General features: G+C 68.8%; 90 protein-coding genes and 3 tRNA genes (1 of these 93 cut by a window edge). 39 read left to right on the top strand and 54 right to left on the bottom strand.

The genetic code is table 11. The features are described 5' to 3' along the window. Window positions 1-241 precede the first annotated feature (241 nt). Window positions 242-1,222 carry a phosphoribosylaminoimidazolesuccinocarboxamide synthase gene (locus ASG72_RS12025; protein ID WP_056712493.1) on the top strand — a complete coding sequence of 327 codons (981 nt, stop codon included), beginning with the start codon at window positions 242-244 and terminating at the stop codon, window positions 1,220-1,222. A 445-nt stretch (window positions 1,223-1,667) separates the two neighbouring features. Here the strand turns inward: ASG72_RS12025 and pncB are convergent, their stop codons facing one another. Both pncB and ASG72_RS12015 read right to left on the bottom strand, forming a co-directional pair. Beyond that, window positions 1,668-2,942 (bottom strand): nicotinate phosphoribosyltransferase, encoded by a 1,275-nt coding sequence (gene pncB / locus ASG72_RS12020; protein WP_056712491.1) that lies wholly within the window; start codon window positions 2,940-2,942, stop codon window positions 1,668-1,670. Window positions 2,943-3,127: 185 nt separating this feature from the next. Beyond that, window positions 3,128-3,212, bottom strand: a tRNA-Tyr gene (locus ASG72_RS12015). A 265-nt stretch (window positions 3,213-3,477) separates the two neighbouring features. Between ASG72_RS12015 and ASG72_RS12010 the strand changes: the two genes are divergently transcribed. Further along, window positions 3,478-4,284 carry an RNA methyltransferase gene (locus ASG72_RS12010; protein ID WP_082540294.1) on the top strand — a complete coding sequence of 269 codons (807 nt, stop codon included), beginning with the start codon at window positions 3,478-3,480 and terminating at the stop codon, window positions 4,282-4,284. Between the two features lie 19 nt (window positions 4,285-4,303). On the opposite strand, the gene ASG72_RS12005 is transcribed toward ASG72_RS12010, so the two are convergent. Continuing rightward, the gene (locus ASG72_RS12005) at window positions 4,304-4,807 is read right to left on the bottom strand and encodes a hypothetical protein (protein ID WP_056712488.1); all 504 of its coding nucleotides are present in this window, start codon (window positions 4,805-4,807) and stop codon (window positions 4,304-4,306) included. 144 nt (window positions 4,808-4,951) lie between these two features. Here ASG72_RS12005 and ASG72_RS12000 point away from each other — a divergent pair. The 3 genes from ASG72_RS12000 (at window position 4,952) to ASG72_RS11990 (ending at window position 6,060) form a co-directional block, all read left to right on the top strand. After that, a tRNA-Thr gene (locus tag ASG72_RS12000) sits at window positions 4,952-5,026 on the top strand. A 130-nt stretch (window positions 5,027-5,156) separates the two neighbouring features. Beyond that, the gene (locus ASG72_RS11995) at window positions 5,157-5,717 is read left to right on the top strand and encodes a DNA-3-methyladenine glycosylase (RefSeq protein ID WP_244488786.1); all 561 of its coding nucleotides are present in this window, start codon (window positions 5,157-5,159) and stop codon (window positions 5,715-5,717) included. Continuing rightward, the gene (locus ASG72_RS11990) at window positions 5,689-6,060 is read left to right on the top strand and encodes a DUF1003 domain-containing protein (protein WP_348271582.1); all 372 of its coding nucleotides are present in this window, start codon (window positions 5,689-5,691) and stop codon (window positions 6,058-6,060) included. Before ASG72_RS11995 ends, ASG72_RS11990 begins: the two co-directional genes overlap by 29 nt. A 32-nt stretch (window positions 6,061-6,092) precedes the next feature. Here ASG72_RS11990 and ASG72_RS11985 read toward each other — a convergent pair whose 3' ends face one another. The 7 genes from ASG72_RS11985 to ASG72_RS11955 form a co-directional block, all read right to left on the bottom strand. After that, a complete protein-coding gene (locus ASG72_RS11985) occupies window positions 6,093-6,482 on the bottom strand; it encodes a cupin domain-containing protein (RefSeq protein ID WP_056712483.1) in 390 nt (129 codons plus the stop codon). A gap of 351 nt (window positions 6,483-6,833) precedes the next feature. Continuing rightward, the gene (locus tag ASG72_RS11980) at window positions 6,834-7,658 is read right to left on the bottom strand and encodes an inositol monophosphatase family protein (protein WP_056712482.1); all 825 of its coding nucleotides are present in this window, start codon (window positions 7,656-7,658) and stop codon (window positions 6,834-6,836) included. Next, on the bottom strand, window positions 7,658-8,500 hold the full coding sequence (locus ASG72_RS11975) for an endonuclease/exonuclease/phosphatase family protein (protein WP_056712480.1): 843 nt from the start codon (window positions 8,498-8,500) through the stop codon (window positions 7,658-7,660). The genes ASG72_RS11980 and ASG72_RS11975 overlap by 1 nt, the downstream gene beginning before the upstream one ends. Window positions 8,501-8,502: 2 nt before the next feature. Then, window positions 8,503-9,363, bottom strand: coding sequence for a carbohydrate ABC transporter permease (locus tag ASG72_RS11970; RefSeq protein WP_056712479.1), 861 nt, complete (start codon window positions 9,361-9,363; stop codon window positions 8,503-8,505). Then, window positions 9,360-10,238 carry a sugar ABC transporter permease gene (locus ASG72_RS11965; protein ID WP_056712477.1) on the bottom strand — a complete coding sequence of 293 codons (879 nt, stop codon included), beginning with the start codon at window positions 10,236-10,238 and terminating at the stop codon, window positions 9,360-9,362. Before ASG72_RS11965 ends, ASG72_RS11970 begins: the two co-directional genes overlap by 4 nt. Before the next feature lie 3 nt (window positions 10,239-10,241). Next, the gene (locus ASG72_RS11960; protein ID WP_056712631.1) at window positions 10,242-11,534 is read right to left on the bottom strand and encodes an ABC transporter substrate-binding protein; all 1,293 of its coding nucleotides are present in this window, start codon (window positions 11,532-11,534) and stop codon (window positions 10,242-10,244) included. Window positions 11,535-11,585: 51 nt separating this feature from the next. After that, the gene (locus ASG72_RS11955) at window positions 11,586-12,629 is read right to left on the bottom strand and encodes an ABC transporter ATP-binding protein (RefSeq protein ID WP_056712475.1); all 1,044 of its coding nucleotides are present in this window, start codon (window positions 12,627-12,629) and stop codon (window positions 11,586-11,588) included. Between the two features lie 254 nt (window positions 12,630-12,883). On the opposite strand from ASG72_RS11955, the gene ASG72_RS11950 reads away from it, so the two are divergent. The 3 genes from ASG72_RS11950 (at window position 12,884) to ASG72_RS11940 (ending at window position 13,804) form a co-directional block, all read left to right on the top strand. After that, a complete protein-coding gene (locus ASG72_RS11950) occupies window positions 12,884-13,186 on the top strand; it encodes a hypothetical protein (protein WP_056712474.1) in 303 nt (100 codons plus the stop codon). 70 nt (window positions 13,187-13,256) lie between these two features. After that, window positions 13,257-13,469 carry a hypothetical protein gene (locus ASG72_RS11945; protein WP_056712473.1) on the top strand — a complete coding sequence of 71 codons (213 nt, stop codon included), beginning with the start codon at window positions 13,257-13,259 and terminating at the stop codon, window positions 13,467-13,469. Continuing rightward, on the top strand, window positions 13,466-13,804 hold the full coding sequence (locus ASG72_RS11940) for a hypothetical protein (protein ID WP_056712470.1): 339 nt from the start codon (window positions 13,466-13,468) through the stop codon (window positions 13,802-13,804). Before ASG72_RS11945 ends, ASG72_RS11940 begins: the two co-directional genes overlap by 4 nt. Before the next feature lie 99 nt (window positions 13,805-13,903). On the opposite strand, the gene ASG72_RS11935 is transcribed toward ASG72_RS11940, so the two are convergent. From ASG72_RS11935 to ASG72_RS11920, 4 genes are all read right to left on the bottom strand, one after another. Next, window positions 13,904-14,851 (bottom strand): sensor histidine kinase, encoded by a 948-nt coding sequence (locus ASG72_RS11935; RefSeq protein ID WP_162246240.1) that lies wholly within the window; start codon window positions 14,849-14,851, stop codon window positions 13,904-13,906. 211 nt (window positions 14,852-15,062) lie between these two features. Continuing rightward, window positions 15,063-15,299, bottom strand: a complete 237-nt coding sequence (locus ASG72_RS11930; protein ID WP_056712466.1) for a hypothetical protein — start codon at window positions 15,297-15,299, stop codon at window positions 15,063-15,065. Between the two features lie 22 nt (window positions 15,300-15,321). Further along, window positions 15,322-17,940, bottom strand: a complete 2,619-nt coding sequence (gene ligD / locus ASG72_RS11925; RefSeq protein WP_056712464.1) for a DNA ligase D — start codon at window positions 17,938-17,940, stop codon at window positions 15,322-15,324. A 49-nt stretch (window positions 17,941-17,989) separates the two neighbouring features. Then, entirely contained in the window at window positions 17,990-18,322 is a 333-nt protein-coding gene (locus ASG72_RS11920; RefSeq protein WP_348271581.1) for a hypothetical protein, read from the bottom strand. Between the two features lie 213 nt (window positions 18,323-18,535). Here ASG72_RS11920 and ASG72_RS11915 point away from each other — a divergent pair, with 213 nt between their 5' ends. Both ASG72_RS11915 and ASG72_RS11910 read left to right on the top strand, forming a co-directional pair. Beyond that, window positions 18,536-19,405: an MBL fold metallo-hydrolase gene (locus ASG72_RS11915; RefSeq protein ID WP_348271580.1), complete on the top strand. Its 870-nt coding sequence runs from the start codon at window positions 18,536-18,538 to the stop codon at window positions 19,403-19,405. A 145-nt stretch (window positions 19,406-19,550) separates the two neighbouring features. After that, window positions 19,551-20,324 (top strand): NAD kinase, encoded by a 774-nt coding sequence (locus ASG72_RS11910; protein ID WP_056712627.1) that lies wholly within the window; start codon window positions 19,551-19,553, stop codon window positions 20,322-20,324. A 31-nt stretch (window positions 20,325-20,355) separates the two neighbouring features. Here the strand turns inward: ASG72_RS11910 and ASG72_RS11905 are convergent, their stop codons facing one another. Both ASG72_RS11905 and ASG72_RS11900 read right to left on the bottom strand, forming a co-directional pair. After that, entirely contained in the window at window positions 20,356-21,570 is a 1,215-nt protein-coding gene (locus ASG72_RS11905) for a DUF2336 domain-containing protein (protein WP_056712461.1), read from the bottom strand. Continuing rightward, window positions 21,567-22,679, bottom strand: a complete 1,113-nt coding sequence (locus tag ASG72_RS11900; RefSeq protein ID WP_200939928.1) for a transglycosylase SLT domain-containing protein — start codon at window positions 22,677-22,679, stop codon at window positions 21,567-21,569. Before ASG72_RS11900 ends, ASG72_RS11905 begins: the two co-directional genes overlap by 4 nt. A gap of 136 nt (window positions 22,680-22,815) precedes the next feature. Between ASG72_RS11900 and ASG72_RS11895 the strand changes: the two genes are divergently transcribed. Together ASG72_RS11895 and ASG72_RS11890 are read left to right on the top strand one after the other, a co-directional pair. After that, the gene (locus tag ASG72_RS11895; RefSeq protein ID WP_056712460.1) at window positions 22,816-23,313 is read left to right on the top strand and encodes a MaoC family dehydratase; all 498 of its coding nucleotides are present in this window, start codon (window positions 22,816-22,818) and stop codon (window positions 23,311-23,313) included. Further along, on the top strand, window positions 23,313-24,194 hold the full coding sequence (locus tag ASG72_RS11890) for a CoA ester lyase (RefSeq protein WP_056712459.1): 882 nt from the start codon (window positions 23,313-23,315) through the stop codon (window positions 24,192-24,194). The genes ASG72_RS11895 and ASG72_RS11890 overlap by 1 nt, the downstream gene beginning before the upstream one ends. A gap of 44 nt (window positions 24,195-24,238) precedes the next feature. On the opposite strand, the gene ASG72_RS11885 is transcribed toward ASG72_RS11890, so the two are convergent. Together ASG72_RS11885 and ASG72_RS11880 are read right to left on the bottom strand one after the other, a co-directional pair. Beyond that, the gene (locus ASG72_RS11885) at window positions 24,239-24,847 is read right to left on the bottom strand and encodes a flavin reductase family protein (RefSeq protein WP_056712458.1); all 609 of its coding nucleotides are present in this window, start codon (window positions 24,845-24,847) and stop codon (window positions 24,239-24,241) included. A 4-nt stretch (window positions 24,848-24,851) separates the two neighbouring features. Further along, window positions 24,852-25,421, bottom strand: a complete 570-nt coding sequence (locus ASG72_RS11880; RefSeq protein ID WP_056712457.1) for a nitroreductase — start codon at window positions 25,419-25,421, stop codon at window positions 24,852-24,854. 124 nt (window positions 25,422-25,545) lie between these two features. On the opposite strand from ASG72_RS11880, the gene ASG72_RS11875 reads away from it, so the two are divergent. Beyond that, window positions 25,546-26,436, top strand: a complete 891-nt coding sequence (locus ASG72_RS11875) for a hypothetical protein (protein ID WP_056712455.1) — start codon at window positions 25,546-25,548, stop codon at window positions 26,434-26,436. Window positions 26,437-26,458: 22 nt separating this feature from the next. Here the strand turns inward: ASG72_RS11875 and ASG72_RS11870 are convergent, their stop codons facing one another. The 6 genes from ASG72_RS11870 to yidD form a co-directional block, all read right to left on the bottom strand. Further along, a complete protein-coding gene (locus ASG72_RS11870) occupies window positions 26,459-27,301 on the bottom strand; it encodes a GDSL-type esterase/lipase family protein (RefSeq protein ID WP_056712452.1) in 843 nt (280 codons plus the stop codon). Then, complete coding sequence (locus ASG72_RS11865; protein ID WP_056712450.1) at window positions 27,226-28,380, bottom strand: OpgC domain-containing protein; 1,155 nt, start codon at window positions 28,378-28,380, stop codon at window positions 27,226-27,228. The genes ASG72_RS11870 and ASG72_RS11865 overlap by 76 nt, the downstream gene beginning before the upstream one ends. A 239-nt stretch (window positions 28,381-28,619) precedes the next feature. Beyond that, window positions 28,620-29,231, bottom strand: coding sequence for a GDYXXLXY domain-containing protein (locus ASG72_RS11860; protein WP_056712448.1), 612 nt, complete (start codon window positions 29,229-29,231; stop codon window positions 28,620-28,622). After that, complete coding sequence (locus tag ASG72_RS11855) at window positions 29,231-30,517, bottom strand: DUF2157 domain-containing protein (protein WP_056712447.1); 1,287 nt, start codon at window positions 30,515-30,517, stop codon at window positions 29,231-29,233. Before ASG72_RS11855 ends, ASG72_RS11860 begins: the two co-directional genes overlap by 1 nt. A gap of 80 nt (window positions 30,518-30,597) precedes the next feature. Beyond that, complete coding sequence (gene thrS, locus ASG72_RS11850) at window positions 30,598-32,592, bottom strand: threonine--tRNA ligase (protein WP_056712445.1); 1,995 nt, start codon at window positions 32,590-32,592, stop codon at window positions 30,598-30,600. Window positions 32,593-32,758: 166 nt separating this feature from the next. Further along, window positions 32,759-33,088, bottom strand: coding sequence for a membrane protein insertion efficiency factor YidD (gene yidD, locus ASG72_RS11845; protein WP_280137750.1), 330 nt, complete (start codon window positions 33,086-33,088; stop codon window positions 32,759-32,761). A gap of 52 nt (window positions 33,089-33,140) precedes the next feature. Between yidD and ASG72_RS11840 the strand changes: the two genes are divergently transcribed. Further along, complete coding sequence (locus tag ASG72_RS11840; protein ID WP_056712442.1) at window positions 33,141-33,884, top strand: phosphatase PAP2 family protein; 744 nt, start codon at window positions 33,141-33,143, stop codon at window positions 33,882-33,884. A gap of 4 nt (window positions 33,885-33,888) precedes the next feature. Here the strand turns inward: ASG72_RS11840 and ASG72_RS11835 are convergent, their stop codons facing one another. Continuing rightward, window positions 33,889-34,335 carry an iron-sulfur cluster assembly scaffold protein gene (locus ASG72_RS11835; RefSeq protein ID WP_056712440.1) on the bottom strand — a complete coding sequence of 149 codons (447 nt, stop codon included), beginning with the start codon at window positions 34,333-34,335 and terminating at the stop codon, window positions 33,889-33,891. A 175-nt stretch (window positions 34,336-34,510) separates the two neighbouring features. Between ASG72_RS11835 and folE the strand changes: the two genes are divergently transcribed. From folE to ASG72_RS11820, 3 genes are all read left to right on the top strand, one after another. Further along, complete coding sequence (folE, locus tag ASG72_RS11830) at window positions 34,511-35,152, top strand: GTP cyclohydrolase I FolE (RefSeq protein ID WP_056712438.1); 642 nt, start codon at window positions 34,511-34,513, stop codon at window positions 35,150-35,152. Between the two features lie 113 nt (window positions 35,153-35,265). Continuing rightward, entirely contained in the window at window positions 35,266-35,670 is a 405-nt protein-coding gene (hisI, locus tag ASG72_RS11825) for a phosphoribosyl-AMP cyclohydrolase (RefSeq protein WP_056712436.1), read from the top strand. 199 nt (window positions 35,671-35,869) lie between these two features. Then, entirely contained in the window at window positions 35,870-36,841 is a 972-nt protein-coding gene (locus ASG72_RS11820) for a patatin-like phospholipase family protein (RefSeq protein WP_244488773.1), read from the top strand. 9 nt (window positions 36,842-36,850) lie between these two features. Here the strand turns inward: ASG72_RS11820 and ASG72_RS11815 are convergent, their stop codons facing one another. Then, window positions 36,851-37,282, bottom strand: a complete 432-nt coding sequence (locus ASG72_RS11815; RefSeq protein WP_056712433.1) for a CBS domain-containing protein — start codon at window positions 37,280-37,282, stop codon at window positions 36,851-36,853. Between the two features lie 182 nt (window positions 37,283-37,464). Further along, on the bottom strand, window positions 37,465-38,286 hold the full coding sequence (locus tag ASG72_RS11810; RefSeq protein ID WP_056712432.1) for a rhomboid family intramembrane serine protease: 822 nt from the start codon (window positions 38,284-38,286) through the stop codon (window positions 37,465-37,467). A 410-nt stretch (window positions 38,287-38,696) separates the two neighbouring features. On the opposite strand from ASG72_RS11810, the gene ASG72_RS11805 reads away from it, so the two are divergent. From ASG72_RS11805 to ASG72_RS11795, 3 genes are all read left to right on the top strand, one after another. Then, window positions 38,697-39,263, top strand: a complete 567-nt coding sequence (locus tag ASG72_RS11805; RefSeq protein ID WP_162246239.1) for a PAS domain-containing protein — start codon at window positions 38,697-38,699, stop codon at window positions 39,261-39,263. A gap of 125 nt (window positions 39,264-39,388) precedes the next feature. Beyond that, window positions 39,389-40,003: a PilZ domain-containing protein gene (locus tag ASG72_RS11800; RefSeq protein WP_056712431.1), complete on the top strand. Its 615-nt coding sequence runs from the start codon at window positions 39,389-39,391 to the stop codon at window positions 40,001-40,003. A gap of 376 nt (window positions 40,004-40,379) precedes the next feature. Continuing rightward, the gene (locus tag ASG72_RS11795) at window positions 40,380-41,006 is read left to right on the top strand and encodes a transglutaminase-like cysteine peptidase (RefSeq protein WP_056712430.1); all 627 of its coding nucleotides are present in this window, start codon (window positions 40,380-40,382) and stop codon (window positions 41,004-41,006) included. A 184-nt stretch (window positions 41,007-41,190) separates the two neighbouring features. Here the strand turns inward: ASG72_RS11795 and ASG72_RS11790 are convergent, their stop codons facing one another. The 3 genes from ASG72_RS11790 to ASG72_RS11780 form a co-directional block, all read right to left on the bottom strand. After that, the gene (locus ASG72_RS11790) at window positions 41,191-41,727 is read right to left on the bottom strand and encodes a gamma carbonic anhydrase family protein (protein WP_056712428.1); all 537 of its coding nucleotides are present in this window, start codon (window positions 41,725-41,727) and stop codon (window positions 41,191-41,193) included. Window positions 41,728-41,781: 54 nt separating this feature from the next. Continuing rightward, complete coding sequence (locus ASG72_RS11785; protein ID WP_056712625.1) at window positions 41,782-42,111, bottom strand: hypothetical protein; 330 nt, start codon at window positions 42,109-42,111, stop codon at window positions 41,782-41,784. Between the two features lie 140 nt (window positions 42,112-42,251). Continuing rightward, window positions 42,252-42,689, bottom strand: a complete 438-nt coding sequence (locus ASG72_RS11780) for a BLUF domain-containing protein (RefSeq protein WP_056712426.1) — start codon at window positions 42,687-42,689, stop codon at window positions 42,252-42,254. Between the two features lie 181 nt (window positions 42,690-42,870). On the opposite strand from ASG72_RS11780, the gene ASG72_RS11775 reads away from it, so the two are divergent. Further along, window positions 42,871-43,605 carry a hypothetical protein gene (locus ASG72_RS11775; protein ID WP_156395911.1) on the top strand — a complete coding sequence of 245 codons (735 nt, stop codon included), beginning with the start codon at window positions 42,871-42,873 and terminating at the stop codon, window positions 43,603-43,605. Between the two features lie 23 nt (window positions 43,606-43,628). On the opposite strand, the gene ASG72_RS11770 is transcribed toward ASG72_RS11775, so the two are convergent. Then, window positions 43,629-43,841: a DUF3126 family protein gene (locus tag ASG72_RS11770; protein WP_156395910.1), complete on the bottom strand. Its 213-nt coding sequence runs from the start codon at window positions 43,839-43,841 to the stop codon at window positions 43,629-43,631. Between the two features lie 183 nt (window positions 43,842-44,024). On the opposite strand from ASG72_RS11770, the gene ASG72_RS11765 reads away from it, so the two are divergent. Next, the gene (locus ASG72_RS11765; protein ID WP_056712419.1) at window positions 44,025-45,416 is read left to right on the top strand and encodes a serine hydrolase domain-containing protein; all 1,392 of its coding nucleotides are present in this window, start codon (window positions 44,025-44,027) and stop codon (window positions 45,414-45,416) included. Here ASG72_RS11765 and ASG72_RS11760 read toward each other — a convergent pair. After that, window positions 45,406-46,728, bottom strand: coding sequence for a beta-eliminating lyase-related protein (locus ASG72_RS11760; RefSeq protein WP_056712417.1), 1,323 nt, complete (start codon window positions 46,726-46,728; stop codon window positions 45,406-45,408). The genes ASG72_RS11765 and ASG72_RS11760 overlap by 11 nt on opposite strands. A 117-nt stretch (window positions 46,729-46,845) precedes the next feature. Here ASG72_RS11760 and ASG72_RS11755 point away from each other — a divergent pair, with 117 nt between their 5' ends. Further along, the gene (locus tag ASG72_RS11755; RefSeq protein ID WP_056712415.1) at window positions 46,846-47,754 is read left to right on the top strand and encodes a LysR family transcriptional regulator; all 909 of its coding nucleotides are present in this window, start codon (window positions 46,846-46,848) and stop codon (window positions 47,752-47,754) included. Here the strand turns inward: ASG72_RS11755 and cysE are convergent. Beyond that, window positions 47,718-48,545, bottom strand: coding sequence for a serine O-acetyltransferase (cysE, locus tag ASG72_RS11750; RefSeq protein WP_244488771.1), 828 nt, complete (start codon window positions 48,543-48,545; stop codon window positions 47,718-47,720). The genes ASG72_RS11755 and cysE overlap by 37 nt on opposite strands. Window positions 48,546-48,722: 177 nt before the next feature. Then, entirely contained in the window at window positions 48,723-49,490 is a 768-nt protein-coding gene (locus tag ASG72_RS11745) for an alpha/beta hydrolase (protein WP_056712411.1), read from the bottom strand. Between the two features lie 95 nt (window positions 49,491-49,585). Between ASG72_RS11745 and ASG72_RS11740 the strand changes: the two genes are divergently transcribed. From ASG72_RS11740 to ASG72_RS11725, 4 genes are all read left to right on the top strand, one after another. After that, window positions 49,586-50,569, top strand: coding sequence for a heparan-alpha-glucosaminide N-acetyltransferase (locus tag ASG72_RS11740; protein WP_162246238.1), 984 nt, complete (start codon window positions 49,586-49,588; stop codon window positions 50,567-50,569). An 89-nt stretch (window positions 50,570-50,658) separates the two neighbouring features. Next, the gene (locus tag ASG72_RS11735) at window positions 50,659-50,910 is read left to right on the top strand and encodes a zinc-finger domain-containing protein (RefSeq protein WP_056712408.1); all 252 of its coding nucleotides are present in this window, start codon (window positions 50,659-50,661) and stop codon (window positions 50,908-50,910) included. 70 nt (window positions 50,911-50,980) lie between these two features. Next, a complete protein-coding gene (locus tag ASG72_RS11730) occupies window positions 50,981-52,156 on the top strand; it encodes an FAD-dependent monooxygenase (protein WP_082540281.1) in 1,176 nt (391 codons plus the stop codon). Window positions 52,157-52,241: 85 nt separating this feature from the next. Beyond that, the gene (locus ASG72_RS11725) at window positions 52,242-52,550 is read left to right on the top strand and encodes a hypothetical protein (RefSeq protein ID WP_056712406.1); all 309 of its coding nucleotides are present in this window, start codon (window positions 52,242-52,244) and stop codon (window positions 52,548-52,550) included. A gap of 3 nt (window positions 52,551-52,553) precedes the next feature. Here ASG72_RS11725 and chrA read toward each other — a convergent pair whose 3' ends face one another. Both chrA and ASG72_RS11715 read right to left on the bottom strand, forming a co-directional pair. Next, the gene (gene chrA, locus ASG72_RS11720; protein ID WP_056712405.1) at window positions 52,554-53,939 is read right to left on the bottom strand and encodes a chromate efflux transporter; all 1,386 of its coding nucleotides are present in this window, start codon (window positions 53,937-53,939) and stop codon (window positions 52,554-52,556) included. 42 nt (window positions 53,940-53,981) lie between these two features. Further along, a complete protein-coding gene (locus tag ASG72_RS11715; protein ID WP_056712623.1) occupies window positions 53,982-55,244 on the bottom strand; it encodes a hemolysin family protein in 1,263 nt (420 codons plus the stop codon). A 160-nt stretch (window positions 55,245-55,404) separates the two neighbouring features. Between ASG72_RS11715 and ASG72_RS11710 the strand changes: the two genes are divergently transcribed. After that, window positions 55,405-56,052: a DUF938 domain-containing protein gene (locus ASG72_RS11710; RefSeq protein WP_056712404.1), complete on the top strand. Its 648-nt coding sequence runs from the start codon at window positions 55,405-55,407 to the stop codon at window positions 56,050-56,052. A gap of 3 nt (window positions 56,053-56,055) precedes the next feature. Here ASG72_RS11710 and ASG72_RS11705 read toward each other — a convergent pair. The 3 genes from ASG72_RS11705 to ASG72_RS11695 all read right to left on the bottom strand — a co-directional run bounded on the left by ASG72_RS11705 (window position 56,056) and on the right by ASG72_RS11695 (window position 58,475). After that, window positions 56,056-56,142, bottom strand: a tRNA-Leu gene (locus ASG72_RS11705). Between the two features lie 61 nt (window positions 56,143-56,203). Continuing rightward, complete coding sequence (locus ASG72_RS11700) at window positions 56,204-56,863, bottom strand: DUF1190 domain-containing protein (RefSeq protein ID WP_162246237.1); 660 nt, start codon at window positions 56,861-56,863, stop codon at window positions 56,204-56,206. A gap of 28 nt (window positions 56,864-56,891) precedes the next feature. Further along, a complete protein-coding gene (locus ASG72_RS11695) occupies window positions 56,892-58,475 on the bottom strand; it encodes an AMP-binding protein (RefSeq protein WP_056712402.1) in 1,584 nt (527 codons plus the stop codon). A gap of 208 nt (window positions 58,476-58,683) precedes the next feature. Between ASG72_RS11695 and ASG72_RS11690 the strand changes: the two genes are divergently transcribed. After that, a complete protein-coding gene (locus tag ASG72_RS11690; protein ID WP_162246236.1) occupies window positions 58,684-59,622 on the top strand; it encodes a DMT family transporter in 939 nt (312 codons plus the stop codon). A 6-nt stretch (window positions 59,623-59,628) separates the two neighbouring features. Here the strand turns inward: ASG72_RS11690 and gpt are convergent, their stop codons facing one another. The 4 genes from gpt to ASG72_RS11670 all read right to left on the bottom strand — a co-directional run bounded on the left by gpt (window position 59,629) and on the right by ASG72_RS11670 (window position 63,341). Beyond that, a complete protein-coding gene (gene gpt, locus ASG72_RS11685; protein WP_056712400.1) occupies window positions 59,629-60,138 on the bottom strand; it encodes a xanthine phosphoribosyltransferase in 510 nt (169 codons plus the stop codon). A 166-nt stretch (window positions 60,139-60,304) separates the two neighbouring features. Beyond that, the gene (locus ASG72_RS11680; RefSeq protein ID WP_056712399.1) at window positions 60,305-61,261 is read right to left on the bottom strand and encodes a helix-turn-helix domain-containing protein; all 957 of its coding nucleotides are present in this window, start codon (window positions 61,259-61,261) and stop codon (window positions 60,305-60,307) included. A 364-nt stretch (window positions 61,262-61,625) separates the two neighbouring features. Continuing rightward, window positions 61,626-62,378, bottom strand: coding sequence for a molybdopterin-binding protein (locus ASG72_RS11675; RefSeq protein WP_056712398.1), 753 nt, complete (start codon window positions 62,376-62,378; stop codon window positions 61,626-61,628). A gap of 120 nt (window positions 62,379-62,498) precedes the next feature. Next, the gene (locus ASG72_RS11670) at window positions 62,499-63,341 is read right to left on the bottom strand and encodes an FkbM family methyltransferase (protein ID WP_082540293.1); all 843 of its coding nucleotides are present in this window, start codon (window positions 63,339-63,341) and stop codon (window positions 62,499-62,501) included. 149 nt (window positions 63,342-63,490) lie between these two features. Between ASG72_RS11670 and map the strand changes: the two genes are divergently transcribed. The 7 genes from map to ASG72_RS11635 all read left to right on the top strand — a co-directional run bounded on the left by map (window position 63,491) and on the right by ASG72_RS11635 (window position 71,572). Next, complete coding sequence (gene map / locus ASG72_RS11665; protein ID WP_056712396.1) at window positions 63,491-64,315, top strand: type I methionyl aminopeptidase; 825 nt, start codon at window positions 63,491-63,493, stop codon at window positions 64,313-64,315. Continuing rightward, window positions 64,312-65,022 carry a DNA repair protein RadC gene (gene radC / locus ASG72_RS11660; RefSeq protein ID WP_056712395.1) on the top strand — a complete coding sequence of 237 codons (711 nt, stop codon included), beginning with the start codon at window positions 64,312-64,314 and terminating at the stop codon, window positions 65,020-65,022. The genes map and radC overlap by 4 nt, the downstream gene beginning before the upstream one ends. A gap of 107 nt (window positions 65,023-65,129) precedes the next feature. After that, a complete protein-coding gene (locus ASG72_RS11655; protein WP_056712394.1) occupies window positions 65,130-66,545 on the top strand; it encodes a circularly permuted type 2 ATP-grasp protein in 1,416 nt (471 codons plus the stop codon). Between the two features lie 73 nt (window positions 66,546-66,618). Beyond that, complete coding sequence (locus tag ASG72_RS11650) at window positions 66,619-67,560, top strand: alpha-E domain-containing protein (RefSeq protein WP_056712620.1); 942 nt, start codon at window positions 66,619-66,621, stop codon at window positions 67,558-67,560. A gap of 77 nt (window positions 67,561-67,637) precedes the next feature. After that, window positions 67,638-68,465: a transglutaminase family protein gene (locus ASG72_RS11645; RefSeq protein ID WP_056712393.1), complete on the top strand. Its 828-nt coding sequence runs from the start codon at window positions 67,638-67,640 to the stop codon at window positions 68,463-68,465. A gap of 40 nt (window positions 68,466-68,505) precedes the next feature. After that, window positions 68,506-69,255, top strand: a complete 750-nt coding sequence (locus tag ASG72_RS11640) for a hypothetical protein (protein WP_056712392.1) — start codon at window positions 68,506-68,508, stop codon at window positions 69,253-69,255. A gap of 82 nt (window positions 69,256-69,337) precedes the next feature. Then, on the top strand, window positions 69,338-71,572 hold the full coding sequence (locus tag ASG72_RS11635; protein WP_056712391.1) for an EAL domain-containing protein: 2,235 nt from the start codon (window positions 69,338-69,340) through the stop codon (window positions 71,570-71,572). 31 nt (window positions 71,573-71,603) lie between these two features. Here ASG72_RS11635 and ASG72_RS11630 read toward each other — a convergent pair whose 3' ends face one another. Further along, entirely contained in the window at window positions 71,604-72,200 is a 597-nt protein-coding gene (locus ASG72_RS11630; protein WP_056712390.1) for an exopolysaccharide biosynthesis protein, read from the bottom strand. Window positions 72,201-72,304: 104 nt separating this feature from the next. Next, window positions 72,305-72,574 (bottom strand): usg protein, encoded by a 270-nt coding sequence (locus ASG72_RS11625; RefSeq protein WP_056712619.1) that lies wholly within the window; start codon window positions 72,572-72,574, stop codon window positions 72,305-72,307. 129 nt (window positions 72,575-72,703) lie between these two features. Between ASG72_RS11625 and bcsS the strand changes: the two genes are divergently transcribed. Then, a complete protein-coding gene (bcsS, locus tag ASG72_RS11620; RefSeq protein WP_162246235.1) occupies window positions 72,704-73,456 on the top strand; it encodes a cellulose biosynthesis protein BcsS in 753 nt (250 codons plus the stop codon). An 11-nt stretch (window positions 73,457-73,467) separates the two neighbouring features. Here the strand turns inward: bcsS and ASG72_RS11615 are convergent, their stop codons facing one another. Continuing rightward, the gene (locus tag ASG72_RS11615; protein WP_056712617.1) at window positions 73,468-74,196 is read right to left on the bottom strand and encodes an SDR family oxidoreductase; all 729 of its coding nucleotides are present in this window, start codon (window positions 74,194-74,196) and stop codon (window positions 73,468-73,470) included. Between the two features lie 129 nt (window positions 74,197-74,325). Between ASG72_RS11615 and ASG72_RS20325 the strand changes: the two genes are divergently transcribed. Further along, the gene (locus ASG72_RS20325) at window positions 74,326-74,496 is read left to right on the top strand and encodes a DUF2256 domain-containing protein (protein WP_200939927.1); all 171 of its coding nucleotides are present in this window, start codon (window positions 74,326-74,328) and stop codon (window positions 74,494-74,496) included. Between the two features lie 48 nt (window positions 74,497-74,544). On the opposite strand, the gene ASG72_RS11610 is transcribed toward ASG72_RS20325, so the two are convergent. The 7 genes from ASG72_RS11610 to ASG72_RS11580 form a co-directional block, all read right to left on the bottom strand. Beyond that, entirely contained in the window at window positions 74,545-76,155 is a 1,611-nt protein-coding gene (locus ASG72_RS11610; protein WP_056712388.1) for a molybdopterin-binding/glycosyltransferase family 2 protein, read from the bottom strand. Further along, a complete protein-coding gene (locus ASG72_RS11605) occupies window positions 76,152-76,844 on the bottom strand; it encodes an XdhC family protein (protein ID WP_056712387.1) in 693 nt (230 codons plus the stop codon). The genes ASG72_RS11610 and ASG72_RS11605 overlap by 4 nt, the downstream gene beginning before the upstream one ends. 3 nt (window positions 76,845-76,847) lie before the next feature. Beyond that, a complete protein-coding gene (locus ASG72_RS11600; protein ID WP_056712386.1) occupies window positions 76,848-77,477 on the bottom strand; it encodes a LysE family translocator in 630 nt (209 codons plus the stop codon). Next, window positions 77,477-77,815, bottom strand: a complete 339-nt coding sequence (locus ASG72_RS11595; RefSeq protein ID WP_056712385.1) for an XdhC family protein — start codon at window positions 77,813-77,815, stop codon at window positions 77,477-77,479. The genes ASG72_RS11600 and ASG72_RS11595 overlap by 1 nt, the downstream gene beginning before the upstream one ends. Window positions 77,816-77,877: 62 nt before the next feature. Further along, window positions 77,878-79,077 (bottom strand): VWA domain-containing protein, encoded by a 1,200-nt coding sequence (locus ASG72_RS11590; protein ID WP_056712384.1) that lies wholly within the window; start codon window positions 79,075-79,077, stop codon window positions 77,878-77,880. 22 nt (window positions 79,078-79,099) lie between these two features. Then, window positions 79,100-79,477, bottom strand: a complete 378-nt coding sequence (locus ASG72_RS11585; RefSeq protein WP_056712381.1) for a nuclear transport factor 2 family protein — start codon at window positions 79,475-79,477, stop codon at window positions 79,100-79,102. Window positions 79,478-79,564: 87 nt separating this feature from the next. Continuing rightward, window positions 79,565-80,491: a MoxR family ATPase gene (locus ASG72_RS11580; RefSeq protein ID WP_056712378.1), complete on the bottom strand. Its 927-nt coding sequence runs from the start codon at window positions 80,489-80,491 to the stop codon at window positions 79,565-79,567. 267 nt (window positions 80,492-80,758) lie between these two features. Here ASG72_RS11580 and ASG72_RS11575 point away from each other — a divergent pair, with 267 nt between their 5' ends. After that, on the top strand, window positions 80,759-81,112 hold the full coding sequence (locus ASG72_RS11575) for a nuclear transport factor 2 family protein (RefSeq protein ID WP_056712376.1): 354 nt from the start codon (window positions 80,759-80,761) through the stop codon (window positions 81,110-81,112). A gap of 12 nt (window positions 81,113-81,124) precedes the next feature. Here ASG72_RS11575 and ASG72_RS11570 read toward each other — a convergent pair whose 3' ends face one another. Then, window positions 81,125-81,505, bottom strand: partial view of a xanthine dehydrogenase family protein subunit M gene (locus tag ASG72_RS11570; RefSeq protein WP_056712374.1) — the 3' end only. The gene runs 423 nt beyond the window's last position; only the last 381 of its 804 coding nucleotides appear in the window; its start codon lies off the right edge, out of view; its stop codon occupies window positions 81,125-81,127.

Raw genomic sequence — 81,505 nt, 5'->3', positions numbered from 1 at the left:
GACGTGACCAATCGTTCCAATGTTGCAATGCGGCTTGGTGCGCGCGAATTTCTCTTTGGCCATGACACCCTGTTTCCTGACACCGGCCCTACGAGGCCTTGCGAAAGCGCGGTCGCATTAGGGGGTTTTGGCCGATGATGCAAGGTTTGCCGCGCGGCGGCGGCTTTCGCCCAGCACTCTTGACCGGGGCCTCGCGCCGAACCCTAACTGGCGCGCCTGCCAGCGACCGGGGCCGAGGGATATGACAGATCCGCGCATTGTGACCGATGCCTTCATCCCCGAGTTGCCCAATCACTACAAGGGCAAGGTCCGCGAGAATTACGATCTGCCCGATGGCCGCCGCATCATCATCGCCACCGATCGGCTCAGCGCCTTCGACCTGATCCTGACCGCGATCCCGCTCAAGGGCGAGGTGCTGACCCAGACCGCGCGCTACTGGTTCGAGCAGACGGCGGATATCTGCCCCAACCACGTGCTGGATTATCCCGATCCGAATGTGGTGATCGGCCGCAGGCTCGACATCCTCCCCGTCGAGATGGTGGTCCGCGGCTATCTCGCCGGCACCACCAGCACCTCGATCCTGACCAAGTACAAGCGCGGCGAGCGCGAGATGTATGGCGTCCGCCTGCCCGACGGGCTGCGCGACAATGAGAAGCTGCCGGCGCCGATCATCACCCCGACCAGCAAGGCCGATGCCGGCGCCCATGACGAGCCGCTGACGCCGCAGGAGATTCTGGACCGCGGCCTGCTTACCCCCGGGCAATGGCAGACAGTGTCGGATTACGCGCTGGCGCTGTTCGCGCGCGGCCAGGAGAAGGCCGCCGCCCATGGGCTGATCCTGGCCGACACAAAGTACGAATTCGGGCTCGACCGCGACGGCGGCATCGTCCTGGCCGACGAGATCCACACCCCCGACAGCAGCCGCTATTGGCGCGCCGACAGCTATGCCGCCTCGGTCGCGGCCGGTACGCGACCCGCCAGCTTCGACAAGGATTTCGTCCGCGCCTGGGTGGCCGAGCGCTGCGACCCGTACAAGGACCCGATTCCGGCGATCCCCGACGAGCTCGTCGCCGCGACCTCGCGGGTTTATGTCGAGGCGTTCGAGGCGATCACCGGGCGGCAATTCACGCCGGCAGCCTATGAGGGCACGGCGTTGGAGCGGATCAGACGCAATCTCGCGCCGTATTTCACCCCGACCGAGCCGTCATTGCGAGGAGCGTAGCGACGAAGCAACCCAGGGAACGCAGCGCTCGACGACACTGGGTTGCTTCGCTTTCGCTCGCAATGACGGGTGCGCACTTCGCCGTCAGACCCCGAACACCCGCCGATAGCGCGCCACCGCCTCGGCCTCCCCCGCGACTTCGCGGGTTTATGTCGAGGCTTTCCACGCGATCACCGGGCGGCAATTCACGCCGGCAGCCTATGAAGGCACGGTGCTGGAACGGATCCGGCGCAATCTCGCGCCGTATTCCGCCCCGACCGAGCCGTCATTGCGAGGAGCGTAGCGACGAAGCAACCCAGGGGAGCGCAGCGCTCGACGATCCTGGGTTGCTTCGCATTCGCTCGCAATGACGGGTGCGCGCTGGAGCATCCTTCGAGACGGCCCTTGCGGGCCTCCTCAGGTTGAGGGCTGATGGGGAACCAGCCTTCGCAGCGACGCGTTTCCGTCAGACCCCGAACACCCGCCGATAGCGCGCCACCGCCTCGGCCTCGCCCGAGACCTTGTCGGGATTATCCGAGAGCTTCACCGCCGGGCGCCCGTTTGCCCGCGTCACCTTGCAGACCAGCGACATCGGGTCGAGCGCGCGCGAGCCGTCCGGCGAACAGCCGACGAGATCATTGGTCAGGTCGGTGCCCCAGCCGAAGGCGGTGCGGACCTTGCCGTCGAAATGATGGTAGACCCGCTCGATCGCATCGACGTCGAGCCCGTCCGAGAACACCAGCAGTTTGTCGCGCGGGTCGCGTCCCCTGTCCCGCCACCAGGCCATGATCTCCTCGCCCGCCGGGATCGGCGGCGCCGAATCCGGCCGGAACCCGGTCCATTCCGCCACCCAATCCGGCGCATGGCGCAGGAAGCCGGTGGTGCCGAAGGCGTCCGGCAGGGCGATCAGCAGATTGCCGCCATAGACCTGGCGCCATTCGTCGAGCACGCGATAGGGCGCCTGCAGCAGCTCCGCATCGCTCTCGGCCAGCGCCGCCAGCACCATCGGCAGCTCATGCGCATTGGTGCCGATCGCCTCGAGATCGGTGTCCATCGCCAGGAGGACATTGGAGGTGCCGCTGAATTTCGGGCCGAGCCCTTCCTTCAGCGCTTCCACGCACCAGCGCTGCCAGAGATGGCCATGGCGGCGCCGCGTGCCGAAATCGGAGAGCTTGAGATTGGGCAGGCGCTGCAGCCGTTCGACCTTGTCCCACATCTTGGCCTTGGCCCGGGCATAGAGCACGTCGAGCGAAAAACGCTTCTGGCCGACCATCACCCGGCGGGCGCGCAATTCATTGATGATCGCCAGCGCCGGCACCTCCCACATGGTGGTATGGGTCCAGGGCCCCTCGAAATGCAGCTCATACTGCCCGTCGACCTTGCGCAGCTCGTAATCCGGCAGCTGGAAGCCTGCGAGCCAGCCCAGGAAATCCGGCGAGAACATCTGCGTCTTGCCATAGAAGCTGTTGCCGGCGAGCCAGATCAGCTCCTTCTTGGCGAAGCGCAGCGAGCGCGCGTGATCGAGCTGGGCGCGCAGCTCCGCCTCGTCGACGATATCGGCCAGCCTGATGTGCCGTGAGCGATTGATCAGCGAGAAGGTGACCTGCACCTGCGGATGGAAGCTGCGGATCATCTGCAGCATCAGCAGCTTGTAGAAATCCGTGTCGAGCAGGCTGCGGATGATCGGGTCCAGCCGCCAGCCGTGATTATAGGTTCGGGTCGCGATATCGGTGATGGTCATGGCTGGGCATCGGGTCCGGGGCTGGCTCGCACCCAAGATGACTAGGCGAAATGACGCGTGTTTGAAAAGCCGCCGGGCGGGCGGCGGCGATGGGCCGGGGGCGGATTTGCGGATGAAAGCTGTGTGTGAAGGGCCTTGCGGCCACGCAGCTGCGCCGTGAGCCGGATCGCAGCGATGCAGGAAGATGGTGGGGGAAGCAGGACTCGAACCTGCGAAGGCATAGCCAGCGGATTTACAGTCCGCCCCCTTTGCCGCTCGGGACATTCCCCCGCCCGCGCCGCTTGCGGCCAGGCCGCAGGCGAACTCTCGTGTCACTTGCGTGACGGCGACAGGCGCGGCCGGACTTATGGTGACCGGGCCTGCCGCTGTCAACCGGCAAAACACGCCGCGCGCATTTCCCGCGGACGAGCCGGCGCATCTGCCCTTGCGACAGGCGCGCTCCGTCTCCGCCGATCCCGGGCCCGTCCCCGACAAGCCTCTGGTCAAGCGGCGGAAGCCGTGTCAGGGCATGCGGCGGAGCTTGAGGAGTCCGATGATGCCCGCGCCGTTTCGTCCCAAATCCGGCCGGCCCGGAGGTCATGGGCAGAGCCGTTTCCAGCGCCGCGAGGACGGGCCGCCGCCGCATCGGCCCGGCGATATCGACGAGGCGGTGCTCTATGGCGTCCACCCCGTCATCGAGGCGCTGCGCAACCCGAGCCGGCGTTTCAGGCGCCTGCTCGCCACCGAGAACGCGCTGAAGCGCCTCGAGGAGGAGGTCGGCACGCTGCCGCTCGAGGCGACGCTGGTGCGCCCCTCCGAGATCGACCGGCTGCTCACCCCCGATTCGGTGCATCAGGGGCTCTATCTCGTCTGCGACCCGCTGCCCTCGCCGTCATTGGACACATTGCCCGACGATGCGGTGGTGCTGGCGCTGGACCAGATCACCGACCCGCATAATGTCGGCGCCATCCTCCGCTCCGCCGCCGCCTTCGGGGCCGCGGCCGTGATCGTCACCATCCGCCACTCCCCGGCCGCCACCGGCGTGCTCGCGAAATCGGCCTCGGGCGCGCTCGAACACGTGCCGCTGATCGCGGTGCGCAATCTCGGCGATGCGCTGCAGGATCTCGGCAAGCGCGGCTTCCAGCGCATCGGCTTCGATTCCGATGGCGAGGAGAGCTTCGATTCGATCGCCTTGCGCCGGCCGCTCGTCATGGTGATGGGCGCCGAGGGCAAGGGCCTGCGCCAGCGCAGCCGCGAACTCTGCGACCATGTCGCGCGGCTGGAGGTGCCGGGCGCCATCACCAGCCTGAACGTCTCCAACGCCACCGCGATCGCGCTCTACGTCGCCAGCCGGCGCGGCTGAAGCTGCGGCCGCCGCGCGCTCAGCGCCGCGGCACGATCAGCAGCAGCGCCCCGGATTCGGCATGGCGGTGGCGGCCCGCCCCTTCTCCCGCGATCCTGATCGCCTGCGTCGCCGGCCGGTCGCGCGGCCCGACCAGCCGGTACAGCGTCGGCTCGGGCGTCGGCGGACGCGGAATGCCGGTGCGCACCCGCATGCCGTCGAAGGAGTCCGGATCGGGTGGCGGGCTCGGGGCGCGGCGCGTCAGCGGCACCTCGTCCCCTCGCATATAGCCGGCGGGGTAGGACAAAAACCCCTCCTCCAGCGGGATGAAGGGCGCGTAGCCGAGCGGGGCGACGCGCGGGACGCGGTGATGGCGGCTGCCCGGCCAAGCGGGCCTGCCGGCGAGATGGCGATGAGCCCCGGCATGGGAGGCGGCAGGCGCCAGGCCGCTGCCGCGCGCCCCCGCCGCCAGCCCCTGGCCCGGCGGCATCACCAGCAGAGCGCCCGCGAGAAGCAGCAGGCATCGTCCCGATCGGCGCGTCATGACGCACACTCCTCACCCGATGGCAGGCCTCCTCGCGCGATCATAGCCGCGCTGGCGCGCAAGGGAAGCGGAACCGCGACTGAGGCCGGCCGATGCGGCTTGCCCTCGAAAGCGGCGGCTGGTAACCGCTTGTCGCGAGTGCGGGCCGGCGTAGCACAGCGGTAGTGCAGCGGTTTTGTAAACCGAAGGTCGGGAGTTCGATCCTCTCCGCCGGCACCACTCGGAACTCCTTTATCGTCAACAGGTTGAACCGGTATCCGGATTCGGGTCCTCAGCGTCCTGCGGGCGCCCGGGCGTGAGATGGAGCTTGTCCCTGGTCGAGATCGTGCCGCCCCCTGCCGGCCACCCGCTGGAGATCGCGGATTTCGAGACCGGCCCGCTGGCGCTGAGCGCGCCCGCCCTGGCGCGGCGGCTGATCGGGACGACGCTGCTCTTGGACGGCGTCGGCGGCGTCATCGTCGAGACCGAGGCCTATACCCGCGACGACCCCGCCTCCCATAGTTTTCGCGGGCCGACACCGCGCAATCGCAGCATGTTCGGCCCGGCCGGGCGCGCCTATGTCTACCGCTCCTATGGGCTGCATTGGTGCTTCAACATCGTCGCGGTCGAGCAGGGCGCCGTGCTGCTGCGCGCCCTGGCGCCGCTTTCGGGCCTGGCCGAGATGGCGGCACGCCGCGGCGCCGGCACCGCGCTCTGCTCCGGCCCCGGACGGCTGGCGCAGGCGCTGGGCATCTCCCTCGCCCATGATGGGCTCAACGTCACCGCGGCGCCTTTCGTCTTGCTCGACAGGGGGGCCGAGCCGCCGCTGCTGACCGGGCCGCGCATCGGCATCAGCAAGGCGCAGGAACAGCCCTGGCGCTACGGCCTCGCCGGCTCGACGCATCTCAGCCGCGCCTTCCCCCGTCGCTAGCGCCGATCCGCGAAACCCTCTCGGCCTGCTGCCGCTGCTGCCGCGATGGGACCCGACCTTCGTGATGCTCGGGATGGTGGCCTCGGTCGAGGCGATCTTCCTCTCCACCTTCATCCTGATCAGCCAGAACGCGATGTTGCGCGCCGCCGAGCGGCGGGCCGAGCTCGACCTACAGGTCAATCGGCTGGCCGAACACGAGGTCACCAAGCTCGTGGAGATGCTCGCCGCCATCGCCCGCAAGCTCGACGCCCCCGCCGTGGAGGATTCGGAGGTACGGGAGGCGGCGCAGGATATCCGCCCCGAACAGGTGATGCGGCAGATCGATCAGGGACGGGAGGATTGATCCCGTCCCAAAGCTTTGGCGGGCCGCGGCGCTCAGGCGTTGTCGGGCACGTAGCGGCGCGACAGCTCGTTGCGATCGTCATAGGAGGCTTCGAAGATCGCCGCGGCCAGGGTCGCGCGCACATGCAGAATGCCGGTCCCGACATTCTTGAAGCCGTGGCGGGCCCCGGCCGGTACCAGCACGGATTGGTTGGCGGTGACGATCATCGTCTCGTTGCGCAGATAGATCTCCGCCGTCCCCTCGAAAACCTCCAGCACCTCCTCGACCGCATGGAGGTGCATCGGCGCGCCGAGGCCCTGCTCGCAGAACTGGTCGAAAATGCAGAGCTGCCGACCCTCGACCAGCGCGGAGACCCGCATCTGCGTCATCACGCCGTCGCGCCATTTCTCGAGCGGCTGCGTGTTGTGGTCGAGTATCGCCATGATGGGTTCCCCTTCTGAAGCGTCCGCCCCGCCTCGGGCCGGGCGGCGATCGGGGCCGCGTGGGCGCCATCCACCCATCTCGATCCAGCCCCCCGCCGCCACAGTATCATCGGCACGCGGCGATGCACCCCTTGCGGCCGCTCTGCCGATGCGCAGCAACCTCATGCCCCAAGGAGAGGCGAAAACGAAGGCTGGACATCCTCGCGGGCCGCTCTAGCTCCGGCCCATGCCCACGCCTCATGCCCCGGAGCCCCAGCCGCCTTCGCCCTGGGTCGACATCGCGCTGTTCGCCGCGGCGCTGCTGATCGTGGCGCTGGCCAGCGTCTATCTCATCACCGAAACCTGAGCGCCTCAGTCGATCAGCGCCGTTCTCGCCGCCTGCCAGCTCACCGCGTCGGGCGCGCAGAGCAGTCCGGTCGCAGCCTGTCCCGGCCGGTAGGGCGTGCCGTCGAGCAGCCGGATATGCGCCCCCGCCTCGGCCACCAGCAGCGCGCCCGGTGCATGATCCCAGGGGTTCAGCCGGCCATAGAGCAGCACATGGCAATGGCCGGCGGCCGCCTGGCGATATTCCTGCCCGCAGCAGCGCAGCGAGGCGACATCGGCGAAGGCGGGAAAGCGGGAGGGCAGCGCACTGCGCACCGGCTCCGGGAAATATTGCCAGCTGACCATCGCCGTCATCGCCGCCGGGAGATCGGGCCGCGCCGCCACGAGATCGCGCCGGCTGCCGTCGCTGCGCGCGAGCCAGGCCCCCTCCCCGCGCAGAGCCAGCGCGCTGTCCGCCACCACCGGATCATGGATCACCGCCGCGACGGTCTCGCCCTTCACCAGCGCGGCCGCCATCACGGCGAAGAGCGGCAGGTCGCTGGCATAGTTCAGGGTGCCGTCGATGGGATCGATGACGAAAGCCAGCTCCGCCGCCGCCAGCCGGCCCGTCAGCGACGGATCGGCCGTCGCCGCCTCTTCCCCGACCAGCAGAGCGTGCGGAAAGGCCTTCGCCAATTCCGCGGCGATGAAGCGCTCCGCCGCCTCGTCGGCCTCGGTCACGAGATCCTGCGCCGACTTCTTCTGCCTGATGTCCCCAGCCGCCAGATTGCGGAAGCGCGGCATCACCTCGCGCTGCGCCGCTTCGATCAGGATCTCGGTCAGCCGGTCATGGTCCTGCCGGGTGAACAGCATCAGTCGGTGCCGAATTCGACGAGGATCGGCTGGTGGTCCGAGGCCCGCGTCTCGATTTCGTAGACGATGCGGCGCGCGCGCTGCGCCAGATCCGGCGTCGCCAGCACATAGTCCAGGCAGCCCGGGGCGCCATAGGTCTGGTCGACGATGAAGGCCGAGGGCGGATGCTCCCTGCCGCCCTCGAGATGCGGCCAGAGATCGACGAGCGGCGGCACCGCCCCGTCGAAGGGCGCCATCAGCCTTGCGAGCGACGCATCATCCGGCCGCATGTTGAAATCCCCGGTCAGGATGGCGCTGCTGGTGCCGGGAGTCATCTTATAGGTATGCGGCCCGGCCTGGCGCGGCGTGGCATGGCGCGCACAGCCCATGCGATGCACCTCCCGGATCGCCTCGACCTGCGCGGCCCGCAGCAGCGGCGAGGAATATTCGAGATGGGTGGTCATCAGCCTGACCGGCCCGAACGGCGTCTGCGCCACCGCCTCGATCAGCACCCGCGGCATGTTGCGCGTCGCCGCCGCCTCCCAGGGCAGCATGTGCCGCAGGATCTGGGCGACGGGATAGCGCGTCAGCAGCAGATTGCCGAAGCGCTTGCGCCCGCCCTCGCCGTCATCGGTGTCGACGCCGATCCCCTCGACCGCGGTGAACCCCGGCAGCAGCGCGGCGATCGCTGCGAATTGGTCGCCGGAATCATTGCCGTCGAGCTCGGCGAAATTATCGGCGACCTCCTGCAGGCAGAGCACGTCGAAATCCGCCATCGCCTTGGCATGGGCGACGATGCGGGCGGGGTCGACACGGTCATCGGTGCCGCGCGCCCATTGGATGTTCCAGGTGATCAGCCGCATGGTCACTTGATGCCCGCCCGCATGAAACTCTGCACGAATTGCCGCTGGAACAGCAGGAAGGCGATCAGCAGCGGCGCCGAGGTCATCAGCGTCGCCGCGCAGATCACCGCCCAGTCGATGCCCTGATCCGTCGAGGAGAAAATCTGCAGGCCGACCGTCAGCGGCCGCGCCTCGACCGAGTTCGTCACCAGCAGCGGCCACAGAAAGTTGTTCCAGTGGAAGCTGACCGAGACCAGCCCGTAGGCGATGTAGGTGGGGCGCGCCAGCGGCACATAGACCTTCATCAGCACCTGCAGCGGGTTGGCGCCTTCGACGCGGGCGGCGTCGTCGAGCTCCCGCGGCACGGTCTTGAAGGTCTGGCGCAGCAGGAAGATGCCGAAGGCCGAGGCGATATAGGGCAGCGCGATGGCGGTGATGGTGTCGACCAGGCCGAGCCTGGCCATGGTGCGGTAATTCTCGACGATCAGCGCGTCGGGCATGATCATCAGCTGCGCCAGGATCAGGGCGAAGGCGACGTCGCGGCCCCAGAAATCATGCCGCGCCAGCGCATAGGCCGCGAGCGTGCCGAGCACGAGCTGGAAGCTCAGGATCATCGTGACCAGCACGAAAGTGTTCAGGAAATAGCGCGCGAACGGGGCCGCCGCCCAGGCGCGGCTGAAATTCCCCAGCGTCAGCGGCGCCGTCAGCACGAAATTGGTGGTGTATTCCGAGGGGTGGATCGCCGCCCAGACGGCATAGGCGAGCGGCAGGATCCAGATCAGCGCCAGCAGGATCGCGCCGGTCGATTCCAGCGTCAGCGCCAGCCCCTTCGGGCCATAGGGGTCGGAGCGGGCGGCGGGCGCCTGCGGTTGCACGGCGCTCATCTGTAATGGATCCTGCGCTCGAGCCAGCCATATTGCGCGAAGGCGACCAACGCGAGCAGCAGCAGCAGCACGCAGGTCAGCGTCGCCGCATAGGCCGTGTCCCAGAAGCTGAAGCCGACCTGGTAAATGTAGAACAGCAGCAGCGTGGTCGCATTGTCGGGCCCGCCGCGCGTCATCACGAAGATATGGTCGACCATCCGGAAGGCGTTGATCACCGCGTTGATCAGCACGAACAGCGTGGTCGGCATCAGCAGCGGGAACTGGACCCTGCGGAAATAGGTCCAGCGCGAGGCGCCTTCGATCGCCGCCGCCTCGCCGAGGCTGGGCGGGATCGCCTGCAGCGCCGCGAGGTAGAAGATCATGAAGAAGCCGGCCTCTTTCCAGATCGCGACGATGGTCACGGCATAGAGCGCCGTATCCTGCGAGCCCAGCCAATTGGTGTTGCTGCCCCCGAAGGCCTGGATGATCTGCTCCAGCAGCCCGTATTGCGGGGTGAAGAAGAACAGCCAGATATTGGCCACCGCGATCATCGGCAGGATGGTCGGCGTGAAGAACGACATCCGCACCCAGGTGCGCCCGACGATCCGGTCATTGACCCAGAGCGCCATCAGCATGGCGAGCGCGATCGAGGTCGGGATGGTGCCGAGCGCGAACCAGAGGTTGTTGCTCATCGCCTTCCAGAAGATCGGGTCCGCCAGCATCTGCTGGTAATTGTCCGCGCCGACGAAGCGCGCGGGCCTGCGCCCGCGCGGCGTCGAGTAGAAGCTCTCGATCAGGCTCGCGACCGCGGGCCAATGCGTGAATAGGGCGAGGCAGGCCATGGCCGGCAGCAGCAGCAGCCAGCCATGGACGGTCGCGGTCGCGCGGGTGTTCATGCCTCAGCGATAGGGCTTCAGGATGCGCTCGGCCTCGGCCTGCGCATCCTCCAGCGCCTTTTGCGGCGTCTTCGTCCCGGTCAGCGCCGCCTGCAGCCCGTCGTTCAGCGCCTTGGTCACGCGCTGGTTCTCATGCGTCGACAGCTCGGCCACCGCGTGCGGAAGCTGGTCGCGCGCCACCAGCGCCGGCGGGAACTCGCTGGCATAGGCCTTCATCGCCGCCGTCTCATAGGCCGCCGGCGAGACCGCGACATAGCCGGTGTCGATGCCCCATTGCGCGGCGCGCTCGGGAGTGGTGATCCAGCGGATGAACTTGAACGCCGCCTCCTGCTGGGCCGGCGTCGCCTTCTTCGACAGATAGAAATTGCCGCCGCCGGTCGGGCTGCCGCGACGCTTGCCGCCCGGCAGCATCGCCACGCCGAAGGGGAATTTCGCGTTGCTGCGGACATTGGTGAGGTTGCCCGTGGTGGTCCACATCATCGCGACCTTCTTCTCGAAGAAGTCACGCGGCGTGGTCCCCCATTCGACGATGCCGGGCGGGTGCACCTTGTGCTTCTGGGCGAGGTCCACCCAATATTGCAGCGCCTCGACCACGGCCGGATCGGCATAATTGGTCTTGTCCCCGGCGGCATTGGCGAGGATCGCGCCGGCCTGCGTCGACAGCCCCTGGAACAGCCAATAGGGGAAGCCCGAGGACGGGATCTGGATGCCCCATTGCGTGACGTTGCCGGAAGCGTCCTTCTTCGTCAGCTTCTGGGCGAATTCGAGCTGCTCGGCCCAGGTCGCCGGCGGCTTCTCGGGGTCGAGCCCGGCCTCCTTGAACAGCTCCTTGTTCCAGTAGAGCACCACCGTGGAGCGCTGGAACGGGATGCCCCAGGTCTTGCCGCCGGTCTGGCTGTTTTCCATGAAGGCCGGGAAGAAGCTCGCCAGCCACTTCTTGTCGTCCTCGGTCTTGATGAACGGGTCGAAGGGGACGATGGCGTCCTCGTCGATCAGCGTGAACATATCGGTGGAGAGCAGCACCGAGGTCACCGGCGGCGTGCCGCTCTTATGGGCCGTCAGCGCCTTGACGATCGTCTCCTGATAGGTGCCGGCATAGATCGGCTTCAGCTTGATCGACGGGTTCTCCTTCTCGAAATCCGCGGCGAAGGCGTCGATCAGCTTGGTGATCGGCCCGCCCACGGCGACCGGATAGAAGAACGAGATCTCCGTCGCGCTCTGCGCCAGCGCGCCCCGCGGCAGCGCCAGGCTCCCGGCCAGAGCGGCCGCGCCGCCCAGTAATTCACGCCTGTCCATCATCATCTCCCCTGCTGTCGGCGGATCTGGATGCCCGCCGTGAATTGGCAGTCAATCCTGAATCAGCCTGCGTTCGGTCTGAAGATCGAACCAATGCACCGCGTTCTGTGACAGGCCGATGTAGACGCGCTCGCCCGGCCTGGCCTTCACCTTGCCGGGCCGGCGAATGATGAAATTCTGCCCGTCGATGCGGGTTTCGACCAGAGTGTCGGCGCCGAGATACTCGACCGCCACCACCTCGGCGGCGATGCCGCTCTCTGCCAGTTCGGTCATCTCCGGCCGGATCCCGACGGCGAGCCGCGCCGGCTCATGGCCCGGCGGCGCCGATAGTCCCGCGCCCGCGCCATGCTCCAGCACCGATCGCCAGCTGATCACGTTCATCGGCGGCGTGCCGACGAAACGCGCCACGAAGATCGTCTCCGGATGCTCGTAGAGCGTATCGGGCGGCCCATCCTGCTCGATGCGGCCGGCGCGCATCAGCACCACCTGATCGGCCATGGTCATCGCCTCGACCTGGTCATGCGTGACATAGACCATGGTGATCCCCAGCCGCTTCTGCAGCTCGCGGATCTCGCGCCGCATCTCGACTCGCAGCTGCGCGTCGAGATTGGAGAGCGGCTCGTCCATCAGGCAGACCGGCGCTTCCGCCACGATCGCCCGGCCCAGCGCCACGCGCTGCTGCTGGCCGCCGGAGAGCTGCGAGGGCTTGCGGTCGAGCAGCCCGGCGAGGCCGAGGATATCCGCCGTCCGCTTCAGCCTCTCATCCCGCTCGGCCCGGCCGACATGCCTGACCTTGAGCCCGAACAGGATGTTCTCGGCGACCGAGAGATGCGGGAACAGCGCGTAGTTCTGGAACACCATCGAGATGCCGCGCCGCGAAGGCGGGGCGCTGGTGACGTCCCGCTCCCCGATCAGGATCGCGCCGCCGCTGGTTTCCTCGAGACCGGCGATCAGCCGCAAAGTCGTCGATTTGCCGCAACCCGAGGGCCCGAGCAGCGCCACCAGATGTCCCTGCGCCACGGTGAAGCTGATCGAATCGACCGCGGGCGCGCCGCCCCAATTCTTCGATACAGTCCTGAGCTCGACGGAAACCATACGCGGACAGGCTCTTGCAGGGCAGAAAGAAGGAGGAAGCAGACTGACGCTGCAGGATGGACCTGCCGGACCATGGCCCGAAAGCCGCCGCCTGCACAAGGGGGCGCGCGCGGCCCGGCGCGGCCGCCCCCATCTCACGTCCCCGGAGAGCTTGGCGGCCGCTCCCGGCCTCGTCTCCCGATAGGGAACCCATGCCCGCCCGACCGCATTTTTAAGGGCGAGGAAGCAACGGAGTTGGATTCTCGGGAGCTGGCATGCCTGATGGGACCAAGCGGGAAGCCGACCATCTGACCGTCGCGCTGACGGATCAGATCGAAGCTGGCCCGTATCGGGTCGATCTCCTGATCGCGCCCGACGAAATCAACACGCGGCTGAAGGCCATCGGCGAATGGCTGGTGGAATGGCAGATGCCGCATCAGGTGCGGCTGACGCGCCAGCATGAACAGGCGCGGTTGCACCTCAGCTTCACCAGCGCCGACCATGCCCATGCCTTCCAGCTGACCTTCGGCGGCCATGAGAAGGCGGATGGCGCCGCCCTGCCCGGCGAGGAGGGCTGAGCCGCGGGCGGATCAATCGGCGCGCAGCAGCGTTGCTCTCGCGGCTGGGGCGAACGGGAAAGGAAAGATCATGGAGACCGACCAGATGTCGGGGTGGCTGATGATCGTCACCTTCGGCGGGCTGCTACTGTTCCTGATCCTGAGCTTCATGTGGTTCCTGCGGCGCAGGAGCAATCGCGACGCCACCAGGCGCGCCTTCGACATCGAGCCGCATGGCCGCGCCGACAGCCTGACCCCCTCCGCTTCCGAAACCTATGCGACCAGGCGAGACGCAGCGCCATGACCGACAAGACCCGACAGACCGATACGCCATCCGCCTATGATGCGCCGCGTCGTCCCGGCCAGCCGGGCGAGCAGGACCAGCGCCGGCCCGGGCCCGACCCGGCATCCGCCCATCCCACCGGTCCGAATCCGCCCTATGAGCCGGATCGCGGCGACCACAGCAGCGCGGCCGCGATCAAGCACGATGCGGCGGGGCAATATGGCGAGGGCCGGACGTCGCCGAACAAGGGCGGGCTGCACAGCGCCAATCCCGTCGTGCTGTCGGGCGATGGCGACGCGACGCAGGGCAATGGCCATGGCCGCGATCGCGACGAGAACGGCCCGAAATCAGGCTGAGACAGTGAAAAAGGGCCGGCTTCTCGTGACGAGAGAGCCGGCCGAGTGGCGGGGGAATGCCTGACCCGCAATCCGGCAACCGCCGGAGCCGGCAAAAGTTCAGGCCCGCGCCACGAAACCCGCGACCAGATCCGCCTTGGCCGCCGGGCTCGCGGCCGGCAGCGCGATGGCGCAGCGCACGCCGTCCGGCTCGTAGAGGATCGTGGTCTCGCCCATATCGGCGGCGAAGGCGGTCTTCAGCAGTTTGGAGCCAAAGCCCGCCCGCTCCGGCACCGTCACCGGCGGGCCATCGCGCTCCTGCCAGCCGAGATCGATTCGCCCCTCGCCCAGCCGCCAGGACAACTCCACCCGGCCGGCGGGCACCGACAGCGCGCCGTATTTCAGCGCGTTGGTCGCGAGCTCATGCACCAGCAGCGCCAGCGACATCGCGGTATCGGCACTGATCCCGGCCGTCGGCCCCGAGAGGGAGAAGCGCTCGGTCCCGAAGGGCCGGAGCACGCCGGCGAGCAGCTGGCGCAGTTCGGTCGGCAGGTTCGGATTGCCGCTGACCACGTCCTGCGCCCGCGCCAGCGCTGCGATGCGCTCGGTGAAGACCGCGTCGAACTCCTCGAGCGAATGCGCGCTGCGGCGCGTCTGGCGCACCAGCGCCTGGACCACGGCCAGCGTATTGCCGATCCGGTGCTTCATCTCATGGGCGAGCACGCGCGAGCGTTCCTCCGCCTCGATCACCGTGCGCAACAGGACGCGGACCATCAGGGCGACGCCGATCAGCACGCTGCCGAACACCAGGAAGGCGGCGACCGAGGCCATCGCCGCGCCGTCCGGCTGCAGCGCCCGCAGCGACGGAAACCAGAAGAACGCCGCCATCACAGCGCAGAGCAGCAGCGTCAGCAGCCCCGCCAGCGCGCCGCCGAGCACGGCCGCGATCATCACCGCCGGAAAGAAGGAGATGAAGGGCACGCCGAGGCCGAGCAGCGGATCGAGCGCCAGGCGCAGCAGCGTCGCCACCAGGGTGATCACCAGCGCATAAAGGGCCGACGAGCTCACCGTCGCCTTCTGCCGGGGCAAGCCTCTGGCAAGGACGCCGAGGGTCTTGGCTGCGAGCCGCTCAGGCAAAGCGATCATCCCGAAGCTGAGTCATCGGGAAGGCATAGGCACATCTGCGACGGCCTGTCTTCAACATTTGATGGAAGTTCCATTTGGGACTAAATCGCACCGGCTGCATGGGTCTTGCGGCACAACTCAGGGCATTGGGCGCTCAGACCTTCCATTCGCCATGCAAGGCGAGGGTCGCGGTATAGATCAGCCTGCCATGCATGTCGCGCACGGTCACGACCAGCTCCGTCTCGTCGCGCGCCGGGATCGTCTCGCGCAGCATGTCGGGCAAGGCGTCCAGTGCAGCCGAGCGTGCGGCGCCGTCATCGGGCAGCTCGAACCCTTCTTCGTCAGTGCCGGGCTGGCTGTCCCCCTCCATCTGGATGAAGTAGCGTGCCATCTGCGTCCTCTGAAGGGGCAGTCTAGAGTGAGCGCTCCGGGGCGAAATCGGCCCAGGCATCTGCGCGATCGGGAAATCCGTCCGTGGACGCGCGGAAAGCATCCGGCGCCACGCCCTGCTCGAGCTCCGTCCAGGCGATCGGCATCGAGACCGCCGCGCCCTTGCGCGCCCGCGTCGAATAGGCGGCGATCGCCGTGGCGCCGCGGCCATTGCGGAGATAGTCGATGAAGATCCGCCCCTTGCGCGCGGCCTTGGCCAGCTTCGCCGTGTAGAGCTTCGGCTCGGCCTGCTCCAGCGCCTGGGCGAAGTCCCGGGCGAACGCCTTCACCTTCACCCAATCGGCCTTCGGCTCGAGCGGCAGCACGACATGATAGCCCTTGCCGCCCGAGGTCTTGAGCCAGCTCGTCATGCCGAGATCTGCCAGCCGCTCGCGGACGGTGAAGGCCCCGTCGCGCACCCGTTCGATCGGCACGCCCGGATCGGGATCGAGGTCGAAGATGATCTGGTCCGGCTGCTCTACCACATCCATGGTGGCGCCCCAGACATGGATCTCGACGGTGCCCATCTGCACCAGCGCCGCCAGCCCGTCGAAATCGCGGATGAACAGCAGGTCCTCGCCATCCTTGTCCTTGTGGCGCTTTATCGCCTGATCCATCCCCGGCGAGCCGTGCTTCTGGAAGAAGACATGGCGGCCGATGCCGTCCGGCGCCCGCAGCAGGCTGAGCGGCCGGTTGACGACGAAGCGTTCCATGCGCGGCCAGACCGCGGCGTAATAATCGAGCAGCCCCTGCTTGGTCAGCCCGACATCCGGCCAGAGCGGCTTGTCGGGATTGCTGAGCGTGAGCGAGGTCGTCGGCCGCGCCTCGGTCTTCGCGGCGTCTTTCGCCGTCGCCGCGGGCCTGGCCGCGGCTTTGCCCTTGCCGGCCGGCGCCTTGCCGCGCGCGGCCTTCGGCTTCCCGGCCCGATCGGCCTCCTCATCGGCCGGGAGAGGCGTTTCCGCCACCACCTCTCGCGCCGGCTTGTCTTCGCGCAGGCCGAGGAATGAGGCGTGCCGCAATGTCTTCGAGGCCGTCCAGGCGCGGAATTCGATCTCCGCCACCAGTTCGGGACGAACCCAGACGACGCCCTTCTCGCGCGCCGCCGCACCGGTGAACGGCGAGGCCTCGGCCCGGATGGCGTCGAGCCTGGCCTTCAGCGCGGCGGCGGAGTCGCGGCTGAACCCGGTGCCGACGCGCCCGGCCGGCTTCAACGCCCCATCCTCGTGATAGGCCGCGACGATCGAGCCCAGCGCCCCGCCGGAGGTTTTCGACGGCACGTATCCGGCGATGACGAATTCCTGCCGCTGCGTGCATTTCGACTTGATCCAGCTCTTGCCCCGCCCGCTGCGATAGGGAGCGTCGGCCTGTTTCGAGATCACCCCCTCCAGCCCCATGCGGCAGGCATGGCGCAGCATCGACTGCCCCGGCTCGACGAAATGCTCGCTGTAGCGGACGGGCCCTTCGAGCTCGGCCTTCTGCAGCAGGGCTTCCAGCCGCTCCTTGCGGGCCAGCAGCGGCTCCTCGCGCAGATCCTCGCCGTCGAGAAACAACAGGTCGAAGGCGAAGAACACCAGAGCATCGGTGCGCTCCTCCGACAGCGCCTGCTGCAGCGCCGAGAAGGAGGAGATGCCGCCATCGGCGAGCGCCACCACCTCGCCGTCGATCAGGGCGTTGTCGCAGGGCAGCTGCCGCAGCGCCGCGATCAGCGTCTCGCCGAAGCGCCCCGTCCAATCCAGCCCCGAACGCGTCAGCAGCGCCGCCTCCCCATCCTCGATCCGCGCCTGCAGCCGGTAGCCGTCGAACTTCACCTCATGCAGCCATGTCTCCCCGGCCGGCGGGTTCTCCTGCAGGGTCGCGAGGCACGGCTCGACGAAGGCCGGCAGCTCGGCGACGGCTTTGCGCTTCGCGGCCTTGCCTTTGACCGAGGTCTTGGCGGCCTTGGTCGATGTGCTCGTCTCGGCGGACTTCGCTGACATGGCGCTCTTGCCGGCCTTGGCCTTGGTCTTTGCACTGGCCTTGGCCGGCGCCTTGCGCTCGGCCACCTCCTCGATGCCGAGCCCGGACTTCACCGAATTCGGCTGCGTCTCCAGAATGTCCTCATCCTGCCGCGCGGCCTGGTCATCGACCTTGATCAGCAGCCAATTATCGCCGCGATCCCCCTTGCGGGGCTTCAGCCGGACGAGATGCCAGCGCCCGGCCAGCTTGTGCCCCTGCAGGCTGAAGGCGAGATGGCCCTTGGCCATGCCCTTGGCGGGGTCGCCCTCGGGCTGCCAGCGGCCTTCATCCCAGATCAGCACCGCGCCGGCGCCGTATTCGCCTTCGGGTATGGTGCCCTCGAACCCGCCATATTCGAGCGGGTGGTCCTCGACATGCACCGCCAGCCGCTTCTCGTCCGGATCGAGACTCGGCCCGCGCGTCACGGCCCAGGACCACAGCACGCCGCCATGCTCCAGCCGGAGATCGTAATGCAGCCGGCGCGCCGCATGCTTGTGGATCACGAAGACGCCCCCGGCCCCGTCGGCGCGGCGGCGCGCGGCAGCGCCCTTCGGCTCGGCGGTGCGGGTGAAGTCGCGCTTGGCGCGATAGATGTCGAGATCGGGCATTGCGGACCCTCGCCTGGCTAGTAGCGCCGCGCGATCACGCCGGCCATCATCATGCGGCCTTGCGCGGCAGCGCCCCGCGCAACGTCGAACGCCGCACGGACTCGCTGCGGATCCGCGCGGCGACCCGCTCGGCATGGTCCAGATCGGCCCGCGTCAGCACGGGCACCGGATCGGACAGGATGGCCAACATCGCCTCGCGATCGGCCCCTCCGGACTCGATCAGCAGGCGCAGCGCCTCGCGCGTGTCGCGCTCGGCCCGCAGCTGCGCGGCCAGCGCCGAAATCAGCCGGTCTTTCGCGGATTGTCGCATGATCGGGCACTCCTCCTGGGGTGAAACCGGGGAGGCCGGCGCATGTTCCTTGCGGCCCGGCCGCGCGATCACGCAGAGTTGACCAAGGCGACGCAGGGAAATGTTGATCGTCTGGCGCCGGCGCCTAGGTTCCGCACAGGCTCGTCGCAGCCGAGGGAGAAGACAACCATGACAATTTACGAACCGTCGCGCCGCACCCTGATCGCCGGAGCCGGTGCTCTCGCCGTCGCAGCCACGCTCGATCTACCCGCCGGCATCAGCCCGGCCTCTGCTCAAGGAGCCCCGATGAACCAGGCCCCCGGATTCTATCGCTACAAGGTCGGCGACATCACCGTCACCGCGATCAATGACGGGTTTGCCCGGCGCCCGCTCGAAGGCTTCGTCCGCAATGCCGAGCTCGCCGATGTGAAGAAGGCGATGGAGCAGGCCTTCCTGCCGGCGGATGCGCTGCCGATCTCCTTCACCACGCTGGTCATCCAGAACGGTGGGAAGACCACGCTGATCGATACCGGCAACGGCGATTCCGGCGCGCCGACCTCGGGTCGCTGGATGGCCAATTTCAAAGCGGCCGGCTTCGATCCCAAGGATGTCTCGACCATCCTCTTCAGCCATTTCCACGGCGACCACATCAACGGCTTCCGCCTCAAGGACGGCACCTCCGTCTTCCCGAATGCAGAAGTGATGGTGCCGAGCGCCGAATGGGCGTTCTGGATGGACGACGCCAAGATGAATGCGGCGCCCGAGGCGATGAAGGGTGCCTTCGGCGGCGTGCGCCGCGTCTTCGGCCCGATCGCCAAGGATGTGAAGCAGTTCGAGGCGGGCAAGGAGGTCGTCTCCGGCGTCACCGCCATCGCGGCGCCGGGCCATACGCCGGGCCACACCGTCTTCGCGGTCGCCTCCGGCTCGGGCAAGCTGATGGTGATGTCCGACACCACCAACCACCCTGCCCTGTTCGTGCGCAACCCGGAATGGTCGGCGGTCTTCGACATGGACGGTCCGCAGGCCACCGCGACGCGCCGCAAGCTGCTCGACATGGTCTCGGCCGACCGGATGCAGGTCGCCTTCTATCACGCGCCCTTCCCGGCCACCGGCCACATCGCCAAATCCGGCAATGGCTTCGAGCTGGTGCCGGTGCAGTGGAGCCCGGCCGTCTGAGCCGCCGATCCATCGGCGCGAAGGCGTCACGCGAGCGAGGCCGGGGGCGACCCCGGCCTTTTTCATGGCCGCTGCCGTCTCGCCGCTGGCGGGCAGACCGTGCTAAGCAGCGTTCCGGCTCCGCAGCGGGCCTTCGGGATCGATGATGACCGCTCGCTACAAAGCCATCTCCTTCGTCTCCAGCGGAACGCCCGAAGCGGATGCGGCGCTGGCCAAGCTCGTCGAGCGCTACCGCAACGCCGACCCGGCCGAAGCCGACGTCATCGTGGCGCTGGGCGGTGACGGGCTGATGCTGCAGACGCTGCATCGCTTCATGGGGACCGGCAAGCCGATCTACGGGATGAACCGCGGCTCGGTCGGCTTCCTGATGAACGAGTTCCGCGAGCGCGGGCTGAGCAAGCGCCTGGAGGCGGCCGAGCGCAGCGTGGTCCATCCCCTGTCGATGCGCGCCGTCGACAGGACCGGCAGCGAAGTCCTGGCCATGGCGATCAACGAGGTCTCGCTGCTGCGCCGCTCCTACCAGGCGGCGAAGCTGCGTATTTCCGTCGATGGCCAGATCCGGCTCTCGGAGCTCGTCGCCGATGGCGTGCTGCTCGCCACCCCCGCCGGTTCGACCGCCTATAACCTCTCCGCCAACGGCCCGATCCTGCCGCTCGACGCGCCGCTGCTGGCGCTGACGCCGATCTCCGCCTTCAGGCCGCGGCGCTGGCGCGGCGCCCTGCTGCCCGACCATGCCGAGGTCACCATCGAGGTGCTGGAGCCGGAGAAGCGGCCGGTCAGCGCCGTGGCCGACCACACGCAGATCGACGATGTCGTCTCCGTCGCCATCGCCATCGACCGCAGCATCGATCTCGTCATGCTGCACGACCCCGGCCACAGCTTGGACGAGCGCATCCTGCGGGAGCAATTCGGCTATTGAGGCGCGGCCGCGGCAGCGAGGCCGCGCGCGCTCAGGCCGCCTGGCGGATGTCGCCGATCTCGAGTTCGACGAGGAGCGCGGGGTCCGATTCCAGCAGCAGCGCGAAGGCGGCGTCGTCGGCGAGGCTGTCGGCCATCATCCGCGCCTCTTCGCGCGCGGCTTCCGCATCCATCCGCCTGAGCAGCCCCATGATCGCGCTGGCTTCCGCGCCCTCGAGGCTTTCGCAGGCGATCAGCACCTCGCGCAGGATCGATCGGTCGAGCCCGGCGGGCGAACCGCCTCTGTCGAAGCCGCGCGCGTTCAGCGCCGCGATCGCCGCCGTGAAAGCGGGCTGGACCGCGGCGGGCAAACCGGCCTTGCGATAGAGCGCCTTCAGCCCCGAGCCACGCCGGTCGCGCAGCAGCGCCGCCACGCGCTCGGCCGGGAGGTCGCTGAGATCGACGAAGGCCGCCTCCGCCAAAGCGGGCTCACCGCTCAGCAGCGAACGCAGCATCAGCCCCGGTGTCAGCCGGCCGTTCTCGCGCAGCACCGCGACGATCGCCGGCGCGTCGCTGTCATGCCCGCCGGCGGCCAGAGCCACGGCGACGCGCTCCGTCGATTCCCGCACCAGCCGCGAACTGCGCTCCGCCGTCAGCCAGCCGCACCCCGTGACGAAGCTGGCCAGCGCGTCGGAGACCCGCGCCGCGATCACCTGGCGCAGCCCGGCCGGCAGATCGCCGCGCGCCAGCAGCGCCTCGCGCAGCGGCCCGGATTGGCCGCAGCGCTCGATCATGCGCTCCATCGAGAATTCGGGGATGTCGGCGCTCGGATTGCCCGCCAGCGTCACCAGCGCCTCTTCGCAGCCGATCTCGGCGAGCGCCGCGGCGACGCCGGCCGTCAGATGCGGGCGCAGCGCGATGGCACGCTGCGCGAGCCCGTCGCCCACCGCCGCGGCATCGACCAGATCGGCCTCGGTCAGCAGCGGCGAATGCGCCAGCACCAGCGCCGCCACGTCGCCGGGATCGTCGATCAGGCTGAGGATCAGGTTCCGCGGCGCCTGCGGCGAGGACGCCACCGCTTCGGCGATGGCGCGCCGGACGAGCGGCGAAGGATCGTCGACCAGCGCCGTCAGCGCCGTCTCCGCCTCGCGCCGATCCTCCTCCGCCATGGCGGAATGCAGATAGGCCCCGGCGAGCGCCGCGCTGCCGGAGGCGCGCGCCTCCGCATTGGCGGTGCGGGCCCAGAGGAGAAAGCGCCGGACGATCATCGCACGCTCCTCTGGTTCATGAAGGCGGCGAGATCGAGCGGGCCACGCCTGGGCTTGCCGCCCTGACGCGGCTCCGGCTCGCCGGGAGCCTGCTGGCGGGAGGGCTGCGAGAGCTCGCCTGGGCGTTGCGGCGGCAGCGGTGCGGAGACGATCTGCGCCGCGGCCGGCGCCGGCTCGGCCGGGCGAATGGCGGCGGAGGCCGCCGGAGCGGCGTCATTCTGCGTCTGGCGCGGGAAATAGCGGTCGGCCGCATCGAGCGAGGCGTAGCGGGTCCCGCCGGCGCGCGGCGTCGACCAGAGATTGGCGACCGCCCGCGACACCGGCTCGCGCGAGCCTTCCGTCGAGAACAGCCCGATCAGCCCCTTGGCGCGGCCCGGCGCGAGAGCGGCGGCGATCTCGGCCGGCTGGTCGGCGGGCTGTGCCGCGTCCCGCCCGCGGGCCGGCGCGGCCGTGGCGGTCGCGGTCGCCGTCGTCAGCTGCGTATTGGCGTGGCTGGCGGCCAGCACGCCATAGACCTCCTGCGCCGAGCGCGCGCGCCCCGATTTGTCGAAGAAGATCGCGCGGTTGGCGGCGGCCGCGTCGGGGAAATCCCGCGCCGCCACCCGGCCGGGATCGCTGCCGGCGGCCCGGATCAGCTCGGAGGCGCCGCGCGCGCCCAGCACATGGGCCATGTAGAGCTCGCCCGCATGCGGCTGGCGCCCCAGCGCCTGCGCGAGCTGGTCGCGGTTCTGCTGGGTGAGCGCGCCGGCCATCACGGCGGCGACCTGCGGATCCTTGCGCAGCTCCAGGATCCTGTCCCGGGCGGCGGGGTCGGCGACCGTCAGCCGGCCGCCTTCCTGTTCGGTGATCGCTTCGGCATAGCTGCCCAGCCCCTGCTTCGGCCCCTCGCGCTTGACCATCGAAAGCCAGGTCTGCTCGATGAACTGGAACAGCCCGGTCGCGCTCGACGTCTTGGCCTTGGCATCGGGCTCCAGCGCCGATTCGCGCTGCGCCGTCTTGAGCAGATAATCGAAGCCGGCACCGGTCTTCTGCGCCCCCTCGCGGATCGCGCTGACGACCGGGTCGGCTTGCGGTGCTTCGCGTGTCGCGGGGGTGGAGAACAGGAACATCGGGTCTCTCGGGCGCGCGCTGCCGCAAGGATGCGGGAGCGCCTGTGGAGACTGGACCGGTTATGGTAAGCGAACCGTTAAGTTCGGGAATCGTGGCGGGATCGCCGGGTTTCCGGAGCCTCAGGGAGAGAAGGCAATGGCTGAGATCAGGCGTCACAAGCGCGGCGGCATCTATTTCGAGGATTTCGAGGTCGGCGCGGTGATCGAGCACGGGCTGACGCGCACCGTCACCCAGATGGACAACATGCTGTTCTCCAACATGACCCTGAACCCGCAACCCCTTCACATCGATGCGCATTTCTGCGCCACCGAGACCGAATGGGGCCAGCCTCTGATGAATTCGCTGTTCACGCTCGGGCTGATGATCGGCATCTCCGTCAACGACACCACGATCGGCACCACTATCGGCAATCTCGGCATGACCGACGTCACCTTCCCGGCGCCGCTCTTCGAGGGCGACACGGTCCATTGCACCACCGAGATCGTCGGCAAGCGCGAATCGCGCTCGCGGCCGGATGCCGGCATCGTCGAATTCCATCACAAGGCCTTCAAGCAGGACGGCACGCTGGTCGCGCAGTGCCGCCGCCAGGCCTTCATGCGCCGTCACCCGGCCCCGGCGACGGTGGCGGTCTGATGCGCTCGCTCCTCTTCGTCCCCGGCGACAGCGACCGGAAGCAGCAGAAGGGCCTGGACAGCGGCGCCGACGCGCTGATCCTCGATCTCGAGGATTCCGTGGCGCTCGACGCCAAGCCGCAGGCCCGCCGGATCACGCTGGCCTTCCTCCAGGCGGCCCAGGCGCTGCCCCGGCGCCCGCGGCTGATCGTGCGGGTCAACGCGCTGAGCACGGGACTGACCGATGCCGACCTCGACGCCGTGATGCCCGGCGCGCCGGATGCGATCATGCTGCCGAAATCGGAAGGCGGGGTCGATATCAGCCATCTCGGAGCCAAGATCGCGGTGCGCGAGGCCGAGCATGACCTGCCCGATGGCCGCACGCGGATCATCCCCATCGCCACCGAGACCGGCAAGGGCGTGTTCGGCCTCGGCAGCTATGCCGGCGCGACGCATCGGCTGCAGGCGCTGACCTGGGGGGCGGAGGATCTCTCCGCCGATCTCGGAGCCGAGACCAACAGGCTGACGGATGGCAGCTATGCCGATCCCTACCGCCTCGCCCGCGCCATGACGCTGTTCGCCGCCGCGGCCGCCCAGGTCGACGCGATCGACACGGTGTTCACCAATTTCCGGGACGATGCCGGCTTCCGCGCGGAATGCCTGGCCGCGCGCCGCGACGGTTTCACCGGCAAGATGGCGATCCACCCCGCCCAGGTCGCGCCGATCAACGAGATCTTCAGCCCCGCCCCGGCCGAGCTGGCCAAGGCGGAAGCGATCATCGCGCTCTTCGCGGCCAATCCCGGCATCGGCGTGATCGGCCTCGAGGGCGAGATGCTCGACCGCCCCCACCTCCTCCGCGCACAGCGCCTGAAGGCGCGGGCCGATCGGCTGCAGGGCCACTGAGGCCCGCAGGCGAGAGCACGGGCGCTGGCGAGCCCGCCCGGGGCTCAGCCCGCGCCGGACGGGCGGATGATCGAGAAGAGATGGTCGACCTCGGCATAATCGGCATAGCCGCAGCGCGCGATGGGATGGGCGCCGGCGGTGTCGAAGCGGCCGTTCTTCACATAGGCGTCGTCCATGAACACGCCGACCACCTGGCCGATCGCCAGGAAGCCCGGCAGCGCCGCACCGTCCATGTCGGCGAGCTGCTGGATCGAGACCAGCTTGCATTCCAGCGCGGCCGGGCTGCCGGCGACGCGGGGAGGCCGCACGAATTTCGACGGCGCCATCTCCAGCCCGGCATGGGCGTATTCGCTGTCGCCGCGCGGCAGCGGCGCCGAGGTCTGGTTCATCTGCTGCGCCAGCGCCATCGTCACCAGCGAGCAGGTGAATTCGCCCGTCTCCTCGACGAAGGCGATCGCGTCCTTCTTGCCCTCGGACGCGAACATCACGAGATTCGGCTTCGAGTGAATGGCGTTGAAAAAGCTGTAGGGCGACAGGTTGATCTCGCCGGCGGCGCTCATCGCCGTGATCCAGCCGATCGGCCGGGGCGTCACGATCGCCTTGAACGGATCATGCCCGAGCCCGTGATCCTGCAATGCGGCGGAATAGAACATCGGCTCAGGCTCCGAAATGGCTGACGATATCGGCGAGGACGGGCCGCTCGCGATCGGCCGGGACCGTCTGCGGCGTGCCGAGATGGATGAAGCCGGCGATGCGCTCCTCCGCCGAGAGGCCCAGCGAGGCCAGCACCGGCCGGTCGAAGGCGAACCAATTGGTCAGCCAGCACCCGCCGAAGCCCATCGCCTGGGCCGCGACCAGGAGCGACATGCAGACCGCGCCCGAGACCAGCTCCTGCTCCCATTGCGGGATCTTCACATGCGGCTTGGCCGTCGAGATCACCGCGATGATGACCGGCGCGTGCAGCAGCCGGCCCCGCTCATGCGCGATCTTCTCGGCATCCGCCTCCGGGTTCTTGTTCCTGAACGCCTCCGCCACGATCTCCGCGGCCGTCTCGCGGGCCGCGCCGGCGATGACCAGGAAGCGGAACGGCACCAGCTTGCCATGATCGGGCACCCGGCTGGCGATGGTCAGCAGCGTCTCGATCTGCGCCGCGTCGGGCCCGGGCGCGGCGAGGAATTGCGGCGGCACCGAACGGCGCAGCTTGAGCAGGGCAAGCGTATCGGTCATGACAGATCCAGATCGGTGGTGGAGCGGCGGCAGGAACGTGCTGCGGCATCACCTAGTGGCTTGCCATGAAGAGGACAAGCAAGACTGCTGAGACGGGGGCGCAGGGGTGCCGAGGGCAGAACTCATGTTTCAATGCGAGCAATTCCAGAGCAGCCGGCGCGCGCTGCTGGCCGCGGCGGCGCTGTGCCTGTCGCTCGCCCCGGCCGCCGCACTGGCGCAATCGCTCACCGCGCCCAACCTGCCCGCCCCGCAGCCCGCGCCGGGACCGGTGACGCTCGGCGTCGTCGCGCAGTTCTCCGGCAGCGGCAAGCCGATCCAGTCCGGCCTCGTCTGGCGCATCCTCAGCGAGAGCGCCGACGGCTCGCCCCCGCGCATCGTCGCCCGCTCCAGCGAGGCCCAGGCCGAGTTCCTGCTCGAGCAGGGCAGCTACGTGCTGCACGCCGCCTATGGCTTCGCCAGCGGCACCAAGCGGGTTACGCTCGGCCCGCGCGGCGCGCGCGAAACCATCAGCATCAGCGCCGGCGGGCTGACGCTCGGCGGCTCGATCGGCGACAGCCCCCTGCCCGCCTCGCTCCTGGATTTCTCGGTCTTCGTGCCGCTGCAGGGCAATTCGGAAGGGCGCCTGGTGCTCGCCAACGCCAAGGCCGGCGAGCTGATCCGGCTGCCGGAGGGCACCTATCACGTGGTCTCGACCTATGGCGATTCCAACGCCATCCAGCGCGCCGATGTCCGCATCGAATCCGGGCGGATCACCGATGCCGTGCTGCATCACCGCGCCGCCAGGATCACGCTGAAGCTGGTCGCGGCACCGGGTGGCGAGGCCTTCGCCGGCACCGCCTTCAGCGTCCTGACCCCCGGCGGCGACGTGATCCGTGAGGCGATCGGGGCCTTCCCCCAGGTGATCCTGGCGGAGGGCGAATATGTGCTGATCGCGCGCAAGGGCGGCGAGGTGCATTCCCGCGATTTCAAGGTGGAGCCCGGCCTGGACCGGGATGTCGAGGTGGTCGCGCCTTAGGGCGGCCGCTCAGTTCGTCCGCTCAGTTCGTCGGCTTCGAGGTCTCGGCCATTTCCGGCTTGGCGCCGGTGAGCGCGCTGGCGATGCCGTCGGCGAGGCGCACGGCGAGGCAGCGATAGCTGGCATCGACCATGTGCAGCCCGTCCATGCCGACCAGCTCCTGCTCGGTGAACTGCTTCGAACGGGCCCAGCTCTTCATCATCGCGTAGCGCGGGAACACCGAAACGCCGTGCTCGGCGGCGGTGTTCTTCAGCACGGCGCGGTAATCGTCATATTTGGGATAGCGATCCTCGCGCGGCAGCCATTGCAGATCCATCATCACGAGATCGATGCCCGCCTCGCCCACCTTGCTGATCCCCTTGCGCAGGATCTTGGCGAGCTTCTCCTCCCCGACATGGCGGATCGCGTCATTGACCACCGTCTGCCAGATCACCAGGGAGGGACGCGGCTCGATCGCGTCGGCATCCATCCGCAGCAGCATGTCATAGGCCGACTGGCCGCCGACGCCCTTGTTGATCACCCTGACGTCGGTATCGGGGAGCCGGCGCTTCAGCTCCTCCTGCAGCACGGCGGGATAGGTCTTTTCCGGCGAGCTCGCGCCCGAGCCCTCGGTGGTCGAGGAGCCGAGCGCCACGATCGAGAGGGTGCGCTTGTCCTGATAGGCGCGCCTGGCGGCGACGAGCTGGGGCAGGAAGGGCTGCTGCGCCGCGCCGAAGCGGCAGCGCAGATCGCTGAGGTCGGCGAGCGTCAGCGGGCCGCCGGCCTGGCCGGCAGCGGCGCCGAAGACGGTCAGGACAACTGCGCCGGCAAGCCTGAGGCCGGAGCGGAACCGGCGGGCGCGCGACGCTTGAACGACTGATACCACGTCAGGAACATCCCCAAACCCATCAGGATGATACCGCCAAGTGCCGCTACGAGCAACTGCGGCCCGAGCGCGTGGCTCGTCTCCACCAGAACGATCTGCCCGATGATCGACAAAACGGTGCCGGCGCAGAAGATTTCGAGCGAATGACGGCCCATCGCGGCGAGCGGCTTCAGCGCCTGCAGCCGCAGCAATCCGGACTCGCGCGGCAGGAGACGGATCAGCAGCCAGGCCAGCGCCATGACGTGCAGGACGCGTCCGGCGCCGAGATTGGTCTTGTCCGCGCCGATCTGGATGTGGAAGATCCAATCGTCCAGCGCCGCGATGCCGAGCGGGTTGCCGCTCGCCGTCTTGACCAGCAGCGCGAACACCACGAACCCGGCCGCCAGCAAATCCAGGCCGCGCAGCAACGGCGCGGAGAGGCCGAGCTGCGCCATCCGCCCGATGACGATGCCGAGGCAGAACAGGAACTGCCAGGCGAAGGGATTGAAATACCAGCCGGCCCCCGCCGCATTCGGCAGGTTCAGCCCCGTCAGCGACGCCGTCTGCCAGAGCGCGGCCGAGAAGGCGAGCGCCAGCGCCGGGCTGAAGCGCACGGCGAGGTAGAGCACCGGCAGCAGCGCCAGCAGCACGATGTAGAGCGGCAGGATGTCGAGGAAATTCGGCTGGTAGCTCAGCGCCAGCGCGCGCAGCACGCCCTGGGTCAGATCGGCGAAGAAAGGCTGGACGTTCAGCGCCTCGAAATAGAGCGGGTTCTGGGTGCGGGTGACGGCGGTCGCGACGATGGCGCAGACCAGCAGGAAGACGGCGAGATGCGCGAGATAGAGCGTCCGCAGCCGCGCCAGGATCTTCAGCGTGCCGGTGCGCAGCCCCTTGCGCTCGATCAGCCCGCCATAGGCCAGCGTCGCCGAGATCCCGGCGAGCAGCACGAAGGCGTCGGCCGCATCCGAGAAGCCGAAATTATGCGGGGTGAAACCCGCCAGCACATGGCCGGGCATGTGGTTGATGAAGATGATCAGCAGGGCCAGGCCGCGGATGATGTCGATCCGCAGGTCGCGCTGGGCCGGCACCAGCTGCGGCACAGACGCATCCGGACGGCCAAACATCAAGAAATGCCCAAAGCGGGACGCGTGCACGGACGCTCTCCAGGGAAATGACCGTGTTGGCGGCCGGCGCAGCGCCGGTGCCGGATGAACGGATGTTCACCGTCCCGTTCATCTGCCATTCATTTAGGGCAAAAATGGTTACCGGTATCCTGACGTGTTGTCACAAGCGCGTGTCCGCTCCCGGACCGGCTCCGCATCCGGACGTGTAGGCCGGTTCAGTAGGGCGGCTCGGCGTGAACCGTCTTGCCGTCGATCAGCAGGCGCTTGATCGCGGCCTGGCCGCTGCCGGAGACGGCGGCCACCACCTCGACCCGGTCCCGTGCCGTGCGCTCGATGGCGCGGCCGCCGAATTGCGGCACGAAATAGCTTTCCAGCCCGTAATCGACGCGCAGCCTCTGCCGCCCCAGGCTGCAATCCGGGCGCCCATCCGCACCGGGCGAGCAGCCCCTGGAGGAGCGGACGCGCCCGACGATCGCCGTCTCGCCGCGGGCGGCGGAGGGCTTGCTCCGCCCGACCGCCGTCACCCGCGCCAGCCCGTCGGGACCCGGGGCGAGCGTGACATAGACCGTGTCGCCGCGCCGGAAACCTTCGGCCGCCGGGGCGTCGACCTGGCTGATCTCGTAGCTCAGCACGACATAATCGCCGCGAAACAGATCCCGCGGATCGACCGGTGCGGTCTTCAGCCGCACCTCGATGCCGTCGCGCAGCAGGCTGGCGCGGCTCTGCACCAGCTCCAGCAGCGCCCCGCCCAAAATCAGCGCCGCCAGCAGCGCCCGCCATAGCGGCGGCACCGTTCCCAGCCAGCGCTCCGGCGAGACGATCCGCATCAGGGCTGCGCCTCGATGGGGGCGGCGAAACGCGCCAGCAGCCGGCGCGTCATGCGCGCCAGCACCAGCAGCGCCAGCCCGGCCACCAGGAAGAAGAGCGACTGGCTGAGCAGCGTCCCGACCGTCTGCCAGAGCAGGATCAGCACCGCGATGCCGAAGAGCCCCGCCCCCGCCAGGAGCATGCGGCGCACGCCGCCGGCCGAGCCGGCGACGACCAGCGCCATCGCCACGACCAGGATCAGGCCCGCGACCACCACCTTGCCGAGGAGGCTCGAGGCCGCGCCGGACCAGAAGACCAGCGGGATCAGCAGCGACAGCAGCAGCGCCACGGCGAGCGGCCAGGCGAAGCGGCGGTCACCCGCGAGCCGCGTCAGCGCCAATGTCAGCGGCAGCGCCGCGCCATAGGCGAGATAGACCGGCAGCCCGGCCGCGCCCGCCCGCGCCGACTCCCGGTCGAGAATGCGAAACAGCTCGATGCCCACGCAGAGCTGCAGGCCGATCAGCCCCCAGGACAGGAACGCGGTCAGCAGCGCCGGCCAGCCCCGGTCCAGCGCCAGCGCGCCGAGCGCGACGAAGGCGACCGACACGGCCAGCCCATAGGCGACCAGACCGAAATCGAAGCGCAGGAACAGCCCCTGCCCAGGCAGCAGCGCCAGCCAGCCCATCAGCGCCAGCACCGCGAGATGATGCACGGCGCGGTTGCCGCGCGACAGCGCCAGCCAGAGCGCCGGCAGATAGAGCAGCAGGAACGGCAGATGCAGCGCCCCTTGCGCCTCGCTCCAGCGTCCGCCGCTCCAGACGGCGATGGCGATGAAGGCGAGCATCAGCGCTCCGTCCGAGCGCTGCAGCAGGGCGACCGCGAGCGCCCCGCAGGCGATCAGCAGCGCGCCACCGGGCCAATCCGTCGGCAGATGGTACATCTGGCCGACCAGGGCGACGCCGGCGGCGAAGATCAGCACGGCGCAGGTCGCCGCGGCCTCGGCCCCCAGGGCCGAACCCTGCCTTTGGAGCCGCGCGCCATAGAGCAGCGCGCCCAAAATGCCGGCGAGGATCATGCCGAGCTTCAGCAGCCGCGGCATCTCCTCCCAGTTGGCGGCGACGAAGGCCGCGACGCTGGAGGCGATCAGCAGCCCGCCGAACAGGCCGAGCAGGCCCGGCAGGCGAAACCCGCCTTGGCTGTCGAGCGAGCGCCGGATCGCGGCGGCGCTGTCGGCGCTGACCAGCCCCTCGCCGACCCAGCGCGCCAGATCGGCCTTCAGCCGCTTGTGATAGGACCCGGTCAGCATGGTCGGACTGTGTCGCGGCAAAGCGGCGGCCGGTCAAGCGGCTGCACTTCGTCGCCCCGGCCCGCCATCGCCGCGCGACCTCAGCCCCTCGCCGCCCCGGCCCGCTTGAGATCGGGCGGCATCGCCTCCTCGGTGAGCGCCTCCAGCACCGCATCCAGGCTCATCACCGTCTGCGCCTGGCTGCCCAGGCGGCGCACGGTCACCGTCCGCTCTTCCGCCTCGCGCTTGCCGACGGCCAGGATGACCGGCACCTTGGCCAGCGAATGCTCGCGCACCTTGTAGCTGATCTTCTCGTTGCGCAGATCGGCGCGGGCGCGCAGCCCTTGGTTCATGCAGGCGATCGTCACCTGCTCGGCGTAATCATCGGCCTCGGAGGTGATCGGGCAGACGAGAATCTGCTCCGGCGCCAGCCAGAGCGGGAAATGCCCGGCGAAATTCTCGATCAGGATGCCGGTGAAGCGTTCGAGCGAGCCGCAGATCGCGCGGTGCACCATGCTCGGCGTCTTCTTCTCGCCGTCGGAGCCGATATAGAAGGCGCCGAACCGCTCGGGCAGGTTGAAATCGACCTGGGTCGTCCCGCATTGCCAGTCGCGGCCGATCGCGTCGCGCAGCACATACTCGAATTTCGGCCCGTAGAAGGCGCCTTCGCCCGGATTGATCTCGGTCTTGATCCGCCCGCCGGATTCGCTCGCGATCTGGACCAGCACGCGGTTCATCACATCCTCGGCGTGATCCCACATCGCATCCGTGCCGACGCGTTTCTCCGGCCGTGTCGAGAGCTTGATGACGAGATCGTCGGTGAAGCCGAAATCGGCGTAGACCGAGAGGATCAGCTCGTTGATCTTGAGGCATTCGGCGGCGAGATGCTCCTCGGCGCAGAAGATATGCGCGTCATCCTGCGTGAAGCCGCGCACGCGCATCAGCCCGTGCAGCGCGCCGGAAGGCTCATAGCGATGCACCGCGCCGAATTCCGCAAGCCGGATCGGCAGATCGCGATAGCTCTTCAGGCCATGCTTGAAGATCTGGACATGGCCGGGGCAGTTCATCGGCTTCAGCGCGAACACCTTCTGGTCGCGCGTCGGATCGTTCGGATTCTCGAAGGCCGACGCCGATTTCACCGCGAACATGTTGTCCTGGTACCAGCCCCAATGGCCGGAGGTTTCCCAGAGCGACTTGTCGAGGATCTGCGGCGCGTTGACCTCCTCGTAATCGGCGGCCAGACGGCGGCGCATATAGGCCAGGATCTCCTGGAACAGCCGCCAGCCCTTGGAGTGCCAGAACACGACGCCCGGCCCCTCCTCCTGGAAGTGGAACAGGTTCATCTCGCGGCCGAGCTTGCGGTGGTCGCGCTTTTCCGCCTCCTCGATCTGCTTGAGATGCGCGTCGAGCTGCTCCTGCCGGGCGAAGGCCGTGCCGTAGATGCGCGTCAGCATCGGGTTGTTTCTGTCGCCGCGCCAATAGGCCCCGGCCACCTTCATCAGCTTGAAGGCCGTGCCGACCTTGCCGACCGAGGTCATGTGCGGGCCGCGGCAGAGGTCGATCCAATCGCCCTGCGCATACATCTTCAACGTCTGGTCTTCGGGGATCGCGTCGACCAGCTCGACCTTGAACGCCTCGCCCTTGTCGCGGAAGAAGGCCTTGGCCTTGTCGCGGCTCCATTCCTCCTTGGTGAAGGGTTTGTCGCGGGCGATGATCTCGCGCATCTTGGCTTCGATCGGCGGGAAATCCTCCGGGGTGAAGGGTTCGTCGCGGGCGAAATCATAGAAGAAGCCGCCCTCGATCACCGGGCCGATCGTCACCTGCGTACCCGGATAGAGCGCCTGCACCGCTTCGGCGAGGACATGCGCGCAATCATGCCGGATCAGCTCCAGCGCGCGCGGATCCTCCCGCGTCAGGAACTCGATCCGCGCATCCCGCGCGATCGGATCGGCGAGATCGACGACGACCCCGTCGAGCGCCATGGCCACGGTGCGCTTCAGCAGCGAGGGAGAGATGCCGCCGGCGATCGCCGCCCCGGTGATGCCGGAGGGGAATTCGCGCGTCGCGCCATCGGGAAATGTCAGGGAGATCGTCATCGACGGATGTCCTGCTCACTCGGGGATACGAGCCCCGTAAGTCAAGGCCGGCTGCGTTTCGATCGTTCGCGGGGCCTGCAGCCGGTTCGGCCCGCGCGTGCCTTGCCACTATACGAGCGGCAGCCGCGAGGCAACGGCGCCCGCGCCTCGGGTTTCGGAGGGACGCTCAGCGCCCGTCGCGCGCGTCGGATGCGGGAGCGTTGACCCCGCGCCAGCGGCCATAGCGCCAGGGCAGATACCAGCGCGCCCGCGGCGGCAGCTCTTCGCAGACGATGTCGATGCCGCTGGTGCCGAGCGGGTTGCAGCGGCAGATCCGGGCCATGCCGATCCAGCCGCCACGCCACAGCCCGTGACGCTGGATCGCCTCGTCGGTATAGGAGGAGCAGCTCGGCCAGTGCCGGCACTGCCGCCCGACCAGCATCGACAGGCTCAGCTGGTAGCCACGGATCAGGAAATGCGCGCCGCGACGCGGTACCCTTACGAAAAGACGTGACAAGCTGCGGATCGATGCCATTTCATCGCGCTCGTCATCAGTGCCAGGATTCGCCATGCTCAATCCCGTCCTGCGGCCTGTCGTCCTGCGCCTCGCAGCGGCGCTCGCGCTCGTCACCACCAGCCTCGCCATGCCGGTGCCCGCGCAGGCGCAGCAGCGCTCGACGCTGATCTGGCTGGAGCCCGGCAAGGTCGATCTGGTCAAGATCATCGGCCTGCCGCCGGCGCAGAATTCCCCCGAGGCGAAGGCGGAATTCGACCAGGTCTTGCAGATCACCCAGAACCGCACGCCGGAGCGGGAGAAGGCGGCCATCGCCGATCAGTACCAGACCCTGACGCGGTTTCTCGACGGCATCGACCATTCCTATGCCGAGGGCGCCCAGCGCGAGATGCGGCTCCTGTTCCGGGAAGCGCAGGTCGAGCTCAGCATCGTGCTGCTCGGCGTGCGCCGGCTGACCAATCGCCAGCGCCCCTTCGCCATGTGGAGCAAGGTCCGCGTCAAGCCCTGCCCCGGCGCCCGCCCGGAAGGCAGCTCCTTCCCGGCCGGCCATGCGGCGACGGCGGCCCTCTATGCGACGCTCCTCACCGAAGCCGCTCCCGAACTCGCCGCCACCTTCGAGGAGCGGGTGAAGAGCTATGACGAGAGCAGGCTGGTCTGCGGCTTCCATTTCGCCTCCGATCTCGTCGCCGGCGACAAGGCCGGCCGCGCCATCGCGAAGGCTCTGCTCGAGGATCGCGCCTTTCGCGCCCGCTTCGACGATACCCGCGCCGAGATCCGCAAATCCTTCCACCTGAAATAGCCGGTCAGGCGGCCCCCGCCTGGCGCCGCGCCTCGATCTGGCCGACAGCGTCCACCACCGCGTCGAAAGTCAGCAGCGTCGAGGCATGGCGCGCCTTATAGTCCCTGACCGGGACCAGCACCGAGAGATCGCTCCATTTGCCGTCCGGCGGCTCGGCGTTCTCCTTCAGGATCGCCCGCGCCTGGTCGCGCACGCGCCGCAACTCCTCCGCCGTCGACCCGACGATGTTGCGCGCCATGATCGAGGAGGAGGCCTGGCCCAGCGCGCAGGCCTTCACCTCATGGCCGAAGCCCGTCACCACATCCCCCTCCATGCTGACATCGACCGTCACGGTGGAGCCGCAGAGTCGCGAATGCGCCTTGGCCGTGGCGTCGGGCGCCGGCAGCCGCTCGAGCAGCGGGATGTTCGCGGCCAGTTCGAGGATCCGCTTGTTATAGACATCGGTCAGCATGTCGTGAATCCGGGGGGTGGAATGGGCGGCTCGACACACGATATAGTCCCGATCTTCCCGAACGGGGAGAGCGGCATCCGCAGCCACGCGAAACTCCGGGCGGTTTCTGCGCAAATGTCGCAGGTCCAGTCCGGCCCGGCCTGCGTAGGATTATCACCGTAACGGGAGGCGCCACATGAACCCTGTGGTTAAGTCCTTGTCCGTCGAGCGCACTCTCAGCCGCTCTGCAGACAAGTTTTTGATGATCCAGCCGACGCAGGAACAGGCGGAGGAAGCCGTCCGGACGCTGCTGCTCTGGGCGGGCGACGATCCCTCCCGCGAGGGGCTGCTCGACACGCCGCGCCGCGTCGCCAAGGCCTACAGGGAATTCTACAAGGGCTATGACGAGGATCCCGAGGAGATCCTCGACCGCGTCTTCGAGGAGGTCGAGGGCTATCAGGACATGATCCTGGTGCGCGACATCCCGTTCTATTCGCATTGCGAGCATCATATGGTGCCCTTCGTCGGCAAGGCCCATATCGGCTATTACCCGTCCAAGGGCGTGGTCGGCCTGTCGAAGCTGGCGCGCCTCGTCGATGTCTTCGCTCGCCGCCTGCAGACGCAGGAGACGATGACGGCGCAGATCGCCCAGGCGATCGAGAAGGCGCTGAAGCCGCGCGGCGTCGCGGTTCTGGTCGAGGCCGAGCATATGTGCATGTCGATGCGCGGCGTGCAGAAGCAGGGCTCCTCGACCATGACCACGCAATATGCCGGCCTGTTCAAGGATGCGACGGAGCAGGTCCGCTTCTTCAGCATGGTCAAGTCGCCGGGGCTCTGAGCCTCGGCCAGCGGCGCTCGCGCCTTCTTCGGAGCCTGCGCGCAGGGCGCGGGCTTCCCCGGATGGCTCTGGCTGGTCTAGAAGGCGCAGGCCTTCTGCCGCCCGGAGCCGCCATGTCCCCTTTCCCCGCCCTGTCAGACAAGCAGACGCTGGAGGAAGGCGCGGTGCTCGCGCCGCGCTTCGACGCCAATGGGCTCGTCACCTGCGTCACCACCGAGGCCGATAGCGGCGAGGTGCTGATGGTCGCCCATATGAACGAAGAGGCGCTCCGGCGCAGCATCGAGACCGGCGAGGCCTGGTACTGGTCGCGCTCGCGCCAGGAGCTCTGGCACAAGGGCGAGACCTCGGGGCAGATCCAGACCATCGTCGAGATGCGGGTCGATTGCGACCAGGACGCGGTCTGGATCCGGGTCAAGGTCGCGGGCGATGGCGGCTGCTGCCATACGGGCCGGCGCTCCTGTTTCTACAGGGTCCAGCCCCTCGGCGGCGCCGCGCCTTCCCCTCTCCGTATCGGCTGAGGCCGCGCGCCGTTACCAATCCTTTCACCACGCTTTCATAAATGCGTTAAATGCCTTGCATATTGCGGAGAGCGGGCGCCGGCATTTACCGCGCGCTCATCCTCTTCGACGATCCTGATCCTCCCCGCGGAGGGCCGGGTCCATGTTGTGGGATGACATCGCGAGACGCGCCTTTGGCCTGGGCGGAGGTGGAGCTCCCGTGCACGACGTCGTCACAGAAGCCTTGCCGCGGCGCGGACGCGCGCGGATCGGCCTCGCCCTCGGCGGTGGCGCGGCGCGCGGCTGGGCGCATATCGGGGTTCTCGAGGTTCTGGGCGAGGCGGGATACGCGCCCGACGTCATCGCCGGCACCTCGATCGGCGCCGTCGTCGGCGGCTGCTTCGCCGCAGGGAAACTGCCGGAGCTGCGCGATTTCGCGCTCAGCCTGACCAAGCGCCGCGTCGTCGGTCTGATGGATTTCCATCTCGGCGGAGCCGGGCTGATCGGCGGCGGGCGGCTGAAGCGCCTGCTGGAGCGCGATCTCGGCCGCACCCGCATCGAGGAGCTCCAGCAGCGCTTCGTCGCGATCGCGACCGAACTCGGCACCGGCCACGAGATCTGGCTGACGCATGGCACGCTGGTCGAGGCGCTGCGCGCCTCCTATGCGCTGCCCGGCGTGTTCGACCCCGTGAAGCTCGGCGGGCGCTGGCTGATGGATGGCGCGCTGGTCAACCCCGTGCCGGTCACCGCCGCCCGCGCGCTCGGCGCCGACATCGTCATCTGCGTGAACCTCAACAGCGATCTGGCCGGGCGTGGCACCACCATCCAGAGCCATGCGGCCGAGCCGGATCCCGAGATCGTGCCGGAGCTCGAGGTGCGCCCGCGCTCGCCCTGGCTCGGCGGCTTTTCCGGCGCCGCCAGGCGCATGCGCAGCGTGGTCAACCGCCAGGCGCCGGAGCGGCCCGGCCTCGCCGGCGTGATGATCGACGCCTTCAACATCACCCAGGACCGCATCTCCCGCTCGCGGCTGGCCGGCGACCCGCCGGACGTGATGATCGGGCCGAAGCTCGGCCGCATGGGCCTGTTCGATTTCCACCGCGCCGAGGAGTGTTTCGAACTCGGCCGCCAGGCGACGCGGCGGGCGCTGGACGACATCGCCACGGTGGTGGCGAACGCGACCGTCCCCGGCTGAGGCCGCGGCTCAGGCCATCGCGATATAGTCGCGCATCGCCCGGCTTTCCGCCTCGATCTCCGCGACGCGGTGCTTCACCACATCGCCGATCGAGACGATGCCGGCGATGCGGCCATTGTCGAGGATCGGCACATGGCGGAAGCGGCCCGAGGTCATCATCTCCATCAGCTCGTCGATGCTGGTTTCGGAGCGGCAGGTCACCACCTTCGCCGTCATCGCCCGCGAGACCGGGCTCTCCAGCGCCGCCGCCCCGCTCTCGCCCAAAGCGCGGATGATGTCGCGCTCGGACAGGATGCCGGCGAGTCCGCCATCGGCCTCGGTCACGACGACGGCGCCGATGCGCCTGGCGCTGAGAATGCGGGCCGCTTCCGCCAGGCTGCGGTCCGGCTGGATGGTGACGACGTCATGGCCCTTGTCACCGAGAAGCTGTGCGACATTCATCAGAACGGTCCTCCTGGCTGGCGGCGCCGTTGGCCGGCGCACGGGAGTAGCGGAGATCGCGATCGGCCAGAGCCGCCGTCACGAGCTCTTCGCATGGGCGGCGAGTTTGGGCGAAGTCGGCAGCGCAGGCAAGCGAGGCCGCGGCATCCGCGCCACGGCGATCACGGCCCGCCCTTCAGGCGTCAGCGGCGGACGGCGCCCTTGTCGAGCAGGGGAAACAGCAGCAGCCCGACCAGGAAGCCGCCGATATGCGCCTCCCAGGCGATGCTGGTCTCCTCCCCCAGGATCGGGACCAGTCCCGAGCCGAACAGGATGGTGGTGACGAACCAGATGCCGATGAAGATCAGCGCCCGCGAATTGCGGAGGAGCCGGCCGAAACCCTCCGCGGGGATGGCCCGGACCACCGCATCGTCGGCGAGCGAGCCGAAGCGCAGCCCCTCCGAGAAGACGAAGCGGGCGGCGGCGGCCATGGTGCCGGCGATGCCCGCCGAGGCGCCGACCAGCGGCAGCACGTCGAGGTCCCGCGCCGCCCAATGCAGCAGCGCGCCCCCGATCGTCGCCAGGGCGAACAGGTTGAGGAAGGCTGCGGCGCCGAGCCGGCGCGCGACCGGGCTGCCGAAGGCGGCGAGCCAGACGACATTCGACAGAAGATGCGTCCAGGAGCCGTGGAGCAGCCCGTAGCTGAGCAGCGACCAGAGGCGCGGGCCGGCCTCCCCGAGCAGGAGCCTGACGAGAAGCAGGCTGCTCGCCCCGCCCTTTTCGCCGACCGTGCCGCCGATGCCGTCGATCACCTCCTGCAGCCGCTCCGGCGCGAGCCAGACGGTCAGCCGGGCCGGGACGAAGGCGAGCCACGTCATCAGCATGTAATCGTCGAAGGCGGAGAGGAAGCTGCGCCCGATATGGATCAGCACCAGCGCCGCGATCAGCCAGGTCACCACGGAGGGCAGGTTTAGGATCGGTTCGCGGCGGGCGGGAGCCCCGCGATCATGCGGAAGATGCGTCATGCCCCGACCCTTGACGCTGCCGGAGCCCGAAGGCAAGCGCGAGATCGCACCGCGGAGATGGTGCGAACGACATGGTATGGTTGGACATCGCCCCGGCGCCGGGCAGGAGCCGGGCCAGGCCCGGCCCCCCGCCGTGCTTCGCCCCACACGAAGCTCAGCGAGCCCCGCCCCCAGGCCGAGTTGCGTCGGATTTGACTTACATTTTAGGCGGTTATCCACAAATGAAAGGTCTCGTTAACCTTAACTGATCCTTCACCCTTCCCCGGCGGTGCCTTCGTGGCACAACGGCATGGCTGCTGCGTCCTGACCGTCTCATAAGGCTGTCGCGTCCCGTTTTCTGCGTGTTTTGTCTGGTTCCGGGACAATTCAACCAGTTTCGGCAGGCGGCAGGGCAGCATTGGGACATGGTGATGAAGAATAGCAGTACCCGACTGGTCTATGAGTACTGGAATGACCTGCGGGGCGACCGGGCTGCGCCGGAGCGCGGCGAGATCGAGCCCGGTGCACTTCGCCATGCCCTCGCCGACACCTTCGTCCTCGAGAACGAGCCGATCGGGCCGGTCTTCCGTCTCGCCGGCACCCGGCTCTGCGCCATGATGGGCGGCGAGCTGCGCGGCCGCGCCTTCGCCGCGCTATGGGGCGAGGTCGAGGCGCAGGGCGAGATGCGCCGCCTCGTCCAGACGGTGATGGACGACACGGCCGGTGCCGTCGCCGGGCTGTCGGGCGAGACAGTCACGGGCCACCCGGTCTATCTTGAGCTGCTCCTGCTGCCGCTCCGCTATCGCGGCCGCACCCATGAGCGCATTCTCGGAGCGCTTTCGCCGACCGGTGTGCCGGAATGGCTCGGCCTCGACCAGATCGAGACGATGCGGATGATCTCGCTGCGGATGCTCTGGCCCTCGGAGCCCGTCCAGCGCCTGCCTCCCGTCGGCCGCACGGCGCCGCGCTTCCTGGTCCTGCCCGGCGGGCGCGCCTGATCGGGAGCCGCGGCGGCCGGCCCTCGCCCCGCGCGAAAATCGGGCAGAGCACAACCGCGCCCACCTCCCGCTAACCGCACATTAACCGCCCGCGCCCTAGTCTTTCCGAGGGAACAGGCGGAATCATGTTGAGCGCATTGCAACCTCCACGCACGGTGACACGCGCTGCAGAGCGCCGGAGGCACCACCGTATGAAGGTGGTGCTGCTCGGGCGCTACATGCTGCCCAACCGCATGGAATATCCCTGCCAGTCCATCGATATCTCCCCCGGCGGCGTGCATCTCGCCGCCCCCGTCAAGCCGGCTCCCGGCGAGCGGATCATCGTCTATCTCGAGCATCTCGGCCGCATCGAGGGCATCGCGGTGCGCACGACGATGGAAGGCTTCGCGATGACGATCACCGCGACCAGCCGCAAGCGCGAGAAATTCACCGCCCAGCTGACCTGGCTCGCCAATCGCGAGGAACTCGGCCTGCCCGAGGATCGCCGCCATGAGCGCGTCGTCCCGCGCAATCCGCGGTCGATCATCACCCTCGACGACGGCGCGCAGCATGTCGTGCGCGTCATCGACATCTCGCTCTCGGGCGCGGCCTTCTCCTGCGAACTCGACCTGCCGATGAACACGCCCGTGAGGATCGGTGCGACGCTGGCCAAGGTCGTGCGCCGCTTCGACGGCGGCTATGCGGCCGAGTTCCGCTTCCCGCTCTCGGCCGATCTGCTCGACGAGAATCTCGAGCTCTGAGCGGCCCGCCTCGCGGCCGGATCCGGCCGCGCCTTCCAGCTCCGACGATCGCCGAAGCCGGCCTCGCCCGCCGCGGCCGAACCCGCCGCGACCGCGACCCAAGCCCGCTGATTGGTCCGCTTCAGGCTTTGCCGGCCTCGGCTCGGCGCCGTTACGCGCGTGCGCGGCACCGCCTGAAAAGCCCTCGCCCCGCCCGCTACAGTTAAGAATTGGTTGCGGCAAAGCGCGGTTTTATTAAGCCGATCTTTGACGGCGATTTATACTGACTGCTCTTCTTTGTTCGATCGGTTCGATTACATACAATTGCTCGTATTCATTTCAAAAGACGTCCATTGCCGATGCGCATGGTGGCCCCAGGGACAAGAAAGGGGACCACATGTCGACCAAGATCAATATCGCCGGCGCCGCACTGATCGCGCTGATGGCCGTGGCCGGCGCCGAGAGCGCCCGGGCCCAGCAGGCCGCCTTCCCGGTGGCCAGTCTGCCGATCGCCGCCTCGGGCGAGGCGCGCGCACCCTATGCCTGGAGCGATCTCTGCAAGCGTAGCCCGGCCGAGTGCCGGGTCGACACGGCCGAGCCCGAGCGCGTCGAGATGACGCCGAAACTCTGGAAGACGATCCTGACGCTCAACACCAGGATCAACCGCGAGATCGAGGCCGAGACCGATCAGGAGCATTGGGGCGTCGTCGATCATTGGGACCTGCCCAATGACGGCAAGGGCGATTGCGAGGATTACGCGCTGCTCAAGCGCAAGCGCCTGGCCGAGCTCGGCATCCCGCGCCGTGCCATGCGGATGACCGTGGTGATCGACGAGGAGAATGCCGGCCATGCCGTGCTGATGATCCGCACCGATCGCGGCGACTTCATCCTCGACAACAAGCGCAACGCGGTGCTGCCCTGGGGCCAGACCGGCTACCTCTTCGTGAAGCGCGAATCCGAATTCCGGACCGGCTGGACCTCGCTCGGCGGCGCCCAGACCCCCACCGTCGCCTCGGTTCGCTGAGGCTCGGGCCGAAACACCCTGCGGGATATGCAGCAGGGACGATGATGGAGGCAGCGCCGCCCGCGCAGAGGGTCGGCGCTACTTCGAACGCAAGGCGAGGCTCGGTCACGTCCCCACCCACCCGTCCCCAGGCCGGGTTTCGCCACAGGGCCGGCTCCTCCCCAGGGGCCGGCCCGCCTCTTTGTCAGACGCGGTCGATCCGCTTCATCCCGGCCGAGAACTGTTTCCAGCGCGCGACATAGGCGGCTGCCGACGCCGCGATCCCCGCCACCGCCTCGTCGCCCAAAGTCCGGATCGCCTTGGCCGGTGCGCCGACGATCAGCGAATTATCGGGATATTCCCTGCCCTCGGTGACCAGCGCATTCGCGCCGACCAGGCAGTTGCGGCCGATCCGGGCACCGTTGAGGATCGTCGCGCCCATGCCGACCAGGCTGTTCTCGCCGATGATGCAGCCATGCAGGATGGCGCGGTGGCCGATGGTGCAGCCCGCCCCGACCTTCAGCGGAAAGCCCATATCCGTGTGCAGCACGCAGCCTTCCTGCAGGTTCGAGCCCTCGCCGATCTCGATCCATTCATTGTCGCCGCGCAGCACCGCGCCGAACCAGATGCCGACATCGCGGGCGAGGCGGACGCGGCCGATGACATGGGCATCCGGCGCGAGCCACCAGGCGCCTTCGCCGGGTGTTTCGGGTTCTGTGCCGTCCAGGGAATAGAGAGGCATGGTCCGCATCCTTGTTGAGACGGGTTCAGGAGTGCGGTCCCGCTGGCGCCTTCGTCAAGCCGCGACCAGCATATGCAGCAGATCGAGCACCACCCGCCCGCTCGCCATGCTCCACAAGGCGGCGATCAGGCTGGCCAGAATCACGAAATGAAAGGGCCGCCCCTCGATCATCCGGCCGCGCACCGTATTGCGCAGGATCAGGAAGGGGGCGCTGAACACCACCACCGGCACGCTGGCGACCGCGGTCAATCCGCCCGCTTCGAGCAGCTTGAAATCGGCCCGTCTCGTCGTGAACAGCTCATAGGCGCTCGCCAGCATGCCGGCAAAGGCAAAGCCGATGACCAGCGCCTGCAACGCCTCCACCGCTCCAGGGTCGATCCACACGCCCGTCACTCCATACGCAACGCCGCCACATTGCCGCATGGTTTACGAAGTGTGAAGGCGCCGCTGGCGCCGTGGTTAACGCCGGCGAATGGAGGCCCCCCAGCCCGGCCTCCGCCGCCTTCCGATCGTTTCCGAGCGGGTCAGGGCGCGGAGCGGCGCTGCCCGGCCGCCAGCTCCTGCGCCAGCGCCATCACGGTGGCACCTGAGAGCTCCGGCGGGATCGTGCCTGGCACGCCATGCCTGGCGAAGATCGCCGCATCGGCTTCGCTGCGCAGATAGCCGTTCATCGCCCAATTGCCGAAGCTGCGCTGGGCGGCGGTGCCGGAATGCAGCAGCGTCGGATCGCGATGGCGGGCATCGGCGGCGATCCGGGCATAGGTCGTCTCCACCGCCGCCTGCTCGCCTTCGAGGATCTGGAGAAAGGTGTCGCCGTCGAAGATCAGATAGCCGGTGATGCCGTCCCTGGCATTGTTGCGGCTCGAGACGGTGACGATGTCGCGCAAGGCCTGGAGCGGGCTGCCGACCCGGGCGGCGCGAAAGGTCGAGCGATAGACGATCTGGAAGATTGGGCTGGGCATGGGCTCTCCTGGGGTGGCCATCTGCAAACCCGCGACCCGCCCCGAGGTTCTGCACCCGCGGCGCATATCGATAGCGGCGGGGCCTGCTTCGCGGAGCCCTGTCTTGCTGCGGCCTTATGGTTTACGGGGCGTTAATCGCGTTCTGCTTCAGTGGCGGCAGTCCATCGAAGGTCCCGCCCCGTTGAGCGCTTCCCTGCCCCATCCCGGTCATCATCCGGCGCCCCATCATCATGCCGCCGCCGTGGCGACGATGGCGCGGGAGCGTCTGCGGCAGCCTCCGCCGCCCCTGCCGCGGGCCGATGGTGCCTTCCTGCTGACCGGCCTGGGGATCCTTCTGGCCGGGCTGCTCGGCACCGCCATCGCGCTCTATGCGAACCGGCCGGAGCCGCTGGATCCGACGCGGGTGCAGGCCGCGCGGATCGGCGATGTCGCTTTGATGGTGCCGCGTCATCTGTCCGGGGCCGATGGCGAGGACCGCGCCCGCCTCGTCGGCATGGTCCGCCTCCGGCTCGACTGGCCGAGCCTCGGCGCGGCCCAGCATCAGAGCCGGCGCGCGCTGCTGGTGACGCTGAGCCCGCCCGACAAGATCAACGAGCCGGCGACGCAGCTCGCCGTCTATGCACGCTTCCTCACCACGACCGTCTGGTCCAATCCGGGCGGGCTGGTGGTCCGCGGCTTCCGCAAGGGTTCGCCCTTCGAGGGCGACGAGCTCTATGTCTCGGTGCCCGACGGGCGTGGCTTCGCCGCACGCTGCCCGCTCGACAGCACGGCCAGCCGGCCGCTGGACGAGCTCTGCCGCGTCACCTTCCGCCATCGCGGCATGGATGTGAACATCCGCTTCCCCCGGGCGATCATCGCCGATTGGGAGCTGATGCTCGGCGGCGTCCGCCGCACCATCGACGGCATGATCCGCTAGGGCGCCACGGGACGGGCCAGGATTCAGTCCTCGAGATCGACGTCCAGGATCGCCATGGTGAAGTTGAACGAGCGATCGCCATCCTCGTCGTCGACATGGATGATGCCGATGAACTCCTCGCCCAGATAGACCTCGGCCGAATCGGTCTTCTTCATCCGCGCCCGCACGCTGATGGCGTGGTTGGCGAAGGTGCGGCGGAGATAGGCTTCGAGCTTGGCGAGTTCTGTCTTGTCCACGTGACTGGTCCTTTCGAATGGCCGGACGGATGCCATGGCGCGCCTGTCAGGGCAAGCGAAAGCGGTCGCCCGCCGGCCGCCCCGCCCGGCGAGGCCGATGCATGGGCGGGCGCCGCGGCTGCGGCTTCCGCATGCCGCGAGAGCTGGCATAGTGCCCGCCCCTGACCCGATCGGATAGTGGCGATGACACCCTGGCTCGGCCCCGCACTGGATTACGTCTCCTCCTGGCTGGACTTCCAGCTCCGCCACCAGCAGCAGCCGGGCCTCGCCATCGCCGTGATGCAGGGGGACCGACTGGTGCTGGAGAAGGCCTGGGGCGCGGCCGATCTCGACGGCGGCGAGGCGCTGACACCGCGCCACGGCTTCCGCATCGCGTCGCACTCCAAGAGCTTCACAGCCGCGGGCCTGCTGAAGCTCGCCGAACAGGGGCATTTGCGGCTCGATGACTCGGTGGGCCGCTACGTGCAAGGGCTGCACCCCGACATCGCGGCCGCGACATTGCGGCAGATCGTCTCCAACAGCGCCGGGCTGACGCGCGACGGGCCCGATGCCGGCCAGTTCACCGATCGCCGTCCCTATCTCGACAAGGCGAGCCTTCTTGCCGATCTCGCCGTCGCCCCGCCTTTCCCTGCCGCGCAGCGCTTCAAATATTCCAATCACGGCTTCGCCTTGCTTGGGCTGGTGATCGAGACGGTGATGGAGACACCCTATGCCGCCTGGATCGCGCGGGAGGTGATCGCCGAAGCCGGTCTGGCCGAGACCACGCCCGGGATCGAGGGCTGGGGCGGACGCCCCCGCGCCAAGGGCCATAGCGGGCGGCTGCCGCTGGGCCGGCGCGTCGTCATCCCCGCCGATAATCCGGGCCAGGCCATGGATGCGGCGGCCGGCTTCGTCGCCACCGCGGCCGATCTGGCGCGCTTCTTCGCGCAGCTCTCGCCGAAGGCCGAGCGCAGCCTGCTCTCGCCGCTCTCGCGCCGCGAGATGAGCCGCCGCCATTGGGAGGATCGCGAGAGCGCGCTCGGCCGCCACTACGGGCTCGGCACCATCTCCGGCGGCCAGGGCGATTGGCGCTGGTTCGGCCATTCCGGCGGCTTCCAGGGCTTCATCACACGCACCAGCGTCTTCCCCGATCAGGATCTGACGCTTTCGGTGCTGACCAACGCCATCGATGGCCTCGCCCATCCCTGGCATGACGGCATCGTGCAGATCCTGAAGCGCTTCAAGGAAGGCGGCGCCCCCGCGCCGGCCCATGGCGATTGGCGCGGCCGTTGGTGGACGCTGTGGCGCTGCGGCGATCTGGTGCCGGTCGGCGACACGGTGCTGATAGCCGACCCCGCCTTGCTCGATCCCTTCCTCGACGCGCCGGAAATCACGCTGATCGCTCCCGACGAGGGGCGCATCGACAGGGCGTCCGGCTTTCACAGCCCGGGGGAAACCGTCAGGCTGAACCGCGCCGCCGATGGCAGCGTCGAGTCGGTGCAGCTCGCCGGCACGCTGGTGCTTCCCGAAGCGGCGATGAAGGCGGAGATGGAAGCGCGTTATTGCGCGCCGCCGGCAGAGCCGCTCAGCGCATGAAATGCAGCTCGCGGAAGCGGCTGCGGAAGGCGGTGACGTCCTTCGCCACCATGGCCGCCGGCCGCGAGCCCTCCAGCCCCTCCATGATGTAGCCCGCGAGCTCCGGCATATGCTCCGTCTTCATCCCGAAGCGGACGATTTCCGGAGTGCCCAGCCGCAGCCCGTTGACATCCTCCGGCACGGCGGCGAGCGGCAGGCCGATGCCGCAGCTCAAAATGTTCACCGCGCGCAGCTTCTTCGCCGCGGCCTGGCCGCCGCCATAGGACGCGGCCTCGATGGCGAATTGATGCGAGGTGGTGATGCCCCGGTCCCGGGCGAAGACCGGCGCCTGGCGCGCGACCAGCGCCTCGCCCAGCGCCTTGGCGGTCAGGGCCATCTCCCGCGCATAGGCCTCGCCATGCGCCTTCCAGTCGAGCAGCGAGATCGCGAGAGAGGCCGATTTCGCCGCATCGAAATTGGCGGTGAGCCCGGGATAGGCGATCGCGTCGAGCTTGCGGGCGATCTCCGGCTCATCGGTCAGGATCAGCCCGGAGGGCGGCCCTCCCAGGCTCTTATAGGTGCTCATCGTCATGAGATGAGCCCCTTCGGCGAGCGGCTGCTGCCAGGCCTGCCCGGCGATCATTCCCGACATATGCGCGGCGTCGAACAGCACCAGCGCCCCGATCTCGTCGGCGATGGCGCGGATCTCGCGGATCGGATGCGGGAACAGGTTGAGGCTGCCGCCGATCGAGATGAGCTTCGGCCTCAGGCGCAGCGCATCCTGGCGCAGACGGTCGATATCGACGGTGTAGCGCAGCGGGTCCACCGGCGCCGGATGGCTGACGATGCCGTAGAGCCCGGCCGCGCCGGCGCCGTGATGCGTGACATGCCCGCCGATCTCGCCCGGCGGCGCGATGATGCAGTCGCCCGGCTTGGCCGCGACCATGAAGGCATAGAGATTGGCGATGGCGCCGGAGGGCACCCGGATCTCGGCGAAGCGTGCGCCGAAGACCTCGGCCGCGAGTTCGGCGGCGATGATCTCGATCGTCTCGATCGCCTCCAGCCCCATCTCGTATTTGTCGCCGGGATAGCCCAGCGAGGGCCGCGCGCCGATGCCCGCCGCCAGCAGCCGTTCGGCCCGCGGGTTCATGACGTTGGTCGCCGGGTTGAGATTGACGCATTCCTCCTCGTGGATGCGCCGATTCTCGACCGCCAGCGCTGCGATCCGCTGTTCGATCGCGTCGAGCGATTGCGAGGCCGTCTCGGCGGCGATGCCGAGCACATAATCCTCGCTCGCCTGCGGCACCCAATCGCGCCTGCCCAGAGCCGTCATCCGCTTCCCCCTTCGCTATCCCATGTTTCGCCCTCCATCTGAGCGATTTGCGCGGGCCGGCGCAAACGAGTAATCCTCGGGACCAGACTGAGAAAATCTCACCCTTAAAGTGCGATCATGCCCGTCGAGCCGCCCGCGCCACGCCTGCCATCGCTGAACGCGCTGCGCGCCTTCGAGGCCGCGGCGCGCTGCGGCAGCTTCACCCGCGCGGCTGCCGAACTCGGCGTCACCGCCGGCGCCGTCACCCAGCAGATCCGCCAGCTCGAGGCCTGGCTCGGCTTCCCCTTGTTCGAACGCCTGCCGCAGGGTGTCAGGCTCACGGTGGCGTCGCAGGCGGCCCTGCCGGACTTGACGCGGGGCTTCGCCACTTTGGCCGAGGCGGTGGCGCAGCTGCGCGCCCGCCAGGGCTCCAGGGCGCTGCGCATCGCCGCCCTGCCCTGCATCGCCCAGCTCTGGCTGTCGCCGCGGCTGGTGGCGCTGCAGCAGGCCTTTCCGGGGCTCGAATTCGCGGTCTCGGCGATGGAGGAGCCGCCGGACGGCCGGCGCGCGCTGCATGACCTCGCGCTGTTCTACCAGCCCCTGCAAGAGGGCGCGGCGGGGAGCGACGGGCTGACGCCGGTCTGCGCGCCGGCTCTGGCGAAAAGCCTCGCCGATCCCGCGGCGCTGTCCGGCGTCACCTTGCTGCATGACGCCGTCTGGCACAGGGATTGGGCGCGCTGGCTGAATGTCGCCGGGCCGAGCGGGGTCGATGCCGGGCGCGGGCCCGCCTTCTCGCTCTACAGCCTCGCACTGGATGCGGCCCTCGCCGGGTCCGGCGTGCTGATCGGGCGCCTCAGCCTGGTCGCAGCGCATCTCGCGGATGGCCGGCTCGTCGCGCCTTTCGACCGGGTCCTGCCGACGGGGGACCGGCTCTCGGTGATGCGGGTGGCCGGGGGCCGGGCCCATCCGCTGCGCGATGCGGTGGCGGAGTGGCTCGGCGCAGCCGACCGTCAGATGTCGGCGCCGCAATCGGCGGCGAGGATCTGATCCATCGAGCGCGAGGGCTCGGCGCAGCCTGCCTCGCCCACCACCTTGGCCGGCACGCCCGCCACGGTCTTGTTGCGCGGCACATTGGCCAGCACGACCGACCCGGCGGCGACGCGCGCGCATTGCCCGATCTCGATATTGCCGAGAATTTTGGCGCCGGCCCCGATCAGCACGCCCTTGCGGATCTTGGGGTGGCGGTCGCCGCCCTGCTTGCCCGTCCCGCCGAGGGTGACGTCCTGCAGCATCGAGACATCGTCCTCGATCACCGTGGTCTCGCCGACGACGAGCCCGGTGGCATGGTCGAGGAAGACGCCCTTGCCGATCCGCGCGGCCGGGTTGATGTCGGTCTGGAACACCTCCGAGGAGCGGCTCTGCAGATAGAGCGCGAAATCGCGCCGCCCCTGCCGCAGCAGCCAATGCGCCAGCCTGTGGCATTGCAGCGCGTGAAAGCCCTTGAAGAACAGCACCGGCTCCAGCAGCCGGTAGCAGGCGGGGTCGCGGTCGAGCACCGCGACGACATCGGCGCGCATGCCGAGACCCATATCGGGATCGGCCGCGAGCGCCTCGTCGAAAGCCTGGGCGATGAGATCGGCAGAGACGGCGGGATGGCCGAGCCGCGCCGCCACGCGATGGCCGACAGCGGCCTCGAAATGCGGCTGGTTCAGCACCGAGCTCATGATCAGGCTGCCCAGCGAAGGCTCCGCCGCGACCGCCGCCTCCGCCTCGCGGCGCAGCCGCGTCCAGACCGGATCGACCCGGTCCAGCCCGGCCGAGGGATCGCGTTGTTCCATGACGGGGCTTCTCGATGCCATGGTTCGTCTCCGCTTGCTGGCCCGCACGACAGATAATCGCAAAGCACCGCTCTCGCCAGTGGCGCGCGTGCCCGCATCGCGGAGCAGGCTCGGGGAGCCTCGAGACACGCGCCGCTTGTTCGCGCCGACAGCTCGTCGCCCGGCCCCCCTTCGAGCTCAGAGCCGGTCGAGGAAGGCCAGCACCGCCTGTTTGTGGCTCTTGTCGCCGACGGCGAGGTTGTGGTCGCGGCCGCTGATGGCGAAGGATTCCGCGTCGGGGATCAGCGCCGCCAGCGCCGCGCCGTCGCCGGCGACATCGTCCGCGGTGCCGACGCTGACCAGGGTCGGGACGGCGATCTGCCCGACCTGCGCGACGCTCAGCGTCTGGCGCGAGCCACGGATGCAGGCCGCCAGCGCTTTCAGATCGCTTTTCGTCGCCTCGGCGAAGGCCCGGAACATGCGCTGCATCGGATCGGTGAGATCGTCGAGCGACGGCGCTTCCATCGCATCGGCGATGCCGAGCGGCAGCCCGACGCCCTCGACGAGATGGATCCCCAGCCCACCGAGCAGCAGCGCTTTCAGCCTGGCCGGATGAGCCAAGGCGAGATGGGCGGAAATCCGCGCGCCCATCGAATAACCCATCACTGCCGCGCGCGGGATCTCGAGGTGATCCATCAGCCGGCGGACATCCTCCGCCATAATCTGCGAGGAATAGGCGGCGGGGTCGTAGAGCTTCTCGCTCTCGCCATGGCCGCGATTATCAAGCGCCACCACGCGATAGCCGGCATGGGTCAGCGTGCGGGTCCACTGCGTGTTGACCCAGTTCACCATGTGGCTGGAGCCGAAGCCGTGCACCAGCACGATCGTCTCGTGTCGCGGCGTATCGCCGGTCGGCGCGAGATCGACATAGGCGAGACGCACGCCGTCGGAGGAGAAGCTGAGCATGGCCCACCGTGATGCTGACGAAACCGCCGACACCCCTGCCATGCCGGCGCGGCTTTGGGTAGCCGTGGCGCGGCGGCTTGCCTATGAAGGCCGATATGAACGCGCCCGTCTCCCTGCCCGTGCCACCGACCTTGCCCCGCCGGATCGACCTCGTCGACGCCGCCCGCGGCGTGGCGCTGCTGGCGATGTTCGTCTTCCATTTCGCCTATGACCTGTCGCTGCTCGAGCTGATCGCGACCGACATCCAGTCCCACACCGCCTGGCGCCTGTTCGCGCGGATGATCGCCGCGACCTTCCTGACGCTTGTCGGGATCAGCCTCGTCCTGGCGACGCGGGACGGGCTCAATCGCAAGGCCTATCTGAAGCGCCTCGCCATGGTCGGCGCGGCCGCGACGCTGGTCACGGTCGCGACCTTCTTCGCCATCCCCGACAACTTCATCTTCTTCGGCATTCTGCATCAGGTGGCGCTCGCCAGCGTGCTCGCTCTGCCCTTCCTGCGCGCCCGCCCGGCGCTGCTTCTCGGCACCGCCCTGCTCGTCTTCGCCGCGCCGCTGGCGATCGCCCACCCCGTCCTCGACACTCCCGCCCTCGCCTGGCTCGGCCTTTCCGACCTGCCGCTGCAGAGCGCGGATTTCGTGCCGGTCTTCCCCTGGTTCGGCTGGGTGCTGGTCGGCATGGCGCTGGGTCGCCTGTCCCTCGCCTCGCCTCTCGCCGCGCGGCTGGCGCAATGGCGCGGCGACAGCCTGCCGGCCCGCGGCCTGATCTGGGGCGGCCGTCACAGCCTGCTGGTCTATCTCGTCCACCAGCCCGTCTTCATGGGTGCGCTGCTTCTCGCCATCCAGCTCGGCCTCGCCCGGCCGGACGAGGAGCGTCCCTTCCTGACATCCTGCCAGCGCAGCTGCGCCAGCGAGGCGCTCAGCACCGCGACCTGCACGGCGCTGTGCGGCTGCACCATGGCGAAGATCAAGGAGGCCGGGCTCTGGCGCAAGACGGTCGAGAACGCGCTGACCCCGGACGACAGCCTGCGCACCACCGAATTCGCCCGCGCCTGCTACCGGCAGGGCAATCCGCAACCCTGACCGGCGGTGCCTGAGACAATCGAGGCACTGGCATCTCGCCGCGCCAGGGAGTAGCGTCCCGCCAGATTCAACGAGCCCGAGCGACGATCATGGCCGAGACCGGCATTCCGCATTTTCACAATGACGCAGGCGTGGCGGTCATCCATGTCGGGGCGCATGAATTCATGTGCATCGGCGCCAAGCCGCCCTTCGACCATCCGCATGTCTTCCTCGACATGGGCTCGGACCACGAGATCGTCTGCCCCTATTGCTCGACCCTGTTCAAATACGACCCGACGCTGAAGGGCGGCGCCTGCATTCCGCCGGACTGCGCCCATAGCGAATCCGCCAAGGCGGCGTGAGAGCGCGCAGCCTCGCGCCCGGGGTGGCGACCCTGCGGCGAGCCGGCTCCCCACACAGCCCGTCAGCATCGTGACCGCACCGCATATCCTGATCGCCGGCGCCGGCATCGGCGGGCTCACGGCGGCCTTGGCGCTGGCGCGCCGCGGCATCGCCGTCACCCTCGCCGAGAAGCGCACGGGCTTCGGCGAGCTCGGCGCCGGGCTGCAGATCTCGCCCAATGCCGGCCATGTGCTGGACGGGCTCGATCTGCGGCTGCCGCTGAAGCGTCACGCCGTCCTGGCCGAGCGCCTGGTCGTGCGCAGCTGGCGCAGCGGGGCGGCGCTGGTGGCGATGCCGATGTCGGCGGAGGGAGAATCCTTCCGCCTGTTCAAGCGCAACGACCTGCATATGGCGCTGCTCGATGCCGCGCGCGCCATGCCCAATATCCGCATCATCGTCGGACGCGGCGTCTCCGAGGTCACCGTCGCGGCCGATGGCATCGCGGCGACGCTGCTCGGCGAAAGCGGCGCGGTCGAGACGATCGAGGCGCTGGCGATCATCGGTGCCGACGGGCTCTGGTCGCGCCTGCGGCAGCTCGCCGGCGACCGCTCGCCCCCGCGCTTCACCGGCTATGAGGCCTGGCGCGCGCTGGCGCCCGCGCCCGAGCGGGCCGGCGGCGAGGTGACGCTGCATCTCGGCCCGGACCGGCACATGGTGCATTACCCCGTCGCCGGCGGCCGCGAGACCAATATCGTGATCGTGCGGCGCGCCGCCGAGGCGCGCGAAGGCTGGTCGCGCAGCGGCGACTACGCGCGCCTGGCGCCCGAGCTCGAGACGGCGAACCCGGCGCTGCGCAGCCTCGCCACCCGCGCCTGTGCCTGGCAGGTCTGGTCGCTGTTCGACCGGGTGCCGGCGCCCATGGCGCAGGGGCGGATCGCTCTGCTCGGCGATGCCGCGCACCCCGTCCTGCCCTTCCTGGCGCAGGGTGCGGCGCTGGCGATCGAGGATGCGGCGGTGCTCGCCAGGCTGCTGGCGGAGCATCTCGCCCGGGAGGGTGCGGCCGGCGTCCCGCCGGCGCTCGCCGCCTATGCGAGCGCCCGTGCCGAGCGTGTCGCCCGCGTACAGCAGACCAGCCGGGCCAATGGCCGTGCCTATCACATGGCCGCGCCCTGGAGCCTCGGCCGCGACCTCGTGATGAAGCGGCTCGGGCCGGACGGGATGCGCCGCCGCCATGGCTGGGTCTATGATTGGCGCGACGGCGGCTGAGCCGCGTAAGAGCCGGGTCGCGCCCATCTCGTCATCGCCGCATTCGCTTCCTATCTTGCGGACAGCTGAACCCGATGGAGCCGACATGATCCGCGTGAACATGTACCGCCTGAATGGACAGGCCGCGCGCATGCCGCGCTGGGCGGCCTGGCTGACCATGACCGTCAGCCTGGTGATCGGCCTCGCCTTGTTCCTGCTGGCCGCGAGCCTGGCGCTGATCCTGATTCCGGTGGTGCTGGTCGCGGGAGCGATCTTCATGTGGCGGCTGAAGCGCCGGCTCAAACAGGCCGGCTTCGGCCAGCCGGGCCCTTTCCCGCGGCAGGCCGGGACCGATCCGCGCGAGATCGTCGACGCCGAATACCGGATCATCGAGCGCGGCGAGCCGCGGCGCTGAGGCTCAGGCGAGCTGCAGCAGCGCCAGTCCGGCGAGCGCGCTGGCGGCCAGCGTCTTCGCCATGCCGAGCCTGAAGCGCAGCATCGCGACGAGAGCGAAGGCGCAGAGCAGCGCCGCCCGCCAGTCGAGCGAGGCGAGCACCGGCCAATCCGGCGTCAGCCCCATGATCTCGACGCGGCGTACCTCGCGAAACACCACATGCAGCCCGAACCACAAGGCGAGGTTCATGATCACCCCGACCACGGCGGCGGTGATCGCCCCCAGCGCCGCGGAGATCGCGCGGTTGCCGCGCAGCGCCTCGACATAGGGCGCCCCCAGAAAGATCCAGAAGAAGCACGGCGCGAAGGTCGTCCATAGGGTGAGCGCCGCGCCGAGCCCGCCGGCCAGCAGCGGCGGCAATGTCCCGGGCGCGCGGAACCCGGCGAGGAAGCCGACGAATTGCAGCACCAGGATCAGCGGCCCCGGTGTCGTCTCGGCGAGGCCGAGCCCGTCCAGCATCTCGCCGGCCCGCAGCCAGCCATAGGTCTCGACCGCCGCCTGCGCGACATAGGCCAGCACCGCATAGGCGCCGCCGAAGGTGACGACCGCCATCAGGCTGAAGAAGCCGCCGATCTGCGACCAGACGCTGTCGGTCCCGGTCACGAGCATCAGCGCCAGTACCGGCCCGAGCCAGAGCGGCAGCCAGATCGCGCTCGTCCGCAGCGCCCGCGCCGCCGAAGGCCGCGTATGGTCCATGCCGCCCTGCGCCAGGATCCGGTCGACCAGCCCGTCCTGATCGGGGCCCGCCGCGCCATGGCCGGCGGCCGCGCCGAACAGCTCCGGCCGCAGGCGTTGGCCGACCCAGCCGACGAGGCCGGCGCCGAGGATGATCAGCGGAAACGGCAGCCGCAACAGGGCGATCGCCACGAAGGCCGCGACCGCCACCGCGACCATGGCGCGGTTCTTGAGCGCCCGGCGGCTGATCCTGATCCCGGCCTCGATCACCACGGCCAGCACGGCGGCCTTGACCCCGAAGAACAGCCCCTCGACCAGCGGCGCCTGCCGGTACAGCACATAGAGCGTGCTCAGGCCGAGCATCACCAGCGCGCCGGGCAGGATGAACAACAGCCCGGCGATCAGCCCGCCCAGCGTCCTGTGCATCAGCCAGCCGATATAGACGGCGAGCTGCTGCGCCTCCGGCCCCGGCAGCAGCATGCAATAGTTCAGCGCATGCAGGAAACGCTGCTCGCCGATCCAGCGCCGCTCCTCGACCAGCTCCTTGTGCATCAGCGCGATCTGCCCCGCCGGGCCGCCGAAGCTGAGCAGGCCGATCTTGAGCCAGACCCGCGTCGCCTGCGCCAGGCTCGGCAGTTGCGGCTCGCCGGCCGCGATGGCGGAGGTCTCGGTCATCGGCGCTGCGCCCTCGGCTCGCTCACCTGCCCCCTGGGGCGTTCAGTCGATGCGGCTCACCAGCACCTTGTCGATCCGACGCCCGTCGAGATCCACCACCTCGAAGCGCCAATGGCCCTTCTCGAAGAATTCGCCGACATTGGGCAGGTGGTTCATCTCGGCCAGGATGAAGCCGGCGACGGTCTGGTAATCCGCGTCCCGGGGGATATGGATGCCGAGCTCGTGCGAGAATTCGTCGACCTGCATCCAGCCGGCGACGAGCCAAGAGCCGTCGGCGCGGGTGACGATCGGCGGCTCGCTCTCCTCTTCCTCCTGAAAGGCGCCGATGATCGCCTCGAGCACGTCGCCGGGGGTGATGATCCCCTCGAAATGCCCGTATTCATCGAAGACCAGCGCCATATGGACACGGGAGGCGCGGATATCGCGCAGGATCCGCAGGGCGTTGGCGGTGTCCATCACCACCGGCGCCTCGTCGACCAGCGCCCGGATATCATGATCCTCGCCATCCGAGAGCAGGTCGATCAGATCCTTCACCACGACGACGCCGATCACCGAATCCGGCTCGCCATCCTGGACCGGCAGGCGCGAGCGGCGCGTGGCGCGCAGCTGAACGCGAATCTCGTCGGCGCTGTCGGTGAGGTCGATCACCTCGACCTCGCGGCGGGGCGTCATCAGCGCCCTCGCCGAGCGATCCGCCAGCCGCATCACCCCCGAAATCATTTCCCGCTCGTCGCGCTCCAGCACGCCGGCGGTCTCCGCCTCGGCGATGATGGTCCGGACCTCTTCCTCCGTCACCTTCTCTTCCGGCTCGCCCTTCTGGCCGAGCAGCGCCAGCACCGCCTTGCCCGAGACGTCGAGCAGGAAGACGAGCGGCGCGCCGACCTTGGCGATCAGGAGCATGGCGGGTGCGACACGCGCGGCGATGCGCTCGGGATCGCGCAGGGCGATCTGCTTGGGCACCAGCTCGCCGATGATCAGCGAGAGATAGGTGATCGCGACGACGACGAGGCCGACGCCGAAGCCATCGGCCACGCCCTGGCTCAGCCCCTGCTCCGACAGCCATTCGGACAGGCGTGCGCCCAGGGTCGCGCCGGAGAAGGCGCCCGAGAGCACGCCGACCAGCGTGATCCCGATCTGCACCGTGGAGAGGAAGCGGCCCGGATCCTCGGCGAGGCGGGCGGCGGTCGCCGCACCCTTGTTGCCCTGATCTCCCAGAACCTTGAGCCGCGCCGGCCGCGAGGAGACGACGGCCAATTCGGACATGGCGAGCAGACCGTTCAGGACGGTCAGGGCCACCACGATCAGGATCTCGGTTAACAAAGCCAACTCATGCCATGCGGAACCGCACCCGGTAGCGATCCGCTTCAACAACCCGTGAGAGCTATAGTCGATAGCGGGGCATCAGCGCCATAAGAACTTGGTTCGATCCGGATCGACGCGGCGCCGATCGGCGCGGGAGGCTCAGATGACGTCGCCACAGCCCTGGCAGCCACGCCCACAGGAGGCGCCCGGCGCCGATGCGCGGCTGTTCGCGCCCGCGACCCAGCGCAACCGCGAGGCGATCCTCTCCGTGCTGCGGACCGTGCTGCCGCCGCGCGGCCTCATCCTGGAGGTCGCCAGCGGCTCCGGCGAGCATGCCGTGCATTTCGCGCAGGCCCTGCCCGGGCTGAGCTTTCAGCCGAGCGATCCCTCCCCCGATGCGCTTTCCAGCATCGCGGCCTGGGCGGCGCAGGCCGCGCTGCCCAATCTGCTCGCGCCCATGCTGCTCGACGCCGCCGCCCCCGCCTGGCCGCTGGCCGCGGCCGATGCGGTGCTATGCATCAACATGATCCATATCGCGCCCTGGCAGGCGGCGCAGGGGCTGATAAGCGGCGCCGCCTCGCTGCTGCCGCGCGGCGCGCCGCTCTATCTTTACGGGCCCTATCGACGCCCCGGCCGCGAGCTCGAACCCGGCAACGCCGCCTTCGACGCCTCCCTGCGCGAGCGCAACCCGGATTGGGGCCTGCGCGAGCTCGACGCCGTGGCGGAGCTGGCGCGGCAGGCCGGGTTCGGCGCGCCGGAGCTCACCGAGATGCCGGCCAATAATCTCAGCGTCGTGTTCCGGCGGCGCTAGGGCTGGTGCGGACGGCGGGGATCGAACCCGCATAGCCTTGCGGCTGAGAGATTTTAAGTCTCTTGCGTCTACCAGTTTCGCCACGTCCGCCTGCCGTCAGCGGTAGCCTCCCCGCGATGCCGGCGCAAGCCGTGCGGGGCCGGCCATCGCCTCAGCGGCGGCGGGCCGGCTTGTACCATTCCACCCCGTCGGGATCGACATAGAGCCCCGGTGCGACATCGGCGCCGATGCTCTTCTCCTCCATCGGCACCGGCACGGTGTCGTCGCGGTCGCCGCGCTTGACATAGGGGCCGCTGCTCTGCGGATCCTCGTCGCCACCCTTGGCACGGCGGCTGCGCGAGGCGGCGCCGATCACATTCGCCTGGCCCGCGACACGGTCCTGCAATTCGGTCACCGGCCGCCCGGCGAAGGCGACGCGGCCGCCGCCGGCGAGCACGGGCACCGCTTTGCGGCCGGCCCCCTCGCCGATGATGCGGATGCCGCTGAAGCGCGGGACATAGCTGGTCTGCCCGCGGCCGAGGCGCTCCCAGCCCCCGGTCGAGACCGCCTGGGCGCCGCAGCGCTTGTGAACGCGCTCGCAGGCGGCGCGGGAGGCGTAGCGCGGTGCCTTCTGCTCATATTCGGCGCGCGCATTGCGATAGGCGAATTCGCATTGATCCCGCGTCAGGAGCCCGGCCTCGACGCATTCGTCGCGGCGCTCATAGACCGGGCCGGCGCCTTGCGCGGCGGCCTCGCCGGGCGAAACGAGGGGCAGGGCCGGCGCCAGCAGAGCGGCGCGCAGCATGAGGGTAGCGGCGGGAAGAACGAACATGGCGCGCAGCATAGCGATCATTATGGCGTCAAAGCAGCGAACGCCGCGACGCCGCGAGCTCGCGGGTCGCGCCATAGTCGATCTTGCCGTTCCCCAGCACCGGGATCGACGCCGTCACCAGCAGCGCCCGTGGCAGCCAGAGCTCCGGATAGCCCTGGGCCTTGGCCTCGGCATGGAGGGCGGTGCGGTCGGCATCGGGCTTTTCCGTCACCAGCACGAGCTGCTCGCCCTTGCGCGCATCCGGCAGCGAGACCACGACATGATTATGCGCCGGCCAGAGCCCGGCGACCATGGTCTCGACCGCGGCCAGCGACACCATCTCGCCGCCCAGCTTGGCGAAGCGCTTGGCCCGGCCCTTGATGGTGATGTAGCCATCCTCCAGCGTCACGATATCCCCGGTATCGTGCCAGCCCCCTTCCGGCGGCACGATCTGTCCGGGGCGATCGGCGCTGAGATAGCCGGCCATGATGTTGGGCCCGCGCACGCAGAGCTTGCCGCCTTCGGTGATCCCCTCCACCGGTTCGAGCCTGGCCTCGATGCCGGGCAGCAGCCGCCCGACACTGCCCTCCCGCATCGCCACCGGCGTGTTGCAGGCGAGCACCGGCGAGCATTCGGTGCAGCCATAGCCTTCCAGGATGGTGGTGCCGTAGGGCTCCCACATCCGGCGCGTCTCCGCCTTCACCCGCTCGGCCCCGGCCACGACATAGCGCACGCTCTTGAGATCGCCCGCATCGGCGGCCCTGGCATAGCCCTGCAGGAAGGTGTCGGTGGCGAACAGGAAGGTCGCGCCCATCTCGCCGATCAGCTTCGGCACCTGCTTGTAATGCAGCGGGCTCGGATAGAGCACCACCTTCATGCCGTGCAGCAGCGGCATCAGCAGCCCGGCCGTCAGGCCGAAGGAATGGAAGGCCGGCAGCGGGTTCATGACGATGTCGCGCTCGGACAGGAACCCATCCGCCAGCGCGAAGATCTGGCGGGCGTTGGAGACGAGGTTGGCGTGGCTGAGCACGACGCCTTTCGGCTTGCCCTCGGTGCCGGAGGTGAAGAGCACGACGGCGGCATCGTCGGGCGCGGCACGATGGCCGCGCTGCGCCAGCCCGGGAGCCAGGCTCGCCAGCGCGCCGAGCGCCTTGTCGAGGCTGGTGATCTCGCGCCTGATATCCTCGAGATAGAGGATGCGGCGGCCCTGCTCGGCCAGCGCCGCGATCTCGTCTTCCAGCCTCGCCTGGTCGACGAAGCGGCGCGAGGTGACGATGCAGCGCAGCTGCGCGAGCTCCGCCGCGGCGCGCAGATTCTTGGCGCCGGCGGTGAAGTTGAGCAGCGCCGGCACGCGGCCATGGGCGGTCAGCCCGAACAGCGTCACCGCCATCGCCTGCACATTCGGCAGCAGCAGGCCGACATGCTCGCGCGGCTGCGTCCGCGCGGCGAGCTTGCGGCCCAGCACCAGCGCGCCGAGCACCAGCCTGCCATAGGTGATCGGCTGGCGCTCGGGATCCTCGAGCGCGATCCGGCTTTTGCCATGCTGCGAGACCGCCTGGAGCAGGGCCTGGAACAGCGTGATTCGCGCGGCCAGGCGGTCGAACCGCCGGCGGTCTTGGGGGGCATCGGCCATGTTGGCTCAGGACCTTGCTCTCGTTTCCTCCTCCTGAACCTAAGCCTTCGGGCCGGGGATGCAATCGGAGCCGTATCGGGCGAGGGATTACGTGCTCATGCGCCGGCATCGCGCCGGCCCGCGGCGAGCGCGCTTGTGCGACGGGTCGATGGCGCGCCATAGCGGGGGGACCGGGCGGCGCGCGCCGCCCTCCAAGAAAGACATGGCCGTGAGCGAGATCGAGAGCGAGGCCGAGCCGCAGCGCCCCATTCTGCCCGGCGCCGGCCGCGGCGTCACGATCGGCATCGCCTGCGGACTGGCCGCCGCGCTGATCTGGGGCGTGCAGGCCGTGGTCTCGCGGCAATCGGTCGCCGACGGGCTGACGGCGGCCGATGTCACCATCCTGCGCTTCGCCGCGGCCGGCCTGCTGCTCCTCCCCCTCGCCTGGCGGCGGATGCGGCCCTTTCCCGTCGGCGCGCTCGGTTGGCGCCGGGCGCTGCTGCTGACATTGCTCGCCGGCGCGCCCTACAGCCTGGCGCTGGTCGGCGGTGCGGCCTTCGCCCCGGCCCTGCACAGCTCGATCGTGACGCCGGGGCTGATCCCGGTCTTCACCGCCGCGCTGGTCTTTCTGGTGCTGGGCGAGCGCGCGTCTCCGGCGCGGCTCGCCGGGCTCGCTCTCGTCCTGCTCGGCGTCTTGCTGTTCTCCTGGGAGGCGCTCGCCGATACCCCCTCCCGCGCCGGCGCCTGGATCGGCGATCTTCTCTTCGTGCTGACGGCGGTGATGTGGTCGCTCTTCGGCCTGCTGACCAAGCGCTGGGGCGCCGACGCGGTGGATGTCACGATCGTCACCTGCCTGCTCTCGCTGGTCTCGCTGCCGCTGGTCGCGCTCTCCATGCCGGTCACGCTGCTGCAGGCCGAGGCCGGCGCGGTGATCCTCCAGACGCTGTATCAGGGCGTGCTCGTCGGTGTCGGCGCGCTGTTCTTCTACACCCGCGCCGTGGCGCTGCTCGGCGCGGCCCGCGCCGCGCTGTTCCTGCCGCTCGTCCCCGTGGTCACGGCGGCGGCCGGCGTCGCGCTGCTGGCCGAGTGGCCGTCGCGACTGGAGGTGGCGGGGATGGTGATCGTCATATCGGGGATGACCCTGGCGCTGCGGGCCCGCACCGGCTGAGCGGCCTCAACCCTTATGGTCCTTGGCGATCGGCTCGACATAGGAGAGCCCCATATCCCAGGGGAAATAGATCCAGGTATCCTGGCTGACCTCGGTGACGAAGGTATCGACGGTCGGCACGCCCGCCGGCTTCGCATAGACCGTGGCGAAATGCGCGTTCGGCAGCATCTCCCGCACCACCCGCGCCGTCTTGCCGGTATCGGTGAGATCGTCGACCACCAGCACGCCCTTGCCCTTGCCGTCGCCGATCGCCTTGATCGACGGGGCGACGTCCTTCAGCACCTTCAGCTCGGACTGGTTCTTGTAGTCGTGATAGCTCGCGACGCAGACGGTCTCGATCAGGCGCAGGCCGAGCTCGCGACAGATGATCGCCGCCGGCACCAGACCGCCCCGGGTGATGCAGACGATCGCCTCGAACGGCCCCGCCCCGGACAGGCGCCAGGCCAGCGCCCGCGCATCGCGATGAAACTGGTCCCACGACACGGGAAAGGCCTTGTTGGGGCTCGGCTCGGCCATGGCATGGGATCCTGAAGAGAGGGCATGGGGCTGACGGCGGGCGTCACCTCCCGCAAAAGCCCATCCGGACGTTTCGCGCAAGAGGTGGCCGCATCAAATCCCCAGCCGCCCGAGGCCGGCGCGCATTCTCGCCCGGCTGCGGCGAGGCCGGCGCACCGCGCGCCGTTCAGCCGCGGGCGCGGCGCGCGGTCACGGAAGGGCGCTCGCCGAAGGCCTCCTGGTACTGCTTCGACAGCCGCCCGAGATGGGTGAAGCCCCAGCGCGGAGCGACATCCGCGATCGACCGGCTCGGATTGGCGAGGATGTCCTCGCGCAGCCCCTCGAGCCGCATGCGCTGCAGAACGGCGAGCGGATGGGTCTGGCGATGCTTGCGGAAACCATATTGCAGCGAGCGCATCGAGATGCCCAGCGCTTCCGCCACGTCGCTGACGCCGATCGCATTACCGGCGTTGAGGCGCATGTAATCCTCCGCCCGCGCCACGTCGATCGCCGCCAGCGAGGCGACCGGCCCGGCGAGGCTGGCGATCCTGTCCATGCCGATCGCCGCCAGCATCAGCCCGACCAGGGCGTCGCGGTACCGGCGCAGCCCGATCGGCGAATGCAGCAGGGGCGCGGAGCCGGAAAGCCCCGCGCGGATCGCGGTGCCGAGGCAGAACAGCGCCGCGGCGACCGGCTTGCCGTCATCCAGGCGGATCATGAAATCGAGCGGCAGCGCCATCGCCTGGCCGGTCAGATCCTGCACCCTGTGCCTGACCTCCTCGCCCGGGAGGACCAGCGCGAGATCATGATGATCGCTGTCGAAGATCAGGCGCTTGCCGCTGCGCGCGGCGTAGAGCAGCAGCTCGTTGGGGCCGGCATGCTCCGTCAGGCGCGCGCCCTCCGCCCGCATCACGCCGGACATGCCGAGCCGGACGATCACCGTATCGGGCGCCGCCTGGGGGACCAGGCTGACGCCGGCCGAAACGCTGCTGTCCAAAAGCTGGAACTCGCTGCTGCGCAGGGCGGTCGCGTCGAAGCGCAGCTGCTGGACACCCGGCCCGAGCTGCAGCTTCACCGGCGCCAGATGCGCCGAGATGAAGTTCTGCGCTTCCTCGGCATCCGCGGTGCTGATCCGGTGCGCCACGATCCCCTCTCGCGGGCCCGTGTCCTGTGTCGTTCTCGTAAGCATCGTGCTGCTTCGGCCGCCTGCAACTGGTCGGTATCGCGGATCGGATGCGGTGCGATCGTCACCAGATCAGTTCCAAGTGGAACCTCCCGGTTTGCAACGTCACCCCAAGCGAATGCTTGGCGTTGGCCAAGACGAATCCGTTGTTGCGCAATAATGTCCTAACGTCAAGCGGCCGGCGGGCAGCACTCGCCAGTCTGAAATACATCTTATTTGGATCTGGCGCGAAGACGGTGCGCATTCCGGCTGTACCCGGCCGGCGGGCTCAGGCTGCGCGCACCCTCATGTGCCGCGCGCTTTTGGCATGGCTGCGCGCCGCAGCTCAGGACGCGCGGATGGCGGCGAGCATCGCCTCGACATCGGCCACGGCGGCCGCGAGCCGCTCCGGATCGCGCGAGCGCACGACGACATTGGTGTCGGGACCGGTGTCGGAGAAGAACGGATAGGAGCCGATCGCCACCTCGGGATGCGCCTGCTGGACCCGCGCGAGCTCGGTGCCGATATCGCCTTCGCGCAGCCCCGCCCTCACCGTCTCCGACAGCATGCGCACCCCGGTGCGCAGGGTCGGGGCGACGACGTCGAGCATCGCCTGCATGATCGAGGGCACGCCCGCCATGACATGGACATTGCCGAGGATGAAGCCCGGCGCCTTCGACACGGAATTGGCGATCAGCTCGGCGCCCGCCGGGATGCGCGCCATTCGCAGCCTCGCCTCGTTGAGCTGGTCGGGCGGGAAACGCTCGGCCAGCATCGCGATGGCGCGCGGATCATGGTCGATGCCGACACCGAAGGCCGCCGCGATCGCATCCGCGGTGATGTCGTCATGCGTCGGGCCGATCCCGCCCGTGGTGAAGACATAGGTGTAGCGGGCGCGCAGCGCGTTGACGGCGGCGACGATCTCCTCCGTGACATCCGGCACGATCCGGACCTCGCGCAGATCGATGCCGATATTCGTCATGTACTCCGCGATGTAGCCGATGTTCTTGTCCTTGGTCCGCCCGGACAGGATCTCGTCGCCGATCACCAGAATCGCGGCGGTCACCACTGCGCTGTCAGCCTCGGCCTGTTCGGACATCCCGTCTCTCCCTCTCGGCCGATGCGCGCCGAACCGGGCCAGTGCTAGTGCATAGCAGGAAAAAAGTGGACTCCGGCTGTTGCGCGATCCGGCCTGGAGGATCGGCGGGAGCGGCGCCGGTCAGGGTTTGCGCTCGAAGACCAGGTTGAGCCGTGTCTGGGCGATCAGCGCATAGCCGCGCTGGGCGAGGAGCCCCATCAGGTCGATATGCCAGCGCTCGCGGGAATCCTCGATGATGATGAAGCCCGGCCACAGCGCCTCGGGCGCATCGCGCAAGAACGGCTCGAGAATCAGGTCCTCGGCGCCTTCGACGTCGAGCTTGATCGCGTCGAGCTTCTGGTAGCCCTCGCTCTCGACCAGCGCGAGCAAAGTCGTCGCGGGGACGCGCACCGTGGCGCCGGCGCTCGACCGCAGGATCCGCACGCTCGATTCGCCGCGATTGGCCGGATCGAGGAACAGGGTCAGCTCGCCGGGCTTGTCGGCGAGGGCGCAGGCCACGGCCTTGACCGTGCCGAACGGATTCTGGGCGATGTTGAAGGCCAGCCGGGCGAAAACCTCCGGCTGCGGCTCGACCGCGAGAATGCGGGCGGTGGGGCCGGCCTTGGCCGCGACGAACAGCGAATACGCGCCGATATTCGCGCCGATATCGATGAAGCGGAAACCTTCGCACAGCCGCTCCGCCAGCAGGTTGCGCTCCTGCTGGTCGAAATATTGCGGCGTGAACAGCACGCGCTTCTCGCAGACATTCCCGTCGGGATAGAGCCGCATCCGGGCGCCGAGCGCCTCGATGTCCACCGGCCGTCCGGCCAGGGAGCGCAGGCCGAGCCGGCGCAGCGCATAGGCGATCTTGCGCCCGAGGAAGCTGTCGGAGGCGGCGCGGGTGCGGGCGATCAGCCGCGCCAGCAGCCCCTTGGGGGCGAAGGTGCCGAAGGGCTTGTCCTCGGCGAATGGGTGTTCGGTCATGGCCATGGCGGCAGGCTGATACACCCCGCGGCGCGGGAAGACCAGCGCCGGCGACCGGTCGCGGCAGCGCTCTTGGCTTGCACGATCGGCCAAAGCCAATAGATATGGCGCATCGGGCCATCCTGGTCCCGTGGAGCGGCTCCGACAGAATGACCATCGACGAGACCATGGGACGCTCGCGTGCGCGCGAACCCGTCATCAAGCTGCACGGGCCGGACGCCTTCGCCGCGATGCGCAAGGCCGGCGCGCTGACGGCGCGCGGGCTCGACATGCTGGGCGAGCACGTCAAGCCGGGCGTCACCACGCAGAGGCTAGACGATCTCGCCTTCCAATTCGCCATGGACCATGGCGCCCTGCCCGCGACCCTATTCTACCGCGGCTATACCAAGGCGATCTGCACCTCGATCAACCATGTCGTCTGCCACGGCATTCCCGACGACAAGCCCCTGCGCGAAGGCGACATCGTCAATATCGACTACACGCTGATCGTCGATGGCTGGCATGGCGATTCCAGCCGCATGTACGGGGTCGGCGAGATCTCCCGCAAATCCGAGCGGCTGATCGAGATCACCTATGAGAGCCTGCAGCGCGGCATCAAGGCGGTCCGCGCCGGCGCCACCACGGGCGATATCGGCTTCGCGATCCAGCGCTATGCCGAGGCCGAGCGCTGCTCGGTGGTGCGCGATTTCTGCGGCCATGGCGTCGGCCAGCAATTCCACGATGCGCCGAACATCCTGCATTACGGCAGCCCGGGCGAAGGCGTGCTGCTGAAGCCCGGCATGATCTTCACCATCGAGCCGATGATCAATCTCGGCAAGCCGGGGGTGAAGGTGCTGTCGGATGGCTGGACGGCGGTGACGCGGGACCGGTCGCTCTCCGCCCAGTTCGAGCACACGATCGGCGTCACCGAGACCGGCTGCGAGATCTTCACCCTCTCACCGGCCGGACGCGACAACCCGCTCGCCCGCCAATGAGCTCGGGCGGCGGCAAACCGGCCGATGGCGCCGCCGCCCCGCATTATCACGGCCATCGCGACCGGCTGCGGGCCCGCTTCAGCGAGGCCGGCGCCGATGCGCTGCCGGATTACGAGCTGTTGGAGCTGCTGCTGTTCCGCTCGATCCCGCAGCGCGACGTCAAGCCGCTCGCCAAGGAGCTCGTCCAGCGCTTCGGCTCCTTCGCCGAGGTGCTGGGCGCACCCGCCCAGCGCCTGACCGAGGTCAAGGGCGTCGGCGAGGGCGTCGCGCTCGATCTCAAGATCGTCGAGGCCGCGATGCTGCGCATGGCCAGGGGCGCGATCGCCAAGCGGCCGCTGCTCTCCTCCTGGTCCTCCGTCATCGATTACTGCCGCATGGCGATGGCCTTCGCCGAGCGCGAGCAGTTCCGGATCCTCTTCCTCGACAAGAAGAACCTCTTGATCGCCGACGAGGTGCAGCAGACCGGCACGGTCGACCATACCCCCGTCTATCCCCGCGAGGTGGTGCGCCGCGCGCTCGAGCTCTCGGCGACGGCGCTGATCCTCGTCCACAACCACCCCTCCGGCGATCCCAACCCCTCGCAGGCCGACATCCGGATGACACGCGAGCTCGTGGAGATCGCGAGGCCGCTCGGCATCGTCATCCATGACCATGTCATCGTCGGCCGCGACGGCCATGCCAGCTTCAAGGGCCTCGCCCTGATCTGACGAGGCTGCCCGGGAAACAGGCAGATGCGCCGAAGGGCGGGGCAAGAGCCCCCTTCCCCAACGCTCAGGAATAAGCATAGGCTAGCGAAAATGGGGACAAAGCCTGCATGGCCGCATTCGATGAGATGACCGGGTCCGGTGCCGAATTGAGGCCCGCCTACGAGGCGCTGGATCGCTGGCTCAAGGATGCACCACCGGACATGCTGGCCCTGCGGCGCAGCCAGGCCGAACTCTTCTTCCGCCGGATCGGCATCACCTTCGCGGTCTATGGCGACGAGGAATCGACGGAGCGGCTGATCCCCTTCGACATCATTCCCCGCGTCCTTACCAAGCCGGAATGGACGCGGCTCGAGCAGGGCCTGCGCCAGCGCGTGACGGCGCTGAACATGTTCCTGGCGGATGTCTACGGCCCAAAGGAATGCCTCAAGGCCGGGATCATCCCGCCCGATCTCGTCTACCGCAACGCCTGCTACCAGCTCGAGATGGTGGATTTCCAGGTGCCGCACGGCATCTACTGCCACATCGCCGGGATCGACATCGTCCGCGTCGACGCCGACACCTTCTACGTGCTGGAGGACAATGCCCGGACGCCGTCCGGCGTGTCCTACATGATGGAGAACCGGGAGGTGATGCTGCGGCTCTTCCCGGAGCTGTTCGCCATGCACCGCGTCGCGCCGGTCGACAATTACCCTGACCAGCTGCTGGCGACGCTGCGCTCGGTGGCGCCACGCACCTCGGCGGCCGACCCCACCATCTGCCTGCTGACCCCCGGCCAGTATAATTCCGCCTTCTACGAGCACTCCTTCCTGGCCGACAAGCTCGGCGTCGAGCTGGTCGAGGGCTCGGACCTGCTGGTCCGGGACGACGTCGTCTATATGCGCACGACCCAGGGGCCCAAGCGCGTCGACGTGATCTACCGGCGCATCGACGATGATTTCATCGACCCACTCGTCTTCCGCAGCGATTCCGTGCTGGGCGTTCCCGGGCTGATCGGCGCCTACAAGGCCGGCAACGTCACCCTCGCCAATGCGGTCGGCACCGGCGTGGCCGACGACAAGGCGGTCTACAGCTACATGCCCGAGATCGTCAGGTTCTTCACCGGCGAGGAGCCGATCCTCAAGAACGTCCCGACCTTCCGCTGCCGCGAGCCCGAGGCCAACGCCTATGTGCTCGACAATCTCGACAAGCTCGTGGTCAAGGAGGTCAACGGCTCCGGCGGCTACGGCATGCTGGTCGGCCCGCATGCCAACAAGGCGCAGATAGAAGCCTTCCGCCGCAAGCTCATCGCCCATCCCGATGGTTTCATCGCCCAGCCGACGCTGGCCCTCTCCACCTGCCCGACCTTCGTGGCGTCGGGGGTGGCGCCGCGCCATGTCGATCTGCGCCCCTATGTCCTGTCCGGCGCCAACGGCATTTCCTGCGTTCCCGGCGGGCTGACTCGGGTGGCGCTGCAGGAGGGCTCGCTCGTCGTCAATTCCAGCCAGGGTGGCGGCACCAAGGACACATGGATCCTCGATGCCTGATTTCAGCTATGGCGGCACCCAAGATCTCGCAGCCGGGGCCCAGCGCCTCGTATCCAAAAGGCCCGACCTGACCATGCTCTCGCGGACGGCAGACAGCCTCTACTGGGTCTCTCGTTATGTCGAACGGGCGGAATATCTCGCCCGCATCCTCGATGCGACGACGCGCCTGACCAATTTGCCCTCCGCCTATGGCGGCGCCGGCACCGAATGGCACAGCGCCGTCCTGACCGCCGGCTGCGAGGAGGCCTTCGCCAAGGCCTATGGCGAAGCCAATGAGCGCAATGTCTGCGATTTCCTGAGCTTCAGCCCCGACAACCCCTCCTCCATCCGCAACTGCCTGGCCCTCGCCCGCTCCAACGCCAGGGCCGTGCGCACCGCCCTGACCTCGGAGATGTGGGATGCGCTGAACGGCGCCTGGCTGGAACTGCAGCGCTTCGAGAAGAAGCGGATGGACCGGGAGGAATTCGCCCGTTTCCTCGACTGGGTGAAGAACGTCTCGCTGGTCTTCGACGGGTCCGCCTATCGCACCATGCTGCGCGACGACGGCTACTGGTTCTCCCGGCTCGGCGTCTATATCGAGCGCGCCGACAACACCGCCCGCATCCTCGACGTCAAATACCACGTGCTCCTGCCCGATACCGAGCAGGTCGGCGGCTCGCTCGACTATTTCCAGTGGACCACCGTGCTGCGCGAGGTCTCGGCCCTCACCGCCTATCACTGGGTCTATCGCGAGGCGGTGAAGCCGCTGCTGATCGCCGATCTGCTGATATTGAACCGGCGCATGCCGCGCTCGCTCGCCGCCTGCTACGAGAACATCTCCCGCTTCCTCGATCTGCTGGGCGATGCCTATGGCCGCCAGGGGCCGGCGCAGCGTCAGGCCCGCAAGACCCTGGCCAGCCTCTCCAACACCCAGATCGAGACGATCTTCGAAGGCGGCCTGCACGAGTTCATTTCGGACTTCATCACCGAGAACAACCGGCTCGGCGGCACGATCATCGACCAGTATCTGCAATAATCGCCGGCCGCGGGCTCGCATCCGCGGCTGCCGGGCGTTACAGAGAGACCAGGTTCAACCCGGCCGAGCTTTCGCCCATGCGGATCAGCATCTCTCACACGATCAGCTATGCCTATGCCGAGCCGGCGCGGCACATCACGCAGATCCTGCGGCTGACCCCACGCGACCATGACGGGCAGCACGTTATGGCCTGGCGCATCGAGCCGACGATCGACGGGCGGCTGCAGGCCGGGCAGGACGCCTATGGCAATATCATCCATCGCTTCTCGGCCGATGGGCCGATCACCGAAATGGCCATTCAGGTCAACGGCCTGATCGAGACCGTCGATCTCGCGGGCGTGGTGCGCGGCGCCGTCGAACGGGTCCCGCCGGACGTGTTCCGCCGCGATACGATGATGACGATGCCCGGCAGCGAGCTGCGCAGCTTCGTCGGCGCGGCCACCAGCGGGGCCGACACGCCGCTCGGCAAGATGCACGCGCTGATGGAGGCGCTGCACGAGACCATGACCTGCGTCCCCGCCGACCAGCGCACGGGAATCGGCGCGGCGGCGGCTTTCGAGGCGCGTGCCGGCATCGCGCAGGATCTCGCCCATGTCTTCATGGCCGGGGCGCGCCATCTCGGCCTGCCCGCGCGCTATGTCTCCGGCTATGTCGCGCATGCCGCGGCGCTGCCGCAGGCCGCCGGCGCCCATGCCTGGGCCGAGATCTACCTCGAGAATTACGGCTGGATCGGCTTCGATTGCGCCAATGGGCTCTGCCCGATCGATACCCATGTCCGCGTCGCCATCGGCCTCGATTATGGCGATGCCGCGCCGGTGCGCGGCGCCCGCAAGGGCGGCCAGGGCGAGAACCTGGCCGTGCGGGTCACCGCGACCGAAGCCGGCGCCCGCGCCAGCAACCAGTGAATCCGCGGCTCCGCCGCGCCAGATCGACAGGGAAGTGCCCGTGACCTATTGCGCCGGAATACTCGTGCAGGACGGGCTGGTCATGATGGCCGACACCCGCACCAATGCCGGGCTGGACGACGTCTCGACCTTCCGCAAGCTCCATCTGTTCTCCTGGCCGGGCGAGCGCAGCTTCGCCTTGTCGACGGCCGGCAATCTCTCGGTGACGCAATCGGTGGTCAGCCTGCTCAACGAGGGCCTGCCCAACCCGGAGACGGGAGAGACCGAAACCCTCTTGACCGCCGGCTCGATGTTTCGCGCGGCCCAGCTCGTCGGCCGCGCCATCCGCTCGGTGCGCGAGACCGATGGCCCGGCGCTGCGCGAGGCCGGCGTCAAATTCGACGTCTCCATGCTGTTCGGCGGACAGATCAAGCATCAGCCGATGCGGCTGTTCATGATCTACGGTGCCGGCAACTTCATCGAATGCGGGATGGACGCTCCCTTTCTCCAGATCGGCGAGCACAAATACGGAAAACCCATTCTCGACCGCGCGGTGACCTACAAGACGCATCTCTACGATGCGCTCAAGGTCGGGCTGATCTCGATGGATTCGACCATGCGCTCCAATCTCGGTGTCGGGCTCCCGATCGACCTGATGGTGATGCGCCGCGACACCGATACCCCGGAACTCGTCCACCGCATCGAGGCGGGCGAGCCCTATTTCCACGATCTGCGCGAGCGCTGGTCGGCCGCCCTGCGCGCCGCCCACACCGCGATCCCGCGCCCGCCCTACGGAAATTCCCCTACGTAAGATTTCGCAGCATCGGCGTTTGGCAACGGGATATCAACGAAAGCATGTCAGCCTGCCAGCTCAGGACTCGGCCGAGAGCGTAATGAACCCAGCCTCCGTCACGCAACAGCCCAGCGCGATCCAATCCTCGCGCCTGTTCACCGGGACGATGATCATTCTGGCTGGTGCGTTCCTGCTCGTGCTCGCAGCCGCGACCGCTCTCGTCCTGGCGATCGGCAACGACGCCAATGAACAGGAGGCGCTGCGCCAGAAACAGCGGATCGAGGCCGTTCTCGACAGTCAGATGCGGCTGCGGCGGGTGCGGCTGGAGGCGATGAACGTCCAGTCGGATTTCCGGCAGGCGCTCGAGAGCGACGACCCGCTGCTGGCGATCCAGGCCGCCTTCGTCCGGCTGAGCCAGCGATTTCTGGATTTCGACGGCGCCTATATCGTCTCCGCCTCGGGCCGGGTCTTCGCGGGCGTCGAAGGCGGCATGCAGGCGGGGCAGCCGGCCTATGACGGGCTCAAACGCCTCGCCCCGCTGATCCCCGGCGGTGGCCGCACCGATCTGCCGCCGCCGGCCCAAGCCTTCCTCAGCATCACCGATTCGCCGCCCACGGTCGCCTTCATCGCCAGCGACGGCTACGAGACCTTCGGGCTGATGTCGACCGAGCTGTCGCCGGCCCTGCTCTCTCCGGCGATGCAGAAACTCGCCGGCAAGCTCTTCCTGGTCGGCTATCAGCGCCTCTCGGCGCGCATGCTGACGGAGATGCAGACGCGCTACCGGGTCTCGAGCGTCGCCGTCACCGCCCGCAAACCGGCCGATCTGCACGCCGCGCTGCCGCTGCTCAGCCCGGAGGGGCCACCGCGCGCCTGGCTGACCTGGACACCGGAACGGCCGGGCGATGCGATCCTCGGCCGCTTCCGCTGGGCGCTGTTCGGGCTGGCCCTGCTCTTCGCCACGATCTTCGGCTATGTCCTGCGCAATCTGCGCTCGGCGGCCTTCCAGATCGCCTTGCGGGAGCGGCAGATCCAGCGGCTCGCCGGACAGGACGAGCTCTCTCTGCTGCCGAACCGGCGCACCTTCGATGCGCGGCTCGATCTCGAACTGGCGCAGCTCTCCCGTCGCGGCAGCGGCGGGCTGGCGATCCTCCTGCTCGACCTCGATCGCTTCAAGGCCGTCAACGACACCTATGGCCACACCGCCGGCGACGAATTGATCCGCCAGGTCGCGGCGCGGCTCGCCAGCGTGGTGCGTCTCGGCGACACCGTCGCGCGGCTCGGCGGCGACGAGTTCGGCATCATCCAGGCCAATGTCACGACGCCGGAAGGCTGCGTCGCTCTCGGCGAGCGCATCCTGGCCTGCCTGACGCAGCCCTTCTCGATCTTCGGCGTCGAGACCTCGATCGGCTGTTCGATCGGCATCGCCATGGCGCCGCAGGACGGATCCGACCGCCAGACCCTGCTGCGGCTCGCCGATACCGCGCTCTATCAGTCGAAGAACGAGGGGCGCAATCGCTACTCCTTCTTCGAGGAGAGCATGAACCGCTCGCTGCAGCTGAAGCGCATGGTCGAGGAGGATCTGCGGCAGGTCATCGCCAATGACCGACTCGAACTGCATTTCCAGCCTCAGGTCTCGATCGATGGTAGCCGCATCATCGGCGTCGAGGCGCTGGTGCGCTGGAACCATCCGATCCATGGCTGGGTGCCGCCGTCGGATTTCATCGGCATCGCCGAGGAGCGCGGCCTGATCGTCCCCCTGAGCGAATGGGTGCTGCGCCGCGCCTGCCGGGAGGCGATGGCCTGGCCGGAGCTGAAGCTCGCCGTCAACGTCTCGCCGATCCAGTTCCGCCACAAGGATTTCGTCGCCAGCATCCTGCGCATCGTCCAGGAGACGGGGTTCGACCCAGCCCGGCTGGAACTGGAGCTGACCGAGGGCGTGGTCGTCGAGGATGCCGACGCCGCCGAGACCGCGATGATGGATTTGCGCAGCCATGGCATCAGCCTGGCGCTCGACGATTTCGGCATCGGCTATTCCAGCCTGATCTATCTGCGCCGCTTCGCCTTCGACAAGATCAAGATCGACCGCTCCTTCCTGGAATATATGGAGACGACCGGGGAATCGGCGATCCTTGTCCATTCCATCGCGCATCTCGGCCGCGCGCTCGGCCTGCGCGTCTGCGCCGAGGGTGTCGAGACCAGCGAGCAGCACCGCTTCCTGCAGGCCATCGGCTGCCATGAGCTGCAGGGCTTCCTGTTCTCGAAGGCGGTGCCGCGGTCCGAGATCGATCGCCTGCTGAAGCTCGAAAACCCCTTCGCCGCGGCCCTCGCCGCCTGACGGGACGGGCCGGCGCATCCGATGCGCGGCGTCAGAACAGCCCGACCAGCCCGCTGATGATCGCATAGGCGAAGCCGGCGCTCAGCACGAGGCCGACCACGCCGACCAGCGCGCCGGCGATGATGAACAGCCCGTCGCGCTCCACCAGCCCGAGCCCGACCAGGCAGACGGCCAGCCCCAGCGGGATCTGCCCGATGAACGGGGCGGCGACGACCAGGCCCAGGGCCAGGATCAGGATCAGCAGCCCCAGGATCGGCAGGGCGATGGCGCTGCCCAGCACGGTCAGCCTCGGCCGCGAGAAGCGCTCGAGCCGGATCAGCACCGGGACGGCGCGGCTCACCGCACGATCGAGCTCGCGCTGGCCGATGCTGCGGCCGAGCAGGCTCCTCGGCAGCCATGGCACCGCGCGGCCCGCCAGCATCTGGATGCCGATGAAGCCGAGCACCAGCCCGCAGACCAGCGGGATCGGCGGCGGCATCGGCAGGCAGTTGGGCAGCCCGAGCAGCACGACGAGCAGCGCATAGACCCGGTCCTTCAGCGCGGCGATGATCGTCGCGACGCTGAGCCGCTCCCCGGGCAGAGCGGCCAGCGCCGTCAGGAGTCCGGAGGTGCGCAGCGGAGATGACAAGGTCGGCAGCCGGGTCGGGACGGGAGTTGGGGCCTAGCACGTGCCCCCTCCCCGCAACAAGCGCGCCGGCGGCCGCGCAGCCCGCCGGCAAGGCCGCCCTGCTCTCAGTGCAGGGTCAGCACCCCGTTGACGTTGACGATTTCGGCCGGCCGGATCAGCCGCGCATGGGCGACGACGACGGAATGCACCGGCCCGTCGAGCTCGCGCTTCCAGAAGTCGAGAAAGCCCAGTAATTCTGGAAATTTCGGCGCGAGATCGTAGTCCTGCCAGATGAAGGTCTGCAGAAGCTTCGGATAATCCGGAATATGATAGAGGATCTTCGCCGTCGTCAGACCATATCCCGAGAGTTGCTTGATGAAGTCCGCATTCGCCATGACCATCCCCTTTTGTCATGTCAGGAGGAAATCTTAGCCACATCAGCAGCCTGCGCCTGATTGGTTAACAAGATCTTGCCATTCCGGCATGCTGCGGTTCAATGGACGGGGCTGGCGCGGGTGGGTTTGGTGAGTGGCGGGATTGGTATTGGCCGAAGGGTCTGGTCGGCGGGGCTTCTTGCTCTGGCCGCGTCCTGCGCTGGCCCCGTCCCGGGCCGCGCCGCCGAACCCGAGGAGGATCGCCCCTCCCCCTCGCGCCTGCTGTTCGGCTCCCTGGATGCCGGCCCGGCCAAGCTCCTGGTCTCGCAGGGTGGCAAGCTCGTGCTGGGTGCCGGCAGCCTCTCGACCAGCGGCTTTCGCCTCCTCGTCGCCACGGCCCAATCCACCGAGAGGCCGCGCCTGGCCCCGGCCGGCAACCAGCTGCAGAAGCTGGAGACGCAGCTCCTGATCGGCTTCGAATGGCGGCTGCGAGGCGGGTCCTTCGCCATCTATGCCGGGCCGGAGCTGCAGGCCGAGCGCTGGACGCAGGAGACGCTGCCGCGCCACCGCATCGGCCAGCGCCTCCATCTGGATCTCTGGCATGGGCTGGGGCGCGGCTGGACGCTGCAGGCCGGGGCCTATGCGGCGGCGCTGGACCGGCGCCTGTGGCTGCGGCTGGCACCAGGCTGGGCGCTGCCCTGGCATGGCCGCTTCGGCCGGCCGATGCTGGGGCCGGAGCTCGAGCTCTACCGGCAGGAGGCCTACAGCAAGCTCAGGTTCGGCCTGCATCTCGGCGGGCTGCGCCTGTTCAAGCTGAACTGGCGCGTCTCGGCCGGCTGGGAGCGCGCCTCCCGCGAGCGCTCCCATCTCTACGCCACGCTCGGATTCCACGCCCCACGCTGAGCGGCTGCCGGTCAGCCCTTGGTGCGCAGGGAGGAGCGGCCGCCATCGACGCCGATGATCTGCCCGGTGATCCAGGAGCCCTGTTCGGAGACCAGCAGGGCCGCCAGCGGGGCGACGTCCTCCGGCTCGCCGAGCCGCTGCAGCGCATGCAGCTGGGCGATGGCGCCCGCCATGGCGGCATTGCCGGTGAGGCTCGCCGCGAGCTTGGTGCGGATCAGCGAGGGCGCGATGCAATTGACGCGGATCTGCGGCGCCAGCTCCGCCGCGAGCGCGCGCGTCAGCCCCTCCACGGCGCCCTTCGCCATGGCGATCGAGGCGTGGGCGGCAAAGCCCTGCGCCACCGCGACGGTGGAGAACAGCACCACGCCCGCCGTGCCCTCGGCCTGTTTCATCGCCGGCAGCGCCGCTTGAATCGCCTTGGCGGCTCCCAGCGCGTTGATCCTGAAATCCTTGAGGAAATCATCGTCGCAGAGCCGGGCCACCGGCTTCAGGTTGATGGTCCCGACGGCGTAGATCAGCCCCGTCACCGGCCCCGGCACCGCCTGCGCCACATCGGCGAACACCTGGTCGCGCGTGATGTCGCCGACCGTGTATCCGGCCGTCACCTCATCGGCGACGCGCGCCAATTGCGCCTCGTTCTGGCCGATGAGATGGACGCGCTCGCCCTGCGCCCGCAGCACCCGCGCGCAGGCCGAGCCGATGCCCCCGCCGCCGCCATAGATCAGGACCGTGCCCGCCATCGCCATTCCTCCCCGGCGCCCTAGATCCCGGCAGGGCGTCTCCATCAACGCCTTGAGCTAGAGCGTGTTCGCGCGAAAGCGAGAGCCCGGCCCGGTATCGGGCGGCTTCATCGGCGGGAGCGGGAGTGCATGGCCAGAATGATCAGAAAGGGCGATCTGCCGCAGAAGCCCTGCCTGCATTGCGGCCGCCCCTTCGCCTGGCGCAGGAAATGGGAGCGGGTCTGGGACGAGGTCCGCTATTGCTCCGATCGCTGCCGGCGAGAGGCGAAGGCGGCGGCAAGCGGCCGCGAGGCGCGCTAGCGACCGCAGCCTCTCCCCTGCGCGTCTGACGGGTCGCGGGCGGTCGCGTCAGGGCTGCGACGATGCCTCCATCGCGCGCAGCGCCTCCGGCGTGTCGATGTCGAGCGCGATCGCGGGATCGTCGAGCGGCACCTCGATCACCGCGTCTCCGGCCTCCTCCAGGAGCTTGCGCGCGCCCTGGTCTCCGGTCAGCGCCGCGACCTTCTCGAACAGTGCCCGCGAGAGCAGCACCGGGTTGCCGCGCTGGCCGAGCAGCGTCGGCACCACCGCCAGCGCGTCGGGCGCATCGGCGAAGGCCTGCGCCAACCGGTCCAGCACCGGAGCGGTGACGTTGGGCATGTCGCCGAGCGAGACGATGACGCCCGGCGCGCTTTCCGGCAGCGCGGCGATGCCGGCGCGCAATGAGGAGGCCAGCCCCTCGCCGAACGCCGGATTATGCAGGCAGGCGACGTCCAGCCCCGCCAGAGCCTGTTCGATCTCGCCCTGCTGATGGCCCGTCACCACCAGGACCGGCCGCGCCTTGGAGGCCAGCTGCGCCTCCACCGCGTGGCGCAGCATCGGCTTGCCGCGCAGCGGCAGCAGCAGCTTGTTGGCCTCGCCCATCCGGGTGGAGCGGCCGGCGGCGAGGACGAGCCCCGCGACCGGCGCCAGCGCGGCATGGGAGGGCGCGCGCGGCTGCGGACGCGAGACGATCTCCATCAGAAGCCCGCCGACCCCCATCGCCTGGATATCGGCCTTCTTCACGGGGATGCCGGCGAGCAGCCTTTGCAGCACCCAGTCGAAACCATTCTCCTTGGGGGAGCGCGCGCAGCCGGGCGCGCCGAGCAGCGGCTTGCCGCCGATATCCCCGACCAGCAGCAGATTGCCGGGATCGACCGGCATGCCGAGATGCTCGATCCGCCCGCCTGCGCCGAGCAGCGCCTGCGGAATGACGTCGCGCCGATCCGTGATCGCCGAGGCGCCGAAGACGACGACCAGATCGGCCTCGGCCGCCTGCGCCAGGATCGCCTGCGCCAGCGGCTCCTCCTGATGCGGCACGCGGCAATCGGCGATGATCGCGGCGCCGGCGGGCAGCAGCCGCTCCGCCATCACTTTGAGCGTCTTGTCGACGACGGAAGGTTTCAACCCGGGCAGCAGCGTCGAAATCACCGCGAGCTTCAGCGGGCGATAGGGCTGGACGGCGATCGGCTTCAGCCCCTCGAGCCCGGCCAGCGCCTGCTCCACCAGCGCCGCCGGCAGCCCATAGGGAATGATCTTGACGGTGGCGACCATCTCGCCCGCGACGACGGCCTTCATGGCCGGCAGCGTGGCGAGGGTGATCGCTTCGTCGACCTGGTTGAGCCGGTCGATCGCGGCCCTGTCGATGGCGAGCACGCCGTTGGCCGCCGCGAACAGATTGACCCGGCCGGTGAAGGCCGCCTCGGTGACCACGCCGCGCCCGGCGAGCGCGCCGGCCAGCCGCGTGGCCGCCTCGTTCTCGTCGATGTCGCCGCTCTCCAGCCGGACGGCGACGAGCTCGGTCAGCCCGGCCTGCTGCAGCCGCGCCACGCTGTCCGCATCGAGCGCCGCGCCCTTCTTCACGATCACGTCGCCGGCCCGCACCGTATGCGCGGCGACGGCGCCTTCCGCCTCCGCGACGGGGATCGGCCCGAACTTCACGCGGTCGCCCGGCGCGGCCCGCGCAAGGCGCCGACGATCTCGCCGAGGATCGACAGCGCGATCTCGGCGGGCGAGACCGCGCCGATGTCGAGGCCGATCGGCGCGTGAATGCGCCCCGTCGCGGCCTCGTCGAACCCTGCCGCCTTCAGCCGCTCCAGCCGCTTGCCATGGGTCTTCCGGCTGCCCAGCGCGCCGATATAGAAGCAGTCCGAGCGCAGCGCCGCCTCGAGCCCGGGATCATCCACCTTGGGATCATGCGTCAGCGCCACGAAGGCGGTGTAGCCGTCCAGCCCCAGCCGCTTCAGCGCCTCGTCCGGCCATTCCGTCAGCAAGGTCACATCCGGGAAGCGCTCCGGCGTCGCGAAGGCGGTGCGCGGGTCGATGATCACGAGATAGAGGTCGAGCAGCCGCGCCATCGGGGCCATGGCCTGCGAGATATGCACCGCTCCGGTGACGATGATGCGCGGAGGCGGGGCCTGCACCGTGAGGAAGAAGCTCGCCCCGTCCTGCTCGACGAGGCCGCTCTTGCCCATGCGCAGCTGCCGGTCGAGCGCCTGCGCCAGCGGATCGGCCGCGATCTCGGCGGCCTTCACCAGCCTCTGCCCGCCGCCGGCGAGATCGGTGACGAGGATGGTGGGGCGCCTTGCCGCGCGCTCCGCATTCAGCGCCGCGAGTGTCGCGAGATCCATGTCTCAGCCCTTGTCCGTCGCCAGCTTGAGCCCGAGCCCGATCATCATCGAGCCGCCGAGCCAGCGCCCCAGAGCGAAACCCGTCCGGGTCTTCTTCATCGTCTTCACCACGGCGGATGCGCCGAAGACCGTGACCAGATCCGCCGAGGAAAAGGCGAAGTTCACCACCGTCCCCAGGATGAGGAACTGCACCCAGACCGGGAAGGCGGCGGCGGGATCGACGAATTGCGGCAGCAGCGCGATGAAGAACAGCGCCACCTTCGGGTTGAGGATCTCGACGATGAAGGAATCGAGCAGCGCGCGCTTCACCGTCTTGGGCGGCGCCACCGGCCCATCCGCGGCGGCGAGCCGCGAGCGGATCATGCCGATGCCGAGCCAGATCAGATAGAGCGCCCCCGCGATCTTCACCGCGACATAGAGCTCCGGCACATGCTTGAACACCGCCGACAGGCCGAAAGCGGCAGCGAAGACATGGATATAGCAGCCGAGATGAATGCCCAGCATCGCCATCAGCCCGGCCTTGCGGCCATGCGCGATGGTCTGGGCAGCGGTGTAGAGCAGGGCCGGCCCGGGAAAATAGGCGACGAGCAGCGTCAGCGTGGCGAAGGCCAGCAGGGTCTCCCAGGATGCCATCAGACGGCCGCCCTGGTGCCGACCGGCTCGACATAGACCCGGATGCGCCCCCCGCAGGACAGCCCGACCTTCCAGGCGGTATCGTCGGCGACGCCGAATTCGAGCGTGCGCGGCTTGCCCTGCGCGATCACCTCGACGGCCTCCTCGACCACCGCCCCCTCGACGCAGCCGCCCGAGACCGAGCCCTGGAACTGCCCCTGCGCATCGATCACCAGATGCGAGCCGACCGGACGCGGCGCCGATCCCCAGGTCTCGATCACGGTCGCGAGCGCGACGCCCCGCCCCTCCCGCGCCCAGGCTTCCGCCGTGGCCAGAATATCGGTGTCCGTGCTGATCATGCCCCGTCTCCCATTCCCCGGCCCGAACGGTCGAAACGCCGATCCCGCTCGTCCATCATGCCTCAGCTCGCGCGCTTCAGCCACTGGCGCGGATCGCTCTTCCGCTCTGCATCCGGCGACAGGGCGGCGCAGAGATCGGCCATCGCCGCGAGGTTGTGGATCGGCCGGAAGGAATCGACATGGGGCAGCATTGCGCGGATGCCGCTGGCCCGGGCCTCGAAGGCGTCGAAGCGCAGCAGCGGATTGAGCCAGACCAGCTGCCGGCAGGAGCGGTGCAGCCTGTCCATCTCGAAGCCGAGCTGCCCGTCGAGATGGCGCTCCAGCCCGTCGGTGAACAGCAGCACGACCGCCCCGCCCGACAGGACCCGCCGCGACCAGACCCGGTTGAAGGCGTGGAGCGCGGTGGAGATGCGGGTTCCGCCCTCCCAATCCGGCGCGGCTCTGCCGGCCAGTGCCAGCGCCTCGTCGGGATCGCGCGCCCGCAACATGCGGGTGATGTTGGTCAGCCTGGTGCCGAAGACGAAGGAATGCACCCGCCGCTTCTCGGTGATGGCGTGCAGGAAATGCAGGAAGATGCGCGAGTATTCGGCCATCGAACCGGAGATGTCGACCAGCGCCACCACGGGGGGATGGATCTCCGCCCGCTCGCGGAAGGCCAGGTCGATGGTGCCGCCGCCGCCGCGCAGCGAGCGCCGGAACGTCGCGCGCGGATCGATCCGCCTCCCCTGCTGCGCCGGCCGGAAGCGCCGCGTCGGCACGGTATCAATCGGCAGGCGCAGCTGCGCGATCAGCTGTTTCGCCCGGGCGATCTCGGCGGCGCTCATCTGTGCGAAATCGCGCGATTTCAGCGTCTCGCGATCGGACACGGTCAGCCGCGCCGTCAGCTCGGTCAGCTCCGTCGGCGGCTCCCGATCCTCGCGGCGCGGCGGGGCGAAGGCCTCGGCCACCCGGAGCGCGCCGGCCTCGGCCTTCTCGGGCTGGGCGTCGGCGCCGGGCGAGACCGGCGACATCTGCGCCATCAGCTTCTCGATCAAGGCGCGGCGGCGCCAGAACAGGCGGAAGGCCTGGTCGTAGAGCAGGCTGTCCTCATGCTTCTTCACGAAGATCGCATGCAGCGCCCAATAGACGTCCTCGCGCCCGCCGAGCGCACCGTCGGCCAGCGCCTCGACGGCCTCGATCACGGCGCCGGGCCCGACCGCAACCCCTGCGATCCGCAGGGCCCGCGCGAAATAGGCTATGTTTTCCGGGAGCTTGCCGGTCATGCGCCGGGGCCGGCCGCGGCGCTCACGGCCCCATCTCGGTCATGAAGACCTTCTGGACGATCTGCCATTTGCTGTCGACTTTCAGGAAGGACAGGAGGTCGGTGAAATAGCGCGGCGGCATCTGGCACTTGACCTTCACCAGCGCCAGGGTCGGGCCGACGATGTCGATGGTCAGGACATGGTCGCCCCGGGCCATGCCGGCGGCCTTGGGCGAAGGCCGCTCCGCCACCGCCTTGAGCCAGGCCTCGCGCGGCACGATCCGGATATGGCCTTCCTCATCGACCGTGGTCAGCGCGCTGGTCGGGTGGAAGGCGTGTTCGAGCTTGGCGACGTCGCCCTCGTAGAGCCCGTTGAGATAGGTCCAGGTCACCGCCTCGACCGCCTTCAGATCATTGTACATGCCGATCACTCCGCTCCAGCCCCGTCGCCTCTGGTCTATGCGTCCATCCGGTCCCGATCGTTGATCTGGAGCAGATGCGCGGCGCGTCTAGCGCACCGCCTCGGTCTTCACCTGGTCGAGCAGCTCGCGCACTTTCGAGCCCTGCATCGCCTGGATGTCGTCCTGATACTTCAGCAGCGCCCCGAGCGTGTCCGAGACCAGCCCGGGATCCAGCGCCACCGCGTCGAGCTCGACCAGCGCGCTCGCCCAGTCCAGCGTCTCGGCCACGCCCGGCGCCTTGAACAACTCTTCCCTGCGGATCGCCTGGACGAAGGCCACCACCTGTTTGGCGAGTTTGGCCGGCGCATGCGGGGCGCGCGCCTTCAGGATCGCCAGCTCGCGGGCCGTGTCGGGATAGCCGACCCAATGATAGAGGCAGCGCCGCTTCAGCGCGTCATGGATCTCGCGCGTGCGGTTCGAGGTCAGGATCACGATCGGCGGCTCGGCGGCGCGGATCGTGCCGAGCTCGGGAATGGTGACCTGCGCATCCGCCAGCACCTCGAGCAGGAAGGCCTCGAAGGCCTCGTCGGTCCGGTCGAGCTCGTCGATCAGCAGGATCGGCGCCCCGCCCTTCTGCGGCTCCAGCGCCTGCAGGAGCGGCCGCTTCACCAGATAGGTCTCTGAGAAGATGTCGCCTTCGAGCCGCGAGCGATCGAGCCCGCCGCCCTGGCCGCCGCCGGCCGCCTCGGCCAGGCGGATCGCCATCATCTGCCGGGCGTAATTCCACTCATAGACCGCGGAGGCCAGATCCAGCCCCTCATAGCATTGCAGCCGGATCAGCTTGCGGCCCAGCGCCGCCGCGAGCACCTTGGCGATCTCGGTCTTGCCGGTGCCGGCCTCCCCCTCCAGCAGCAGAGGCCGCTTCATCCGCAAGGCCAGGAACAGCACCGTCGCCAGCGCGCGGTCGGCGACATAGCCCTGGCTCTGCAGCAGGCCGAGCGTGGCGTCGATGGAGGAGGGAAGCGATTGCGACATAGGGAACCGGCGGGAGTGCGACATCCGGCGATGATCGGGGCGAAGTTGACCGATCGGGCCGGGGGGAAAGGGGGGCGATGCAGCTGATCCCTGCGGAACCGGCTCCATCGGCAATATGGCCTGTGACGGCAGTGCCTGCAATGCGCCCGGCCCGGCTCGCGCCGAGTTGCGGCCATCGGCTCTTGCCATGCTCTGGCGCACTCCGTGCCATCCTCGCGCTTACGCCGCCGATGATGGCCGGCGCCTGCAGCGAGAAAGGATCATGCCATGACCAATGCCGACGCCGTTGCCGCCTTCGCCGATCTGTTGAAGCGCGGCGAGCACCAGCAGGCTGCCGATCGCTTCAACGCTCCCGACATCGTCAGCATCGAGGCCATGGAAGGCCCGATGGCGCGGATCGAGGGCCGCGACGCCGTCAAGGGCAAGAGCGACTGGTGGTATTCCGCCCATGAGGTCCATGCCAACCGGGCGGACGGACCCTATGCGAATGGCGACCAGTTCATCATGCGCTTCGAGATCGACGTCACGGTCAGGGAGACCGGCCAGCGGATGCAGATGACCGAGGCCGGGCTCTATACGATGCGCGACGGGAAGATCGTCGAGGAGCGCTTCTTCTACTGAGCGGCGCCGCGCTCACTTGCCCGTGGCACGCGCCACGGCCTCTTTGGCCATGACGCCGATGAGATGGGCTCGATATTCGGCATCGGCATGCATGTCGCTGTTGATGCCGTCGGCCGAGGCCTTGAGCCCATCCAGCGATTTGGGCGCGAAGCGGTTGCGCAGCGCCGCCTCGCCCTCGGCCCAGCGGAAGACGCCGCCTTCGCCGGCGCCGGTCACCGCGACGCGCACCTCCGGCCCGCGCTTGGCGACGAACACGCCGACCAGAGCATAGCGCGAGGCGGGGTTGCGGAACTTGGCATAGGCCGCGCGCGAGGCGAGCGGGAAGACGATCCGGGTGATGATCTCGCCCTCTTCCAGCGCCGTCTCGTACAGCCCGGTGAAGAAGGCGTCTGC

The organism is Allobosea sp. Leaf344, from assembly GCF_001426225.1.
GTDB lineage: Bacteria > Pseudomonadota > Alphaproteobacteria > Rhizobiales > Beijerinckiaceae > Allobosea.
This window is presented reverse-complemented; position numbering and strand designations above follow the sequence as displayed.

Coding starts and splice junctions, on each gene's coding strand:
- ASG72_RS11970 (WP_056712479.1), bottom strand. CDS start 9,363: ATGAGCGCCGTGCAACCGCAGGCGCCCGCCGCCCGCTCCGACCCCTAT.
- ASG72_RS11875 (WP_056712455.1), top strand. CDS start 25,546: ATGTTTCAATGCGAGCAATTCCAGAGCAGCCGGCGCGCGCTGCTGGCC.
- ASG72_RS11800 (WP_056712431.1), top strand. CDS start 39,389: ATGTTGAGCGCATTGCAACCTCCACGCACGGTGACACGCGCTGCAGAG.
- radC (WP_056712395.1), top strand. CDS start 64,312: ATGAGCTCGGGCGGCGGCAAACCGGCCGATGGCGCCGCCGCCCCGCAT.
- ASG72_RS11945 (WP_056712473.1), top strand. CDS start 13,257: ATGGAGACCGACCAGATGTCGGGGTGGCTGATGATCGTCACCTTCGGC.
- ASG72_RS11595 (WP_056712385.1), bottom strand. CDS start 77,815: ATGATCAGCACGGACACCGATATTCTGGCCACGGCGGAAGCCTGGGCG.
- ASG72_RS11585 (WP_056712381.1), bottom strand. CDS start 79,477: ATGTACAATGATCTGAAGGCGGTCGAGGCGGTGACCTGGACCTATCTC.
- ASG72_RS11905 (WP_056712461.1), bottom strand. CDS start 21,570: ATGATCGTCCGGCGCTTTCTCCTCTGGGCCCGCACCGCCAATGCGGAG.
- gpt (WP_056712400.1), bottom strand. CDS start 60,138: ATGGCCGAGCCGAGCCCCAACAAGGCCTTTCCCGTGTCGTGGGACCAG.
- thrS (WP_056712445.1), bottom strand. CDS start 32,592: ATGACGATCTCCCTGACATTTCCCGATGGCGCGACGCGCGAATTCCCC.
- ASG72_RS11860 (WP_056712448.1), bottom strand. CDS start 29,231: ATGCGGATCGTCTCGCCGGAGCGCTGGCTGGGAACGGTGCCGCCGCTA.
- ASG72_RS11765 (WP_056712419.1), top strand. CDS start 44,025: ATGACACCCTGGCTCGGCCCCGCACTGGATTACGTCTCCTCCTGGCTG.
- cysE (WP_244488771.1), bottom strand. CDS start 48,545: ATGGAACAACGCGATCCCTCGGCCGGGCTGGACCGGGTCGATCCGGTC.
- ASG72_RS11695 (WP_056712402.1), bottom strand. CDS start 58,475: ATGGCCGATGCCCCCCAAGACCGCCGGCGGTTCGACCGCCTGGCCGCG.
- ASG72_RS11755 (WP_056712415.1), top strand. CDS start 46,846: ATGCCCGTCGAGCCGCCCGCGCCACGCCTGCCATCGCTGAACGCGCTG.
- ASG72_RS11740 (WP_162246238.1), top strand. CDS start 49,586: ATGAACGCGCCCGTCTCCCTGCCCGTGCCACCGACCTTGCCCCGCCGG.
- ASG72_RS11835 (WP_056712440.1), bottom strand. CDS start 34,335: ATGCTGACCGATGTCTATAACAAGCGGATCCTCGAACTGGCCGCGAAC.
- ASG72_RS11910 (WP_056712627.1), top strand. CDS start 19,551: ATGACCGCTCGCTACAAAGCCATCTCCTTCGTCTCCAGCGGAACGCCC.
- ASG72_RS11645 (WP_056712393.1), top strand. CDS start 67,638: ATGCGGATCAGCATCTCTCACACGATCAGCTATGCCTATGCCGAGCCG.
- hisI (WP_056712436.1), top strand. CDS start 35,266: ATGTCCCCTTTCCCCGCCCTGTCAGACAAGCAGACGCTGGAGGAAGGC.
- ASG72_RS11625 (WP_056712619.1), bottom strand. CDS start 72,574: ATGGCGAATGCGGACTTCATCAAGCAACTCTCGGGATATGGTCTGACG.
- ASG72_RS11675 (WP_056712398.1), bottom strand. CDS start 62,378: ATGTCCGAACAGGCCGAGGCTGACAGCGCAGTGGTGACCGCCGCGATT.
- ASG72_RS11840 (WP_056712442.1), top strand. CDS start 33,141: ATGCTCAATCCCGTCCTGCGGCCTGTCGTCCTGCGCCTCGCAGCGGCG.
- pncB (WP_056712491.1), bottom strand. CDS start 2,942: ATGACCATCACCGATATCGCGACCCGAACCTATAATCACGGCTGGCGG.
- ASG72_RS11815 (WP_056712433.1), bottom strand. CDS start 37,282: ATGAATGTCGCACAGCTTCTCGGTGACAAGGGCCATGACGTCGTCACC.
- ASG72_RS11955 (WP_056712475.1), bottom strand. CDS start 12,629: ATGGTTTCCGTCGAGCTCAGGACTGTATCGAAGAATTGGGGCGGCGCG.
- ASG72_RS11975 (WP_056712480.1), bottom strand. CDS start 8,500: ATGCGGCTGATCACCTGGAACATCCAATGGGCGCGCGGCACCGATGAC.
- ASG72_RS12005 (WP_056712488.1), bottom strand. CDS start 4,807: ATGACGCGCCGATCGGGACGATGCCTGCTGCTTCTCGCGGGCGCTCTG.
- chrA (WP_056712405.1), bottom strand. CDS start 53,939: ATGACCGAGACCTCCGCCATCGCGGCCGGCGAGCCGCAACTGCCGAGC.
- ASG72_RS11615 (WP_056712617.1), bottom strand. CDS start 74,196: ATGGCGGGCACGGTCCTGATCTATGGCGGCGGCGGGGGCATCGGCTCG.
- ASG72_RS11795 (WP_056712430.1), top strand. CDS start 40,380: ATGTCGACCAAGATCAATATCGCCGGCGCCGCACTGATCGCGCTGATG.
- ASG72_RS11745 (WP_056712411.1), bottom strand. CDS start 49,490: ATGCTCAGCTTCTCCTCCGACGGCGTGCGTCTCGCCTATGTCGATCTC.
- folE (WP_056712438.1), top strand. CDS start 34,511: ATGAACCCTGTGGTTAAGTCCTTGTCCGTCGAGCGCACTCTCAGCCGC.
- ASG72_RS11950 (WP_056712474.1), top strand. CDS start 12,884: ATGCCTGATGGGACCAAGCGGGAAGCCGACCATCTGACCGTCGCGCTG.
- ASG72_RS11655 (WP_056712394.1), top strand. CDS start 65,130: ATGGCCGCATTCGATGAGATGACCGGGTCCGGTGCCGAATTGAGGCCC.
- ASG72_RS11600 (WP_056712386.1), bottom strand. CDS start 77,477: ATGGCATCCTGGGAGACCCTGCTGGCCTTCGCCACGCTGACGCTGCTC.
- ASG72_RS11580 (WP_056712378.1), bottom strand. CDS start 80,491: ATGTCGCAATCGCTTCCCTCCTCCATCGACGCCACGCTCGGCCTGCTG.
- ASG72_RS11635 (WP_056712391.1), top strand. CDS start 69,338: ATGAACCCAGCCTCCGTCACGCAACAGCCCAGCGCGATCCAATCCTCG.
- ASG72_RS11710 (WP_056712404.1), top strand. CDS start 55,405: ATGACGTCGCCACAGCCCTGGCAGCCACGCCCACAGGAGGCGCCCGGC.
- ligD (WP_056712464.1), bottom strand. CDS start 17,940: ATGCCCGATCTCGACATCTATCGCGCCAAGCGCGACTTCACCCGCACC.
- ASG72_RS11960 (WP_056712631.1), bottom strand. CDS start 11,534: ATGGACAGGCGTGAATTACTGGGCGGCGCGGCCGCTCTGGCCGGGAGC.
- ASG72_RS11760 (WP_056712417.1), bottom strand. CDS start 46,728: ATGACGGCTCTGGGCAGGCGCGATTGGGTGCCGCAGGCGAGCGAGGAT.
- ASG72_RS11700 (WP_162246237.1), bottom strand. CDS start 56,863: ATGTTCGTTCTTCCCGCCGCTACCCTCATGCTGCGCGCCGCTCTGCTG.
- ASG72_RS11790 (WP_056712428.1), bottom strand. CDS start 41,727: ATGCCTCTCTATTCCCTGGACGGCACAGAACCCGAAACACCCGGCGAA.
- ASG72_RS12010 (WP_082540294.1), top strand. CDS start 3,478: ATGCCCGCGCCGTTTCGTCCCAAATCCGGCCGGCCCGGAGGTCATGGG.
- ASG72_RS11590 (WP_056712384.1), bottom strand. CDS start 79,077: ATGACCGGCAAGCTCCCGGAAAACATAGCCTATTTCGCGCGGGCCCTG.
- ASG72_RS11670 (WP_082540293.1), bottom strand. CDS start 63,341: ATGACCGAACACCCATTCGCCGAGGACAAGCCCTTCGGCACCTTCGCC.
- ASG72_RS11930 (WP_056712466.1), bottom strand. CDS start 15,299: ATGGCACGCTACTTCATCCAGATGGAGGGGGACAGCCAGCCCGGCACT.
- ASG72_RS11575 (WP_056712376.1), top strand. CDS start 80,759: ATGACCAATGCCGACGCCGTTGCCGCCTTCGCCGATCTGTTGAAGCGC.
- map (WP_056712396.1), top strand. CDS start 63,491: ATGACCATCGACGAGACCATGGGACGCTCGCGTGCGCGCGAACCCGTC.
- ASG72_RS11650 (WP_056712620.1), top strand. CDS start 66,619: ATGCTCTCGCGGACGGCAGACAGCCTCTACTGGGTCTCTCGTTATGTC.
- ASG72_RS11980 (WP_056712482.1), bottom strand. CDS start 7,658: ATGCTGTTCACCCGGCAGGACCATGACCGGCTGACCGAGATCCTGATC.
- ASG72_RS11810 (WP_056712432.1), bottom strand. CDS start 38,286: ATGACGCATCTTCCGCATGATCGCGGGGCTCCCGCCCGCCGCGAACCG.
- ASG72_RS11605 (WP_056712387.1), bottom strand. CDS start 76,844: ATGGATCTCGCGACACTCGCGGCGCTGAATGCGGAGCGCGCGGCAAGG.
- ASG72_RS11885 (WP_056712458.1), bottom strand. CDS start 24,847: ATGTTCTATTCCGCCGCATTGCAGGATCACGGGCTCGGGCATGATCCG.
- ASG72_RS11855 (WP_056712447.1), bottom strand. CDS start 30,517: ATGCTGACCGGGTCCTATCACAAGCGGCTGAAGGCCGATCTGGCGCGC.
- ASG72_RS12025 (WP_056712493.1), top strand. CDS start 242: ATGACAGATCCGCGCATTGTGACCGATGCCTTCATCCCCGAGTTGCCC.
- ASG72_RS11965 (WP_056712477.1), bottom strand. CDS start 10,238: ATGAACACCCGCGCGACCGCGACCGTCCATGGCTGGCTGCTGCTGCTG.
- ASG72_RS11880 (WP_056712457.1), bottom strand. CDS start 25,421: ATGACCGATACGCTTGCCCTGCTCAAGCTGCGCCGTTCGGTGCCGCCG.
- ASG72_RS11895 (WP_056712460.1), top strand. CDS start 22,816: ATGGCTGAGATCAGGCGTCACAAGCGCGGCGGCATCTATTTCGAGGAT.
- ASG72_RS11900 (WP_200939928.1), bottom strand. CDS start 22,679: ATGTTCCTGTTCTCCACCCCCGCGACACGCGAAGCACCGCAAGCCGAC.
- ASG72_RS11940 (WP_056712470.1), top strand. CDS start 13,466: ATGACCGACAAGACCCGACAGACCGATACGCCATCCGCCTATGATGCG.
- ASG72_RS20325 (WP_200939927.1), top strand. CDS start 74,326: ATGGCCAGAATGATCAGAAAGGGCGATCTGCCGCAGAAGCCCTGCCTG.
- ASG72_RS11805 (WP_162246239.1), top strand. CDS start 38,697: ATGAAGAATAGCAGTACCCGACTGGTCTATGAGTACTGGAATGACCTG.
- ASG72_RS11915 (WP_348271580.1), top strand. CDS start 18,536: ATGAACCAGGCCCCCGGATTCTATCGCTACAAGGTCGGCGACATCACC.
- ASG72_RS11985 (WP_056712483.1), bottom strand. CDS start 6,482: ATGGCGATACTCGACCACAACACGCAGCCGCTCGAGAAATGGCGCGAC.
- ASG72_RS11780 (WP_056712426.1), bottom strand. CDS start 42,689: ATGCCCAGCCCAATCTTCCAGATCGTCTATCGCTCGACCTTTCGCGCC.
- ASG72_RS11725 (WP_056712406.1), top strand. CDS start 52,242: ATGATCCGCGTGAACATGTACCGCCTGAATGGACAGGCCGCGCGCATG.
- ASG72_RS11890 (WP_056712459.1), top strand. CDS start 23,313: ATGCGCTCGCTCCTCTTCGTCCCCGGCGACAGCGACCGGAAGCAGCAG.
- ASG72_RS11735 (WP_056712408.1), top strand. CDS start 50,659: ATGGCCGAGACCGGCATTCCGCATTTTCACAATGACGCAGGCGTGGCG.